Genomic DNA, 111,500 nt, shown 5'->3' on the forward strand with positions numbered 1-111,500 from the left:
CCGCTGGACTTGTCCACCCCGGCCGGGGCGATGTCGACGACGTGGGTGGTGGAGTAGGTCACCGTCGGCGCCGGCCCGCCACCGAGCGCCGTCACCGCGCGCATCAACTCGTCCGAGGTCCGGTCCGGATGGCAGATCGACATGGCGCACGCGGGGTGCCGGGCGAGGTCGGCGACCGGGACGGTCTCCTTGCGGCCGCGCAGCCGGTCGCCCCGCTGCCGGGCATACGCCCCGGTCATCCGCCACGTCTGTCCATCGTGGACGGCCATGCCGGCGCCGGCCAGCCGCGCCACGGTGAACCGCACCAGCCGGTCGACGCCCGCCGGCGCGATCGTCTCGCGCCACAGGGTCTCCGCGGTGGAGGGGACCCAGCCGACCGCGCCGCCGGAGCAGACGGCGATCGTCAGGTAGGGGGTGAGCGATCCGATGGTCGCGACTCCGGGCGGGGTCCTGGCGGTGGCGGCGATCAGCGGGATCCGGCGGGCGGCGAGGTCCGCCGCGGCGGTCAGGGTGGCGTCGCTGACGGTCCCGTCGTGGTGGACGACGGTTCCGTCCAGGTCGGTGACGACGGCGCGGACCGCGGACCGGACGGGCACCTGACGATGCTCCCACGTCGGCGGCGGGACGGGCTCAGCGCGGGAGGAGCGCGTCGGTGAGGGTGGCGGCCAGCCAGTCGGCGTAGTCGTCGGTGGACCAGCCGCAGGTGGTGGTCAGCCGCTCGAACACCTCGATCGACGTCAACGCGAAGATGATGTCGGCCGCCCGGTCGGTGTCGACGCCCGGGCGCAGGGCGCCCGCCGCGGCGAGCATGCCGGCCGGTCCGCGGGTCCCGGTTCGGCGTTGCGCCTCGGACTCCCTCAGCAACGGACCCAGGCCGCCGGCCGCGGCGCGCAGCACCGCGTGCACCGGCGCGATGCGCTCGGCCATGGCGGCCACCATCCGGGCGTAGAGGTGCAGTTTGCGCACCGGGTCGGGTTCGCTGACGATCACCGCCACCGCCGGCCGTTCGCTCATCGGCACCGGCGCGGCGTCGCCGGCCAGGGTCGTGTCGTAGACCAGCTTCGCCAGGCCCGCCTTGCCGCCGGGACAGGCGGTGTAGAGCGTCTGGACCGCGACGCCGGCCGCGGCGGCCACGTCGCCCATCGTCGTGTCGGCGTACCCGCGGCTGAGCATCAAATCCCGGGCGGCGTCGGCGATCCGCTGGCGGGTGGTGTCGGACTGCTCACGGCGCAGTTCGCTGCTGTAGCGGCGTTTGGGCTTGTCCGTCATCGGACACCATCTTGCCAAAGAATTCGGTGGAAGGCACTCTATTGAATATAGCGTCTTCTACTGGAGCGGAGTGCCGGTGATGCGGACCTGGTCGTTCGAGGTGGTGCGGGCCCTGGCCACGGCGCTCGTCGCGCTGTACGCCGGCGGCGTGTTCCTCGTGGTCGTCTCGCCGGGCGTCACCGGCCTGCCGGCCGACGCCTACACGCGCTGGTGGCAGGCCATGAACACGGACATGGGCCGGGCCATGCCACCGCTCCTGCTGACCTGCGTGGGCCTGCTGACGCTCACGGCCGTCCTCGGCTACGGCCGCTCGACACCGGCCGTCGTCGCGGCGGTCGTGGCGATCCTGCTCATCGCGGCGACGATCGGGCTGACCGTGACCCGCATGGAGCCGCTCAACGCGCTCGGTGACACCTGGAATCCGGAGGCCCCACCGGCCGACTGGACCGAGGTCCGCGACCGCTGGCAGCGGCTGCACCTGGTACGCACCGTCCTCGCCCTGCTGACCCTGGCGACCCTCCTGGCCGCGCACGTCGTCGAGCGGGCACCGGTCGCACCCGAGCGGGCACCGGTCCTACCGGCGCGGAGCCCGGTCGGCTGACGCGAGGCGCCGGTAGCTGTCGCGGTCGCGCGGAACGACCGGCTCCCGCAGCGCGCGGACCGCGACCGGCTCGCCGACGGACCCGATCACCGTCCCCATGACGTTCTCCCAGCCGAGCCCGTCGGCGTAGGGATCGATGCTGTCCTGCGCGACGATCCTCGGCCGTCCGGAGACCTCCATGGCCCAGTACCGGCGCTCGTAGGCGATGCCGTTGCTGTCGTCGCCGCCACCGACGTCGGCGGCGAAGCAGGTGCCCAGACCGGGCACGTCGTACTCGGCGACCAGGAACACCGTGCGGCGTACCGGCGTGGGCGCCTGCTCCGCGGTGCGGGCCAGGTCCGCGGCCGACAGGTTCCGCGGGCGCATGAACGGCTCGCTCATCGCGGCGCCCGGTGCGGAGTGCAGGAAGCTCTCCGTCAGCGCGATCCGCCGCTCGACCTCGTCGTCGGGCTCGGTGAGGTGGGCGACCTCCTGTTCGTGCAGCACCGCGAGGAACTCGCCGAAGAAGGCCACCGCCCCGTCGATGTTCATCGGCTCCCGACCTCCGGTCGCGCTGTCGGACTCCGATCGGTCCGGGTCAGCAGACGCGATCGTAGTCAGCGTCCCGCCGGCGGGAGCGCGGATCCGTTGACCCGCGCTCCTTACGGTGGTCGGGTGGCCCGGCCGTCCCGGAGGTAGCGACACATGACGATTTCGGCGTCGAGCCCGGCCGCGCTGCCGCCGGCGGAACTGGCGGACCTGCGCGGGCGCATGCGCCGGTGAGTTCCGGTCGGTCGAGCTCGCCGTGGTCGGCCGCCGCGCGTTGCGCGCGGCCCTGCTCGCCCACGCCGAGTCCCGGCTGCGGGTCGTCAACCCGCGCTTCGTGGCCGACTACGACGCGGAGGCCTAGCGGCGTACGGCGGTCGCCAGGTCGGTGGACATGGCCACCTCGACCTCGTCGCCGTAGCCGGTCAGCGTCGTGACCAGTTCGGCCGTCAGGTCCTCACGCACCTCGGGCGGCAGGATCAGGTGCGCCGAGGTCGTGTTGGCGACCGCCACGAGGTCGGCCACCGTCATCCGGCGCGTCCAGTGGTAGCGGCGCATCCGCAGGTCGGTGAAGTACGTGCGCGCGTCGGCGTCGATCTCGGGCCAGCCGTCGGGACGCCCCCGGTCGGCGACGCCGTCCGGACCGGGTGCGGCTCCCGACGGTCCGCGCACCGAACGGATCCCGATGCCCCGGCGGTCGTACGCGTCCGTGAACGCGTCGACGACCCGCCGATCGGGATAGTCCTCCCCGTTCCAGAACAACGCGATCACGCCGCCGCCATCTACCGCGGCACCGGCGTCGGCCCACCGCGTCGCCGGATCCGTCCAGTGCCACGCCTGCGCGCTGATCAGACCGTCGAACGTGGCCTGCCGGGTGGCCGACCAGTTCTCGAAACTGGCGACCTCCACGTGGACGTCCGCGTCACCGCCGACCTTCGCCGACAGCACGGCCGCCATCTCCGGATCCGGCTCCACGCACGTCATGGCCATGCCGCGGGCGGCGAATGCGGTGGTGGCGATGCCGGTGCCCGCACCGACCTCCAGCACGCGCCGGCCGGGCAGCATCGCCACGATGTCGTCGACCAGCCGGTCCGGATAGCGGGGGCGGTACCGGTCGTACCGCCCGGCGACCTCGCCGAAGCTGCGCGCGCGGATGCTGTCGATGTCCGGGTCCCCGCTCATGCGGCGAATTGTCGCACGTGTCCGCCGGTCAGCCGGGCAGCAGCACCCCGGGGTTGAGCATGCCCTGCGGGTCGAGGGCGGCCTTGATGCGGCGCATCGCGCCGATCTCCTCCGGCGTGCGGGACAGGGACAACCAGGGCGCCTTGGCCCGTCCGACGCCGTGCTCGGAGCTGATCGTGCCCCGGTGGGCCGCGACCAGGCGGAGGACCGCGTCGGTGACCTCCTCGCTGCGGTCGCCCGCGTCGAGGACGTTGAGGTGGAGGTTGCCCTCGTTGAGGTGACCGAAGGGGATGACCCGTGCCGTCGGGGTCACCCGGGCCACCGTCGCGGGCAGCTCGGCGACGAGCGCGGTCAGCTCGCCCAGCGGCACGCACACGTCGAGCTTGGTGGGGACGCCGGCGGCGCTGATCGCCTCGGTGTGCGCCTCGCGGTAGGCCCACAGCCGCTCCAGGCCGGCCCGGTCGGAGGCGACCGTGGCGTCCTCGACCGCCTTGCAGGAGGAGAGCAGCTCCAGGATGTGGTCGGTCGGGTCGGTGCGGGCCGCGCACTCCAGGACCACGTACGCCCCGGCCGGCCCGTCGAACGGCGCCGGCAGCCTGGCGTGGGACCGGACCAGGTCCAGGCCCTCCGGGTAGAAGATCTCGGCGGCCGACAGCGTGGCGAGCTCGGCGCGGGCGGCCGCGAGCAGGTCGAGCGCCGCGTCGGTGCCGGCCACGGCGACGAGGGCCACCGCACGTGCCGGCAGGAGGGGGACCAGCCGCAGCCGCGCCCGCGTGACGATCGCGAGCGTGCCCTCGCTGCCGGCGACGAGCTGGGTGAGGTCGTAGCCGGTGTTGTCCTTGGCCAGCCCGCCGAGCCGGGTGAGCACGCTGCCGTCGGCCAGCACCGCCTCCAGCCCGACGACCTGCGCCCGCATGCTGCCGTGGCGCAGCACCCGGATGCCGCCGGCGTTGGTGGCGATCATGCCGCCGACCGTGGCCGACGACCGGGCGGCCAGGTCGACACCGAAGTCGAGCCCGGCCGCGCGGGCGTGCGTCTGCAGCTTCTCGAGCGTGACGCCGGCTCCGACGGTCACCTGTGCCTCGACGGCGTCGACCGGCTCGACCTCGGCGAGCCGGGCGAGGCTGACCAGCACCTCGCCGCCCGCCGGGACGCCCGCCCCGACAAGGCCGGTGTTGCCGCCCTGCACCACGACCGGCGCCCCGGCCGCCGCGCACGCCCGCACGACCGCGACCACCTCGGCCGTCGACGCGGGACGCACGACGCAGCGCGCGGCGCCGGTGAACCGGCGCGTCCAGTCGGTCTCGTACGGCGCGCGCAGGTCGTCGTCGACGAGCACGTGCGCCGCTCCGACAGCCGGACGGAGCGCGTCCTCCAGAGAGGTCATGAAAGCACCCGCAGCCGGATGGTCTGCTCCATCTCGCGCAACCGGGTGAGCACCACGTCGGAGTAGGTGGCGCCGACGTCGGTGACCATGTAGCCGTACTCGCCGCGGGTCGACAGCAGCTGACCCTCGATGTTGACCTCGTGCTCGGCCAGGATGCTGTTGACCTGGGCCAGCACGCCCGGCGTGTTGCGGTGCACGTGCGCGAGCCGGTGGGTGCCGGCCTGCTGGGGCAGCGCGACCGACGGCAGGTTGACGCTGAGCGTCGTGTTGCCCTCGCTCACGTACTGGGCGAGCTTGTTGGCGACGAACCCGCCGATGTCGGCCTGCGCCTCCTCGGTCGAGCCGCCGATGTGCGGGGTGAGGATCACGTTGGGCAGGCCGCGCAGCTCCGACCGGAACTCGTCACCACGCCCCTTGGGCTCCTGGGGGAAGACGTCGACCGCCGCACCGGCGATGTGCCCGCTGACCAGGTGCCGCCGCAGCGCCGCGTAGTCGATGACGAAGCCGCGGGACAGGTTCAGGAACAGGCTGCGCGGCCGCATGCGGGCGAACTGCTCCTCGCCGAAGAACCCGCTGTTGCCGGGCCGCCCGTCGACGTGCAGCGTGACCGTCTCGGCGACCTCGAGCAGCTCGTCGAGCGTGTCGCAGCGCTTGGCGTTGCCCAGCGCGAGCTTGTCGGCGGTGTCGTAGAAGTAGACCCGCATGCCCAGCGCCTCGGCGAGCACGGACAGCTGCGTGCCGATGTTGCCGTACCCGACGATGCCGAGGGTGCGTCCGCGCACCTCGTGGCTGCCGGTCGCCGCCTTGTCCCACTCGCCGTCGTGCATCTTGTCGTTCTTCTCGACGACGCGGCGGGCGAGCATGATGATCTCGGCGAGCGCGAGCTCGACCACGCTGCGCGTGTTGGAGAACGGCGCGTTGAAGACGGCCACCCCACCCGCGGCCGCGGCCGCCAGGTCGATCTGGTCGGTGCCGATGCAGAACGCCCCGATGCCCAGGAGCTGGGACGCCGCGCCGAGCACCCGGCCGGTCACCTGGGTCTTGGACCGGATCCCGAGCAGGTGCACGTCGCGCACCCGTTCGATCAGCTCGTCCTCGTCGAGCGCACTGGACACGCTCTCGACGACGCAGCCCGCGGCGTGCAGCCGCGAGACGGCGTCGGGGTGGATGCTCTCGAGGAGCAGGGCGCGAATCTTCTCGTGGCCGACCATGACATCCATTCACGTTCCGGGCCTCCGGTTGAAAGCCCAGGCCAGATCGTATCGGGCCGGCCGGCCCCGGAGGTCGGGGTCCCCGCCAGGGGTGAAGACGCACGGCGGGCCCCGGTACCGAACCGGTCACCGGGGCCCGCGCGTGTGTCACCGCTGGATGAACGTCACCTGCGTGTTCCTGTTGTTCGCGCCCTTGTCCCACAGGGTCACCGGCGCGTTGTTCGTATGGGTCTGGTTCCCCTGTTGGTGGACCACCTTGTTCGGGGCCAGCCACGTCTCGATGTACAGGTAGCCGTTCGGCGCGGGCATCGACTTGAACCGCTCGTTGTTGTACGCCGCGTTGCACGGCCACTGGATGATCGGCTGGCCGTTGAGGTACCTGTTGCCGGAGACGTTGACGCACTGCGACGTCGCCCGGTTGCGGATGAGGAAGTAGGAGCGGTCGGCGGACCAGTCCAGGTACCAGTGCGTGTTGTACGCGCCGGTGCAGGTGTACTGGGTCAGCTGGACGTTCAGTGGGGTCGCGCCGGCCACGTCGAGGCACTTGCCGGAGTGCGCGAACACGATCTCGAACGGGCCGGTGACGGTGGCGGCCGCGGCCTCCTCCCGGCCCATCGGCACGGTGACGGCCAACCCGGCCACGATCACGGCGAGCAGTCGTCGCAGCATGGTCCTGTCCTTTCGAGGTGATGGGTCACGGGCCGGAGCGGCGGTCAGCAGACCGAGGGGACGCAGCGCCGCCAGTTGCCGGTCCATCCCTTGCGCGGCACGAAGTCCTGGTACCACGGGTCGGGCGACGACGTGCCCACACCCACCACGACGCGGCGGTATCCGCTCGGCGATACCGCCCACCACAGCACGACGTCGGCGCGGCCGTCGCGGTCCGGCATCTGGACCCACCCACCGGAGGTGGACCAGTCGTGCCAGATGGTCCGGTCGGGCGCGATGCCGAAACACTCGTCGTACCTGCCGTCGCCGGTCCAGTCGGCGGTCATGAACGCGCTGTCGCTGTTCAGCAGGTTGCCCCGGTGGAAGCACGTGACGTACACCGCGGACGCCGGTCCCGCCACGGTCAGCACGACCGAGCCGGCCAGCAACAGGGGCACGGCCAGCCAGTGGAGCACGCGTATCTTCATCGGTTCCCTCCCTTTGTCCCCGGACCGCCCGAACGCTACGGATCGCCCGGAACCGCCGCATCCAACCGGGGTTTGAGGTATCTGCACCGTGGGTTGGACGCCGCCGCGGCGTTGTATCGCCGCCGCGGCGTTGTATCGTCGCCGCCCATGGGGGACCGCGAGACGCTCCAGGACGACCCGCACCGCCGCGTCGAGCGCATCGGCGACACGGTGCGCCGCCCGCTGCACCCGTGGTCGGGCACCGTCCACGAGGTGCTGCGGCATCTGGACGCGGTCGGATTCCCCTACGCGCCAAGGTTTCTCGGCATCGACGACGACGGTCGCGAGGTCCTCACGTTCATCGAGGGCGAGTCCGGCGGCGCCGCCTGGGCCAAGGTCGTCGACGACGCCGGTCTCGTCGCGATGGCGCGCCTCCTGCGCGACTACCACGACGCCGTGCGTGACTTCCGTCCGACCGCCGCCCCGGGTTGGGCGGGCCACCCCGGCGACTTCGGCGCCGACGACCTGGTCTGCCACGGCGACTTCGGGCCGTGGAACCTCGTCTGGCGGGGCACCCGGCCGATCGGCATCCTCGACTGGGACTACGTGTGGCCGGCACGGCCCGTCCACGACGTGGCCTACGCGCTGGAGTACGTCGCACCGTTCCGCGACGACGCCTTCTGCGTGGAGTCGTTGCGCCACCCCGGACCGCCGGACCGGCGGCGGAGGCTGGAGGTGTTCGCCGGGGCGTACGGGTTGACGACCACCGCCGGCCTCGTCGACGAGGTCATCACCCAGCAGCACGAGGTCCTGCGGCGGGCGGAGGGCCTCGCCGCGCGGGGGCACGAGCCCCAGGTCACCTGGCGGGACAACGGGATCCTCGACGAGACGGCGCGGCGGGTCGCGTGGAGCCGGGCCCACCGGCACCTGTTCGACTGACCGCGCCGGGCCGCGCGGTCGGGACGGCGCCTGCGCGACCGCGGCGACGTGGGTAGCATTGCGAACCCGCGTGGTAGGAGGTCATGGAGATGTCTCGATACCAGGTGCTCACGGACAGCGACGTCGACCAGTTCCTGACCCAGGGTTTCGTCGCGGTGCGGGGATGCTTCTCCCGCCGGGCGGCGGAGGAGTTCACCGGACCGGTCTGGGACCGGCTGGGGTACGCCGCCGCCGACCCGTCGACCTGGGCCGAGCCGACCGTCCACCTGGCCGGCAAGCGGAGCATCGACGTCCGCGAATTCGCGCCGAAGGCGTGGGCCGCGGTGTGCGACCTCGTCGGCGGCGAGGAACGGATCAGCACCGACCGGCCCTACGTGTGGCGCGACAGCTTCATCCTCAACCTGTGGCAGGGCGCCGACGAGCCGTGGGCGCCCGCCTCGCCGACCTCACCCGGTTGGCACAAGGACGGCGACTTCTTCCGGCACTTCCTCGACTCACCCGAGCAGGGCCTGCTGACCCTGGTGCTCTGGACCGACGTGCGGCACCAGGGCGGCGCGACGTTCGTCGCGGCCGACTCGGTCGCCCCGGTCGCCCGGTTCCTCGCCGCCCACCCCGAAGGCGCGTACCCGTTCCCGCAGCCGCCCGGCGTCGACGACGCACCGGTCTTCTCCTTCTCCGACCTCGTCGCGTCGTGCGAGGAGTTCGTCGAGGCGACCGGCGAGGCCGGCGACGTCTACCTCCTGCACCCGTACATCCTGCATGCCAAGTCGCAGAACACGCTCCGGCTGCCCCGGATCATCACCAACCCACCGCTGACCCTCGCCGAGCCGATGCGGTTCGACCGCGCCGATCCGAGCCTCGTCGAACAGGCCGTGCTGCGCGCGCTCGGCACCTCGAGCCACCCGTTCACCCGGACCGCCGAGCGCCAGGAACTGGTGCCGCCGCGCGTCGCGCTCCAGCGGGAGCGGATGGCCGAGGAGGAGCGGCGGCTCGCCGGCAGGGCGCGCTGAGCGGTTGCCGACCACCATCGCCGACCTCGCCGCCGATCCCGCGCCGCTGACGCGCCGCCTCGTCGTGGGTCGGGAGGCGTTCGTCCTCCGCGCGTTGCTGCCGTCGGACACCGCCGCCATGACGGCGTTTCTCGACGGGCTGTCGGAGACCAGCCGCGCGTTCTGGCACGGCGACGTCGACGCCGCCGACCAGGCGGCCGAGTGGGTCGAGGCGATCGGACGCTACGACAAGCTGCGCCTCGTGATCCACCGGGAGGACACCCCCGGGCGGCTGGACGGCATGGTCGACCTCAGCTTCTGCGTGCCGGACGTCGCCGAGCTGTCCCGGTACGCGGGCTACGGCATCGCGCTGGACCCGCGACGCACGGCCCGCTTCGGTCCGTGCGTGTCCGACGCCCGGCGGGGGACCGGACTCGCGGCCGCGATGCTGCCACCGACCTGGGACGCGGTGCGGCTGCTCGGCTGCGACCGGGTCGTCCTGTACGGGGGGTGTGCACGCGGGAAACGGTCGCGCGCGACGGTTCTACCGGCGGCACGGGTTCCTCGACGCGGGCACGTTCGACGGCGGCGCCGGCATCGACATGACGCTCGACATCGGTCGATCCGGCGCACCCGACGACGGCCCGGCCGCGGCGCTGTCGGCCGGTGCCGGACGCGCGCACGAGGACCTGCTGCGGACGGTCGAGCGTGAGGTGCTCGACCTGCGGCTGCGTTGAGAGGGGCCGTGGCTACGCTTCGCCGACGCACAGGATGAGGTCGTTGGCCGTGCCGACGTCGTCGATGAACAGGATGTCGGTGGTCTCCTCGACCGCGTCGCACACGTCGTCGCGGCTGGCGTCGACGCCGTCGCGCCGCAGGAACACCTTCATCGCGCCGGCGTCGGAGCACTTGGCCGGCTTCACCTCGCGGTTGGTGCCGGTGATCGTCAGACAGTCGCCCTGCTTGAACCCGTCGAGGTCGCCTTCGAGGTCGTAGCTCGACGGCGAACCGGTGGACGTGGGCGTCGGAGCCTTCGTCGGCGTCGCCGACGGGGTCGCGGGCGCGCCCGTCGTCGCCGTGGCCGGGGCCGACCCGGCGGCGGCCGGGTCCGTATCCTCGTCCGACGAGGTCAGGGCGACCACGGCGATGCCCGCCACGCAGAACAGCAGGAACCCACCGATCACCGCGCCCACGATCATCAACGGGGTCTTGCTGCTCGCCGGTCGCGGCGCGCCGGGACCCGGGAGCTGGGGACCGGGGTACTGGGGACCCGGGTACTGGGGACCCGGTTGGCCCTGCTGGTACGGGTTGGCGTACGGGGGAGACGACTGCTGCTGGGCGTACGGGTCGTGCTGGTACGGCTGCTGGGCGTACGGATCGTTCGGGTACGGCTGCTGCGGCGCGTACGGGTCGTGCTGGTAGGGCTGCTGGTCGTGCGGCGACCAGTTGTCCGGCCCATTGCCCTGCGGATACATGCTGTTCCCTCCATCGATGCCGCACACCCTAGCGGAGGGACGCTCGTGTTCAGGGGCCGGTCGCTGTCCCGGCAATTACCCGACAGTTGTCCCGGCAGGCGGTCAGCCGCCCGCCGGCCGGAGGGACGCCATCGTCCGCTCGGGCTCCCAGAACGCCTTCATCGACGTGATCCGTCCGTCGCCGTCGACGACGTACACCATGATCAGCTCGGTGGTGGCGTGGCTGCCGTCACCGAAGACGGTCCTGATCCGCCCGATGTTGGCGCAGCTGTCGGCTCCCGGGTTGGCGAAGGAGCCGGTGATGGTGAACTCGAACCTGGCGACCGTGGCGATCGCCTTCTCCCAGAACGCCGTGAGGCCCTCGTGCCCGCGATGGCCGGCGCCCGCCGGGTCGAACATCGACGGCCCGACCGGGTCCTCGAGCACCGCGTCCTCGGCGTACACGGCCAGCCACGCGGCGAGGTCGCCGTCCGCGACGGCCGAGTAGGAGCGCTGCGAGGCGGCGCGGGCCGGGTGGGGATCGTTGGGGGCGTTCCAGGTCACCGCGTCCGACGTGAGCATGCCGACGATCGTACGGCGAAACTAGAACGTGTTCTAGGTGCTGACCGCGGGTGGACCGGTGTCAGGCCGGCGCCGGATCGGACGCCAGCCGGGCGTGCACCTCGACGTCGAAACGCTCGTCGCCGTAGCGGAGCTTCTGCCGCTCCAGCCCTTCCACGAGGAAGCCGGCCCGCCGGGCGACGACGCAGGAAGCCGGGTTGTCGGTCCGGTGGCCGAGCTCCAGCCGGAACAACCCGCCCTCCTCGAAGGCCCAGGCGGCCACCGCGCCCGCCGCGGCCGACGCCACGCCCCGGCCGCGTGCCCGCTCCACGGTCCAGTACGACAACCAGCCGGTGTCGTGGCGGCGGCTGATGTCGGTGACCGCGACGTTGCCCAGAACCCCGTCGCCGTCGACCACGGCGAAGCTCCATCCCCGTCCCGAGGCGAAGTCGTCGACGCGGGCGGCGAGCCAGCGTTCGGCCGCGCCCGCGGCGTCCATCGGCTCGGGCGCCTGGCGCGCCATGTCGGGCCCGGCGAAGGCGGCCCGCACCGCGGTCGCGTCGTCCGGGTGCCACGGCCGCAGCGTGAATCGTCCAGCACGGATCATCCCGACATCATCCGGGTGACCGGCGGTCGCGGTCGCGCGCATTTCCGCGTCCGAACGCCCACGCGACCATCAGCGGAAACTCGCGTTCCCACAGGGGCTGATGGGCCATCTCCGCGTGTGCGGCGGGCCGGGCGACTAGAGTTCCGTGGCGTGGCGGACGGGCTCGACCAGGGCGTTGACCGCGCCGGGCGGCTCGGCCGGGAGGCGATGCGGCGGCTGCGGTCGCGGTCGGTCTGCGCGATCGATCCCGGCCTGACCGACGCCGAACTGCACCGGGTCGAGGAGGAGTTCGGCATCCGGTTCGCCGACGACCACCGGGCGTTCCTGTCCGCCGGGCTGCCGGTGAACACCTGGCCACGGCGGCGCGAGCCCGGGGTCATCCACACCCACCCCGAGCCGTGGCCGGACTGGCGCCACGGAGATCGCGACGCGCTGCGTGACCTGCTCGACTGGCCGGTCCAAGGCGTGCTGACCGACGTGCGCGCCGGTGTCTACTGGCACGACGGCTGGGGACCGCGACCCACCGACGCGGCGACCGCGTCGGCCACCGCGGAGCGGATGCTGACGCGGCTTCCGCCGATGGTCCCGGTGTACGGACACCGGTTCCTGCCCGGCGGGCACGGCACCTTCGCCCATCCCGTGCTGTCCATCTGGGGGACGGACGTCATCTACTACGGCCTGGACCTCGCCGACTACATCGACAGGGAGTTCGGCCGGACGAGAGGCGACGACGCGTGGGAGCCGCGCGCCACCGCCGAGTTCTGGCGCGACCTGGTCTGACCGGCGGGGTCTCACCGGGGTTGGTGCTGCCGCCGGCTCGCGATCAGCGTGTCGACGACCTCGGCGAGGTGCAGCGGGCCGCGGGTGGCGGCCATCCGCTCGGCCATCCGGCGCGCCGCGGCGCGGTAGCGGTCGTCGTCGAGGACGGCACGGACGTGGCGGCGGACCGCGGCCGGCGCGGGGGTCTCGCTCCGGATGCGGCGGCCGACGCCCGACCAGGCGATCCGGGCGATGACCTCGGGCTTGTCCTCCTGCCGGCCGGCGCCGACGAGGGGCACACCGTGGCGCAACGCGTACTGCACCCCGCCGTAGCCGCCGTTGGTGACGAACACGGCGGTCTTCGGTAGGAGCAGGTCGTAGGGGAGGAACTCGGCGGCGCGGGCGTTGGACGGCAGCGGCGGCAGCGTGTCCACCGGCCGTCCGCCGGTCGCGACGACGACGAGCACGTCCTCCCCGGCCAGGCCCTCGAGGGCCGGCGCGATGAGCTGACCGTAGTCCCGGTTGGCGATGGTGCCCTGGGTGAGGTGGACGACGGGCCGGGACCCGTCCAGCTCGTCCCACCAGGACGGCAGCGGGGTCGACGGTGCGGAGCCGAGGATCGGGCCCACGAAGTGCAGCGAGTCGGGAGCGTCGGACCGGGGGTACTCGAACTCGGCGACGGTGAACTGCGCGACGGCGTCGGCGTGCCGCGGCCAGTCGAGCACCGGGAAGGGGATCGGGCGGCCGTGCAGCCGGTGGAAGATCCCGTCGGCGACGCGCTGGGCGTTCGCGAACACCATCCGGTTGGTCACGGCGGTCAGCGCGGCGTTGCGCATCCGGCCCAGCGGGCCGCGCAGGGGAGTGAGGCCCATCCCGAACGGCGCGGTGTCGCGGCTGGTCATGGGCAGCGGGCAGATGCCGCACATCACGACCGGTGGGCGGGTGCCGGCCGGGTGGCCGAGGAGGAACGCGCCGCCGATGAACGCGGGGTCGGTCAGGACCACGTCGGCGGGCACGGCCGCGTGCGCGGCCATGACCGTGTCGTACTGGACCGGGCCGGGACGCACGAAGATGTGCTCGATGTCGTGGGCGGCGGCCTTGGCCCCGCTGAGGGCGGCGCGCTCGGGGAAGACCGCGTTCCAGTCCTGCCGGTCGTCGTAGTCGGCCTCGGCGGGCAGCGGCAGGAACTCGGCCCCGGTGGCCGAGACGGCGGCGGCGAACCGCGACCCGGTGACGAACCGCACCCGGTCTCCGCGCCGCGCGAAGTGCCGCGCGACCGGGAGCAGCGGCGTGATGTGGCCGTGGACGGGAACGGACGCGATCAGGACGGACGACATGGTGGCTCCCGGGACGGAACACGAATAAGATTCAGTGCCATGGCGGAGTATTCATCTGCATGGCAGGGTAGCCAATATGGCGGACGCTGAGAACCCGGTCCGCGCCTACCGGTCGGAACTCCGACAGCGTCAGGCGGCCGAGACCCGGCAGCGCGTCGTCGCGGCCGCCGGCGAGGTGTTCAGCGAGAACGGGTACCAGGCCGCGACGTACGCGCAGATCGCGAAGCGGGCCGGCGTGTCGGTCGAGACGGTGCGCGGCCACGGCCCGAAGTCGTCCCTCATGTGGGCCGCCGTCGAGCTGGCCTCGTTCGGGGTCGAGGGCGCCGTCGACGTGTTCGAGACCGATCTCGGCCGGGCACTCGCCGCGGTCGGCGGGCCGGACGGGTTCGCCGCGTTCATCGGCGACGCGATGGTGGCGATCAACGGGCCGGCGGCCGGCGTGTGGACGGCGGTCACCGGCGCCGCGCACGGCGACCCGGAGCTACGCACGCACCTCGCCGACCGGCTGGCCGGGATCAGGGCGCAGGTGGAACGCGTCCTCCGGTGGGCCGCCGACCGCGGCTGGCTGCGTACCGACGTCCCGTTCGACGACGTCGTCGAGGCGTGCTGCGTCGTCACCAGCGTCGAGGGCTACGTCCGCTTCGTCCGCGTCGACGGCCTGTCCACCGCGCGGTACCGGGACTTCATCGTCCGTACGGTCCGGGACACGATCCTGGCCCGGTGACGGTCAGCCGCCCGCCGCGACCTCCCTACGGTGGGCCACCCGCAGCAGCGCGAACGTGAACGGCGTGCACGCGGTGGCGAGCGGGGTGAAGCCGGTCATCAGCAGGAACGTGACGGGGGCCTGGGGACCGGTCGCCAGCAGGTGCACCGTCATGCACATCCCCGCGGTGACGGCGGTCGCGGCCACGACGACCAGCCGGGCGGCGGCCGTACGGCCCTGCCGGACCAGGCCGCGGTGCCGGGTCACCAGCGCGGTGAGCAGGATCCACCAGAGGACGGTCGACACGGGAACCGCCACCCACGCCGGATCGAGGGCGTCGTCCATCGGCACGTTCGCGAGCGTGGTGTAGGCGAGCTGGGCCACCGTGGTCCCGGCCGCGCCGAGAACCACCATCGCGGGCACCACCACCGGCAGCGCGGGCAGGCGCAGCGCGTCGGTCCACAGGCGGGCGGCGCGAACCCCGAGGACCGCGATCACCGTGACCACGACGGCTATGGACCCGACGAGCGGTCCGTCCTCGAAACCGGCCTGCAGACCGGCGTCGCCGCTGACGCTCACCGTGCCCCGGCCGACGAGCGCCCCGATCGCGCCGGCCAGGATCGACGAGACCGGCATTCCCACGGTCACGGCGATGTGGAACATCATGGGAGCGAAGAGCAGCGCGCCCATGCGGGCGGCGTAGGGGCGCAGCGGGGCGCGGCGCACCGTGCCGAACCGCTCCAGGGTGGCGTTCCAGGCCACGTTCGTGAGGTCGCGCCACGGGCGGGGCGAGTGGGCGAGCAGGTCGACGATCTCCTCGCCGTAGCGTCGGCGGACGTGCGGTGGGTAGAGGGCCAGGGCGGCGGCGACGAGCCGGGCGGGTGGCCTCATGGCATCGCCAGCCGACGCAGGCCGGTCCGCGACAACGCGTGGATGCGCCGCAGCTCCGCGGCGAGGACGGTGCGGCCGCGGTCGGTGAGCCGGTACGGCTTGCGCCGGCCCTCCTCGGGCAGGGCCTCGATGAAGCTCTGCTCCTCCAGCCGCCGGATCGCCCCGTACAGCGTGCCCGGCCCCGGGCGCTCGTCGGTCATCGCCGCGATGTCGTCCTGCATCGCGTAGCCGTGCTTCGGTCCGTCGGCCAGGGCGACCATGATCAGCAACCCCGGCTCGGAGAATCGTCCCAGCTCGGACAGCCCCGCCACCGCATCGACCCCCTTCTACTACGTCGCGCGTAGCAACGTACCACGTAGCAGAGGCGTCGCGCGTGACCACCGCGGCGTTATGCTTCGGCCCGATGGTGTCGCGGCTGGGTGTCGACTTCGGGACGTCGAACACGGTCGCGGCCGTCGCCGGATCCGACGGTCAGGTACGGCCGTTGCTGTTCGACGGATCGCCCCTGCTCCCGTCGGCGGTATTCGTCGGGACGGGCGACGGCGTGCTCGTCGGAGTGGACGCGTTGCGTGCCGCGGTCGGTGGTCCGGCCGGGCTGGAGCCCTACCCGAAACGCCACCTCGACGAGGGCACGGTGTGGCTCGGGGAGCGGGAACTGCCCGTCGTCGACCTCGTCGCCGCGGTGCTCGCCCGCGTGCGGGCCGAGGCGGTGCGGGTCGTCGGACCCGGGACGGCCCTCGAAGCCGTGCTCACGTATCCGGCGACGTGGGGACCGGCCCGGCGCGACCTGCTCGCCGGCGCCGCCGCCCGGGCCGGCCTCGGCCGGGTGGGGCTTGTGCCCGAGCCCGTCGCCGCGGCGGCCTACTTCACCACCCTGCCGGAGCGGCCGGTGCGCGGCGACCGCCGCGTCGTCGTCTACGACCTGGGCGCGGGCACGCTCGATGTCAGCGTCGTGCGTCCCGGACCCGGTGGCTTCGACGTCGCCGCCGCCGACGGCCTCGCCGACGTCGGCGGCCTGGACCTCGACGCCGTCATCGTGCGGCACGCCCGGACCGTGACGGCCGACGCGGACCGGGCGTGGCAACGGCTGGACCGGCCACGGACCCCGGCGGACCGGCACGCCCGCTACACCCTGTGGCAGGCCGCCCGCGCGGTGAAGGAACAGCTCTCCCGCTACCCGGTCGGCGACCTCTACGTTCCGCTGGTGGACCGCCAGATCCACGTCACCCGCGACGAGTTCACCGCCGCCGCGCACCCGCACCTGCGGCGCACGGCCACGTTCACCCGCGAGGTGCTCGAGCGGGCCGGCGTGCCGCTGGAGACGGTCGGCGGCGTGTTCCTCGTGGGCGGGTCGTCGCGCGTCCCGCTCGTCGCGACGCTGCTGCACCGGACGCTGGGCATCGCACCCGTGGTCCTCGACCACCCCGAGCTCGTCGTCGCCGAGGGAGCCCTGCGCACGCCGGTCCCGGCGGGCCCGGTGCCGTCGGCCGGGAGCCCAGCGCTGCGCGCCGCGTCGCCGACACCGGCGCTCCGCGCCGAGTCGCCGGCACCCGCGCTGCGCGCCGCGTCGCCGACGCCGCGACCCGGTCCGGACACGCCGCCCCGCGACAAGCCGGCCCGCTCCCACGCTGGGCGGCGCACCCGCCGTGCCGTGATCGCCGCCGCGTTCGTCGTCGCCGCGGCCGCGGTGCCGGGCAGCCCGCCGCGTCAGCGTGGCGCCATCCGGTACCTGCCGAGCACCGGCGGGCAGCCCACCGCGTCGCCGGGGCAGCCGGCGTTGGCCGCCGAGCTCGTCGCCGGACCGTCCTTTCCGAAGCGCCCGATGGGCCTCGCGTTCAGCCCGGACGGCGCCACGCTCGCCCTCGCCAGCGAGGACCGCTCGGTGCTCCTGTGGGACGTGGCCGGCCAGCGGACCGTCGCGGCCCTTCCCGGCCACACCGAGATGGTCAGGGACGTCGAGTTCAGCCCCGACGGCACGCTGCTGGCGTCCACCGGCAACGACGGGACACTGAGACTGTGGGACGTGGCGTCCCGCCGGCAGCTGGCCGCTCTGACGGGCGCCGGCCCCACGTCGACGACGGTGACGTTCAGCCCGGACGGCGCCATCCTCGCCACCGACTCCAACCAGGTGGTGCAGCTGTGGGACGTCGCACGCCGTCAACCCCGGGGAACCCTGACCGGCCACACCTACGCGGTGAACGGGATCGCGTTCAGCCCGGACGGCGCGATCGTCGCCAGCGGCAGCGTCGACCGCACGGTCCTGCTGTGGGACGTGGCGTCCGGCCGGGCCGTGGCCACGCTCCTCGGCCACCCCGCCGTCACCGACGACGTCGCGTTCAGCCCCGACGGCGCCGTGCTCGCGACCGGCGGCAACGACAACGCGGTCCGCCTGTGGGACACGGCGAGCCGCCAACCGCTGGCCGCCCTCGTCGGCCACGACGACGGGGTGCGGTCCGTGGCGTTCAACCCGGACGGCTCCGTCCTCGCCGCGGCCACGGGTCGCGGGACCGTGCTGCTGTGGGACGTCGCCCGCCGCACACCGGTGACCACCCTCACCGGCCACGGGACGACCGTCCGCGAGGTGGCGTTCAGCCCGGACGGCGCGCTCGTCGCCACCGTCAGCGACGACTCCACGATGCGGCTGTGGCGCCTCACCGGCCGGTAGCGGTCGGTTCCCGACGGCACCGTGCGTGGGTCAGGACGCACCGCGCGGTAGATGAGCCCGTGGCGTGGCGCGGGCGGTTGACGGACGGGTGGAGCTTCAGATGTTGGACCCGTCCGGTGGCAGGTCGGCCGGCGGCCGCGGGGACCCGCCCTCGCCCGCGGCGTCCGGACACGGCAGCCCCAGCGTGTAGGCCGTCATCGACAGCGACCCGTAGGCGTACCCGTCGACGAGGACGTCCACCTCGGGTGCCTCCGTCGCCCCGGCCAGGCCCGCGAGGTACAGGGCCGGGATGAAGTGGTCGGGCGTCGGCACGGCGCGCCGGAAGTCGCCGTGGGCGTCGAGCGTCGCGAACTCCGTCGGCGCGGTGAGCATGCGGGCCTTGGCGTCCTCGTCGAAGCGCTGGGCCCAGTCGTAGCCTTCGTCGGTGAGCTTCCAGTCCATGCCGCGCAGGTTGTGGACGACGTTGCCGCTCGCGACGATGAGTACGCCACGCTCGCGCAGGGGCGCCAGCCTGGCGCCGAGGTTCAGGTGGTGGTCCAGGGGCTTGTCGGCGTTGATGCTGAGCTGGACGACCGGGATCGACGCGTCGGGGAACGCGTGCACCAGCACCGACCAGGTGCCGTGGTCGATGCCCCAGCTGTCGACGTCGGCGCCCACCCAGGTGGGGTGGACGACGTCGGCCACCTCGGCCGCCATCTCCGGTAGCCCCGGTGCCGGGTACTGCACGTCGAACAGCTTCTGGGGGAACCCGTAGAAGTCGTGGATGGTCCGCGGGCGCGGCATCGCGGTGACGGCGGTGGCGTTGATGTACCAGTGCGCGCTGACCACGAGGATCGCCCGCGGACGCGGTACCGCCGCACCGAACGCCCGCCACGCGGTGGTGTAGCGGTTGACCTCGAGGGCGTTCATCGGGTTGCCGTGGCCGAAGAACGCGGCGGGCATCCGACCGTCGGGTACCTCCGGGTTCACCGTCACGACCCTCCTCGACGCGTTCGACGTGCGGACCCGGTCACCTTAGCCCGCCGCGCGGACCGTCACCGGTCATCGGCGGCTCGGATCGGGAACGGCGCGCCCACCACGAGCCCGGCGGCCGCGGCGGCCGTCGCGGCGTCCTGGAGCACCTGCCGCTCGGGCCGGTCGAGGCGGCGGGCGAGCGCGGCCACGTCGTCGAACTCGGGCATCACCTGGAGGATGGCGCCGCGCGCGTGTCCCACCTTGACCGCGACGGTGGAGCCGGCCACCTCGACGTCGACGAACGTCCGGGCCAGGGCGTACCTGCGCGGCCCGCCCTCGCGGACGCCGAGCGTGGTGGTGTCGCGGAAGATGCGCTCGCGCAGCGCGGCGGCCCCGTCCGGACGGCACAGCACGCACAGGGTGTGGGCCGGACGGCCCTTCTTCATGACGATCGGCACCAGCCAGGCGTCGAGCGCGCCGTGGCGCAGCAGGCCGGCGAGGATCTCCGGCCACAGCCGCGGATCGAGGTCGTCGACGTTGGCCTCGAGAAGCACCGTCGGTTCGACGTCGGTGTCCGGCACGGTGTCCGGTGTGGACGCGCCGAGGATGACGCGGACGACGTTCGCCCGTCCGGGCGGGTCGCGACGGCCGGCGCCGACCCCGGTCACGTCCACGCGCATGGGTGGCATGTCCTCGCACCGCGTGGCCAACGCGCGGACCGTCGCCATCCCGGTCGGCGTGGCCAGCTCGCCCGTCCCGCCGGCACGCACCCGCCAGCCCTCGGACAACCGCGCCACGGCGGGCACCGGGACGGGCAGGTCGCCGTGCGCCGTGCGCACCCGGCCGGAGCCGACCGCGACCTCGCCGGCGGTGACGGTCGCGACGCCGAGGTCCTCCAGCGCCGCGCACACACCCACGATGTCGGCGATGGAGTCGAGCGCACCCACCTCGTGGAAGTGGACGTCGCGCGCGGCGGTCCCGTGCACGTGCGCCTCGGCGTCGGCGAGGCGGGCGAAGACCGCGACGGCCCGGTCACGGACCCGGTCGGCGAGCGCGGCGTTGGTGAGCAGGTCGCGGACGCCGGTCCAGGTGCGGTGGGGCGCGTCGGTGGTCAGCGGCTCGACGCGCATGCGCAGCGCGCGCAGCCCGGCCCGGGTCACCGTTTCGGTGACGAGCCGCACGGCGCCCGGCACGACCGCGTCCACGGCGCGCCGGACGGCACCGAGGTCGGCGCCGGCGTCGACGAGGGCGCCGAGCAGCATGTCCCCGGCCACCCCGGCGGACGCGTCGATCCAGGCGTGCCGGTCTCCGGTCACCGCTCACCGGCCGGCGGCGGTGCGGCGATGTGGGCGGCGATCTGGGCGGCGAGGTGCCCGGCGCCGTACCCGTTGTCGATGTTGACGACGGCGACCCCCGGTGCACAGGCGTTCAACATGGCCAGCAACGGCGCCAGTCCGCCGAACGCGGCACCGTAGCCCACCGAGGTCGGCAGCGCCACGACCGGCACGGCGACGAGGCCGGCGACGACGCTGGGCAGCGCGCCGTCCATGCCGGCGGCGACCACCACCGCGCGGGCGCGGCGGAGCAGGTCGAGCCGGCCCAGCACCCGGTGCAGGCCGGCCACCCCGACGTCGACGACCAGCTCGGTCGGGCGGCCCAGGTACCGGGCGGTCTGCAGGGCCTCGCGGGCGACCGGGAGGTCGGAGGTCCCGGCGGCCACGACCACCACCAGCCCGCCGGTCGGTGCGGGTGGCTCGGGTGGCCAGGCCAGCAGCGCCGCGTCGGTGTCGTGGTGGGCGTCGGGCAGCTCCCGGCGCACCGCCTCGGCGTGGCCGGGACCGGCGCGGGTGAACAACGTGACGACGTCGGGCCGGGCCCGGACGGCCGCGGCGATCGAGCCGACCTGGTCGGGGGTCTTGCCCTCGCAGTACACCGCCTCGGGGTAACCGCGCCGCGCCGCGCGGCCCAGGTCGAGGTCGGCGAACGCGGCGAGGTCGGGCTGGTCGTCAGGCATGGGCGGCCGGGACGAGCGGGAGGGTGAACGCCCCGGACTGGACGCCGGCCAGGTCGACGGTCGCGAACCGGAACCCGGCGGCGACCACGGCGTCGCGGACCGCGCCGCGCAGGGGATCGGCGACCGCGCGCACCAGGTCGGGTGCGGGCAGCTCGATGCGGGCCACGTCGCCGTGGTGGCGGACCCGCAGTTCGGCGAACCCCAGCCGGCGCAGCGCCGCCTCGGCCAGCTCGACCTGCCGCAGCTTCTCCGGTGTGACCTCCGCGAAGTGCGGGATGCGCGACGCGAGGCAGGGCGCGGCCGGCTTGTCCGCGCACGGGAGCCCGATCGCGCGCGCGATCGCGCGCACGGCCGCCTTGTCGAGCCCGGCGTCGGCGAGGGGACGCAGGACCCGGTGGGCGACCGCGGCGCGGGAGCCCGGCCGGTCCGGCCGGCGTACGTCGTCGGCGTTCTCGCCGTAGGCGACGGCGTCGAGGCGGTGCGTAGTGACGACCTCGTCGGTGATGCGGGTGAACAGCTCGTCCTTGCAGTGGAAGCACCGGTCCGGCCCGTTGGCCCGGTACGCGGCCCGGTCCTCCTCCCGGGTGACGACCTCCACGACCGGGACACCGATGTGCCGGGCGACCCCGTGCGCGGCGGCGCGTTCGTCGGCGGCCAGGCTCGGGGAGACCCCGAGGACGGCGACCACCCGGTCGGCACCGAGCGCGCGGACGGCCAGTGCCAGCAGGACCGAGGAGTCGACCCCGCCGGAGAACGCGACACCGAGCCGGCCGATGCCGGCCAGCCGGTCGGTCACTCCTGCCGTGTCGATCATGGGGATCCCTTCCCGTTGCCCGCTGTACGTGATCACCACCCGTTCTACACGAAATCGTCCGGGACGCCCGGGTGGCGGCCACGGCTCATCTCAGGCGGTACAGGACCTCGCCGGCCTGGGCCACCACCAGCGTGTCCGGGTCGGCGGCCAGCACGTCGAGGTCGACCAGGGTCGGGTCGAGGTAGTCCAGGTTGGCCGCCCGCACCACGGCCTCCGGGATCCCCGTGGCCAGGGTGACGGTCACCCGTCCCTGCTCGCCGTGCACCGGGTCGTAGGTGCCGGCGCCGCGCAGGTGCGTGGAGTGGGCGAGGACCCCCCAGTGGTGGTGCGAGAACCGGTCCCACTGCTTGAGGAAGTAGTCGCGGCAGTGGTAACCGATCTGTTCGATCTCGGGGTGCATCTCGGAGATCCGGGTGATGTGCGGGGCGTACACGATGACCTGCCCGCCGTCGGCGACGACGGGCTCGACCTTGTAGAAGCCCTTGGCACCGGTCCACATGTCCTCGTACTTGACCGGCACGAGCGACACCACGCGACGGACGGGAGCGTCGAGGTACCGGACGTGGGTCCGCGCGGACACGTCGGCGCACGCGGCCCAGGCGGCCTCCGGCGGTCCGAACGACGCGGCGTGCAGGTCACCGACGCCCGACCTGACGACCAGGCACAGCGCCAGCCGGCGGCTGGGGATCATCGCGGCGGCCCGGTCGATCAGCGCCCGGACCGGGGTGATCCCGCGGGTCCCGATGATGTCGGCACTGGTGATGAGCGCGCCGAGCCAGTGCGAGAAGTCGATGATCTCCTGGCCCGCGACGCCCGGGAAGAAGTACTTGTTGCCGCCCGAGAATCCGACCACCTCGTGCGGGAAGACGGGGCCGATCACCAGACAGACGTCGTGTTCGACGACGGCCCGGTTGAGCGACACGCGCACCGGCCGCTTCAACCGGCCCTCGGACAGGTCGGCGACCCGGTCGGCGTCGATGTCGCCGAGGGTCACGAAGGTTCCGGGGTCCCACCACTCGTGGTTCAGCACGGTGACGCCCGGATACGGGCCGCCCAGGTGGGCGTCGAGCTGGGTGGGTGACATCGCCGCGTGTGTGCCCAGGGCCACCAGGACGGTGATCGCGGTCGCCCGGCCGTGCAGTGCCTCGTGCACCGCCGACAGCAGCAGCGGCATCGGGCAGGTGCGGGTGCCGTCGGGAACGATGACGCAGACGCTGCGGCCGTCGAGGTCCGCGCCGGCCAGCGACCGCAGGACGAACTCCCGGATCTGCCCGTCGTCCAGCACCCCGTCCGGCCCGCCGATGCGTTCCGCACCCACCACGATGTCGGTCATACCTGCACCTTCCGCCTCCGTCGGAGCGGAGTGCAAGCGCGGCAGGCAGGATCCGGCCGGCCGTTGCCGCCGGCGCGCGGCGCACGGATCGTCCCGACGCTCACCTGATGCGGTCGGTCGCCTCCTGGGCGATGCGGACGAGCTGGTCGAGGGTCAGGGCGGGCGTCTTCTCGTCGCCGCCGCTCGTGACGGTCAGGACGCGGTTGTCCGCGAGCCCGATCCGGACCTCGACCCTCTCCACGATCGCGGTGTCGACCGTGTAGGTCACCACCGGCCTGCCGGAGGCCGTCCTCGCGTCGACGCAGGGCGTCGCCGAGGCCGGGTTCTCGCCGCGGTGGCCGTCGGCCTTCCGGCCGGGAACCGCCGCGAGCGTCGCGCAGGTCAGCGGATCGAGGTTCAGGGACGTGGGGTAGCCGTGCAGCAGGACGTGGACGCTGCCGGCCACCCCGCCGTTGGCGACGGCGGCCGATCCGGTCCAGCCCAGCAGGGAAGCCTCGTCGAAGACCTCGAGGTCGAAGCCCTGCGGGTCCCACCGGGCCGAGGGCACGGCCGCCCGGACGGCCGCGTCGAGGGCCGCCTCGAGTCGGCCGGCGGTGATCTGGGCCTCCTCGCGGGTCGCCGACCGCAGCTGGAGCCGGTTGTCCGCTGTGGAGGAGGTGCCGGTCGGTGGCGCGCCGACGGGTGGTGTGCCGGCGGGCCCGGCGCCGGTGGTGAGCACGACGGCGGCGAGTCCGGCCGCCGTCGCGGTGGCGCCGAGCGTGCTCCACAGCGTGGCGCGCATCCGGCGGTCGCGGCGCACGAGCGTCCGAGAGTCGATGGCCGTGGGTGGCGGGGTGCCGATCACCTCGTCGAACAGCTGGTGCATCAGGGTTCCTTCCGGTGGGTGGGTCATCGGGGTGTTCCGATGCGGAGCTGCTCCAGGGCACGGGCCGACTGGCTCTTGATGGTTCCGGGGGACACGCCGAGGATCTCGGCGGTCTCCTCGACGGAGTGGTCGAGGTAGAAGCGCAGGATGAGCACCGCGCGTTGGCGTGGTCCGAGCGAGCGGAGCAGGGCGGCGAGTGGCAGCCGGTCGACGACCCGGTCGTCGGGCTGGTACGAGCGGGGCGGTGGGTCGGAGTACGTGCGTTCCAGCTGCCGCCAGCGGCGGCCGCGTTCGGTCAGCCAGCACCGGGTCAGCACCTTCTGCGCGTAGGCGTCGACGTTGTCGGCGATACGCGCCTTCGACCAGCCGCGGTGGAGTTTGACCAGGGCCTGCGACACGAGGTCGTCGGCGAGATGCCAGTCGCCGCACAGCAGGTAGGCACTTCGTCGCCAGCGATCGAGGCGTTCGGCGACGAACGCGTGGAACTCGTCGTCGGATCGGGACAAGCGGACCTCCAGTGGCCGATGGTGTCAGCCGTACGACCGCGCCGCCCCCACGCGGGGTTGCATGCCCCCGGGACCGCCTACGGCCGGTCGGGCCCACCGTGGTCGGCGAGCTCGTCGACGACGAGCGTGTCCCGACGGACGAGCCGGGCGCGGTAGACGGCCCGGCCGACCATGTGCGCGCTGACCGGTGCGGTGGCGAGCTGGAACAGCCCGACCAGGACCAGGGTGGTGACGTCGATGGTGTTCTGCAGCCGCAACGCGGCTCCGGTGAGGATCAGCAGCAGCCCGAGCACCTGTGGTTTGGTGGCCGCGTGCATGCGCGAGAGCAGGTCGGGGAAGCGCAGCAGGCCCAGCCCGGCGGCGACGCTCAGCAGCGCCCCCGCGACGAGGCAGGCGGCGGCGACGGCGTCGGCGAGCGTGTCGAGGTTCATCGCCGGCTCCGGGGTGCGAACCGGCCGACGCTGACGGAGCCGATGAAGCCGAGGATCGACAGCCCGACGGGGAGCGGCAACGCGGTGGCGTCGCGGGTCCAGGCCGCTTCGGTGGCGATCGCGCAGATGACGATCGCCACCAGCACGTCGACCGCGACGATGTGGTCCACTGTGGACGGTCCGCGGACCAGCCGGACGAGCACCATCGTCGTGGCGGCGGCGAGCAGGGCGGTGACGGTCACCGCGACGACGGTGACGGTGCCGTAGGCGAGCAGCAGCTTGAGATCGTGCTGGCGCAGCGCCGTCCAGCCGCCGAAGAGCATCGTCACGACGCCGGCGCCGAGCAGGACCGCGCGCCACGAGGCGACGTCGGCGAGCGCCGGCGCGACCAGCCCGACCAGGAACACACCGGCCTTGACCATCGCCGCCGCGTGCAGGTAGGCGCTGACCGGGGTCGGCGCGGCCATCGCCGCGGGAAGCCAGAAGCTGAAGGGGAAGACGGCGGACTTGGACAGCGCGCCGGCGAGCAGCAGGACCACGGCGACGGACAGGTAGGCGCCGTCGGGCAGGTTGGTCGCCACCTGGGACCAGCGGTAGCTGCCGGCGTGCTGGCCGAGCATGATGACGCCGACCAGCATGGCCAGGCCGCCCAGCGTCGTGACGACCAGCGCCTGGCCGGCGGCGGCCCGGCTGGCCCGGCTGGCCGCGTCGTGGCCGATGAGCAGGTACGACAGGACCGTGGTCAGTTCCCAGAAGACGTACATCACGACGAGGTTGTCGGAGACGACCAGTCCCAGCATCGCGCCGGCGAACCCGACGAACACTCCGGCGAAGCGGCCCAGGCCCGGCTCGCGGTCGTCGAAGTAGCGCGCGCAGTAGGCCAGCGCCAGCGCGCCGACGCCGCCGACCAGCAGGACCATCAGCCACGACAGGGTGGTGACGCGCAGCGCCACGTCGAGCCGGAGCCGCGGCACCCACGCGTACTCCTCGACCACGGCCCGACCGTCGAGCACGGGGGACAGGTGCGCCAACGCCCATGCCGTCGCCGCGGCCGGGGCCGCGGCGACGAGATAGAAGGCCCGCCGGCCGAGCCGGCGTACCAGCGCCGGGGCGAGCATCGCGGTGATCAGGTGTGCGACCAGCAGGACAAGCGCTCGCCCCCCTCGAAGTGTGGTGTTGCGGTTCAGCCTCGTGCGAGCAGGTCGCGGAGGCCGTCGAGTCCCGGCCTGTCGCCGACGGCGACGATCGACGCGCCGGTTCGGCTGCGGGCCCGGGCGTCACCGAGCGGGCGTCCGGCGAACGGTGAGCCGACCGGCACCGGCATGCGGACCGCCTCGACCCCGTCGAGCGCCGCCGGCAGGTCCGTCATCCGGTCCATGACCAGGGGTAGGCCGAGCAGTTCGGCGACGGTCCGGGACTCACCGCCGTCGAGCACCAGCGTGTGGACGATCCGGTCGGGGTCCTCGCGGTCGTAGACGACGACGTCGCGCCGGCCCGACCCGTGGACGATGACCGCGGCCGGCTGACCGGCCGCGGTGGTGAACGTGTAGGAGGTGCCGACGGCGAGCAGGGCCGTGCGTTCGAGGTTCATGTCCCACGCTCCGACCGGCGGTCGGTCGCGTAGACGGTTCGGCGGCGTGCCCACCGTTCGAGCAGGTAGCTTCCGACGAGCAGGCCGATCGTGAGGGCGCCCGTCACCGCGGCCAGGAGGCCGCTCGTGGTGAAGAGGGTGACGATGAGCGCGGCCAGGGCCAGGTACGCGGCGACACCGGTGACGGTCTTCATCAGGGCAGCCCGAGGATGTGGACGGCGTCGTCGGCGTGCGTCGACTCCACCTGCACGGCGTAGCGCATCGCCTTGAGGTTGCGCACACTCGAGAAGTCGCGGCGGCCGGCGGTGCTCCAGTGGGTGACGAAGCCCAGCGCGCCTCCCCACGTCGCGCCGACGAGGGCGCCACCCGCGACCAGTGCGAGCCATCCCACGCCGGTGGTGAACAGGGCGAACAGGAGTCCGGCGGCGACACCGAGCAGGGCGCCGGCCACCGCTCCGGTCAGCGCGGCCCGGACGTTGGTGAGGCGACCGGTGACCTGTTCGACGCTGTAGACGTCGATGCCGACGATCCGGACCCGTTCGACCGGGAAGCCCGCGTCGGAGAGCCGGTCGACGAGCCGCTCGGCCTCAGCGTAGTCGGTGACCTGCGTCAGGGTGCGGACGTGGCTGGTCGCGTGTCCGACGGTGGTGGTTGTCATGGTGCCTCCTTTTTGTTTGGTCAACCAAACTATACCGAGAAAGTTTGTTTGATGCAACCAACTATCTGGTAGGGTGCGGGGATGGTCGCGAAACGTTCCAGCCGGGTGTCCGCCGCCGCGGCGCAGGTGCGGCAGGCCGCCGCGCGTCTGACGTGGTGGACCAGCCGTGCCGACGTCCGGCGCCGGCTTCTCGGCACCGTGGGGGAGCTGTCCGTCAACGACGCGTGGCTGCTCGGATCGATCGCCGCGGCCGGGACCATGCGGGTCTCCGAGGCCGCCCGGATGCAGGGCGTCGACAAGTCGACGATCTCACCGCAGCTGCGGCGGCTCGAGGAGCGTGGCCTGCTGGAGCGGGCCACCGATCCGTCCGACGGCAGGGTGGTCCTGGTGGCGGTCACCGACGAGGGTCGTCGGTGGAACGACGAGCTGAACGGGTCCGGGGCGGCGGTCTTCGCCGACGCCCTCCGGGACTGGCCGGTGGAGGACGTCACGACGCTCGCCGCGCTGCTCACCCGGCTCGCCGACCGCCTGACGATCGACGGCGTCCCGAACGGCGTCCCGGACGGCTCCGGGCCGTCGGACACCGCGGACGCGCGACCCGGCCGCGCCGCCCGGACGCGGCGGGGCTGACCGGCGCCCTTGTCGTCGTCGCCGGAACCCGGCGCCGACCCCCCACCGGTGGATGTGTACGCGCCGCATCGACCTCCTACCTCAGCCGGACAGGTGGGGCACCGGAACCTCCCGACCGCGATGACGGGTTCCGCCGCCCGCCCCGGCCCACCGGTCCGGGACGGGTCGGCGGGCGGTCCGGCGAAGCCGGCGGGTTGGCTCGTGGACGGCCCGCCGCCCGGCCCGGAACCGGCGCGGAGACCCGGGTACGGCACCCGGTTCCGGTGCCCGCTTCCAGTGTGTCCGTGGCGGGACGCGGCGGCATCGGTGGCAGCACCCATTCCCGGTGTCCGTCCATTGTGGATGGTGCCGCGTGGTTGGGGAGGATCCGGACCGTCCGCCGCCGCGGCTCCGGTCCACCGGTGACCAGGTGCAGGCCGAACGGAGCGAGGACGAGCCCGACCGCGAGGACCGGCCCGTGGCCCAGTCCCATGCCGGCGACGATGAGGGAGACGGCCACGGCGAACAGCACCGCGCCGCAGCGACGGACGCGCGGCGGGTACCTCTCGTTGCGGTGCATGACACCACCTCCACTGTGGACGACGGCTCCAGCTTGGCGTCGCGGACATCCGGCCGGACAGGTGGGCGGCCCGCACCCTTCGCCGATCCGGCATTGCCGGTCACCGGCAAATCGAGCGGTGGCCGCCGACGGCGATCGATCGAACCGTCCGGGTGGTCGCAGCACCGTGGGTGGGACGCGTTGCCTACGCCCGGCAAAGAGCACCCGTGCGACATTGCCGAACGGAGCCGATGCGCGCGGTCCGGGTTTGTCGGATGGTTGAACTTCTCTCGGACAAAGGACACCGCGCACGCGTGATCGCGCCCGGTCCGCGATGCCCGGACATCCTCCGTGCGCCGGCGTTCTGCCGTCGCCGGCACCGAATTCCCTTCTACCGCAAAGGATCTCGCCATGCACGCCGTCGACGACCGGTCGGATACGACGTCACACTTCTCCGGACAGCCGCCGAGCGACCCCGCCGCCGAACCGGCGGCCGTCGGCGTCGATCTCGGCAGTGCCCGCATCAAGGTGTGGGCGTCCGGTCGGCCGCTGCTGCACGTGCCGGCGATCGGTGACAGCCTGACCGCTCCGGCGCGGCTCGTCCGGCGGGGACGCATCGCCGATCACGCCGGGCTCCGGGTGGCCCTGACCCGCCTTCTCGCCCGCCACCACCGGCCGCTGCCGGCCGGACCGGTGGTCGTCGTGTGCCGTCCCGTGTCCGCGACGCCGGACGACGAAGCGGCCGTGCGCGAACTGCTCACCGCGGCGCTCGCCCCGTCGCGGCTGCTGTTCGTCGACGGCGTCCGGGCGGCGGGCATCGGCGCCGGGGCCGCGCCGGGACCGCAGCTGGTGGCCGACATCGGCGCGGACCTCGTCGAGGTGGCCGTCCTCGCCGGTGGCCGCGTGGTCGGCGCCCGGCGTGCGGAGGTCGGCCTGGCCGATCTGATCGACCCGACCGCGTCCGGCCCGGTGCTGAACGCCGTCGCCGACCTGTTCACCGACCTGCGCCGGGATCCCGGCTGCGCCGGGCCGGCGGCGACCGCCCTCGGCCGGGGCGTCGTCCTGGTGGGCGGCGGCGCGACGCGTCCGCATGTGCCCGCGCGGCTGTCGGCCACCCTGGGCCTGGCCGTGCGGACCCCCGCCACGCCGCTCGTGACGGCTGTCCGCGGAGCCGGCCTCGCCGCACTGGCGGCGTTGCGCAGAACCGCGATGACGACGGCCTGAACCGACCCTTCACCCCCGTTCGTCCCCGGCCGCGACGACGGCCGGGGGATCCGCGCACCCTCGAGAGATCGGAGCACGACATGACCACCGGCACCGACGGTCGCCTGCTCACCCTGCGGCAGACGTTGCAGGACCAGGCCGAGCGGCACACCGACGAGCTGGCCAGGCTCACCACGCACGGCACCGCCGCCGACGGAATGGACCCGCAGACGGTCGCCGCGCTCGTCGAGTCGACCCGCCAGGCCCTCGCCGACACCACCCAGGCGCTCAAGCGGATCAGCGACGGCTCCTACGGCCGCTGCGAGCGGTGCGGCGTCGACATTCCCGTCGAGCGGCTGGAGATCCTGCCGCACGCCCGGTTCTGCGTCCCGTGCCAGCAGGCCAGGCGCGGCTGATGCCCGCGCGCCGGGCGCCAGGGTCCAACGGCCTGTGCGTGACGGGGCGGCCCGGCGACGATGGAGGCGGCGGAGCCGGGGCGCTCCTGGGCAGCGTGTCCGCCAGGGCCGCGCACTGCGGTCGTGCTCGGCCGCGTCCCTCATGAGCCGGGGACGGCCGCGCGGTGCGGCCGTCCCCGGGATGTGCCGGTGTCGGACTCAGCGGTTCGCGGTGGCCGGCTGGACCACCTCGATGCGCACCCGGCTTATGAAGCCAGGCAGATCGCTGGCCACGTACAGTTCGCCGTTCACGTCGGCGGCGATCGCGGTCGGCTGGGTGGGGAAGTTGCCGATGACGGCGTTCTCGTAGCCGCCCCTGGCCTTCGCGCGGACGGCGAACACGCGGGGGTTGCAGTAGTCGCTGGCGATGTAGGTGCCGCGTGCCTCGGGCGTGCGGGAGCCCCGGTAGACCACGCCGCCGATCACCGAGCAGCTCTCCGTCATGAAGTGTTCGTACTCGAAGACGGGGTCGGTGTAGCGCGCACCCGCACGGCACTGCGTCTGGTCGAAGACCGGGGTGCCCTCCTTGCAGGACCAGCCGAGGTTCGCCCCGCGCTGCCCCGGACGGATGTGGTTGACCTCCTCGATCAGGCCCTGGCCGACGTCGCCGATCCACAGCGAGTTGTCGACCTGGTCGATGGAGAACTTCCACGGGTTGCGCAGGCCGTAGACCCAGATCTCGGGGCGCGCGCCGGGCGTGCGGACGAACGGGTTGTCGGACGGAACGCAGTACGGCTTCGTGCCGCAGGTGCGGTTGACGTCGATCCGCACGATCTTCCCGAGCAGGGTGCCGAGGTCCTGGCCCGACTTGAACGGGTCGTTCGCGCCGCCGCCGTCGCCGGTGGACCAGTAGAGGTAGCCGTCGCGGCCGAACGCCACCTGTCCGCCGTTGTGGTTGCCGTACTCGGCGTGCTCCTGGGTCAGCAGGACCTGGAGCCGCTGGGGAGCGCCGATGGGCACACGTGCCAGCGTCAGCGCGCCGGCCGGCAGGCTCGTGTAGGCGACGTAGAGCAACCCGGTCCGCGCGAAGTTCGGCGCGGGCGTGATGCCGAGCAGGCCCTGTTCGTTGTCCTCGGACCGGATGCGGGCGGTCAGGTCGAGCACCGGTTCGGCGGCCAGGCCCGTGTCGGGGTGGTAGGCGCGGACGGTGCCGTTCTTCTCGGCGATGAGCATCCGGCCGTCGGGCAGGCCGGTCATCGCGATGGGACGCTGAAGACCGAAGGCGACCTGTTCGGACTCCACGGTCAGCTCGGTGAGGGGTGCCGCCCGGGTATGGGCGGGGTCGGCACCGGACGCCGCGGGCGACAGCAGCACGGACAGGGTCAGTACGAGCAGGGCGGCCAGCGTGATGACCGGACGACGACGCCGTCGCGACATGTGTGAGCTCCTCGGGCGGGTTGGGGGGACTCAGACTGGGAGCGCTCCCACCATACATTGAGACATCGAGATATGTCACACGGACGGAGCTGGTCGGCCGTCGCCGATGCGGTTTCGCGGCCCGGCGGCTCCCGTCAGCTCCGCCGGACCTGGCTGGTCTTGCGGGACTCGACGGAGGCGATCTCGGCGTCGACGTCGACGTCGGCGTGCTCGGTGCGCCTGCGGAGCCGGACCGTGCCGCTGGGCGCGTCGATCACGTCGACCACGCGGGCGAGCAGATTCGCCTTGTCGACGTTGCCGGACTCGTGTGCGAGCCTGACCGCCCTGCCGAGCTGCGCGGTCGCCTTCTCCAGGTCGCCGGCCGTCCGGGCGGCGAGCCCTTCCTGGATCACCGCCGCCAGCTCGGCCTGCCCGTCGACCTGGGCCACCTGGGGGATGACGCGGGTCGAGTACGCGAGGTCGTCGGTCCACACCACGCGCAGCCGCCCCTGGGCGAGCACGTCGTCGCGGTGTACGAGGCTGACCCGGGCGGCCAGGATCTCCTGTCCGACCGGCTCGGGCGTGACCTCGACCGAGACGTGGTAGTCGCGGGTCTCCGCGCCCCAGGCCCCGACCGGGTACTCGCCGACCCGGGCGCTGACGTCGGTGCGTCGGTCGGTGAGGTCGACGATGTCCGGGAAGACCTGCTTGACGAACCGGACCCGCGAACCTGCCGGGGTCCACAGCCGTAGTGCCACGTCGGCCATCGACTTGCCCATCGCCGCCTGCATCATCTGCCGGAAGTCGTCGGCGAGGTCGGACGGGTCCTTGATCCCGTCGGCGGACCCGTGCAGTTGCTCGGCGATGAGCAGCAGGTCGCGGGCGAGCCAGCCGCGCCCGACGCCGCGGCTGTCGCAGGAGAACCGGCCGACGCAGCGGTCCAGTGCCGACTGGAACTCCTGGGCCGCTTCCGTGTTCTCGCCGTCGGTGAGCAGGATCGCGTGTTTCAGCTCCGCGGTACTGGCCGCGAAACGGGACAGGGTCAGGTCGAGCCAGGTACTGAACGAGGTGCCACCGCTGGTGCGTAGACCGCGGACGGCCGCCTTGGCCTCCTGGCGGGTCCGCTCCGACGCCACGGCGAGCGGAGCGTCCCCGTTGCCCGGGTACACGGGCCAGGCGTGGTGGCTCCCGCCGATGATGGCGAACTGGACCCCGTCGCGGATCGTGTCGATCGCGACGCCGGCGGCGTTCCGGGCGGCGCGGATGTTGTTCCCCTCCATCGACCCGGAGCAGTCGATCATGATGATCTCGGCGGCCGAGGCACGCGTGCCGGCGGCCGCCCGGGCGGCGCCCTCGCCCATCGTCACCGTGACGACCGCGTCGACGACGGTGCCGCCTTCCGGCAGGTACTCGTTGTGGAAGACCTCCACCTGGACCACCTGGGCGTCACCTGTCATCGGTACGGACCTCCTTCGGGGATCGGGAAGGGCAGCACGGCGACGGCGATGTTGTCGCCGCCACCGGAGTCGAGTGCGAACCGGACGAGCCGCCGCACGAGCCCGGCGGGCTGGTCGGTGGGCGGTTCGGCGGGCTGACCGCCCGCCAGCGCCGCGAGCCGGTCGGCGTCGGCGAGGTACCGGGACAGCCCGTCGGAGCAGAGCACGAGACGGCCCGGGGTCGCATCGTCCACTGTGGCCACCCGGGCGGCGACCGGGCCGGCGTCGGCACCGACCCAGCGGGTCAGCGCGGCGGCGTCCGGACCGGCGTCCGCCGCGACCGGTACCCCGGCCGCGGCGAGCTGCGCGCCGAGCGAGTCGTCCTCGGTGAGCGGGCGTGCCGGTCCCGCCCGCGGCAGCCAGTAGGCGCGGCTGTCGCCCGCCCAGCCGACCGTCACCGTGCCCGCCGTCACGACGCCGGACACGTACGTGCAGCTCGGCGGGTTCGCCCGGTTCTCGTCGGTGGCCAGGCCGGCGACCGCGGCACGGGCGGCGGCGAACCCGGACCGGGTCGCCTCGGCCGGGTCGGCCCCGCGGTCGAGCGCGACGAGCACCGCGTCGACGGCCGCGCCGACCGCGACCGTCGCGGCGGTGTCCGCGTCGGTGGAGGTGGAGATCCCGTCGCAGACCACCGCCACCGTCGCGCCGCCGGTGCGCCCGATCGCGACCGCGTCCTCGTTGCGCCGCCGCCGGTGGCCACGGTCGGTCGCCGCGGCGACCCCGGGCAGCTCGAGTTCGGTGCGTTCCCGACCGGCGGGGCGGCGTCGGCCGCAGCCGTCGCAGAACCCGTCGGCGGCCGTCTCCGCGCTGCCGCAGCCGGTGCACGGCGCGGCCGGCAGCGCTGATGTGAGCCGGCCCGCTGTGCCGAGCCGCGCACCGCACGCCTCGCAGTACCGGTCGGTCGGCTCGGCCGGCGCGGCGCAGGACGGGCAGCTCACAGCCACGTCCGGGGACGCACCCGGTTGGCCCGGTAGACGAGCGCGATCCGCGCGTCGCGGTCCGGCGCGAGCGTGGCGAGGGACCGGTAGGCGCGCTCCAGGCCGAACCGCAGGTCCCGGTCGGTGAACGGGTGCCCGAGCAGCGTCGCCGTGCCGCCGGACCGGCCGCCGCGCAGCCAGTCGAGGGCCGCCTCGAACAGCTCCACCGCCAGGTCGGACCGACGCTCCAGGTCCAGCTGGAGCCGTTCGATCCGGTCAGCGGCGTCGACCAGGTCGGTCGCCGAGGCGGGGGCGGCGTTGCGGACCCGCGCCCGGGCGGCGGCGATCTGGGCGGTGAGGTGGTGGCTGGAACTGGCCGGGACGTCGTCGAGCACGCCGATCGCGCCGGTCGCGTCTCCACCGGCGAGCAGGATGCGTGCCTGGCCGAACGCGGCGCTGACGAACGTCCGGTCGGTGCGCCACACCCTCTCGTACAGGCGCAGTGCCCGCGCGGTGTCACCGGCCCACTCGGCGGCCGCCGCGACCGCCAGCTGTGGGGCCAGCTCCCCGGGAAGCACGCCGTACACGGCGTCGAACGCGCCCACGGCGTCGGCCGGCCGCCCGGCGGCGAGCGCGGCCAGGCCGCGGTACCAGCCGACCCGCCAGTCGAGCGGATCGGCCGCGCCTAGCCGGTCGAGGTCGGCGGTCGCGCCGGCGCGGTCACCCTGCGCGATACGGGCCCGGACGACGGCGAACAGCACCTCGGTGCTGCCGGCCGGCGCGGACGCGGCGAGCCTGGTGAGCGTCTTCAGGTCACCGCTCTGCGCGGCGAGCAGCAGCGAAGAACCGGGGTCGGTCATGTCGGCCCGCGGCACCGGCAGCGCGGCGGCCATCACCGCACCGTCGAACGGGCCGTCCGCGGCCGGCCCCACCGGTCCGATCCCGGCCCCGAACGTGCCCCGCTCCGCGGTGAACTGGGCGGAGTCGGCCGGCGGGAGCGCCCGTCCCCCGGCGGCGAGCACCTGACGCAGCACGCCGAGCAGCTGCTCGCCCATCTCGGCCGCGCTCTGGAACCGGCGGTCCGGGTCGGCGTGCGTCGCGCGCATCAGGAAGCGCCGGTAGGACTCCTGCCCGGCCAGCAGGGGCGCGTCGACCGGGTCGGGCAGCCGGTCGACGTACGTGCTGGAGAAACCCCGGAAGTCCAGGCTCAGCACCGCCATCGTCCGGGCCACGGTGTACAGGTCGGAGGTGACCGACGGGCCGACGCTCTCCACCTCGGGCGCCTGGTAACCGACCGTGCCCCAGACCGCGCTGACGTCGTCGACCTCGCGCCGCACCGCACCGAGGTCCACCAGCTTGAGCCGGTCGTCGGTGTGGATGGCGTTGTCCGGCTTGAAGTCGCAGTACAGCAGCCCCCGGTCGTGGAGATAGCCGAACGCGGGGAGGATCTCCAGCCCGTACGCGAGGACGCGGTCGAGCGGGAGCGGACCGCCGACGTCGAGGCGCAGGTCCTTGAGCGAGCGACCGCCGACGTACTCCATGACGATGTAGCCGACGCCCGCGTGCTGGACGAAGTCGTGGATCTTCACGATGCCGGGGTGGTCGACCTCGACCAGGAAGCGCCGCTCGGTGACGGCGGCGGCCATCGCGTCGGCGTCACCGGTGTCGATCAGTCCTTTGAGGACGACCCAGCGGTCGCTGACCTCGTCGCCGACGTTCTTGTCGCGGGCCAGGTAGATCCAGCCGAGGCCGCCGAACGCGAGGCAGCCCAGCGTCTCGTACCGGCCGCCGACCAGGATGCCGGGCTTCAGCCGGGGCACGAACGAGAACGGCGAGCCGCATTCGGCGCAGAATCCCTCGACCAGCCCGGGTTGGCCCGCCTTGCCGCGCCCGACCGGCCGCTCACAGTCCGGGTTGCCGCAGAAGCGGCGGCGCTCCGGCACCTGGGGGTCGGCCAGGATGGCGGTGGCCGGGTCGCGGGCCGGCACCACCGGCATGTCGAAGAGCCCGTGCCCGGCCCGGCCGCGGACCGAGCCCCGGACGCGCCCGCTGGTCCGGCCACCGGTGCGCCCGCTGGTCCGCCCGCTGGACGGGCCACTGGACCGGCCACTGGACCGGCCACTGGACCGGCCACTGCCACCGGTCACGGTTCCCGGAGAGCCGGTCGGCCCCGCGGCGGCGACGCCGGCCGACACCCGGTGGCCGCATTCGTCGCAGTATCCGTCCGCCTCGTACGTCCCGGCGCATCCGGAACGCTGGCACGGCTGACCGGCCGGGGAGCCCGGCGGGCCGGTCGCCACGCCCGGCCCGCCGGCCGGCGCTACGGGCGGCGCCCCGGCCGGCTCCGCGGCGACCCCGCCGGCGGACACCTTGTGGCCGCACTCGTCGCAGTATCCGTCCGGCTCGTACGTCCCGGCGCATCCGGGACGCTGGCACGGCTGACCGGTCATGCCACCCCACCTACCTGACCCACGTGACCGTTCTCAGTCCTGGTACTGCGGCGCCGGCGGCGCCGGGGTCGGCCCGAGCCGATGGAGCCAGCGGGTGTAGATGGCGGCCCACGTACCGTCGGCACGGATGCGCTCGAAGACGCCGTTGATGAACCGGGCGAAGTCGACGTGGGCCTTCGGCACCCCGATCGCGGACGGCTCGTCGGTGATCCCCGCACCGGTGATCTCGGTGGCGGGGTCCTGCGCGGCGAGCGCGGCGAGCAGCACGTCGATCGTGGACACCGCGTCGACCTGGGCCTGCTGCAGCAGGATGAGGCAGTCGAGGGTGCTGTCGGTGCCGACCGGAATCGGCTTCGACGGCGCGCTCGCGATCACCCGGATGCTGGTGCTGCCCTTGGTGGCGCAGACCTTCTTCCCACCGAGGTCCTCGAAGCCGTCGATCCCGCTGCCCTTGTTGACCAGGAGCCGCTGCCGCGAGGTCAGGTACTCGGTCGAGAACGTGATCTGCTGCCACCGCTCGCAGGTCATCGTCATGGTGCGGACGACCATGTCGACCTCCTTACGCTCCAGGACCGGGATGCGGTCGGCCGTGGTGATCGCCCGGAACTGCACCGCCTCCGGGTCGCCGAACAGTGCCCGCGCCACCTCCTTCGCGATCTCGATCTCGAAACCGGCGAGCTGGCCGGTGTCGGGGTCGCGGAAGCCGAAGAGGTAGGCGTTCTGGTCCACGCCCACGATCAGCCGTCCCCGCTGGACGATCGAGGCCATGGTGCTGCCGGCCGGCATCTGTCGCGGCGCGGGCAGGGCGCCCTGCGGGCGGTAGCTGGCCCGGGGCACACAGTTCGGCGGCTGGGCGCTGGGGAAGGTCACCTTCGCCGGGTCCTCCACGCCGACCGGCGGGGGCACCCTGCCGGACGGTGCGGCCGGGTCGGACGTCTCCCGCGCGCTGCCGCAGGCGGCGAGCAGCGTCAGGACGGTCAGCGCGGTGGCGATCCGGCGCGTCATCGGTACTCCCCGATCCGTGGATACATGCCGACCGCGACGCCGGCCACCAGCAGCACCGTGAGCAGCACGACCGCGACTTCGGCGCCGGTGAGCGCGCCGGCGGCGCCGTCGGCGTGCTCGTCGAAACGGAGGTCGGCGGCGGCGATGCCCTTGCCGATCGCCGTGTCGAGGGCGGTGAAGAGAGCGGTCGCGGTATCGGCACCCGGGTCGACGGCGAGCCGGACCGCGTCGACGTACCGGCCGGCGCTGTCGAGGTCGCGGACCTCCTGGTGGACGGCGTGCCACCGCCGGGCGTGGCCCTGCGCCTCGGCGACCACCGCCCGGTCGGAGGGGGTCGCCGCCATCGCGTGTGCCCGCCCGAGCAGGCCGCCCGACCCGTCGGTGCCGACGAGCCGGTCGAACGCCTGCCCGAACTCGGTGTCGTAGCGCGCCCCGTCGCCGCGGGCGATGAGCGTGAGCGCCTCGTCGGCCCGGGCCTCCGCCGCCGCGACCCGCGCCTCGGCGAGCAGCTTCACCAGCGCCGAACCCTCGGTGCGGCCCCCCTCGACCCGGTCGCCGGCCGCGACGAGCGCGACCGACGCCCAGCCGAGCGCGAGCGCCGCGGCCAGGGTCGCGGCGACGAGACCCGGGTTGACGACCCGGTTGGTGCTGCGGGTCATGAGCACCTGCGCGGCGACCAGCGCCACGAGCATGACGACGCCGAGCAGCACGATGCCCCACGGGAACCCGGCGGCGTCGCGCTGCGCGGCCACCAGACGGTCGGTCTCCGCGGCGAGCAGCTCTTTCGCGGCCGGCAGCAGCGTCTCCCGCATCAGGGCCGACGCCTGCCGCAGGTAGCCGCCGCCGAGCGGCAGGCCCTGCCGGTTGTAGGTGCGGGCGGTCTCGATCAGTCCGGCGTAGATGGGAAGCTGCGCGACGAGCACGGTCAGGGACTCGGCGCCCCGGCCGTCGGCGTCGCGCTGGGCCACGCTCAGCGACGAGGTCGCCTGGGCCATGTCGTCCAGGTACCGCTGGCGCAACTCCGGCGGCTCGACCCCGTCGGTCAGGAACGCCGCGGCGGCCGTGGCGTCGGCGTCCGACAGCGACCGGTAGAGCTGCTGCGCGTGGACGCTCAGCGGCCCGCTGAACTCGCCGATGTCGCGGACCAGGGCGGTGCGCCGTTGCACGGCGAGCCACCCGACGAGGCCGAACACCAGACCGACGACCACCAGCGCGACGGCCATCGCCGTCAGTAGGCCGGGCACCGTGCCGAGCCGGTGCCGGAGCCGGTCGATCCCCGCTCTGAACGCCACGGACACCCCCCGATCGTCGCTGGCTCCAAACGTATCGATCAGCGTCAAGTGTCGGGCGGAATCGGTCTGCCGACGGCTCTGTCGCCCGGCGGCGACCGTAGGGTCGACGCGTGACGATGGACGGCTACCGGCTCGGGGTGGACTTCGGGACCTCGAACACCGTCGCGGTGCTGAGGTGGCCGGACGGGCATGTGCGGCCGCTGCTGTTCGACGGGTCGCCGCTGCTCCCCTCGGCGGTGTTCGCCGATCCGGCCGGTGGGCTGCTCGTGGGCCGCGACGCCGTGCACGCCGCCCGCGTCGATCCGGGGAGCTTCGAGCCGCATCCGAAGCGCCGCGTCGACGAGGGCACGGTGCTGCTCGGCGCGGCCGAGGTCGCCGTCACCGATCTGTTCGCCGCGGTGCTGGGTCGCGTCGTGGCGGAGGTCGACCGGGTCGCGCCGGCGCGACCGTCCACTGTGGTCCTCACCCATCCCGCGTCGTGGGGACCGCGACGGCGTGACCTGCTGGCGGCGGCGGCCACGGCGGTCGGCATGGCCGGGGTGCGGCTGGTGCCCGAGCCGGTGGCGGCCGCGGCGTACCTGGTGCGGATGGCGGGCGTGCGGGTGCCCGTGGGCGGTCACGCGGTCGTGTACGACCTCGGCGCCGGCACCTTCGACGCGACCGTGCTGCGCCGCACCGCCGACGGCTTCGACGTGCTCGCCAGCCGCGGCCTCGACGACGCCGGCGGCCTGGACGTCGACGCGGCCCTCGTCGAGTCGCTCGGCGCGGTGTACCGGCCCCGCGACCCGGACGTGTGGCACCGCCTCACCGCCCCGGCGACCCCGGCCGACCGGCGGGCCTCGGCCCAGGTGTGGAACGACGTGCGCACCGCGAAGGAGACGTTGTCGCGCCTCGCCGCGACGCTGGTCCACCTGCCGTTGCTCGACGTCGACGCGCCGATCGGTCGCGAGCACCTCGACGAGGTGGCCCGACCGGTCGTCGACCGGACCGTCGAGGCCACCGCCGCGGTGATCCGGCAGGCCGGGCTGCGACCGGCCGACGTCGCGGGGGTGTTCCTGGTCGGCGGCGCCAGCCGGCTGCCGCTGGTCGCGACGAGGCTGCACGCCACGCTCGGGTTGACGGCGTTCGTCACCGAGCAGCCCGAGCTCGTCGTCGCGGAGGGCAGCCTGCATGCGGTCCCGGAGGAACAACCGCGACCACAGGCGGCGCCACAGCCCGCGCCACAGGCGGCGCCACAGCCCGCGCCACAGCCCGCGCCCGTCGCGGCGGCCCGGACCCGGTGGTGGCGCCCGGCTCTGGCGGTCGCGGCGGTGCTGGCCGTCGCCAACGTGCTGCTCGTCGTGGTCCTCAACCTCGGCGACGACGAACCCGGCGGCGGCCCCTCGACCGCGACCTCGACCTCCGCGGCGGCCGCGCGGTTCACGCTCGGCTTCGCGCAGGCGAGCTCGGTGGGCGCGTGGCGCGGGGCGAACACCCGCTCCGTCCAGGAGGCCGCCACCGCGGCCAACGTCGAGCTCGTCTACGCCGACGCGGACCTGAAGCTCCAGAGCCAGATCGAGGCCGTGCGGTCGTTCATCGCGCGCGGGGTCGACGTCATCGCGCTCCCACCGGTGGTCGCGAGCGGGTGGGACGCGGTGCTGGGCGAGGCGAAGGCCGCGGGCATCCCCGTCATCGTCCTCGACCGGCCGATCGACACCCGCGACACCTCGCTCTACCGGTCGCTGCTCGCGTCGGACCTCGTCGCGGAGGGCCGCAGGGCCGGCGAGTGGGTCGCGCGCACGTTCACGACGGGCAGCGTGGCGATCGCCGAACTCCAGGGCACGCGCGGCTCCAGCGTGACGATCGACCGCAGCACCGGCTTCAACGACGCCATCCTCGCCAGCTCGCGGCTGCGGATCGCCGAGAGACGGACCGGCGACTTCAGCCGCAGCGGTGGACAGGAGGCGATGCGGTCGATCCTGGCCACCAACCCCGACATCGACGTGGTCTTCGCCCACAACGACGACATGGCCGTCGGCGCGGTCCAGGCCATGGTCGCCGCCGGCCGGGCACCGGGCACCGACATCGCCGTCGTGTCCATCGACGGCGTTCGTGACGCCATGACCGAGCTCGCCGCCGGACGCATCAACTACATCGTGGAGTGCAGCCCGAACCTGGGCCCGCAGCTGATGGACCTCGCCCGCAAGGTGCACCGCGGTGAGAAGGTGCCGCCGCGGGTCGCCGTCGAGGAGACGACGTTCGACCGGGAGCAGGCCCGGCAGGCGCTGCCCACCCGCACGTACTGAACGGACACACTCCATTAGATTGGACTAATATAAGCCGACACTGTTAGTGTGCGCTGTCCACCCGAGAACCGGAGCGCGCCAGCATGAAGTACACCGTCTCGATCGAGATCGCCCTGCCGCGCGAGACGGTGGTCCAGCTGCTCGCCGACCCGCGGCACCTGCCGAAGTGGCTGCGGGGCCTCGTGCTCCACGAGCCGCTGAACGGAACGCACGGGCAGGTCGGCACCCGGTCGCGGGTCGTCCTCCAGATGGGCACGCAGAAGGTCGAGGCCACCGAGACCATCACTCGCCGCGAACCGGAGGACCTGAGCCGGATCCCGGCGGAGACCGTCGTCCACTACGAGCGCGAGATCGTCGCGCCGGGCATGTGGAGTGCCGCGCGTGAACGGTTCACCGAGAGCGGCCCGGGCACGACGCTGTGGGCGAGCGAGAACGAGTACCGGTTCAGTGGCGTGCTGATGCGGATGGTCGGACTGCTGATGCCCGGCTCCTTCCGCAAGCAGTCGCGGCGGCACATGGAGGACTTCAAGGCGTTCGCCGAGCGGGGGACGGACGTGCGCGACAGCGTGCCCTGAGGGCTGCGGGCGGTCCGGTTGCGGGGAGCTGCGCGGCCGAGGATCATGGATTGATCTACGCCGACATCCTCCCGGCGCCGCGCCGGTCGGTGCCGGTGCGGCGGCTGGTCGATGCCGACCTGCCCGTCGAACGGGGACGGATGCTCGGATCCGGGCCGGTACGGCAACGCGTGCGCTACCACGCCCCGCGGATCGCGCGGGCGGTGCCCGGTGCGGCCGCCGTCGCGGTGCCGCGCATGAGATGCCGGCCGCGCGTGTCCTGCCACTGGACGGGGTGGGCTGGCACCGGCCCGTCAGACTGGGCGCGTGAGCCGGGACGAGGAGCAGACGGGGCCGCTGTACGCCGTCCCGGCCGCGATGGTGGCGGCGGTGGCCGCGCGGCGGGCAGTGGGTGACTGGCGTGGCGCCTGCGCCGCGGCCGGAATGGACGTCGCCGTCGACCTCCCCGCGATCGCCCGGCGGCACGGCATCGAGGTGGCCGCGGCGGTACAGGCCGACGTGCGGCACCTGCTGCCCGATCTGGTGCGGTGGCACCTGCCGCGGCGCGGATCGGGCGGATGGGCGCCGCTCGAACCGCGTCTGGCGGTGCCGCTGGCGGTCTACCGCGGCGAGGGTTCCACCGTGGCGCTGCGGGTGCGCACACCGGAGTGGACGGACCGGCCGCAGCGGCTGCTGCTCGACGTGGCCCCGGTGACGTACGACCACCGGCTCGAGATCTCCCTCCGGGAGCGCTGGGACCACACCCGCTTCCGGTGGGACGCCCGTGAGACGTCCGGCCTGCTGCGGCACCTCGGTGGCGACCGGACGCCGTTCTTCCACCGCGACGGGCGGCCGCTGTCACCGGACGAGGTGCCACGCGAGCCACCGGAGAAGGCCGACCCGGTCGCGCTCGCCGAATGGGTCACGGTGGCACAGGACCGCGGTGACGACCTCGACGCGTGGCTGGTCGCCGGCGTCGACGCCGACTTCACCGTCCCGGAGCGCCTGCGCACCGTGGCCGGACATCCGGTGCTGACGCTCCAACGCGCCGCCGCCCTCGCGACCCTCCTGCCGCTGCTGCGGGCCGAACTCGACCGGCAGGGCGAGCCGTACCGGGCGCTGCTGTGCCCGACCGAGCCGGGGTGGGGGCGCGACGTCCTGGAGCTGAGCGTCGGGGTCGGTCCGGTGCGGGCACGGTTCTACGAACCGGCACCCGGCTCCTGCTTTCTCGTGCCGCTCGGCTGGTGGAGGCGCTCCGCGGACGTGGAGCTGCTGCGGTTCGGTCATACGCGTCCGGCGGCACTGCATCCGTCGGTGCGCGCGGCGTTGTTCCCGGACGAGCCGGCCGAGGAGCGCGGTGCCGCCTACGCCCCGCTGCCCGGCCCCGACGCGGGTGCGCCGGTCGCGGTGCGGTGCACCGGTGAGTGGCACCAGGTCAGGTGGGAGCCCGGCGGTCTGGCCACCCCGTCGCACGGAGCCGAGGACCTCCGACGGCACCGTGCCCTCGAAGCGCTCGGGGGTGCCGTCGCCGGCTGCTTCGCCGTCGCCCGCGCCTGGCGTGCGTACAACGGACAGCTGCCCGAGGCGATGGTGAGGCTGAAGGCCCACCTGGCCGCCGCCGCGGAACACGGCGACGTCGACGAGGTGGAGCGGTTGCTGGACGCGGGCGTGGACCCGGTCGGCGTCCGGGGCCAGGACCTGCGGACCCTGCTGCACCACGTCGGCCGGCTCGGCCGCGCCACGCTCGTGCCGCGGCTGGTCGGCGCCGGCATCGACGTGGACAGCGAGGACTCGCTCGACCGCACACCACTGCTCACGGCCCTGTCCGACGGTGCTCCGGCGGCGGTCGTCCACGCGCTGCTCGACGCCGGCGCCGACGCAACCTCGGTCGACGGGCGCGGGGTCGCCGCTCTGCACCTCGTCCGCACCCGTGACGCCGCCGACTTCGTCCCCCGGCTGGTGGCCGCCGGGGCGGGCGTCGAGATCGTGGACGACGAGGGCCTGACACCGTTGCTGTCCGTGCTCGACGTCGACACACCGGTCGAGGCGATCCGCGCGCTGCTCGACGCCGGCGCCGACCCGACCGAGCTCACCCGATGGTCGCGGAAGTCCATCGAGGAGATCGTCGCCGGGTACCGGCGTGGCGACCTGGGCTTCCTCATCGAGGCCTACCGGGCCAGACGATGAAACGGCACGACCGGCTGCGGGCGACCGTCGCCGAGGGCCTCGCCGGGTACGAGCTCGGCGATGTGTGGCAACGGGCGGCCAGCAGCCGGGTGTACGAGGGCCACGAACGCGGCGGTACGCGCCGGCCCGTCCTCGTGCGGGTCGCGGACCTGCCCGTCCGGCGGCCCGCTGACCGGCGCCGGTTCACCGACGAGGTCGCCGCTGCCGCCGCCCGGGCCACGGCGGGACACACCGTCCGCCTGGTCGACAGCGGCCTGCTGCCGACCGGCCATCCGTACCTCGTGACGGGCTACGTCCCGTCCACGCTGGCCGACCGGGTCGACAGGCACGGGCCGGTGCTCCCGGCGCGGGCGGCCGACTACGGCACCCAGGTCGGGCTGGCGCTGGACGCGCTGCACCGCGGCGGGACCGTGCACGGCGCGGTGACGCCGCGGGTCGTGCTGCTCCGCGCCGGTCAGGCGAAGCTCGACGTCTTCGGGGTCACGGCGATGACCGAACCCGGGGAGCCGGTCGCGGTCGAGGGGTACCTGCCGCTGGAGTACCTGGCGCCCGAGGTCGTCCACATGCGCCGGTCGACGCCGGCCACCGACGTCTACTCGCTGGCCGCCACCCTGTACGGGGCCGTGTCCGGTCGGCCGCCGCGGTGGCCGGCCGACCGCCACCCCGACCTCCTCGAGCAGCTGCGGATGTTCGACGAGCCGCTGCCCGACGTGCCCGGGGTGCCACCGTCGCTGACGGCGGTGCTGCGACAAGCAATGAGCACGGAACCGGAGCTGCGGCAGGCCACCATGGCCGAGCTCGTCGAGGATCTGCGCCGGTGCCACCGCGCCACCTGGCAGGACTACGAGACCGGGCGCCACGCGGCCGTGGCACAGGCCCTCCCGGCGTACGAGGTCGGACACCCGCCCGTGCGCGGCACCCACTGCCGCGCCTACCGGGCGCACGAGCGGTCCGGACCGCGCCGACCCGTGACGGTGACGGTCGGGGACCACCCGGTGACGACCCCGCGGCGCGCGCACGGGTTCGACGTGGAGGTCGCGGCCGCCGCGGACCGGGCGGCGGCCGGGCACACCGTCGGGCTGTACGCCAGCGGGTTGCTGCCCGACGAACGCCACCCCTACCTGGTGACGGAGGCGCTGCCGTCGCTGGCGGCGCTCCTGGCCGCGGCCGGTCCGCTGCCCGCGGCGGAGGTCCTCGCGCGGGGCGTGCGGATCGGGCGGGTGCTGGCGGCCGCGCACCGCGCCGGCACCGTGCACCGCCACGTCACGCCGGACGCCGTGCTGCTGCGTGCCGACGGGTCGTGGGTGCTCGACGTGTTCGGCGTGCACACGATGGTCACCGCGGAGGAGCCCGGCCAGGTCATCAGTCCCGGGTCGCTGCGGGCGCTGCTGGCGTACCGGTCGCCCGAGGCCGTGGGCGCCGGGTGGACCCCGTCCGGCGACCTCTACTCGCTGGCCGCGACGCTGTACGGGGCACTGGCGGGCCGTCCGCCCCACTGGCCGGACGAGGGTGACCTGACCCTGATCGAGGTGTTCGAGCGGGTGCGGGAACCGGTGCCGGACCCGCCCGGCGTCCCGGCGGGGCTCTGCGCGGTCCTGCGGCGGGCGCTCAGCTTCCGGCCGGAGGACCGCCAGCCGGACATGGACGGGCTGGTCGAGGAGCTGCTCGGCGTTGCCGCCCGGTGAGGGGTTCCACATACATAGCTTGACATCGATGGGGATCACGGGATCGACGCAGTATGGACACGTCTATGTCGTTCGATCGACCGGTGTTCTAGTCTCACCCACTGGGAGCGGGCGTTGATCGCCATCATGGACCGGGGGCGGTGAGGGTGGAAGCGAGGCAGGAGCCTGCCGCCGGCGCGGAGCCGGTCGTCGCGAACACCGCCGGGCGGCTCGCCATCTTCGTCGCCGTCCTGTGGTGGTCCGCCGTCGCGCTGGCGGTCGCGGGCGTCGTCCACTGTGCGGTCACCGGGTCGGGCGGGGCAGGACCGGCGACCGCGGTACCGGTGCTGCTCGGGCTGTCCATCGCGGTGGTACTGGCCGCGTTCGACCCGCTGCTGTTCATCAGGATCAAGACCGAACGCGGCTCCGTGTCCTACGGGTTCGGCGAGATCTCCTTCGTCGCCGCCTGCTACCTCGTTCCGCCGAACCTGCTCCCGGTCACCACGCTGGTCGGGGTGTTCTGCGCCCAGCTGACCAACCTGTGGCTGGGCCGGCTGCCGAGCTTCTCGCGGGTGCTGTCCAGCGCGGGCGCCCTGGCGTTGTCGTCCGTGGCCGGCGCGACGGTCGTCGCGGTCTCGGCGGGACCGGTGGTCGGCACGCTCACCCCGGCCGGTGCCGCCGCGGTGGGCGCCGGTGCGATGACGTTCTGCCTCGTGTCGGTGCTCCTGGTGTCGGCGCGCAACGCGATGACGCCGCCGACGCAGCCCTGGGCGGCGACGCTCCGGCCGGCGTTGTGGCGGAAGGTCCCGATGGGACTGGGCAACACCGCCGTCGGCCTCGTCGGGCTGACCGCCGTGTCGAGCACCCCCTGGTCGCTGCTCGCCGTGCCGCCGATCATCTGGCTCCTGCACCAGACGTATGCGTACCGGCTGCGGTCGGACAACGAGCGGAGCGCCTGGCGGACGTTCGCTGCGGCGACGCAGAACCTCAACCACGGCGACGAGCGTTCGCCGGTCGTGGCCGGCCTGACCGGGCTGCGCAAGCTGTTCCTGGCGCACCGGGCGGAGATCGTCATCGACGGGCTCGACGCGGAGCCACGCACGTTCCGGTTGGACGACGACGGGTCGGTGACCGGGTCGGACCCCGGGCACCCGGCCGACGGCCCACCGGTCGCGACGCGGCAGCTGCTGGTCGCCGGCGTCCGCGTCGGCGAGGTGCGCCTGTTCGGTCACCGGCCCCTGAAGGCCCGCGAGCTGCTGATGCTCGGCGCGTTCGGTGACGCGTTCGCCGCGTCCATGCACAACGCGGCCACCCAGGCCGAACTGCGGGCGCTGACCAAAAGCAACACCTACGACAGCGAGCGCGACGGCGTGACCGGGCTGGCCAACCGGCGCACCCTGCTGCGGGTGGGAAACGCGTCGCTCGGCCGGCTCGACGACGACGAGCCGGTGGCGCTGCTGTTCTTCGACGTCAACCACTTCAGGGAGATCAACACGACCCTGGGACATGCCGCCGGCGACGACCTCCTGCGGGTGACCGCGTACCGGCTGGCCGCCGACAGCGGGCCGGGGGAGCTGCTGGCGCGGCTCGGGGGCGACGAGTTCGCCCTGCTGCTGACCGGGGAGGCCGCCCACCTGCCGACCGTGCTGCACCGCGCCCGTCGCCTCGCCGACGCCCTGTCCGCGCCGACCGTGGCCGCCGGGGTGCAGGTCTCGATCGAGGCGTCGGTGGGCGTGGCGACCGCCGACCGCGGCGACGTCGACATGGCGGAGCTGCTACGCCGCGCCGAGACCGCGATGTACCGCGCGAAGCGCGAGCGGTCGACCGTCTCCTGCTACGACTCCGGTCAGGGCGAGGCCACCGTCGACCGGCTCGCGATGCTCGCCGAGCTGCGGGAGGCACTCGCCGACGACGACCAGCTGTTCCTGCTGCTGCACCCGACGGTCGTGCTGGAGGACTGCAGGACGGTGTCGGTCGAGGCGTTGGTGCGGTGGAGACATCCCCGGCGCGGCGAGCTCACGCCGGTCCACTTCGTCCGGACCGTCGAACAGAGCGACCTGCTGGCCCCGTTCACCCGGCACGTCCTCGACCTCGCGCTGGGCGTCTCGGCCCGGCTGCGCCGGCTCGGGGTCGACGTGCCGGTCTCGGTGAACCTGTCGCCGCGCAGCCTGCTCGACAGCGAGCTTCCCGCCGTGGTCGCGGACCTGCTCGGCCGGCACGGCGTACCCGCGTCGGGGCTGGTGTTCGAGATCATCGAAACCGTGGCGATCAGCCGGCAACCGGTCGTCGACGAGGTGCTCGCCGGACTGCGCACGCTGGGCGTCCAGCTGGCCGTCGACGACTTCGGCACCGGCTTCTCGGCGTTGACGTTCCTGACCCAGGTCCTGGTCGACGAGATCAAGATCGACCGTACGTTCGTGACCGGGATGTCGTCGTCGGCCGAGGCCGCGGCGATCGTCCGCACGACCATAGACCTGGGCCGTGAGCTCGGGCTGCGGGTCGTGGCCGAGGGCGTCGAGACCACCGCCCAGCGCAAGGCCCTGGTGGGCTTCGGCTGCCAGCTCGCCCAGGGGTTCCTGTTCCACCGCCCGGTACCGGTCGACGTGATGGTGCGGACGCTGGAGGACTCCGTATCGGCGCCGCCGTCGGTGCCGTTGCGCCTGGTGAACGTCGAGCACGAGCCGCCCGGGTAGCGCGCGGTCGCCGTCAGCCCGACGCCGCGCGGACGTCGGCCAGCAGCTTGGTGATCACCGCCTCGGTGACCCAGGCGTCGCCGGTGCGGTCGGTGGCGCCCAGCCAGTCGCCGACGTCCCACAGGGCGCGGCAGGCGGCCAGCGCGGGCAGTCCCTCCACCTCCGCCGGGCTCAGCGGACGGACCTCCTGGTAGCCGGCGAGGACGGCGGTCCAGCGGTCGCGGTCGCCGGCCGGCGAGTCGGGGCCGCGGTACTGGGCGACGAGGTCGTAGGCGCGCAGCCCGAAACCGCAGTGGTCGAAGTCGAACGTGCGGAACCGTCCCTCGTCGTCGACGTGGGTGTTGCCGCGGTGCAGGTCGCCGTGGACGATCCCGTAGGCGCCGGGGATCGTCCGGAGCCGGCGCAGCCGGTCGGTCAGCTGCCCGCCGAGCCTGGTGAGCTCGGCGAGGTCCGCCAGGGCCCGCTCCGACCCGGCGTAGGGCGCCAGGCCGGCCAGCGGCCGGTGGATCAGGACGCGCTCGTCGAGGTGGTAGCGGTCGTGGTCGGTGCGGAAGGCGTCCATCTCCCGATGCATCCGGGCGATGCCGGCGCCGAACCCGCGCCACTGGTCGGCGGTGAGCGTGCCCTCGTACGAGGGCCGGCCGGGCGCGTGGGTGAACAGGGCGAAGCCGCGTTCGCCTTCGGGCGCGCCCAGCCGGCCGAGCCGGTCGCCGGTGGTCCGCGGGTACGGGCGGACGACGGCCAGGCCGGCCGCGGCCAGGTGCTCGAGGAGGTCGAGCTCGAAGAGGAGGTCGGACTCCGACCGGATCCAGTACTTGTCGCGGTTGTAGACCCGCAGCACCCGGCGGCCGCCGTCGGCGTCGGTGACGCGGTAGGTGTCGTTGAAGCCGCGGTTGAGCAGGCTCACCGTGACGGGCGCGACGATGGCGTACTCCCGCTCGAGAAGCCGGGCGAGGTCGTCGGTGTGCAGCAGCGAGTGGGTTACGCGCATGTCGGGCGAGCCTACGTCAATCGACGGGTGCAACCGGACCGCACCTCCCAGGCGTATGGTGCACGACCCCGCACGGGGAGGAAGGTCGGAGGTGGGCGTTGCCGGGAGACATCGAGCGGTTCGAGAGCTTCTACCTGGGAAGCCGTCAGCGGGTCCTCGGCTGCGTGTACATGGCCACGGGCGACCTCGGCGAGGCGCAGGACGCGGTCCAGGAGGCCTACGTCCGCGCGTGGCAGCGCTGGCGGCGGTTCGACCGGGGCTCCGATCCCGAGGCGTGGGTGCGCCTGGTGGCCACCCGCATCGCGATCAGCCGGTGGCGCAGCCTGCGCTCCCGGGCCCGCGCGTACCTGCGGCACGGCGTCTCCGCGGCGGTGCCCCCACCCGACCCCGACCGGGTCGACCTGGTGGCGGCCATGCGACGGCTGTCGCCCGACCAGCGGATGGCCATCGCGCTGCACTACTTCGGGGGGATGTCGGTCGCGGAGGTGGCCGAGCAGACCGGCGCGCCGACCGGAACCATCAAGGCCCGCCTGGCGCGCGGGCGCGCGGCGCTCGCGCCGTACCTCGCCGGACCGACGGAAGGGGAAGCCGGTGTCTGACGAACTGCGGGACCGGGTCATGCGTGGACTGTCCACAGTGGAGTGGCAGGACGCGCGGACGATCCGTCGGCGCGCCGGCCGCCGGCGGGCCCGTCAGGTGGTCGCGGGCTGCGTCGCGGTGGTCGCCGCGATCGCGGTGGTGTGGACGGCGGCTCCGTTCGTCCGCCACGAGGGAGCATCGCCACGGCCGGCCGACCCGACGGCCGACGGGACGCTCCCGGCGCTGAACGACACCCGGCTGGGGTACGGGATGATGCGCGCGGAGGACTTCGGGCCCGGGTTCGAGGTCAACGCCTGGGGAAGCCACGACACCACCGAGGGCGGCCAGGACGCCGACGAACGGGTGCTGGAGTGGCCGTCGACCTGGCTCACCGGGTGCCCCGCCTACGCGGCGGCACCGCCGGCCGGCTTCCGCGGCCACCGCGGCGGCCTCAACGTCCGGGCCGACCCGATGGCGGGCAACGCGGCCGCTCCGGTGCAGGAGTTCGTGATGCGGTTCGCCGACGAAGCGGCCGCGGGTGCCGTTCTCGACGAGGCCCGGCAGATCGCCACGCGCTGCGCGTCGTTCGACGTCGCGGGGCGGTACCGGTACACGGTGACGGTCGCCGCCGAGGACTTCGTCGGCGACGACGCGGTGCGCCTCGACCTGACCGGCGTCGGGACCGAGCACGCGACCGGCGGCCAGGTGGGTGTGCCGGGGCTGGAGGTCTACGTGCTGATCCGGGTCGGATCAGCGGTCATCATGCTGCTGTCGACGGGATCGGTCGACGCCGCCTGGCTGCAGGGGCTGGCGCCGACCGCCGTGGGCCGGCTGTGCGGCGAGTCGGTGGTCTGCTGAGACGGTGACGGCCGCGACCACCCCGACGCCCCGGACGCGGACCGGGACGTCGATGCCGACCGGGTGACCGGCCTGCTGTGCGGTCGCGGTGATGCGCGAGCCCAGACGCCAGGCGTCGGTGTGGTCGAAGGACGGGAAGACGAGGTCCCGCTCCTGCTGTTCGAGCGTGGTGATCATGATGCCCTTCCGTGGTCGGCGAGGAGGCGCTCGACCCCGAGCAGGAAGGTCTCGCGGACCAGCGCCGGGTCGAACAGGCACCCGGCGGCCATGGCGCCGTCGCGCATCATCACGAAGTGCAGCGCGGCCGGCCCGGCACCGGTCGGGCGCACCCGGGCGAGGAGGTCGGTGACCGTCCCCAGGAACCACTCCCGGTGGGCGAGCACCGCCCGGTGCACCGGGGACTCCGGGTCGGGGAACTCGGCGGCGGCGTTGAGGAACGCGCAGCCCCGGAAGCCGGGGGAGCCGATGCCCTCGGCGATCGACGCGCTCAGCGCCCGAACGGCGTCGGGCGGCGGTAGGCCGGCGCCGGTCGCCCGGTCGGCCTGGGCCCGCATCATGCGGTCGACCTGGCCGAGGTAGGCCAGGACCAGGTCCTCCTTGCCGGGGAAGTGCCGGTAGAGCGTGGCCCGGGTGACCCGCGCCTCGGCCACGATGCGGTCGATGCCGACGGCGTGGATGCCCTCGGCGTAGAAGACCCGGCTGGCCGTGTCGAGCAGCCGGGACCGCGCCTCGGACGGCCGGGTGTCGGGTTCGCTGGGCACGCGACCCAGAGTAGCGGATAGAACGTTCGGTCTTGACAGCCCGCGGTACCGACCGCCATCGTGTGGCGAGACAGAACGTTCGTTCTACCTGGGAGATCCCATGAGCACCCTCGTCGCTCCGCCCGATGTCGCGTCGACCCTGCGGCGGCTGTACCTGGTCCGGTTCGCGTTCGCTCTCGGCTGGGCCCTCGTGATGTTCACGACCGCCTCCGACCTGGGCCCGCTCGCGGTGATCCTGCTCGTGCTCTACCCGCTGTTCGACGTGGCCGCCGCCGTCGTCGACGCCCGGGCGTCCCGCACCGCGCTGCTGTACGTGAACGTCGCGGTCAGCCTGGTCACGGCCGTCGGGGTGGCGGTCGCCTGCGCGTCGGGCATCCCGGCCGTGCTGCGGGTGTGGGGCACGTGGGCGGTCGTGGCCGGCCTGGTCCAGCTGGTGGTCGGGGTCACGCGTCGTGGCCTGGGCGGGCAGTGGCCGATGATCATCAGTGGCGGCATCTCCGTGCTCGCGGGCGTGTCCTTCGTGGTCGGTGCCTCGGCCGACGACCCGACCCTGGCGAATGTGGCCGGCTACGCCATCCCCGGCGGCATCTTCTTCCTCGTCTCGGCCCTGCGGCTGCGCCGGGCCGCCACCGGCTCAACCCCGGCGTAGACCCGCGTCGTGGGGTCACGACGATCGCCTGCGCCGTACGCGACCGGGTGCTACGTCACGGCCACGTCGACGGGCCGGCGGTCGGGGTGCAGGAACCGCAGCAGCTCCGCTCCCTCGGCCGCGAGGTCGGCCACCTCGCGGGCGGTGAACCGGCGGAAGCCACGCACGGCGAGCCGGGCGCCGTCCCGGTCGACGGTGACCCGCCACGTCGCCGCGACAGTGCCGTCCACGAGCACCGAGGCGGGCTGCAGGTTCGAGTCGGCGGCGTACCCGTGCGCGGCGAAGTCGACGGTGCCCGGGTCGCCGAGCACGCGCCGCCGGTCGGCGTGCGACAGCAGGAGGTTGTCGTAGTCGTACAGGAAGCGCGTCGGTGCGGGCGTGTCGGCGTCCGGCCGCGGTGCGTCGGGCAGGTCGACGAGTTCGGCGCCGTCCGCGTCGGTGAACACGCGCAGCCGCGGGCGGAGGCCGTCGACGACCTCGCGCAGCCGGGTGAGCCCGCTCCACGCCTGCACGTCGCGCACCGTGGCCGGGCCGAACGCGGCGAGGTACCGCAGGACGAGGTCCTCCGCGGTGGCCGCCGCCGCAGGGCCGAGCCGCGTGCCGGGCCGGGCGTCGAGCGGTGTGTCGGGCCGGGCACTGAGCCAGGTGTCGAGCGGGGCCTGCAGTGCCCGACCGCCGCGGCCCCACACCCCGCGGGGCGGCACCTGCACCATCGGCAGCCACGCCCGGGCGCCCTGGGCCAGCGCGGCCGGGTCGTGGCCGGGGAACCGTTCGGCCAGCCGACGGCCGAGGTCGGCGGCCGCGAGCGGCTCCTCCTCGACGAGCGCGCGGGCCGCGGCGACCAGCGCGTCGCGGTCGACGCCGCGCAGGCGCCGGCCGAACGCGCCCATCGTGACGCGCTCGACGACCGGCTGGACGAGGGGGCGGACGGCGAGGGCGTCCCCGGCCGTGAGCAGGTGCACCGTCGACCGCATCGCCGGCAGCCGCACCAGGTCGCGCCCGACCAGCAGCTCGCCGGCCGCCACCGGGTCGAACGCGCGCAGGCGGGTCCACAGGCCCACGTACCAGGTCTGGGGGGTCTGCGCCTGCAGGCCGACGAGGTGGTGGACGGCCGTCGGCACCGGCAGCTCCGCCCTCTCGAGCAGGAGCTGCCGGGCCAGCGTCGCACGGTTCACCGCGCGTCGGCTCAGGACGGTCACCGGTACCCGCGCAGGGCCGCGCGCAGGTCGGCGACCACGAGGTCGGGCTCCTCCATCGCCGTGAAGTGCCCACCGCGTTCGAGAACGGTCCACCGCACGATGTTGTTGGTCTGTTCGGCGACGCGCCGCACGGGCGAGCCGATGTCGTGCGGCGCGACGGCGACGGCGGTCGGCACGGTCGACGGCGGGTCGGGCTCGCCCCAGCTGTCGGCGCCGTCGCGGTAGTAGCGCGCCGAGGACCCGGCGGTGGCGTTGAGCCAGTAGAGCATCACGTTGGTCAGCATCGCGTCGCGGTCGACGGCGTCCTCCGGTGCGTCGGTGGAGTCGGTCCAGTCCTTGAACCGTTCCACGATCCAGGCCAGCTGGCCGACGGGGGAGTCGGTGAGCGCGTACGCGAGGGTCTGCGGCCGGCTCGCCTGGAGCATCCCGTAGGCGCCGAGCTCGTACTCGTACCGGTAGCCCTGTTCGACGGCGCGCCGCTCCGCGGGGTCGGACATGTCGGCGGTCTCCGCCGTGACGCCCGCCGAGAAGATCTGGGTCACGTGGATCGCGGCCACGCGCTCCGGTGCGACGAGCCCGAGCTCCCGCGCCACGGCCGCGCCGAAGTCGCTGCCGTGGGCGGCGAAGCGGTCGTAGCCGAGCCGGCGCATCAGCTCGGCCCAGGCCGGCGCCACCCGCTTGGCCGACCAGCCGCCCGGCGTCGGTCCGGACAGGCCGAACCCGGGCAGCGTCGGCACGACCACGTGGAAGGCGTCGGCCGGGTCGCCGCCGTGCGCGGCCGGGTCGGTGAGCGGACCGATGACGTCGAGGAACTCGACGATCGACCCCGGCCAGCCGTGGGTCAGCAGCAGCGGCAGCGCCCCGGGCACGGCCGAACGGACGTGGACGAAGTGCACGTCGTGACCGTCGATCTCCGTGCGGAACTGCGGGAAGCCGTTCAGCCGCGCCTCCTCGGCCCGCCAGTCGTACCTGCCGCGCCAGTACGCCGCCAGCTCGCGGGTGTAGTCCAGCGGGATGCCGTGGCTCCACCCGACGCCCGGTGCCTCGTCGGGCCAGCGGGTGTTGTCGAGCCGGTGGTGCAGGTCGTCGAGCTGCGCCTGCGGAACGTCGATGCGGAACGGGCGAATGTTGGTCATGTGGAGAACGGTAGGCAGGATGGAGGACGGATCCTGTCCGCCATTTTCGTCACCCTGGATGAATGTTGAAGAACCCCTCGCGGCTGCTGCGGCTGCTGACCCTGTTGCAGGCACGGCGCGACTGGACCGGGCCGGAGCTGGCCGAGCGGCTGGAGGTCAGCACCCGTACCGTCCGCCGCGACATCGACAAGCTGCGCAGCCTCGACTACCCGGTGCACGCCGGCACCGGGCCGGGCGCCCGGTACCGGCTCGGCCCGGGTGCGGCGCTGCCGCCACTGCTGCTCGACGACGACGAGGCGGTCGCCGTCGCCGTGGCGCTGCACACCGCCGCCGGCAGCGGCGTGGCCGACATCGGTGACACCGCGCTCGGCGCCCTGATCAAGGTCGAGCAGGTCCTCCCGTCGCGGCTGCGGCACCGCGTCGGCGCGCTGCGGATCGCGACCGTCCCGTCAGCGCAGGGCGGCTCGCCCGTCGACGTCGACCTGCTGACCGCCGTCGCCTCGGCCTGCCGCGACCGGCAGCAGCTGCGCTTCGCCTACCGCTCCTACGACGGCGGCGGGTCCGAGCGTCGCACCGAGCCGCACCGCCTGGTGTCGTGGGGCCGGCGCTGGTACCTCGTCGCCTGGGACCTCGACCGCGCCGACTGGCGCAGCTTCCGCCTCGACCGGATCGGCCCGCGTCCGCAGACCGGTCCGCGGTTCGCCGCCCGGGAGCCACCCGGCGGTGACGCCGCCGCGTTCGTCTCGCGCGGCGTGGCCGACGTGTGGGAGTCGCAGGCGCGGATCCGGCTGCACGCGCCGGCCGACGCCGTCCGCGACCGGTTGTGGCCGCTGCACGGGCGGCTGGTCCCGATCGACGGGCACAGCTGCATGCTGCACCTCGGCGCGGACAGCCCGCAGATCCTCGCCTACCTGCTCGTGGTGCTCGGCGTCGACTTCACCGTGGAGTCGCCGCCCGGGTTCGCCGCGCATCTGCGCGCGGTCGCCGGGCGTCTGACCGCGGCCGCCGACGCCACCGAGCGGTTCCAGGCGACCCCGTGACCACGTGACGGCGCGCCGACCCGCTAACGGCTCGGGTCGGTGACCAGCAACGGTGAGTCGGTGCGCAGCTCGCGCAGCTCCGGGTCCGCGGTGAAGGCGAGCGCGGTGAGCCGGGTGTCGTCTCCGCCGTGACCGGGCCGCCCGGGTCGAGGCGGTGCCCGTCGGCGAACGGCGTGCCGGCCTCGAAGACGTGGCTCACCAGCTGTTGCAGCAGGCGCAGCGTCCACGGCGGCGGCTGGTCGTCGGACCGGTAGGCGCTGAGGCCGTACAACTCCGGTCCGGGAAGGCCGTCGGTGCCCCAGTGCAGCGGATCCCGAATGCCGGCGATGGTAGCGAAGGTCCCCGACGCCCGGTAAAGGGGTCGACGGTCGGCGGCCGGGTTCCTACCGTCGACGCCATGCCGGTCCCACCGCCGTCCGAGCCGCTGTACGAGCCGCTGTCCGGTCTGCTCTCCGGGCTGCTGCCCGACGGCCGGGTCGTCACCGAGGTCGTCGCCCGCACCGGTGGGTCGCTGAACACCGTCCACGAGGTGCGCTTCGCCGACGCCGACCCGGTGATCGTCAAGCGGTACGCCGACCGGTGGCGCGGGAACCAGGCCAAGGAGGAATACGTCTACGGTCTGATGGCCGGGCTCGACGCGGTGCCGCGGATCGTGGCCGTCGACCACGAGCGCGCGACGACGGTGCTCACGGTGCTGCCGGGTGTCCCGATGTGGGAGCGCCCGTCGCGGCCCGACACCGACCGGGCCGCGTACCGGCGCATCGGACGGTTCCAGGCGGCCCTGCACCGCATCCGGATGCCGGCCTACGGCGAGCTCACGACGGAGGTCCTCGATCCGGCGCCGGACAACGTGACGCACATGCGGCGCAGGTTCGCCCGGCAGCTCGACGCGTTCCGGGAGGCCGGCGGACCGCTCGACATCCACGACGCCGTCGCGCGGCGGGTGGACGCCGCCGACCGGTACTTCGCCGCCTGCACCGGCGCAGTGCTGTGCCACCGGGACCTGCACGAGGGCAACGTCCTGGTCGACGACGCGGGGACGGTCACCGGGTTCATCGACGTCGAGAACGCCGAGGCCGCCGACCCGATGACCGACCTGGCGAGGACGCTGCAGTTCGAGCACAGCGGGTCGGCGGCGAAGCGGGCCGCGCTGCTCGACGGGTACGGCCCGCTGCCGCCGTACGGCGCCGAACGGATCGCGCTGCACCGGCTCCACCACGCGCTGGAGCTGTGGACGTGGGACACCTCGATCGGGAAGACCGGGCCCCTGCCGGGACTGGTCGACAGCCTCCGGTCACAGCTCAGGACAGCGCCGTCCTGAATGCGGCCAGGAACGTGCGGACGAGCACGGCGCCGAGCGCCGCCGCCGCGGCGGCGTCGACGCGCGGCGGCGGCTCCTCGACGATGGTCACCCGGTCATTGTCGACTCAGACGCGGGAGGTGAACGTGACGAACGCGGGGTTGGGTGCCTGCGCGCCGGTGTCGTCGAAGCAGATGACGTTGCGGACGACGCCGTTGCCGCCGATGTTGCGCCACACGTCCTGGATCGAGCAGTAGTCCGGCTTTCCGCCGACCGCTGTCGTCTGCGCGTGGGTCTCCCGCACGCCGAGCCCGGTGAACGTGACCATGTTCTGCCCGACGCCGGAGGGGGTGATGACGTTGGCCGCGCCGAGGCTGTTGAAGTCGGTGCCCGGCGGCGGCGCGAACGCTCCACTGTGGACGTAGCCGAACCGCTTCGGCGGCCCCAGCTCACCGACGAGCGGCCGCTCCCGGTGGTAGGTCAGCGTGAACGCGCTGTCGGCCGGCTTGCTGGTGACGCCGTCGAAGCAGGCGACGTAGGCGACGACGTCCGCGCCTCCCCACGCGACATCGGCGACCTTGCACCGCCGCGGCTTACCCGGTTCCGCGGCGGCGACCTGTACGTTGCCGGCGAACCCGGTGACCGCGCCGACGCCGGGCAGCGTCACCCGGTAGAAGCCGCCACCGCCGTAGGCGACGGGGTTGGCGGCGCCGGTCGAGTTGTACTCGGTGAGCACGTTCGCGGCGGAGTCGGCGTAGACGTAGCCGAACCCGCCACCGGGCACGGCGAGCGGTCCGCGCCGCTCGGTGAACGAGATCGCGAACCGCGTGTCGGCGGGGATTCCGCCGTGGGCGTAGCACTGCACCTCGACGGTCTCGTCGGCGCCGTTCGGGTACCACTTGCCGAGCTGGCACCACGCCGGTCCGCCCCAGAGGACCGCCGTCACGTGCGCCACGCCGCGGCCGGTCGCCAGGTGCGGGAAGTGGACCCGGTACGCGCCCGGCCCGAGGTGGTCGACGGTGGCCCAGTCGGCCGGGAACGCGCTCTTCCAACTGCCCCACTGCCGGGTCGGGTCCATCACCGAACCCGGTGGGGGAGCGGGGTTGTCGAGGAACGCGAAGCCCCACGGGTCGGCGGGGGCCGGTGCCGGTAGTGCCGGTGCGGGTACCGCGAGCACGCCCGCGAGCACCAGGACTGACGCCCCGACGAGCGCGCCGAACCGCCTGCGGATCGACATGTTCACCTCCAGTGACATCGAAAAGCTTGATTGATAGTGACCGGTGGCCGGGCGCCAGATACGGTGCGGTCGCATTCACGACCCGTCGGCGCGTCGACCGGTACGGCACCCGATCCGTAGGCTCGTCGCGTGCGTGTCTCGGTGCTGGGTCCGCTCGAGGTCGTCGACGACGGTGGGCCGGTGGACGTGGGCACACCCAAGCAGCGGGCGATCCTCGCCGCGCTGGTGCTGCACCGGCCGCGCGGTCCCGGTCGACACGCTGGTGGAGATCGTGTGGGGCGACGACCCGCCGCCGTCGCCGCTGAGCTCGTTGCACGGCTGCTGGCGGTCGAGGATCTGGCGCTGGTGCGGCTGCGCCTCGGCGAGCAGACGACCGTCGCGGTCGAGCTGTCGGCGGCCGCACGGCAGAACCCGTTGCGGGAACGGCTGTGGGCGCTGCGCTCGCTGGCGTTGGCCCGCGCGGGGCGGCAGGCCGACGCGCTGGAGGCGCTGTGGACCGTCCGTGGCGCGCTCGCCGACCAGCTGGGCGTCGGGAGCTGCGCGCCGCCGTTCTGGCCGTGGACCGGCGTCCAGCGCGACCTGACCGGAGCGCTCGGCGCCGACGTGGTCCGCGACCTCGCCGACGGCGAACGGCTCGCCGGCCTGCTGCCCACGGCCGTCAGCGGGCCGGCCCCGGCCGGTGGACCGCCGGTCGACGCCGAGGTGGAGCGCTTCCACATCTTCGACGCGGTCGCGCGCCTGCTGGTGGCCGCCGCGGCCCGTCGCCCGCTGGTGGTCGCGCTCGACGACCTGCACTGGGCCGACCATTCGTCGCTGCGGCTGCTGCGCCACGTCGCCGACCACGTCGTCGACGCGCGGGTGCTCCTGGTCACGACCCGCCGCGCCCATCCCGAACCGACGGGGGTGCTGGCCGAGGTCGGTGCCGCGCTGGGCCGTCGCCATGCGCTCCGGCTCGACCTGGCCGGCCTGTCCGACACCGGGGTCGCCGAGCTGGTCCGGGCGGCGACCGGCGGGGAACCGGGGGAGCGGCGCGCCGGGTCGCTGCGCGAACGCACCGACGGCAACCCGTTCTTCCTCGTGGAGCTGCTGCGCCTGCCCGCCACGGGCGACATCCCGGCCGCGGTCACCGATGTGGTCGCCCGACGCGTCGAACGGCTGCCGGAGCCGACCCGCGACCTCCTGCGGACGGCGGCCGTCATCGGCCGCCACTACGACGTCGACCTCCTCGCGTCCGTCGCGGGATGCGACCCCGACACCGCCCTCGACGACCTCGACCCGGCGCTGGCGGCCGGCGTCGTCGTGGAGGAGCCCGGGCCGGGCCGCTTCCGGTTCGGGCACGCGCTGGTCCGTGACGTGGTGTACCGGGCCCAACCCGCGACCCGGCGGGCCCGCCGCGGGCCCGGCGCACGCCGACGTCGCCTGGCGGGCCGCCGCACGCGCGGCCGGACACGCACGCGCGCTGCACGGCTACGAGGAGGCCGCCGCGCTGCTGGCCGCCGCCCGCGCGGCGCAGGCCCACGACCGCGCCTGCGGACCGGCCGACCGGTACGACCTGCTGATGGCCCACGCCGAGGCCTGCCGTTGGGCCGGCGACCGCGACGGGCAGCTCGACGCGATCGACCTCGCCTGCCGCGCCGCCGACGAGCTCGGCGACGTCGAACGGCTCGCCCGGGCGGCGGTCGCCGTCGGCGACGGGTCGGTGTGGACGCTGCGCGACCCGTACGTGGTGCACCCGCCGGCCGTCGACGGGCTGCGCCGGGTGCTGCGCGAACTGCCCACCGGCGACAGCGACCTGCGCTGCCGCTCGCTGCTGACGCTGGCCGGCGATCTGCACTACGCCGACGCGCCGTTGGAGCGGGAGGCGCTCACCGACGAGGGTCTCGCGATGGCCCGGCGGATCGGCGACCCGCACCTGCGGGCCTGGGCCGCGCCGACGACGCTACCGCCCTCGCCGAGGCGTGGGAGCTGCCCGTGGTGGCCGCGTGGATCGCCGACCTCCGCGAAGGCGGGGGCTTCTAGGCGGCCCGCTCCGCGGCGTCGCGCACGCGGTCCAGGGTCCTTCGCATGCCGTCGTGCAGATCGGCGCGCCGGTTCCGGCAGCCGAACAGGCGGCCGATGATGAACCACCCCAGTCGCGAGATGGGACGGGTCACCTCGTACGACTCGGTGAGGAGGGTGCCCCCGCCATCGGGTTCCAGCCGGTAGCGCCACACCAGCGTGCCGGAGAAGGGCTCGGTGCGTGAGAACGCGAACTCGTGTCCCGGCCGTGCGACCGTGACGACCGGCCGGTTCTTCCACGCCGGGCCCCGGCTCACCTTGTTGACCGCCTCGAACCGGGCTCCGACCGCCGGGCCCGTCGCGCCGTCGAGCCAGGTGCAGCGCAGGATCTCCGGGCTGAACTCCGGAGTGCGCGTGACGTCGGCGACGAGGTCGTACACGACGTCGGGCGGGGCGACGATGTGGATGCTGAGCTGGTCAGTGTCGAGGCTTTGCATGTCGTCCTCCGGTGGGTGCGTATCGGGCGAAGAACAGGTCCAGGGCGAGGTCGGTCAGGCTGCTGAAGAGGCCCTCGTGGTAGCCGGCGCCCGGCTCGTTGGCCATCTGTTGTGAGATCACCCCGCTGAGGACGACCGTGTAGAGGCGCTGGGCCTCGGACGTGGCGGCGTCGGGATGCAGCTCCCCGCGCCGGATCGCTTCCGCGAACTCGGTTCGGACGTCGTCCATCTGCCGGCGGCTCAGGGCGAACGTCGCCTCGCTCGGGGTGAAGCCGGGGACCGGCCGCCAGATCAACAGCTGCGTCAGGGCCGGGTTCTCCACCGCCCAGCGGATCCACGCCGCCGCTCCCGCCCGGATGCGTGCGACCCCGCCGGCCAGCGGCTCGACCGCCGCCCGCACGGCCGCGTCGCTGCGGGCGAGCCCTCGCGCGAACACCGCGTCGTATACGGCGTGCAGTGACGGAAAGTACTTGTACAGCGAGGGTTGTCGGATCCCCAGCCGCCGGGCGATCTCGGACATGGACAGCCCGCCGACGCCGACCTCCTCCATGACCGTCACCGCGATGTCGAGGGCCTCCTCGATCGTCTGGCGGCGCCGGACCGACCGCCGGTCCGGGCCGGACGAACCGCTATAGGTACCAGCCATAGCTAGAGCACATAGCTAACCCGGCCGCTCGCACGTGGCAATGGCTGGAAACCGACTGGAATCCGCACGCCAAGTGCGGGTCGAGAACCTCTCCAGAGCGTGCCGGCAGGCTCGACCCATGACCGAACCGGAGTTCCCGTCCGGCATGTACACGCTGGCCGGACCGGCGTCCGCTCGGCCGACCGCCCGGCAGCCACGAGACCTACGTCCGGGACCCGGCCGCGACGCGGCAGAACCACCATCACAAAGGAGAAACGCAGTGAGACGCAGACTGATCGGGACGATCGCGGCGCTGGCCGGCCTCGTCGCGCTGGTCGCGGTTCCGTCGGGACCGGCCGCCGCCGAACCCGACTGCGACAGGCCGAAGCCGCCGCCGGCGTGTGTCGAGGACCCGCTTCCCGCCCGTGCCGCAGGACCACCCGCCGTTCGGGTCGCTCGACGACGTCGGGTACCTCGGCAACGCGGTCCGCGCGTTCGGCTGGGCCAACGACTACGACAGCCCGACCGCGCCGGTCGGCGTCCACATCTACCTGGACGGCGTGTTCAAGCGGGCGCTGACCGCCGACGGGCACCGACCGGACCTCGGCACCGGCTCGTACCGCGGGTACGACACCACGGTCCCGGCCGGCCCCGGGCACCCACGAGGTCTGCGCGTGGGCGATCAACGTGGCGCAAGCCGGCGCCGCCGTCGCCGGCAACAGCGTGATCGGCTTCACGGACAACTCCGTCGACGAGACGTTGTTCCTGGTGGAGATCACGTCCCAGCGCTGGGAGCGGGTTTGGGACCGGCGCAACCAGCTCTGGTACCCGCAGCTCGTCCAGTACTTCCGGAGCATCACGGTGCCGGCGCACCCGGCGACCGGGGAGGTCTCCGTGCCGGTCACCGCCGGCACCGGCTACGACTGCCGGACGACGGTCACGGCGGTCGCCGGCGCGGTCCGGAGTCAGACGGCGTACTCGGCCGGGAGCTGCTGACCCGCACCGCGACGCATCGACGCGCGTAGGCTGTTCCGATGCTGTACGTCTTCGGGTTCGAGCGGGTCGCCGTGGTCGTCGGGGACATCTACTTCGTGGATCCCGAGCCGCACCCGGGCCAGGAGGGCGCCGAGCACGGGGTCCGGCTCGAGCTGCGGGTGATCGAACGCGGCGCGGCGCGGGGGTCGATCTACTCGGCGACACCCGTCACGGTGGACCGGCCGGTGTGGCGGGCCGACCTCCTGCAGGCGGTCGGTGGCCGGCCGTTCGACCGCACGCACCATCACCCGGTGTTCACCGGGTGGGACCCGGGCCCGCGGGTGTTCACCCGGGAGCTGTCGGCCGACCCGTTGGGCTGGGTCGCGGCCCGGCTCGCCGACCTGCCGGCGCTTCTCGCCGAGGCGCAGGCGCCACCGGAGACCGCGGCCCCCGGCGACGCGGACGAGCTGCGCCGGGTCACGTCCGAGGTAGTGGACGTGACCCGGCGGCTACTCGACCGGATAGCCGCGGGCGAGCTGGCCACCAACCCGGAACCTGACCGGCCGGTCAGCGTCGACGGGCGGCAGGTGCTGGTCCGCTCGGGGTGGCTCTGAGCTCAGCCGGCCAGGTTCCTGATCTCGACGTCGGCGAACGACACCGAGTACGGCGGCGGGCCGCTCACCTGACCCAGCTCGAAGATGCCGAGGACCACGCGGCCCCGCTGGAACCGGTCCTCGGTCCAGTCGCCGACGAGCCGGCCGTCCCGGAAGAACTGCAGGTTCGTGCCCCGGGCGGCGATGCCGACCCGGGTCGGGGCGCCCGGCTCCACCGGGCTCGGGAAGGAGAACGTGCGCAGCGGCGTCACCGTGGCCTGGCCGCCGTCGCCGTGGGTGGTCAGGGCGTAGCCGGTCTCGCAGACACGCAGCGCGTACCCGGCCGAGTTCTCGAACCGGAACCAGATCCCGGCGCAGCTGCCCGGGGTGCGCAGCCGCACGTCGACGGCGACGCTGAAGTCCGTGAGCACCTGCTGCACGCCGGGGCAGCGGTAGGAGCCGACCGACTGCCGGGTCACCACGAGCGCGCCGTCGAACCGGCAGGTGGTGCGGTTGTCGGTGTCGTTGCGCTCCTGCCAGGCGCCCTCGGCGTCGAGGGCGTCGGCGACGACCACCGGCCCCGCCGGCATCGAGGCGGCCGGCGCGCTCGGGCTCGTGGAGCCGGCGCCGGACGGCGGTTCGGCCGAGTCGCGTCCCGGAAGGCCCTTGTAGACCAGCCCCGCCACGGTGAGCGACGTGACCAGCGCGGCCAGCGCGACCACGACGAGCGCGAACCGGCCCCACCGGGAACCGGCCGGAACCGGTGGCGGCACGACCGCGGGCACGACCGCGGGCACGGCCGCGGGCACGACCGCGGGCACGGCCGCGGGCACCGTCTCCGGATCGTCCAGCGCGGTCGCCTGGGCCGCCTCTTCGGCCGCCTCCTGCGCGGCCCCTTGCGCGGCATGGCGCAGCGCCGGCTGGCGCTCCAACGCGGCGGCCGCGTCGGGCGACCGCGCCGTCGTCCCCGCCGTCAGCAGGTGGTCGAGCAGGTCGCGGGCCGTCGGACGGTCGTTCGGGTCCTTGGACAGCGCCCGTCCGACCAGCGTCCGCAGCGCCCCCGGCAGCCCGTCCAGGTCGGGTGGCTGGGTGAGGATGCGCCCGGCGACCGTGAGCGCGTCGCCGGATCCGAACGGGTTGCGTCCCAGGCCCGCGTAGGCGATCACGGCGCCCCACGAGAAGATGTCCGCCGCCGGGGTGACCGACCCGGCGGTCGGCGACTCGAACCGCTCCGGCGCCATGTAGCTCACGGTGCCGACCATCTGACCGGTCTCGGTGTGACCGGTCGTGGCCTGTGACGAGTGGGCGATGCCGAAGTCGATCACCTTGGGGCTGCCCGCGGCCAGCAGAACGTTGGCCGGCTTCAGGTCGCGGTGCACGACCCCGGCGCCGTGGATCGCGGTGAGCGCGGTGGCGACCCCGATGGCCAGCCCGTGCAGGTTCGACGGCGACAGCGGACCCTTGCCCTTCACCACCGCCGTGAGGCTCGGACCGTCGACGTACTCGACGACGAGGTACGGCGTCTCGGAGTCGGTGTCGGCGTCGAGCACCTCGGCCGTGCAGAACGGCGGCACCTGGCGGGCCCGGTTGACCTCGCTGCGGAACCGGCGCCGGAACTGGTCGTCGTGGGCCAGGTCGGGCCGGATCACCTTGATCGCCACCGGCTCGCCGTCGGGGGTGTCCGCGAGGTAGACGGTGCCCATCCCGCCCTCGCCGAGCCGGCCCACCAGGGTGTACCGGCCCAACCGCTGCGGGTCACCCGGTGACAGCGGCCGTACCCGCGACGAGCTCATTACTGTGCGTTCCCCCCGAACACGTGGATCGATCTGCTCCGGGGTGCATCATGCCGCAGCGCGGTCAGCGCCTGCGCGGGTGGGCGGCGAAGAACTCCCACACGAGGTCGGTGGCGTTCATCGGCGCGTCCGGAACAGCGAACTGTCCGTCACCGGTGCCGGGCCAGACGTGACCCATGTCCGGCACGACGTACACGTCGACGTCGCTGCCGTCGGCGCAGCGGGCGACGGTCCGCCTGACCCGTGGCCCAGGGGCCGGCGCGGCGGCCGGGGTGCACCGCAGCCGCTGCTGCCAGTTCGCGAGACCGGTCTCGAAGATGGGGAAGTACCGGTCCTGCGTGCCGACGACCGTCACCACCGACACCGGGCTCGTCGGGACGTAGTCGACCTTCTCCGCGCGGGGTCCGCCGTACCCGCCGCTGACCACCCCGATGGCGGCGAACGTGCCGGAGGCCTCGACCGCGCCGCGGAAGCTCATGTCTCCGCCGTTGGACATGCCCGTCAGGAACACCCGGTCGGGGTCGGCCCGCCACCGCTCCACCAGGTGCCCGGTCAGCGCCTTCAGGAAGGCGACGTCGTCGGCGGTACCGCAGCAGACCATCGCGTTGAACCCGCGGTCGACGCCGTCGGGGTAGGCGACGAGGAACGTGTGCCGGTCGGCCCGGGCGTCGAAGCCGGTGAGGTCGCGCATCGCGGCGCCGGTGCCGGGGTAGACGTGCATGGCGATCACCAGCGGCAGCGGCGTGCTCCCGGTGTAGCCGGGCGGGGCGTGCAGCAGGTAGGTGCGCGTGACGCCGCCCACGTCGATGGTCAGCCGGTGGTCACCCGGTCCGGGCCGCTCGGGCGCCGCCGACGATCCCGACGGGACCGGCGTCGGCGCGGTCGGTGACCGGCCGGCGTCTCCGCACGCCGCGCCGACCACGCCGAACAGGGCGAACACCGCCAACAGGACCACCAGCCGCTGCCTCATCGACGCCATGCTCGGGCGGCCGCCCGGGAGCGTCAACGGTTTCGGCTGACGCCGAAGGCGTGCCAGACTGCGACGATGCTGCGGCTCTGCCTCGGATCCGCCGACCTGGCCCGGGTGCGCGTCGCCGACGCGCTGCACCCGGCCGCCACCGTGCCGCTGGCGTACCAGGCACTGCGCGATCCGGCCACCGCCGTGCGGCTGCCGGGCCTGGCCGGCCGGGTGGAGCGGGCCGCCCCGCTGCTGCGCCCGCTGCACCACCTGGTCCCGTCGCGGGGCCTGATGCCCGACTTCCTGACGCCGACGGACGGCCTGGAGTCGCTCGAAGCCGGCCTGGCGGCGGTCCGGGCGACCCCGCCGCACCGCATCCGGTCGCAGGTCGCCGCCGCGTACGCGCACCAGCCGGTCACCCCGTTGCGGCGACGCCTCGCCGCCGCCGACCCCGAGGTGCTCGACGCCCTGGTGACGGCGCTGGGGCACTACTTCCGGGCGGTGCTGGACCCGTACTGGGCGACGTTGGAGCGCGCCCGGCGCCACGACGTGGCCGAGATCGGACGCCGGTTCGCCCGCTCCGGCGTCGACGGGGTGCTGACCACGCTCCCGCCGGGGGTGCGGTGGCGGTCACCGGTGCTCGAGGTCGACACGTGGCCGGCGGCCGGCGGCCGGTCGCGCCGGGACGTGCACCCCGCGGGCCGGGGCGTGGTGCTGGTGCCGTCGCCGTTCGCCGGGCCGCGTCCGCGCGTCCTGGCGCCGCCGGACGGGCCGACGCTCGTCGTCTACCGCTCGGATGCGCCGCTGCCCCTGGACCCGCCGGTGCCCGACGCGGTCGAGCGGCTGCTCGGCCGCACCCGCGGCGAGATCCTGCGACGGGTGGGGCAGGCGGGCCGGCACACGACCACCTCGGTGGCCCGCGACGTCGGGATCAGCCCGTCGTCGTCCTCCGAGCACCTCGCGGTGCTGCGCGCGGCGGGCCTGGTGACCAGCCACCGCAGCGGCGGCACGGTCGCGCACCGGACCACCCCGCTGGGCACGGAGCTGCTGGATGCGTCCCGACACTGAGGTCGTCTTCGACCCGGACACCTACGTCACCGGGGTGCCGTACGACGCGCTGGCCCGGCTGCGCCGGGAGCACGCGGTGGTGTGGGTCGAGGAGAAGCCGGTCCTGGGCTGGCCGGGCGGTCCGGGGTTCTGGCTGGTGCTGCGGCACGCCGACGTCGGGTCGGTGCTGCGCCGGCCGCGGCTGTTCTCGTCGTGGCTGGGCGCCACCCAGACCCGTGACCCGGCCACGCCGGAGGCGCTGGCCTACGTCCGCACGATGATGCTGAACATGGACCCGCCGGACCACTCCCGGCTGCGGCGGCTGCTCGCCCGCTCGTTCACCCCGCGCGCCGTCGACGCGCTGACCGACCGGATCCGTTCCCACGCGAGGGCGATCTGTGACCGCGTGTTCGTCGGCGCCGGCGGCGAATGCGACTTCGCCACCGACATCGCCGCGGACCTGCCGCTGCTGACGCTGGCCGACCTCCTCGGCATGCCGGAATGCGACCGGGGGCTGCTCTTCGACTGGTCGAACCGGGTCATCGGCTACCAGGATCCGGACTACGCGTCGTCGGCGTCGTTCGACCCGTCCTCCGGGTCGCCGATGGCCCGCGCCGCCGCGGCGCTGCGGCCGCCGCCGGGGTCGCTGCCCGACCCGCGGACCCGCGAGGGCATGCCGGACCTGTACGCCTACGCGCACCTGCTGGCCGGGGAGAAGCGCCGCCGGCCGGGCGACGACGTCATGTCGATCCTCCTCGCACAGGTCGACGACGACGGCGGGCGGGTGTCGGTGGAGGAGTTCGAGAACCTGTTCTGGCTGTTCGCGGTCGCCGGCAACGAGACGCTGCGCAACGGCCTGCCCGGTGCGTGCGTCGCCCTGCTGGAACACCCGGACGCCCAGGACCGGCTGCGCGCCGACCCGGGCCTGCTGCCCACCGCGGTCGAGGAGATGCTGCGGTGGTGGACGCCGGTCATGACGTTCCGCCGCACGGCGACGGCCGACTGCGAGCTCGGCGGGCGGCAGGTGCGCCGCGGCGACAAGGTGGTCGTGTCGTTCACCTCGGCCAACCGCGACGAGGCCGTGTTCGCCTCCCCGGACCGGTTCGACGTCGACCGCGCCCCCAACCCGCACCTGGTGTTCGGCCACGGCCCGCACTTCTGCCTCGGTGCGCACCTGGCCCGGATGCAGATGCGGGAGCTGTTCGCCGAGGTGCTGCGCCGCACGTCGGCGCTGCGTGGCGCGGGGCGACCGGACCGGCTGCGCTCGAACTTCCAGCACGGCGTGAAACACCTGCCGGTGGCGTGGACCGCCCGTCAGCCGACCGGCTCCACGTAGGACGCCAGGTTGGCCAGCGACGAGGCGATTCCCTGTTCGTGGACCGCCTGGTCGATGCCGGCCGGCACGTCGGTGGCGGTGACGGTCACCTCGGTTCCGGCACCGGAGGCGGCGAGCCGCCACGTCATCGTCATGGTGCCCGCGTACAGCGGGTCGTCGGACTCGAAGACGGCCCGGTGCACCACGCGTTCGGACGGCACCAGGTCGGCGAAGCCGACCTCGACGACGTCGGTGCCCTCGGTGCTCTTCCCGGACCCGTCGGACGGGTCGAGGTAGGTCAGGACCATCCGGAACCCGCCACCCGGCCGCGGATCCCACCGCTCGATCCGCCCGCTCATGCCGTCGGGCGGCAGCCACGCCTCGACCGCGGCCCGGTCGACCAGCGCGCCGTACACGGCCGCCGGTGGCGCCGCGATCGTCCGGGCGGCGCGGTCGGTTCGTCCCATGCGGGGATTCTAGGCGGGCGCCCGCCGCCTGCCGTCCGGGGCGCGGGCGACGGGCAACCGTGGCGCACCACGACCGGTACCGGACCCGCCACCCCGGCGCCGTGTGATGGTCGACGTGCGAACCCCCACGCTTGTCGGACGAGTCGTCGCCGCCGCCGTGACCGGCGGCCTGGCCGCCGCCTGCGCTGTCGGCGTCGGCGCGGGCAGCGCCGCCGCGGCGGAGGGCACGGTCGCGAACGCCGGCGCCGTCGGCGCGATCAGGGACCGGTACATCGTGACGTTGCGGGACACCGCCGAGACCGCGAAGCCCGGCTTCGCGCGGAGCCTCGCGGCCCGGTACACCGCCACGGTCACGACGGAGTACGGCGCCGCGGTGCGCGGGTTCGCGGCGACCCTGTCGCAGACGCGCGCCCGGCGGCTGGCGGCCCACCCGGCGGTCGCGTCGGTGGAGCAGGACCGCACGGTGACGATGTCGACGACGCAGTCGGGTGCCACCTGGGGCCTGGACCGCATCGACCAGCGCACCCTGCCGCTCACCGGCACCTACACCTACCCCGGTACGGCGGCGGGCGTCACCGCCTACGTCCTCGACACCGGCGTGCGCCTGTCGCACGGCGAGTTCGGCGGCCGGGCCCGCTCGGGGTACGACTTCATCGACAACGACGCCGACGCGTCGGACTGCCAGGGCCACGGGACGCACGTCGCCGGCACGGTCGCCGGGCGGACGTTCGGGGTGGCGAAGCAGGCCAGGATCGTGTCGGTGCGGGTGCTCGACTGCACCGGGTCCGGCGCGTACTCCGCGATCATCGCCGGTGTGGACTGGGTCACCCGGAACGCCGTGAAGCCGGCCGTGGCGAACATGAGCCTCGGCGGCGGCGCCAGCCCGACCCTGGACGCCGCGGTGGGGAACTCCATCGCCTCCGGCGTCACCTACGCCCTCGCCGCCGGCAACGAGAACAAGGACGCCTGCACCGTGTCCCCGGCCCGCCAGCCCGACGCGATCACCGTCGGCGCCACCGACAGCACCGACCGGCGCGCCCCGTACTCCAACCACGGAACCTGCGTCGACGTCCTCGCGCCCGGCTCGGCCGTGCTGTCCGCGACCAGGACCGGCGACACCAGCACCGGCACGATGACCGGCACGTCGATGGCCACCCCGCACGTGGCCGGCGCCGCCGCGCTGTACCTGGCCGCCCACCCCACCTGGACGCCGGCCCAGGTGCGGGCCGCCATCATCACCGACGCGACCCCGAACCGGATCACCGACGTCCAGGGCTCGCCGAACAAACTGCTCCACACCGGCACCCTGTACGCAACCGGCCAGGACACCCGCCCGTCCGTCACGCGGCTCCCCACGGCGACGCGCCAGCCGGTGCGACCGGCGCTCTGACCGGCCGCGCGCCCCGATGCCCGGTAGCATCGGGGTCCGCTACGTCCGAAGGGGTCGCCCACCGTGTCCAACGAAGTTCCCGACAGCCACACCGACCTGCTCGAGCGTCCGCTGTTCGCCCACCTGGCGACGGTGCGGCCCGACGGGTCGCCGCAGACCCAGGTGATGTGGTTCCGGTGGACCGGCGACCGCGTGCAGATGACCCACACGAAGACGCGGCAGAAGTACCGCAACCTCCAGAACGAGCCGCGGCTGGCGCTGTCGATCGCCGACCCGGACAACCCGTACCGCTTCCTGGAGATCCGCGGCGTCGTCGAGAACATCGCCGACGACGACGCGCAGGCGTCGTTCTACCAGGGGCTGCAGGAGCGGTACGGCCGCAGCTACACCATCACCGACGCCGACGTGCGGGTGATCCTCACCATCCGGCCGGAGAAGGTCGTCGCCCACGGCTGACGCCGGCCCGGCGTCGGCCCGGTGGACACGAACCCGGTGAGGTCGGCCAGTTTCATCGCACCGGCCGCGATCAGCACCAGCGCCACGGAGACCTGCAGCGCGGTCACGACGACGGCGCTCACCGCGGCACCCCGGCGCCGTCGAGGATCCGGGCGTGGCACGCCCGTCGAGTCGGGCAGCCGCCAGCCGGCGCGGCGCGGCGGCTGGCCGTCGTCCCGTCGGCCGAGCGGGCTCTCCACCCGCAGGACCGCCAGCCGCACGACCGTCAGGACGGCGAGGAACCCGACCGTGCCGGCAGGGATCCTCACACGACCGGGCCACGGGCGGTGAACACGATCGACCACGTGCCGGCCCCGGTGTCGACCTGGTAGGCGTAGCAGCCCGGCGCCTTGACCCGCGTGAAGCTCGGATAGTCGCGCCAGCCACCGGTCTGGCCCTCGTACGAGCCGGTGTTCAGGCGCAGCTCCGGCTGCGCCGGATCCTCGAACGCCAGCCCGCCCTGGCCGTCGAGCTGCCGGCCGCGGACGAGTACCGGGCCGGTGGTCGCCGGGTCGACCGCCCACAGCACCTTCTGCCCGCCCCACGTGCGGTCGGTCCAGGTGCCGCCCCGCGTCGGGGACTCGTAGTGCAGCACCGCGCCGGTACCGACACCCGCGGGCCGGGCCGGACCGGTGCCCAGCAACGGGCCCAGCCCGGGATCGGGCCGCTGCACCTCGGTCGCCACCGGACAGGTGGCCCCCGCCGCGACCGGCGGATGCGCCCAGGGGCGCCGCAACGCGGCGAACGCGTCGGCCGCGCCCGACACCGACGCCGTCGGGCCGGTGGGAGACGGAGTCGGCGCGGCGTCGGGCGGTCCGGCGCATCCGCCCAGTACCACCAGTGCCGCCACGGTCAACACGTTCGTGGCTCCCGTACCCACCGCGCGCCTCCCCGTGAGCTCGACCTCGCGAACCTGGCGGCACGGACAGACTACGGCCGGTTCCTGTCAGGGACCGGCCCGTTCCATGGGACGGGAGCATCCGCCGCCGTCACGGTCGCCGGGACGCGACCGCGGCGGCGCCGACCAGCATTCCCACCGCGATGGCGACGATCAGCCCGACCATGTCGGCGACGCCGGTGACCCCCTGCACCGGGTGGCCGCCGATCCAGCTCTCCAGCCCCGCAGGCCGTGCGACCCCGGCGTCAGGACGTAGAACGCGCCCAGGTACAGCACGTACGCGGGCGGGCGTCCCGGCCGCCGCGAGACGAGCAACGCGGTCGCGGTCGTCACGGCCGCGGCGAGGAAGGTGCCTGCCGCCTCGCCCGCCGCGCGGGTGCCGACCTCGGCGACCGCGGCGGTGACGAGGATGAGGCCGAGCGCCCACGGGAAGTCGCGGGCCGCCATAGAGAAGGCGAGCATCACCCCCCACGGCGAACAGGAGCCAACCGGTCCACGTCCACAGTGGACCGAGGGTGCCCGGTTCCACGTCGAACAGGTCCCCGTGCGGCACCCCGAGCAGCACCGTGGCGAGCAGCGCGCCGAACGCGAGGATCAGCAGCATCGCGACGCTGTAGACCAGGCGTGCGGCCCCGGCCGTCAGCCGGTTGGTCGCCAGCTCGAGGGCGGCGGCGGTGATCGCGTCGCCGGGGATGAAGTAGAACAGCGCCGGGACCAGCAGCTGGATCGGGGTGACGAACGTGAGCCGCGGATGCCGGTCGGCGGCCCGGCGAGGATCGCGTCGAGCCTGCGGGCCGCCTCGCGGGGTGCCGGCCCGTCGCGGTGGATCTCGGCGACCAGCGCGTGGACCCGCGAGACGTGGTCGAGCGGCGGCACGGTCGGCTCGCGCGAGTACGTCAGCGTCCGCCCGCCGACGGTGAGCAGCGCGGCGTCGGCGAGGAACACCGCCTCGACCGGGTGGCCGTAACGGTGGGCGATCCCGTGGACGGTCGCCTCGCACCGCGTCGTCCCCTCGAAGCTCGACCGGAGCAGCCAGCCGGTGAGCGGGCCGAGCAGCTCCAGCAGCTCGTCCGCGGTCGTCCGGGGCACGGTCATCCCTTCGCCACGACCCCGGTCAGCGCCGCGGTGCGCTCGGCCGTCCAGCCGTCCGGGGGCAGGACGCGTGCCCACGCCAGCGCGGTCTCCGTGCCGTAGCTGTGGCCGTGCCCGGCGGGAACGCCGGTGGCGAAGGCCATGTCGGCGGTGACCTGCCAGAAGGTGACGAACGGGATCCACCGCATCGCCGGGAGCACGTCGTGGCCGCGGGGCTCCTCGAGCCAGTCGGGGCGGCTGACCAGCAACCGGGGCGACCACCACACGATCGGGTCCGACGGGTGCTGCAGGTACACCACGCGGGGGCCGTCCCACGCGGTCGACGGCTGGTCGAGGTCGTGGCCGGGCTCGATGGCGAAGCGCACCGTGTCGCCGTTGCCGTAGCGCGGCAGGATCTCGGTGCTGCCGGGGTCGCGGTCGGCGACCAGTTCGCCCCACAGCTCGTTGCTGTTGGGCGGGCCGACGAGCACCATCCCGTCGACCCGGTTGCGGATGTCGTCGACGCCGCTGAACGCCGGCTCGGCGCCGAACGAGCCGAGGCTCTCCCCGAACACGAGCAGCTTCGGCCGCTGCTGCGCCGGCAGCCTGCTCCAGGCGCCGTAGACGGCATTGAACAGGTCGCGGCCGGCGTCCTTCGCACGCTGCTTGTCGACCAGGAACGACAGCCAGCTCGGCAGGTACGAGTACTGCATCCCGACGATGGCCGTGTCGCCGTTGTACATGTACTCCAGCGGGTCGACGGCCTGCTCGTCGATCCAGCCCGAGCCGGTGGTGGTCACGACGCACAGCACCCTGCGGGTGAACGCGCCGGTGCGTTCGAGTTCGCGCACCGCGAGCGCGGCGCGTTCGCGCGAGGTCGGCGCGCCGTCGAGGCCGACGTAGGCGCGGATCGGCTCCCGCGCCGGGCTTCCGGAGAAGCGCTCCAGCGCGGCGGTGTCGGGGCTCCCGCTCGCGAAGGCCCGGCCCTCCCGGCCGAGCGAGGCCCACGTGACCAGCGAACCCGGCCCGCCCGACTTCAACGCGGACTCGGGCTGCCTGCTGTCGGGCTTGTCCTCGCCGTTGGCGGCCTTGAAGGACGTGTCGGTGACCGCGAAGAACCCGTCGATGACGACGCCGTTGAGCACGCCCAGCGCCAGCACGACGACCACGGTCCCCGCGAGGACGGCCGCCGCGCGGGCGGGGATCCACCGGCCGAGCAGGCGGGCGAGGGCTCTCGCGCCCTTGCGTAGCAACCGGAACAGCCCGACCAGCGCCACCGCGACCACCACGGCCACGAGCAGCACGATGACGTAGCCGGGCCGCGCGGGCGGGTCGACGCCCATCAGCCGGTGGATGTCGCGTTGCCAGCCGGAGCCGAGCCACAGGAACACGACGACGGCCGCCGCGGCGACCCCGGCCAGCGACCACCACGCCACGCGGCCGGGCGCGGGCAGGGTGCGGGTGGTCAGCGAACCGACCATCCAGACGGCGAGGACGCCCAGGCCGTACCCGATCGCGGTGAGGACCCCGCTGATCAGACCCTGCAGCACCGCGCCGCGGGGGAGCAGCGACGGGGTCAGCGACAGGCAGAAGAAGACGGTCGCACCGGCAAGGCCCACGTAGGTGTAGTGCCACCGGTCCAGCAGCAGTGCGCGTACCCGGGACATCGGTTCCCCTCTTCCATGACGAGCGTCAGCGCGACACACCTGCGGAGACGAGGATCCCGAGGCCGTTGACGGCCCAGTGCAGCCCGGCCGGCGCCAGCAGGCTGCCGCTGCGCCGTCGCAGCTCGCACAGCAGCACTCCCGCCGCGGTGGTGAACACGACCGCTCCGGCCACGGCGAGGGTCCGCCCGCCCGCGCCCGGGCCCACGAGACCGGCGACGGCCGGGTTGACCTCGTTGAGCCGCAGCGACGGCAGCACGTGCCAGAGACCGAACAGCGTCGACGAGACCGCCGTCGCCCACACCGTTCCGTGCCGGTCGCGGACCAGCGCCCACAGCACGCCCCGGAACGCGACCTCCTCGAACAGCACCGTCCCGAGCGGGACCACGACGGTCGCGGTGACCAGGGCCGTGCCCACGTCGTCCCGGTACCGCTCGTCGAGGAACGCGGACCGGGTCGCCGGAACCAGCGCGCCCACGACGTAGACCGCGCCGACCGCCGCGACCGACACCGCCGCGAACGCCGCGCCCCGCCGCCACGACCGCCGGCCGAGCCCGACCGCGTCGAGGTCGAGACCCGCCCGGCGGGCCAGCACCAGCATCACGACCGCCCCGATCGGCCCGGCGACCACCATGGTGTGCCGTGGCCCCAGCCGGCCCGCCGCGGCCACGGCCACGAGCAGCCCGATGGCCAGCAGCACGTCGGCGCGTCCGGCGCGCCGGGTCGGTTGCGTGGTCACCACGGCCGAAGCGTGCGCCGCCGGACGGGGCGGGGTCGTCACCCGCGTGAGGTGAACGGGGGCCCGTCGCCGTATCCGGGCGGGTCGGGCGGCTCGGGCGGGTAGGTGGGCCGCTCCGACGGACCCGACAGATCCGGTGGCGGCGCGGCGTGCCGCGGCGGGTAGTCCGTGGCCCGGGGCTCGTCGCCGGCGCCGGACCCGTAGGGCGTGGCGCCGTAGCCCGCCGCGCCGGGCTGACCCGGTCGACCGGCCATGCTCGGTGCCGGCGTGCCCGGCTGCGGTCGCGCCGACAGCACCGCGGCCAGCGCCTCCTGCGCCGCGATCACGCGCGGACGCAGCAGCCGCCACTCGCGGTCGGCGGCCAGGACCTCGTTCTCCTGGTCCACGGCGTCGACGAGGTCCTGCAGCGACGTGCGGACCTCGTAGGCCCACGCCCGGCGCTCCTCGTCGGCCGTCCGGCTCGCCAGCACGTCCCAGCTGCCCATCAGGTTTCCGAGGTCGTCGCGCAGCGGTGGCCAGGTCAGCGCGCGTTCGCCGGCCGTCGTGGTGGTCAGCATCGACGGCAGGCGGTTCAGGACGGCGGTGGTCGCGCCGACGAGGTTGGCCGCGTCGGTGTCCCAGTCCGACCGGTGCTGGGTGCGCCACAGCACCAGGCCGCCCACCAGCAGGCCGACCATCAGGATCAGCAGCAGGCACCACACGTCACCGCTGCCGGTGGACTCGGCGGCGACGTCCGACGCCGCCGGCGGTGTGGTGGCCGGCTGGACCGGCTGCTGCGCCGGCGGGGCCGCCTGCGCGGTGTCCGGCGGCTGCTCCGGCGCCTGGGTCGGCTGCGCCCGGGTCGGCTCGGGCCGGGGCTGCCCGGTGGTGGGCGCCGGCTGCGCGGTCGTCGGCGGCGCCTCGGTCGGGCGGGCCGTCGGGGTCGCGTCCTCGGTGCGGGTGGGCCGGCCGGTGCGGTCGTCGGTCGGTTTGGGGGTTTCCTGGGTGTCGTCGGTCGGCCGGGTCACGGTCCGGTCCGTCGACGGGCGACCGCTGGGCAGCGAGGTGCCATCGCCACCGCCGCCCTCGCACGCGCCCGCACCGAGAAGGACGAAGGTGGCCAGAAGCATCGCCGCGCCGGCTCGCCGGCAGACTGCCGCTCTCATGCGGCGACCGTAGGCGGGCGGGTCGCCCCCGGACATCGCTCCGCGCGGATGGGCCGGCGCCGCCCCGACGACCACGGGTGAAGCGAACCATCCACGCCGGGTGAGGTGATCCGCACGGGGGTCCGTCAACGGTGGAGGGCACGCCTGACACCGGACAGGAGGCGCCCCCATGACCGAAACCAGCAGCGCCGTAGAGCCGAAACCGGACGTCGGTGCCGACGGCCGGCCCTGGTTCGCGCAGGACGCCGACGCGGTGGTGGCCGCCCTGACCAGCGACACCGGAACGGGCCTCGGCGCCGCCGAGGCGGCCGCCCGCCTGGGAAAGTACGGACCGAACCGGATCGCCGCGGAGAAGCCGCCGTCGGCGTTCATGGTCGCGCTGCAGGAGATGCGCGACCCGATGAACATCATGCTGGTGGCGGTCGTGGTCGTCAGCCTGCTCATCGGCGAGGTGTCGACGGCACTCATCGTCGGGCTGCTGATCGCGCTCAACGTGGTGCTTGGCGCCCGGCAGGAGCTGTCGGCGCGCGCGAGCGTCGACGCGCTCTCGCGCCTGCAGGTTCCGCAGGCCCGCGTGCTGCGGGACACGACGGTCACGCTCGTACCGGCCGTCGACCTCGTGCCCGGCGACATGGTCCACGTCGAGGCCGGCGACCTGGTGCCGGCGGACGGGCGGATCGTCCACTCCGCGACGCTGGAGGTGCAGGAGGCGGCGTTGACCGGGGAGAGCGCCCCGGTGCCGAAGGGCGCCGCGACACTGTCCACGACGGACGTTCCGCTCGGTGACCGCAGCGACATGCTGTTCCAGAACACGTCGGTGACCCGCGGAACGGCGACCATGGTCGTGACGGCCACCGGCATGCGGACCGAGCTCGGCCGGATCGCCTCGATGCTGACCTCGGTGACGCGCACCCGCTCGCCGCTGCAGAAGGAGCTGGGGTCCCTCACGAAGGTGCTGGGCGCCATCGCGTGGACCGCCGTCGCGTTCATCGTCGTGATCGCGGGGATCCGCGGCATGCCGCTCGAGCAGATCCTCCTGCTCGGCACGGCGATGGCGATCTCGGCGATCCCGACCGGCATGCCGGCGTTCGTCTCGGCGCTGCTGTCCTACGGCGCGCGCCAGCTCGCCGACGCGAAGGCCGTGGTGAAGAACCTGACCGACGTGGAGACCCTCGGCGCGACGAGCGCCATCAACACGGACAAGACCGGCACCCTGACGATGAACGAGATGATGGTCTCGGTCCTCTACGTCGGCGGCGTCTGGTTCACCGTCGAGGGGGAGGGGTACCGCAAGACCGGCGCGATCACGTCGGCGACGGGCGCCCCGGTGCCCGACTTCACCCGGGTGGCCCTGGGCCTGGCGCTCGACAGCGACGCGACCGTCGCCGACGACGGGAGCGTGATCGGCGACCCGACCGAGGCGGCGCTGGTCGTGCTCGCCGCGAAGCTCGGGATCGACGCCGACGAGGCCCGCCGGGCGCACCCCCGCCTCGCCGAGGTCCCGTTCGACTCGGACTACAAGTTCATGGCCACCTACCACCGGCTGCCGGTCGACGGCACCGAGCAGCTGGTCGAGCTGGTGAAGGGCGGCCCCGACGTCGTCCTCGTGCGCTGTTCCCACGTCGGGTCGTCGCTGCACGGTCCGCTGCGGCCGATCGCCGACAGGCGTGCCGAGATCGACGCCGCCAACGAGCGGATGGCGGGCAAGGGCCTGCGGGTGCTCGCGTTCGCCGCGCGGATCATCCCTGACGAGCAGGTTCCGGCGGCGGTGTCGGACCCGATGTCGATGACCCGCGAGCTGGTCTTCGTCGGCATGGTCGGCATCATCGACCCGTTGCGGGCCGAGGCGAAGGCGGCCGTGCGGACCGCGCTCGACGCCGGCATCGACGTGCGGATGATCACCGGCGACCACGCCGTCACCGCGCGGGCGATCGGGGAGACGCTGGGCCTCGGCCCGGGCGCCGCCACCGGCGCCGAGCTGCAGGCCATGTCGGACACGGAGCTGGCCGACCGGCTGCCGCGGCTGCACGTGTTCGGGCGGGTCTCGCCGGAGGACAAGCTGCGCCTGGCCCGCGCGATGCAGGAGCAGGGGCTGATCGTCGCGATGACCGGCGACGCCGTCAACGACGCCGCGGCGCTGAAACAGGCCGACATCGGTGTGGCGATGGGCAGCGGCAGCGAGGTCACCAAGCAGGCGGCCCGGATGATCCTCACCGACGACAACTTCGGCACGCTGGTGCGCGCGGTCGAGATCGGCCGGCGCGTCTACGAGAAGATCGTGGCCTACGTGCGCTACCAGATGACCCAGCTGCTGTCGCTGGTGCTGCTGTTCGTCACCGCGACCGCGTTCAACATCAACGACGGCGTCGCGATGACCCCGTCGATGGTGCTGTACCTGCTGTTCTTCGCGACCGCCGCCGGCGTGATCATCATCGCGCAGGACCCCGGCGACCCCGACGTCATGCACCGGCCGCCGCGCGACCCGGCCGTGCCGATCAGCAACCGCACGTCGATCCTGTTCTGGCTGCTGTACGCCGTGACCCTGTTCCTCGGCGCGCTCGTGCCCCTCGTCGCCGGGCCCGACGACCCGAGCTCCGAGGCGCCCAGCGCCGCGCTCACGATGACGTTCGTGGTGATGGGCTTCGGGACCGTCGTCAACGCGCTGATGAACCGGCGCGACCCGGGCAGCGGGCTGGGTGCGCCGATCCTGAAGGCCCTGGCGGTCGCGCTGGTCCCGGCCGGCCTGGTCGTGCTGGCCACCCGGATCGACTTCCTCCAGGACGCGCTCCTCACCCAGCCGCTGACGGGTCCGCAGTGGCTCGCCTGCCTCGGACTCACGCTGCCGCTGCTCGTGGTCATCGAGGTGGGCAAGTGGATCCGCCGGCGACGCGTACCCCGGGCGACGATCGACGCCCGCCTCGCGGTCGCACCGGCCCGCGCCCGCACCACCGACCCGACGGGAGACGGCAATGGCTGAGCACAACACGGCGGTCCTGGAGAAGCAGGAGAAGAAGCGACCGCGGATGAAGGAGAAGGAGTACCAGCGGGAGCTGCGCCGCCTGCACGGCGAGCTCGTCGCCATGCAGGAGTGGGTGAAGGCCTCCGGTGCCAAGGTGTGCGTCGTGTTCGAGGGGCGTGACACGGCCGGCAAGGGCGGCGTCATCAAGGCCATCATGGAACGGGTCAGCCCGCGGACGTTCCGCGTCGTGGCACTCTCGGCGCCGACCGAGCGCGAGCGGTCCCAGATGTTCATCCAGCGCTACCTGCCGCACCTGCCGGCGGCCGGCGAGGTCGTCATCTTCGACCGCAGCTGGTACAACCGCGCCGGCGTCGAGCGGGTCATGGGCTTCTGCAGCGAGGAGCAGACGAGGAGCTTCCTCCAGGCGCTGCCCGGCGTGGAACGGGCGATCGTCGACTCCGGCGTCATCCTGCTCAAGTACTGGCTGGAGGTCAGCCCGGAGGAGCAGACCCGGCGGCTGGAGGGCCGCATCCACGACCCGCGCAAGGTCTGGAAGCTGTCCGACCTCGACCTGAAGTCCTACAGCCGGTGGTACGACTACTCCCGCGCCCGCGACGACATGTTCCGCGCCACCGACACGGCGTGGGCGCCGTGGAACGTCGCCGTCACCAACGACAAGAAGCGGGGCCGGCTCAACATCATCACGCACCTGCTCAAGCACGTCCCCTACGAGCCGCTCGACCGGGTGGACGTGAAGCTGCCCAAGCGGCAGAAGCCCAACGGGTACAAGGAACCCGACCTTCCGCTGCGCATGATCCCCACACCGTTCTGACCGCGGCACCACCGCGAACGCCGACGCCCGCGCGTGCAACGCGCGGGCGTCGGTGCATCGTCCGGGTCACCGTCCGAACGACTCGAGGAGCATCTTCTTCTCCTCGTCGGTGAGGTTCGTGCTGACCAGTGTGCTGTTCATGCCGTGGAAGCGCTCGGCGAGCCGGTCGAGGTCGCCGTGCTCGGTCACCGTGAACAGCGCCGAGGAGCCCTCGGTGAGCCCGGTACGGATCTTCGCCAGCTCGTCCCTGGTGATGCCGGTGCCCTCGGTCGCCTTGCTGAGCAGACCGAGCCCGGCACCCACGACGCCGCCGACCACCGGTACGAAGAACAGCGCGCCGAGCAGGACGCCCCAGATGGCACCCCATCCGGCGCCGTGCCATCTGCCCTCGTGCCCGTGCTCGGTGGTCGGTTTCGACGCGCCGACGGGCCAGGTGACCACGGCGTGGTCGTGCACCTGGACGAGCCCGTCCCGTTCCGCGTACTTGAGTGCCTCGGCCGCCTGGCCGGCGCCGTTCGGGTCGTCGAACTTCCATACCGTGAACGTCGTCATCGCCCTACCCTTCTGTGTCGTCGTGGCCGTCAGGCCGTTCGGAGGACCTTGGCCTCGCGGCCGTGTACGGCCACCGCGTAGATGACGATCACGTCAAGCGCGAGGGCCATGGCGCTCCAGATCGGATACGCCGACATGAAGGCGAAGTTCAGGATCGCGTCGCCGACGGCGAGAACCACGCCGACGACGTCGGCCCACGTGCGTCCGAACACGACCCCGTAGCCCGTCACCATCAGGAGCACGCCGAAACCGACGAGCACCCAGCCCCACACCGCGTAGTCGATGGTCGCGACGGGACCCGAGTCGACGGGGGTGTAGTAGTCGTCGTTGAAGACGGCGACGAACCCCTGAATGACGTTGAGGATGCCGACCGTCGCCATGACGATGCCGGCGAAGGCCACCCACCCGACCCACGTCGTGAGGCTGTCGGTATCTCCGATCCCGCTCCGTCGCCGGGTTGCCATCCGGAACCACCTTTCGATGTCGCGTCTGTTGATGCCACGATCGGTCGGGCGGGTGACCGCCGGTTCATCCCGCGTGAATGAACGCCCGCGGCCGTCCGGGGTCCACGCTGGCGGCATGCGACCCATCTCCAGACTCGTCGCCGCCGTCGCGGTGGTCCTGGTCCTCGGCGGCTGCGCCGACGAGCCGGACCGGCCCGCGGTGTGCGACAGCTACGACTCGGTGCAGGCCTCGGCAGACGACCTGCGCAACGCGAACGTCAGCGAGAACGGCCTGTCCCAGGTCCGGACGGACCTGGAGGACCTGCGGCACGCCCTCGTGCAGCTCGTCGACGACGCCAGGGCGCAGTACGCCACGGAGGTCGACACGATCGAGAAGGCGGCGGCCGACCTCCGGACGGCCGTGACCGCGGCCCGCGCCGACCCGGGACCGATGACGCTGTCGGCCGTCGGTGACGCGGCGGCCTGGCTCCGCGAGACCGTCCACCGGCTCGGAACGGCCATGGCGGACACCTGTTGACCCGCGGATCGACCCGCGGATTCCCCCGTCATCCCCGCGGGAGGAGGTACGCGGGGACCGGGACGCCGGAGGCTGTGCCTATTACGAGTCCGGAGGGGGCGAGGAGATGAGCGGGTACTCCCGGGCATGGGTCGGCTGGATCTTCTTCGCGGCGTCGATGCTGCTCCTCGTCGGGCTCTTCCAGATCCTGATGGGCGTCGTCGCCCTGTTCGACGAGGAGTACTTCCTGGTGACCCAGGACGACCTGCTCGTTCCGGTGGGCTACGTGGCGTGGGGCTGGATCCACATCGGACTCGGCGCCCTCGCCGTGGTCACCGGCTTCGGCGTCATGCTGGCTCAGCTGTGGGCCCGCGTCATCGCGATCGTCGTCGCGGTGGTGAGCCTGTTGTCGAACGTCGCGTTCATCTCGGTCACGCCGCTGTGGTGCCTCACCATCGTCGTGTTCGACATCCTCGTGGTGTACGCGCTGATGGTCCACGGCACGGAGGTCGAGGACGCGGCGTTCGACTCCTGACCCGGCATGAGGCGAGGCCCCGCCGGACGGCGGGGCCTCGTGCTGTGCGGTCGCGGGTCAGGAGCTGACGGCCGCCTCGCGGCCGGCCGGCAGCGGCGCGCCGACGTCGGAGACCAACAGTTCCCCGCCGTTGCGGCGCCACGCGCCGGCGCCGGCCCGCACCGCCGCCCTGGCCTGCCGCCACTGCCGCCGGGCGAGCTCGCTCGGTGGCACCTCCATCCGGTTGATCCGGCGCCGTGCGATCGCTCCGACCGCCACCGTGGCCAGGCCGATGCCGGCGATCCCGAGCGCCGCGGCCGCGGCCAGGAGCGCCGAGCTGGTGATCAGGAGCCGTGCGCCTTGCATCTTGTCCGTGTCGTCGCCCATGGATTCCACCCCTCGTCGGCTTGTGTGCCAACGATGTCGGGCGCGCCGGCCGGCGGCATCGTCCGTGCGGGATGATGCCCCGCCGGCGGTGGGCGGAGACCTTTGTGGCGGCGGAAGGCCGGACATGAGGGGTACGAGATGGAGTCGCTGAGGCGCTGCGCCCGTCGGGCCGGGATCGGGCGGAACCCCTTGCGCCGCCCCACGGACCGGTTCGAGACGTGGTTCACCGTGCTGCTGACGATCGCCGTCCTGGTGACCGCTCCGTTCGCGGTGTGGTGGTGCGCCGGCGACGCCTACGAGCGCGCGACGTCGGCCGCCGACCGGCAGCGGGACATGCTGTTCCTGGTGCAGGCGGTGCTCCTGGCCGACGCGGACAGGGCCGAACGGACCTACACCGACGACGGTGCCACGCTGCTGCTGGTGCCGGCGCGCTGGACGGCACCGGACGGGACGGTCCGGACGGGACAGCTGGAGCCGCCGGCGTACGGCCGCGCCGGTTCGACGGTCGCCATCTGGACGGACATCCGCGGTAACCCGATGCAACCGCCCACGTCGAACCCGCTGGGTGCGTCGGTCGGTGTCGGGCTCGCCGTCACCTCGTTCGCCGTCGTCGTGTACGCGTGCGTCCTGGCGGCCGTGCGGCGGTCGCTGAACCGGCGCCGGATGGCGGCCTGGCAACGGGAGTGGAGGAGCGTCGAACCGCGGTGGAGCGGGCGGCGGTGACCGACGCCGCGGGGTCAGGTCCCGTCGCCCGGGCGGCGGAGCTGGAAACCGACCACGACCTGGAGCGCGCCGGTGGCGACGAAGCCGAGGCCGGTCATGACGACCAGGACGAACAGCGACAGCTCCGGCACGAACAGGAACGTCAGCCCGATGAGGATCGACACGACGCCGATGACGGCCAGCGCCGTCCGCGTCCGGCCCTTCGCGTCGACGCTCATGACCGCTTCGGCGATGCCGCTCAGCAGCCACGTCATCGCGACCACCACCGACAGCAGCGCGACGGACGTCACCAGGTCGCGCAGGCAGGCGGCGCCGATGAGGACGAGGACGACGCCCACGATCCCCGACAGCACCTGCCGGCCCACCCCGCGACCGGTGACGAACGCGCCGAAGATGCGCATCAGCCCGCTGATCACCACCCAGACACCGGCGAGCCAGGCCAGCACGCGCAGCGTCGCGTCGGGCCACGCCAACGCGACGACGCCCACCAGCACCGACAGCGTGCCCAGGGCGACGAGCGACCACCACGGGAAGAGGCCGGAGTCGCGCATGACGACCTCCTGGCTGGTGAGGCTCGCGCGCAGGCCGTCCGAGGGGGCTGGACGCCCGGTGTCTCGCGTCGCCGGAATGTCGGTCATCGTCGTCTCCCGGTGGTCGGCAGCGGTCGTCCCCGACGATCCGCCTCCGGCCGCACGGCTGCCTCACCCCGATCGGGTGAGAACCCTCCGCGGCGGATGCTCGCGTGGGTCGACCGGGTCCAGCGGCGCCACGCGGTGCTGGCGTTCCCGTACGCCGTGCTGCGCAAGTACGACGACGACGAGGCGGGCCGCGACGCCGCGTTGATCGCCTACTACGGGTTCCTCAGCGTGTTCCCGTTGCTGCTGCTGGGCGTCGCCGTGGTGTCGCGCGCGCTGGTCCGCGACGCGGGGCTGCGCGAGAGCGTCGTGGAGGCGATCGTCCCGCCGGCGCTGGGTGCCACGGTCGACGAGGCGCTGGCGTCGCTGCCGACGTCGACGCTGGCGTTCGTCGCCGGCCTCGTCGGGCTGCTGCTGTCGGCGACGGGCGTGGCGTACTCGGTCGACCGGACGGTCAACCACGTCGCGGCCGTCCCGCGCGGCGACCGGGCCGGTGCGGTCGTCCGGTTCCTGCGCGCGGTGCTGACGGTGGTGGTCCTGCTCGTCGGGGTCGTCGCGGTCGGCTGCCTGACGGTGGTGGTCGCCGCGCTGCCCGGCCTGCCGCTCACCGGGCGGGTGGTCGTGGCGTCGGGGTCGGCCGTGATCGCCTTCGCGGTGCTGCTGGCGTGCGGGTGGCTGCTGCTCGACCGTCCGGTGCCGGTGCGCGAGCTGTGCCTGCCGGCGGCGATCGGCGCCGCCCTGGTGGCGGCGATGCTGCACCTGGGCACGCGGCTACTGGCGTTCCTGGTGGCCGGTGCCGGTCCGGTCTACGGCGGTTTCGCGACGGTCGCGGGCGTCTTCACGCTGCTCAGCCTGCTGAGCCACGGGCTGGTCCTCGCGGCGGAGGTCGCCGCGGTGCGCCACGCCCGCCTCTGGCCCCGGGCCGTCGACCGGTCGCGCCCGACCGTCGCCGACGCCCGGGCCCTGCTGCTGCTGTGCCGGGAGCAGGACCGCACCCCCGCCCTGCGGGTCGACGTGTCGGATGTTCCCGCGGACCAGCCGTCCGAGGTGTCCCGGGTCGCGGGCCAGCGCGTGGCCGACGACGGCCGTGGCGAGCAGGGCGAAGGACAGCGCGTACAGCCAGCTCACGTACGTGAACGCGAGCCCGATCGTCCCGTAGCGCTCGACGCTGACGTCCATGGCGTGCGGCAGCGCGACCGACGCGACGGGTCGCAGCACCAGCATCACCAGACCGAACAGGACGCCACCGGGGACGAGCTCGCGCGTCCGGACGGCACCGCCGAGCACCAGCCACGGGACGAGCACCGCCACCCCGATGTCGGCCAGCGACAGCAGGACGGCCGAGGTCAGGTGTGACGGTGGGATCCGGTCGGTGACCCACTCGAGCAGCCGGCTGCCGACGAGGAACGCGCACAGCAGGAGGACCGCCGCGAGCCACCGTGGCGCCATCGCCATACCCCCGCGTACGCGCGGAAGGTCCCATACGGCGCCGTACGCGCGGGCCAGCGCGCGCGACAGTCCGGTGGCCGAGACCAGCACCACCAGCGCGCCGACGACGCCGAACGCGCCGATGCCGGAGCCGCGCAGGGTGTCGTCGAGCAGCCGCTGCGTGGCGGCGGGAAGGTCGGCGGCGTCGGCGACCCGGGCGCTGGCACCGCGGCCGAGCAGCGTCGCGAGCAGGATCAGGATCGGGAAGATCGACGTGAACGCCTGCGCGGCGACGGTCATCGCCCGGTCGAAGATCTGCACCCGAGCCAACCCGGCCACCGATGCCACCAGGATGCGGCCGGGGCCGTGGTCGGTCACGCCGGAGGCGCCGCGGCGCAGCGCCCGGAGGGCGTCGCCGGGCCGGCTCACCGGCGTCCCGGTCCGCTTCGGGGCGCAGCCGGAGCGGTCGAGCCGCCGGACAGCAGCGGCGCGATCCACCGCGTCGCCGGGTCGACGTCGACCAGCAGGCCCTTGGCCAGCAGGCTCAACGGGATCGCGAGCAGCGCGCCGAGCGGGCCGAGCACCCACGCCCAGAACACCAGCGACAGGAACGACACGGTGGTCGACAGGCCGACCGCGTCGCCGACGACCTTCGGCTGGATGATCGACTGGATCACGAAGTTGACCACGCTGTACAGCACGATGACCGACAGCATCAGGTCGGGCCCGCCCTCGAAGAGCCCGAGCAGCGCCGGCGGGATCAGCCCGATCACGAAGCCGATGTTCGGGATGTAGTTGGTGATGAAGGAGAGCAGACCCCACAGCAGGGGCAGCGGGATGCCGAGCGCCCACAGCACACCGGTGTCGATGACCGCCACGATCAGGCCGAAGATCGTCGACACCAGCAGGTAGCGCCGGGTGCCCTGCGCGAAGGAGCGCAGCGCGCCGACCACCTGCGGGCGCTCCCGCTGTGCGACCTCCAGCCGGTCGGGCAGGTGCGCCGCGTCGAGGCACATGAACAGCAGCACCGCCAGCAGGAAGATCGAGTTCGACGCCACCCCGGCCACGGTGCCGAGCACGTCGGCGAGCACCGACTCGATCGTGCCCGGCTCCACGGTGGCGATCAGGTCGCGCACCGACTGCCCGCCGCCGCCGAGCGCCTCGACGGCGCCGGTGAGGTCGCCGCGCAGCGACGCCAGCTCGTCCGCATAGGCGGGCAGCAGGTCGATGAGCCGGGCGACCGACAGCACCAACGCCCCGCCGAGAAGGAACAGCAGGAGGTACACCGTGGTCACGGTGGCCGTCGTCGCGAGCCAGGTCGGCGTGCCCAGCCCGCGCAGCCACGTGGTCAACGGGCTGACCGTCACGGCCAGCATCAACGCGAGCAGCAGCGGCGCGAGGAAGCCGGCGACCACGCGCATGCCGCCGATCGTCACCACCGCGCCGGCCATCCCGAGCAGGACGACCGCCCCGCGCGGAACCGCCGGCGGTGCCGGCGCCAGGGCCGCGCGCGGCGCGGTTCCGTTCAACCGTCCCCGGAACCGCGCCGCGCGTCCCGACCGTGCCACGCCCTGGGCCACCGTGCACCTCCGCCGGTCGCGCCGTGACGCGGCCTAGTAGTGGGTCTTGACCTCGCGGCCGTGCATGGCCAGCGCGTAGATGACGAGGACGTCGGTGGCGATCACGATCGTGACCCAGATCGGGTACGCGGCCAGGAAGGCCATGTTCACCAGGGCGCTGATCACGGCCACGACGATGCCGAGGACGCGGGCCCACATCTGTCCCATGAAGATGCCGATGCCGGCGCCGGCGGCGACCAGCCCGAGGATCAGGTGGGTCCAGCCCCACGTCGTGTAGTCGAGGTCGATCACCAGACCGTTGCGGGTGACCATGTAGTACTCGTCCCGGATGATCGCGACGATGCCCTCCATGGCCTGGAAGCCGCCGAGCATCACGAGCATGATCCCGGCGAAGATCACCAGTCCGACCCATCCGGTCGGTTCCTGCGACCGGACGTCGGCGAGAGACGGGCCGGCCTGACGTTCCTGCGTGTCCGACATTCTGTTCACCTTTCGGGGTTGTGGGTATCGACGGTCAGGAGTCCGGTTCCCAGATCCGTCGCCGGCGCCGGGGTGCCCGGGGCAGGTCGTGCAGAGCGGCGGCGAGATACGGCCCGACGAGACTCGTCCGGTCCAGGTCCATGGCCGCGACCTCGACGCGCGACCCGTCGGGCAGGTCGAGCTTGATGGAGACCGGCCGGTGGCCGAGCCCCGCCACGTCGAGGGCGCTCAGCTGGTGGACGCCGGCGTGGCGGATCCGGCCCCGCAGCGTCACCCGGACCAGGAGCAACGGCCCCCGCCTGACGACGAGGTCGTCACCGTTCCACCGGGCCGACAGCCGGTGTCGTGACCACCGGTGCCGTAACCGGGGCCATTCGGAGCAGCGGCCGGCGGTCAGCCGGACGCGGCACCGGAACGCGCCGTCCGCGTTCACGACCCGCCGACGGCGCACGTACAGCACCGTCGCCACCCCGAGGAGCAGGACGACTGCGACGGCGATCAGCAGCGGCTTCACCCGATTGCCTCTCTCGTGCTTCGGACCTTTCGCATGCTCGCCCGCACCTCCGACCGGTCGCGCCATCCGCGGCGGATGAGAGCGGGGTGGGCGGTCACGACCTCATCCGTGTGGGGCGATCCGCCAGGTAGGGCCGTCGCGGTCGGATGAGCCGTGACCACCGGTGCCCTCGCGGTCGTTGCCGCCGCGGTGTTCGGCTGGGGAGTGCTGTCGGCGCGGCTGCAACGCGCCGACCTCACGGCGCCCATCGTGTTCGTGCTGCTCGGCGTCGTCCTGTCCGGTGCGCTGGACCCGGACGGCGGCACGGTGCACCTGCTCGCCGAGATCACGCTCGTGTGGGTCCTGTTCTCCGACGCCGCCCGGGTCGGCGTGCGCGAGCTGCGGGCCGACGCCGGGCTCTACGTGCGCCTGCTCGCGGTCGCCCTGCCGGTGACGGTGGTGGCCGGCTGGTTGTCGGCGTGGTGGATGTTCGGTGGTCTGGGCCTGTGGCTGGCCCTGTTCGTGGGCGCCGCGCTCGCTCCGACCGACGCCGCGCTCGGTGCGGTCGTCATCACGCACCCGGCGGTGCCGGTGCGGATCCGTCGCGTCCTCAACGTCGAGAGCGGGCTCAACGACGGCATCGTGACGCCCGTCGTGCTGGTCGCCCTGGCCGGCGCGGCCGCCGAGGCCGGCCACGACGGCTCCGAACCCGTGCACGCGCTGGTCGAACTGGCGCTCGGGGTGGCCGTCGGCGTGCTCGCCGGTGCGGCCGGTGGCTGGGTGCTGCGCGCGGCGCGCCGCCGCGGCTGGGTCGACGACCTGTTCGCCGGTCCGGCGGTGCTGGCGCTCGCGCTGGTCTGCTACACCGTCGCGCTGACCATCGACGCCAACGGCTTCACCGCCGCGTTCGTCGGCGGCATCGCGTTCGGTCACGTCGCCGGTCAGGGACGGCCGGCCGCCGTCTACTACGTCGAGCAGACGGCCGGCCTGACCTCGCTGCTGGTGTGGCTGCTGGTGGGCGTCGTCGCCGTGCCGCTCGTCGTGGAGCACCTGAGCTGGACGGTGCTGCTCTACCCGGCGCTCAGCCTGACCGTGCTGCGGATGGTGCCGGTCGCGGTGACGCTCGTCGGCGCGGGGCTGCCGCGCTCGGCGGTGCTGTTCGTCGGGTGGTTCGGGCCGCGGGGACTGGCGTCGGTGGTGTTCGCGTTGCTGGCGATCGAGGAGCTCGGCGACGCCGCCGGTCCCGCCGTCGCGGTGGTGGTGATCACGGTGCTGTCTAGCGTGCTGGCGCACGGGCTCAGCGCGTCCCCGCTGGCCGGACGCTTCGGCGCGCGCATGGCCGCCGGCGACGCGCGCGACCACGTGGCTCCCGGACCGGCGCACGCGTCGCGGCTCGGCCGTCGACCGTCCGCGGCGGCGCAGGCACAGGCACAGGCGCAGGAGGGGACCGATGGACAACGGTGACGCGTCCGGGGAGCGGCGCCTGCCGCGCGTGCTCGGCATCGTCGCGCTGGACTGGGCGGTGCTCGGGGTCACCGTGTGGCTGGTGCCGGGCGTCACGGCCGACAGCGGCTGGACGGTGCTGCTGGCGGCCCTCGTCCTCGGGGTGGTGGCGGCCGTCCTGCGTCCGCTGCTGGTCCGGCTGCTCACGTGGGTCGGCTGGGCCGGCGTCGCGCTCGGCTGGCTGCTGAGCCAGGCCCTCCTGCTCTACCTGGCGCTGTCGGTGACACCCGGGATGCACCTCGACGGCTTCTGGCCGGTGTTCTGGGCGTCGTGGCTGTACGGGACGCTGGTCTCGGTGGTGCTGTGGTTCGTCACCGCCGGCGACCTGTCGGTCCTGGCCCGCCACCTGACCCGGCTCAACCGGCGGCACCGGCGGGCCGCGGCGCCCACGGCGGTACCCGGCGTCGTCGTCGTGCAGGTCGACGGCCTGTCCGCGCCGCTGACCGGGTGGGCGGTGCGCTGCGGCAACCTGCCGACCCTGGGCCGCTGGCTGCGGTCGGGCAGCCACACGCTCGACGAGTGGCACGCGCAGCTCCCGGCGACGACGCCGGCCAGCCAGGCCGGCCTCCTGCACGGCGGGAGCGACCACGTGCCGGCGTTCCGCTGGTACGAGAAGGAGGCGGGCCGGCTCGTCGTCACCAACCGGCCGCACGACAGCGCGATGGTCGAGGCCCGGATGTCCGACGGCCGCGGCCTTCTCGCCGACGGCGGGGTCAGCGTGAGCAACGTGTTCTCCGGTGACGCGCCGACCAGCCTGCTGACGATGAGCACCGCCGGCCGCCGGGGTGGCCCCGGCCGCCCGGCCCGCTACCTGACCACGTACCTGCTCGACCCGTTCGGCCTCACCCACGCGCTCGTGCTGACCGTCGGCGAGATCGTCAAGGAGTTGCACCAGGCCCGCCGCCAGCGGCTGCGTGACGTCGAGCCGCGGATCCCCCGTACGGCCGCGTACGTGATGCTGCGCGGCGCCACCAACGTGCTGCTGCGTCACCTCAACCTGTCGATCGTCGCCGAGCACATGATGCGCGGGGCGCCGGTCGTGTTCTGCGACTTCGTCGACTACGACGAGATAGCCCACCACGCCGGCCCGGCCCGGCCGGAGTCGCTCGCGGCCCTGGAGGGCATCGACAACGTCCTGTTCACCCTGGAACGGGTCGCCGCCGCGGCACCGCGCCCGTACCGGTTCGTGGTGCTCTCCGACCACGGTCAGAGCCAGGGGCCCACGTTCCTGCAGCGGTACGGCACCGGCCTGGAGGACCTCGTGCGCCGGCTCACCGCCGTGCACGACTCCGACGTGGTGGCCACCGGCGCCGAGGAGCACCGGGGCCGCGCCGACACGCTGCGCGCGGGCATCACCGGGCGGGTGCCCGCCGGCGCGGAGACCGGTCCCGAGCCGGCTCCGGCCGCCCGGGTCGTCGTCGTCGCCTCCGGGAACCTCGGCATGGTCTACCTGGCCGACCGGCCCGGCCGGTTGACGATGGAGGAGATCGACGAGGCCCACCCGCGGCTGCTCAAGGGGCTGACCGGGCATGCCGGGATCGGCTGGGTCATGGTCCGTACCCGCGCGCACGGGCCGGTGGTGCTGGGCCCGGAGGGCCGCCACTACCTGACGGGCGGCGGCGTCGAGGGCGTCGACCCGCTCGGTCCCTTCGGCCCGTACGCGGCCGACGACCTGCGCCGCCACGACGGCCTCGCGCACGTGGGCGACCTCGTCATCAACAGCGCGTGGGACGCGACCACCGACGAGGTCACCGCGTTCGAGGAGCTGACCGGCTCGCACGGCGGCCTGGGCGGCTGGCAGAACCGCCCGGTCCTCATCCGGCCCACGGACTGGCCGGTCGACGGCACCCTCGTCGGTGCCGACGCGGTGCACCGGCAGCTGCTGGCGTGGCTGGGCAGGGAGACCGCGGTCTCCCTGCCCTAGATAGTGGCGGTCGGTGCGGGCCGGTCGCGGTAGCCGTTGTCCACGGGACCAGAGGGCTCGGCATAGCCAGCGGGTCTCGTTGCCGTGGCCGGGTAGGACCTGCGGGACAGCGACGGTGATCAGCTTGGCGTCATTGATCCTCGGGGTGCTGCCGATGTCCGGCCGGTACCGGTTGAGCTGCGGGGACGTCTTCGTCGCGCAGGTGGCCCGCATGGTCTTGTTGCTAGGCAACGCCGATCACGGATGCCCCCGCCTTCATCTGCCGCCCTGTACCCCTTTGGGAATCGATCATCCGGCGCTGGTGGGTGGGAGGTTATCAACATCAAAGACGCTTGTTGATGTTGATAACCTCCCACCCGCTCATGATCCGGGCCCTTGGAATAGATCGTCCAGGGTCGCTCAGCCGGCGAACCGGCCGAGGTGACGGCGTTCGGCCTCCATCAACGCGACCTCCTGTGCACCCGGCAGCACGACGGCCGGGTCGGGGGTGAAGTCCAGCTCCGTGCTGCGTTCCTTGTAGTCGACCGCGTTCAGGATCACCTTCATCGCGTTCAGCCGCGCCCGCTGCTTGTCGTTGGAGCGCACGACCAGCCAGGGTGCGGCCCGCGTGCTGGTCCGGCGGATCATGTCGTACTTGTACTGGGTGAAGTCGTCCCACCGGTGCTGGGCCTGCAGGTCGACCTCGCTGAGCTTCCACTGCCGCAGCGGGTCCTCCCGGCGCCGGGCGAAGCGGCGGGCCTGCTCCTCGCGGGTCACGCTGAAGTACAGCTTCACGAACACCGTGCCCTGCCGGACCAGGTCGCGTTCGAACGCGGTGACGCCGCGCATGAAGTCGCGGTACTCGCGCGGGGTGCAGAACCCCAGGACGGGCTCCACCATCGCGCGGTTGTACCAGCTGCGGTCGAAGAGCACCATCTCGCCGCCACTGGGGAAGTGGCCGACGTAGCGCTGGAAGTACCACTGCGACCGCTGCTCGTCGGTCGGCCGGCCGAGCGCCACCACCCGGTAGTGCTTGGCGTTCATGAACCGGGTGACGCGGCGGATCGCGCCACCCTTGCCGGAGGCGTCGCGGCCCTCGAAGAGCACGATCATGCGCATCCGGTTGACCTCGAGGTGCGCCTGCAGCCGCAGCAGCTCCACCTGCCACGGGCGCAGGTCGGCCTCGGCGCGCAGCTTGCGCCCGAGCGCGGCGCGGTCGCGCCGCAGCGCCTCGACCCTGCGGGCGAGGTCGTCGCGCTCCTGGCGGAGCGCCTCCAGCTCTGTCATCGGCTGCCCCCGGTCAGATCAGGCCGAGCGCACGGGCCCGGCGCACCGCTTCGTTGCGACGGGACGCGCACAGCTTGCGCAGGATGCTGCGCACGTGCGTCTTGACGGTGTTGACCGACACGTACATCGACGCGGCGATCTCCTCCGTCGGCAGCATCGCGGCCATCCCACCGAGCACCTCCATCTCCCGCTTGCTGAGCGGTTCGACGATGACCAGCTGGTTCGGGTCGGCCGCCGACCGGGCCCGTGCCGGCGCCGCGGAGGCGGGGTCGCCGGTCAGCGCCCGGTAGGGCTCCGCCAGCTCGGGGTCGTCGCGCAGGCCGCGGCGCAGCTGCGCCCAGACCTGGTATACGGCGCGGCGGTGACCCTCGGGAGCGGCCAGCCGCAGGGCGGTGCGCAGCGCGACCCGCGACCGGCCCAGGTCGCCGGTGTGCACCGCGACGGTGGCCAGCAGGAGCCAGGCGTCCACGGCGACGGGCGTCCGGACGCCTTTCGCCTCGGTGACCGGACCGACGGCCAGCGCGGCGCCCGCGGCCTCGCCGCGGGCCAGCATCGCGGCGGCCCGTACGACGGCCGCGTCGGGTTCGTCGGGCGCCGGGAGTGCGCGGATCATCGCGAGACCGTCGTCGGGGTGACCCATGAGGATGTGCAGCCGGGCGCGGGCCAGCGTGGCCTCCCGCTGCAACCACGGCGGCGGGGGCGGGCCGTCGACCTCGTCGAGGTCGCGCAGGGCCTGCATGGCGCCCCGCAGCTCGCCCCGCGACTGCAGCCGCCGGGACTTCGCCAGCGCGTACGCCACCGGCGCGAGCCCGTCGGCTCCGCCGTTGCGCGGGTCGGCGACGCGGAAGTGGTGCCCGGCCGACTCGATGTCGTACCGCTCCACCGCGACCCACGCCAGCGTGACCGCGGCCGCCACGGGACGGCGGTGGGCCGCCAGGCCGCACCGGTCGGCCAGGTCGATCGCCTGGTGCGCCAGCCGGTCGGCGTCGCTGAGCCGGCCCTGGTACATGCGGATGAGCGCGAGGTGCTGCAGACAGGCGATCTTCGGCCCCTCGAAGCCGGCGCCGGCCGACGCGACGGCCGCGAAGAGCGTGGGCACCGCGGCGTCGAGGTCGCCGACCCAGCTCTGCGCGTTGCCCTTGGCCGCGAGCACCAGGGTGCGCAGGCCCGCGTGCCAGCCCGCGGTGTCGGCTGGGGTGGCGGCCAGGAGCGCCTCGGCGACCGCGGCGTGCTCCATCACCCGCGCGGGGTCGCGCCGCGCGTCGGCCAGCCGCACCTCGACGACGCTGGCGGCCAGTGCCAGCGGCCCGGTGGTCGGGAAGCCCTGCGCGACGATCATGTCCTCGGCGCGGGACAGGTGCGCCGCGCACGCGTCGGTCTGCCCGTCGGACACGGCCAGTGCCGCGTACGCGATCGCCGCCTCCGGGGAGTCCAGGCCCGGCGGCATGTTGTCGAGCAGCGCGCCGAGGAGTCCTGCTCGCCCCTCGACCAGCAACGTTCCGACCGCGTGATGAGCCACGACCGTCGCGGCGGCCGTCCGCCAGTCGTCGGCCTGGATGGCGTGGGTGACGGCGTCGACGACGCCGCCGTGCTCGGCGAACCACTGCGCGGCGCGGCGGTGCAGCGGGGCGATCCGGTCGGGTTCGGTCCGGGTCAGCCGCGCCCGGAGAAGCTCGGCGAACAGCCGGTGGTACCGGTAGGCGGTCGCGTACCCGCCGGCCGGCCCGACGAACGCGTTCTCGCGTTCGAGCTCGGCGAGGATGTCGGCCGCGTCGGCGCGGCCGGTCAGCGCCTGCGCCAGGTCCGGGGTGAACGTGTCGAGGATGCTGGTGTCCAGCAGGAACCGGCGTACCTCGTCGGGCAGCGTGCGGAGGACCTCGACGGTGAAGTACTCGGCGATGGTCGCCTCCTCGCCGGTGATCCGGTCGACCACGGCGTCGGCGTCGGCACGCCCCCGCAGGGCGAGGGCGAACAGCCGCAGACCGGCCGCCCACCCCTCGGTCTGGTCCATGAGCGACCCGAGGGCCGGCGCGTTGAGGCTGATGCCGTGCATGTCGAGCAGGTCCGCGGCCTCCTCGCGGGTGAACGCCAGGTCGCCGCTGCGCACCTCGGTCAGGGTCCCGTCGAGGCGGTACCGGTGCATCGGCAGCGGCGGCTCCCACCGGCCGACGAGGACCAGGCGCAGGCCCGGGCCGGCGTGGCGGACGACGAAGTCGAGGTCGGCGGCCCACTGCGGGTCGCTGAGCGAGGAGACCCCGTCGAGGACCAGCGCCACCGACCCGCGAACCTCGGATAGCCCGGCGGCCAGCCGGATGAGGAACGAGCGGTTCACCGGGGTCGCGGGTCCCGGGACGTCGAGGGTCGGTAGCGCCAGACCGGCCCGGCGGAGCCCTTCGACCACGTAGGTCCAGAACATGCGGGACGAGTGCTCCTCGTCCTCCATGGTGATCCAGACGGCGTGGTCGGCCATCCGTCCACCGAGGACCCACGACGCCGCCAGCTGGGTCTTGCCGCTCCCCGCCGGGCCGGTCACCACCGTGACACGTCCCGAGTCGTCGGGGGCGAGCAGCCGTGGCCGGGGGACCATGAACCGCGGTGGTTCCGGGACCGCGAACCTCGATGCGAGCACGGGGTCGTCGTCGGGCGGGGATGTTCGCAGCGGACTTCGCACAGGCAGATCGATGGTCATGGGAACCCCCCGGCGGAGAATTGGGAAGGCCGGTCTAGCCGAGAGCCTTCCGGGATGCGGATGATTGCCGCATCGCACGTATCGGGTAGTTGACTGTGCGTGACGACTTGTCGCGGTCATGTACGGGTCGTCCGGAGCTGGTGACCTTGTGCTGATGCGGCGCCCTCACCTGTGCGGGATGAAGCGCCCGGCGGGGCCGTCGCGGTCTGCTGGAACGGTGTCTGTCACCGACCTTCCCGCCGCCCGTGTACGCCGCGATCCTGTGGCCAGCGGAGAGCTGGGACGGGCGGCGCGTGACCGCGTGCCGCTGTCCGGCCACGCCGACTGGCTGCCCGCCGACGACCGGCCCGACCCTGTCGCGGTGCTCGCCGCGCAGGCGCAGACCCGGGTCGCCGACCTCGTGCCCATCCGGTACGCCCGGATGCTGATGTCACCGTTCGCGTTCTTCCGCGGTGCGGCCGCGATCATGGCTGCCGACCTCGCGGGCACACCCACCTCCGGCGTCGTGACGCAGCTGTGCGGCGACGCCCACCTGTCGAACTTCGGCGCGTTCGGCTCACCCGAGCGGCACCTGGTCTTCGACATCAACGACTTCGACGAGACCACCCCCGGCCCCTGGGAGTGGGACGTGAAGCGGCTGGCGACCAGCGTCGCGGTCGCGGCGCGTGGCAACGGTGTCGGACGCGGCGAACGCGGTGACATCGTCGCCGCCGCGGTCGGCGGCTACCGGCAGGCGATGGCGGCCTTCGCGGAGATGGGTGAGCTCGCCGTCTGGTACGCGCACGCCGACCTCGCCGAGCTCGGGCCGCTGCTCGCCGCCCAGCTGTCGGCGGCGCGCCGGCGCCGGTCCAGCCGGGCACAGGCGACGGTCCGCACCCACGACCACACGCAGTCCGCCGCCAAGCTGACCGCCGTGGTCGACGGGCGGCGGCGCATCGTCGCCGATCCGCCGTTGATCGTGCCGCTGCGCGACCTGCTGCCCGACGCCGACCGCGGGCGCATCGTCGACCACGTGCGGGAGCTGATGGAGCACTACCGGCGCAGCCTCCCGGCCGAGCGGCGCTACCTGTTCGACGCGTTCGAGTTCGTCGACGTGGCCCGCGAGGTCGTCGGTGTCGGCGGCGTCGGTACCCGGTGCTGGGTCGTGCTGATGCGCGGACGCGACGACAACGACCCGCTGCTGCTGCAGGTCAAGGAGGCGCAGCCGTCGGTGCTCGTCCCGTACGTCGCCGACTTCGGGCCGCTGCTGCGCCACCGGCACGACGGCCAGCGGGTGGTCGCCGGTCAGCACCTGATGCAGGCGGTGGGCGACATCTTCCTCGGCTGGCACAGCGCCGACGGGTTCGACGGCCGCCGGCGCGACTTCTACGTGCGGCAGCTGCGGGACTGGAAGGGCGCGGCGGTCCCGGAGGAGATGGACCCGCCGACCCTGCGCCTCTACGGCGAGCTGTGCGGCTGGACGCTCGCCCGCGCGCACGCCCGCACCGGTGACCGGTTCGCGATCGCCGCCTACATCGGCGACGACGAGACGTTCGACCTGGCGCTGGCGGAGTTCGCCGAGCGGTACGCCGACCGGACCGAACGCGACCACGCCCAGCTCGCGGAGGCCGCCCGTCGCGGCTCGGTCCCCTCGATGGCCGCGACCTGAGACGCGGTACCGCCCCCGCGGGGGCGGTACCCGGTGATGACCCGTCAGGCGTGGGTCCGGGCGCCGGACCGCTTGGCGTTGGGCACGTACGGCTTGAACAGGCCGTAGCCGAACAGCCGCTCCAGCCGCCGCACCGTGAACGGGTGCGAGCGCGGCAGCTGGGCCAGGCCGACCCAGAAGCCCTTGAGCTGCCGGCCCTGCTGCACCAGCTCGTCGATGTCGACGTTGTTCTCGGTGTAGCGGCCCGAGGCGAGCAGCACGAGGCCGGCGGCGCCGTTGGGGGACAGGTACGCGCCGTGCCGGTCGCAGGAGTACTCCCGCAACCGCGACAGGGCCGGGCCCAGCAACGGGATCCGCTCGGAGTAGGCCACCGCGAGCTGGTACCACAGCGAGACGTGGTGCAGCTTGATGTGGCCCAGCTCGTGGCCGAGGATGAACCGCAGCCCCTCCCGGTTGCCGTTGTAGAGGTTGGCGAACAGCTCGTTCGACAGCACGACGTAGTCGTGGCCGGTCGCCTGCGCCGCGAACGCGTTGAGCGCCCCGTTGCCGTTGCTGAGGAAGATCTGCGGCTGCCGGCGCAGGCCCAGCTTGCGGGCGAACTCGTCGGCGGTCACGTACAGGTCGCTGTACTGCCGCGGCGACAGCTGCACCGCGGTGCCGCGAACGGCGGCCCGCTGCGTCTCACGGATGATCACAAGCGTGGGGACCAGGAGCAGCAGGCCGATCAACGCACCGCGTACCACGTGTGCCCAGTTGCTGTCCTCGAGCCGTTGGGGCAGATACGGCAGGGTCATCGCCGCCTGCAGGATCAGCGCGATGATGATCACGTTCAGTGCGACCATGAAAATGAAGAACGGCATCTCTGCCGGATGCCGGCTGGGACCGGCGACCGGCTGCGCGTTCCGCCTCGACGCCACGATGATCCTCCTGTTCCCCGCGATGGGGCGGTGACGGGTGTTCCCCTGTACCTGAGACGGTCGCCGTCCGGGCGCCGGGCCGCCTCATCCAACGCGAGTGATGTCCGTGGCCGGCCTGTCCCCGCACCCTCGAGAACACGGGGACAGACAGGTGACACGCCGATGAAGGGAGCGTTGCGATGCCGCACGCGTCGGGCCGGACAGAGCGGTGGCTGTCCCGGCTGTCCTTCCTCCTGGCGGGGGCGGCGGTTGCCGTTCCGCTGGCGGCCGCCGGTGTCCGGGGCAGCCTCCTGCTGATCGCCTGCGGCGCCGCGGCCGTCGCGGCGGCACTGGTCGCGACGTGGTGGTTCCTCAGCCACCGGCGGGTGCTGCGATGGCTGTCCGGCGTCGCCGCGGTGGTGGTGCTTCTCGCGGTGGCGGTACTGTTCGCGCGTGCCGAGATGGTGTGGGTGGTCGCGCTGACCGCGGCACTGTGGTCGGGCGCGGTCGCGGTGGGCCGGGGGGCCCTGGCCGGCGCCGAGGGCGTGGCCGGGTCGGCGACGCAGCCGGAGTTCGAGACCCCCGCGCCCCACCGGCCGTTCCTCATCATGAACCCGCGCTCGGGTGGCGGGAAGGTCGGCCGGTTCGACCTGATCGGCCGGGCCCGGGCGATCGGCGCCGAGGTCGCGGTGCTCGAGGGCGAGGTCGACGTCGTGGCCCTGGCGCAACGGGCCGTGCGTGAGGGCGCGGACCTCCTCGGCGTCGCCGGCGGCGACGGCACGCAGGCGCTGGTCGCCGGCGTGGCGGCCGAGAACGGCGTGCCCTTCATGGTGATCTCCGCGGGCACCCGCAACCACTTCGCGCTCGACCTGGGCCTCGACCGCGACGATCCGGCGGCGTGCCTCGACGCGCTCACCGACGGCGTCGAGCTGCGGGTCGACCTGGGACGGGTGGGCGACCGCACGTTCGTCAACAACGCCTCGTTCGGCGCCTACGCGACCGTCGTCCAGAGCCCCGCGTACCGCGACGCCAAGGGGGTCACCGCGCTGGCCCTGCTGCCCGACGTGCTCGCCGGCTCCGGCGACGCGCGGCTGGTCGCCCGCATCGCCGGCACGGAGGTCTCCGGGCCACGGGCGGTGCTGGTGAGCAACAACCCGTACACCGTCACCGACGCGGCGGGGATGGGCCGCCGGCAGCGGCTCGACGGCGGGGTGCTCGGTGTGGTGGCGGTGACGGTTCGCGGCGCGGCCGACGCCGCGCTCCTGATGCGCGGCCTGCGGTCGCCGGCGCTGACGGTGCTCACCGCCGACCGGGTGGTGATCGACGCGGACGGGTCGATGATCCCGGTCGCCGTCGACGGCGAGGCCCTCCTGATGCCGACGCCGGTGCGGTGCGACATCAGGCCGGCGGCCCTGCGCGTGCGGGTCCCGCGCCTGCGGCCGGGCATCCGGGTGCCGCGGCCGGTGCTCGACTGGGCGGCCCTCGGCCGCGTCGCGCTGGGTCGTCCGCCGTCGGGTGGGCCCGCGCCGGACCTGACCACGGTGTCGGCGGGCCGGCCGCCCCTGTGAGTGCCGCTCCGGTCGTCATCGCCCACGTGTCCGACCTTCACCTGGGCGCGCACGACCCGGTCGCGGTCGACACGCTCCCCGCCGACGTCGCGGCCGCCCGGCCCACGCTCACGGTCGTCACCGGCGACATCACGATGCGGGCGCGGGTGGGTGAGTTCGAGCGGGCCGTCGAGCTCGTGGCCCGGCTGCCCGAGCCGCGGCTCGTCGTGCCGGGCAACCACGACGTTCCCCTGGACCTGGTGGTGTCGCGGTTCGTGCGTCCCTACGCGCGGTACCGGGCGGCCTTCGGCACCGACGGCAATACGCTGCTGCGGCTGCCGGGCGTCACGGCCCTCGGGCTGAACTCGATGCCGCGGTGGCGGTGGAAGAACGGCCGGGTGACCGGTGGCCAGGCCAACGCCGTCGTCGCGACGCTGGGTCCGCCCGATCCCAGTGCCGTGGAGCACGGCCCGGTGCGGCTGCTCGCGCTGCACCACCCGCCGTTCGTCCGCGGGTCGGCCCGGCTGGTCGGGCGCGCCGGCCTGGTCGCCGCGCTGGTCGACGCCCGCGTGGACCTCGTGCTCGCCGGGCACGTCCACATTCCCCGGACGCGCGCGGTCGACCTCGCGCACGGCGGGCGCGGCCACCGGCTCGTCGAGGTCGTGGCCGGAACGGCGACGAGCCGCCGCACGCGGGGCGTGGGGCGGTCGTGGAGTCTGATCGTGGTGGACGACCGGGCCGTCGAGGTCCGCGAACGTCACCAGTGCGGCGACGGGTGGCGGACGGTCGCGACGGCCCGGTTCGATCGTTAGCGGACCCGGCGACGGGTACGCCGGACGGCGGCACGGCGACGCCGGACCAACCTGCGTGAGCTGAACATGGTCACCTCCGTTCCCTCGCGGTCCCGGGCTGGGCCGTCGCCCGGGTCTCGAACGTCGTGAGGTTCTCGGCCTCCTGCGCGGTGAGCAGGCCCACCGCCACGAGGTCGAAAGGACTGATGAACCCGTCGCTGACCCGGAAGCCGTTGGCGCGGGCGATTGCGTCGCGCAGCGGCACCGCCCAGTGGTGCTCGATCAGCAGCAGCGCCGCGGCGGTGTTGTTCGGGATGTCGGCCACGACGTCCCACGCCTCCTGCTCGTGGAAGACCTCGATCCCGTCGGCGGCGGCCTTCGCGCCGAGTTCGGCGCCGGCCTCCAGGCCCTCCTCGCCGGCGATGCCCAGACCGATCAACGCGCCGACCTTGCTGCCGAGCTCGACCGCCTCGTCGGTGGTCAGGTTGCTGAGGTGCTCGACCTCGACCTCGCCGGCGGCGTCCTTGTACACGGCGAGCGCGTCGATGACCCGGATCGTGTCGGTCAGCCGCAGGCGTTCGAGCTCGGCGACGATCTCGCCGTGGAAGTCGGGGTCGTGGAAGCCCAGCACGATCAGTTGCACCGGTCCGATGGCCATTGGTTCCCGCCCGCCCTTCGATGCCGTGCAGCGACCCGGTGAGCGTCCCCCGACGGGGTCGGCCACGCATCACCCGGCGGGAATGACGCGACACGTCGAGGACCGGTCGTGTCGAAGCGAACCGCCGCCATGCGTTTTCCGGATCGACCGGTCGGTCACCCGACGCGGATGATGCACATGGATAGAGATCCCGACATCCTCTGCTGTACGGATGTTCACCGGCCGTTGGTGGACATCGCGTCGGCGTCGCGCTCGGGTCCGCACGACGGAGCACCTCCGGCGTGGGTGTTTCTGTTCGTGCCCGGACCTTGGTAGCGTCCGTCGATCAACGCAACGACCTTGATCAATTAGTTGGATCCAGGACGGGGAACCCGGGGGCACGAGGTCGCCCGATCGACCGCCCGCGCGCGGGAGCAGGGGGGCCACGTGAACGGGGAGACCGGCCGCGGCGTTGCCGCCGACAGCACGGAACGGCTCCAGCCGAACCGTCGGTCGCTCCCCATCCAGCGCCCACTGACGGCCCAGCGCAACAACGCCGCGCGGCACTCGCGCCCGCGCCTGACACCCGGTGTGGTCCTGCGACGCCGGCTGATCGACCTGGTCGACGCCGGTGCACGCCGTCCGGTCACCCTGCTGTGCGCCGGTCCGGGATGGGGCAAGACCATTACCGTGGCGTCGTGGGTCACGACCGCGACCGACCGCGTCGCCTGGCTGACCCTGCACCCCGACGACAACGACCGGACCATGTTCTGGACCCACGTCGTCGGGGCGCTGCGCGGAGCCGGCGCGTTCGAGCCCGGGCATCCGCTGGCCGACCTGGAGCCCGCGGCCGGGGTCACCGACGCGGTCGTCGACCAGATCCTCGATGGGCTCGACGCGTTGCCGGTGCGGGTCGTCCTCGTCCTGGACGACTTCCACGACCTGGAGGCGGAGGCGGTGCTCCACGACCTCGACGACCTGCTGCGGTACCCGCCGGACCGGTTGCGGCTGATCCTGGTCACCCGCACCGAGCCCAGCCTGCGGCTGCACCTGCTGCGGGCCTCCGGCGAGATCGCCGAGATCCGCGGCCCGGACCTCGCCTTCCGGCCCGACGAGGCGGCCCTGCTGTTCGCCAACCGCAACGTCCGGGTGTCGGACGACGACGTGGCCCGGCTGATCGAGGAGACGCAGGGGTGGGCCGCCGGCCTGCAGCTCGCCGTCGCCTCGCTCGCGCAGGGCAGGAGGATCGACGACCTCGCCGGCGACCACGGCGTCGCCGACTACCTGACCCGCGAGGTGCTCGCCCGCCTCCCGCCCGACGTCCGGACCTTCCTCACCCGCACCAGCGTCCTGGACGAGGTCTGCGCCGACCTCGCCACCGCGCTCACCGGCGAGCGGTACAGCCAGCGGATCCTGGAGTCGCTGGAGCGGGCGAACGCCTTCGTCCAGGGGCTCGGCTCGTTCCCACGGTGGTTCCGGTACCACCCGCTCCTGCGCGACGTGCTGCGAAACGAGCTGACCGCCCAGTCCCCGGAACTGCTGCCGGAGCTGCACCGGATCGCGGCCCGCTGGTACGCCGAGCAGGGCGCGGTCATCGACGCGCTGCGGCACGCGGCCGCCGGCCGGGACTGGGAGTTCCTCGCCCGGCAGGCGGTGGACTGGGTACCGCTCATGCTCTCGGCCGACCGGGCGGGGCTGGTCGCCGTGCTGCGGCAGATCCCGGGTGGCGAGCTGCCGACGACCCCCGAGCTGCAGGTGTGCGACGCGCTGCTGCTGTTCCACGCCGGCGACTACGCCAACGTGCCGGCCCGGCTGGCGGCGGCCCGCGACCTGCGCGCCGAGCGCACCGGTCCCTGCGACCTCCCGCTCGAGGTCGCCCTGCTCACCATCGAGGCGGCCGTCGTCAACCGGGTCCGCGGCGACATGCCCGGCCTCGTGACGGCCACCACCGCGGTGCTGGGGCGGCTGTCGTCGCTGCGCTTCGGCGAGCTGCCCGCCCTGCTGCAGTACCGGGCGATCGCGCTGAACAACAAGGGCGTCGGTCTGCTGTGGACCGGTCAGCTCGACCGCGCCGACCGGTACCTGTGGGCCGGCGTCACCGCGGCCCGGGCCGCCGGCCTGGTGCTCGTGGAGATCAACGCCGTCGGTCACCTGGCGTTGCTCGCCGTGCTGCGCGGGGCGCTGCGCGAGGCGTACGAGCACGCGACGCTCGCGTGCGATCTCGCCGAGCGGCGGGGCGTCCGCATGTCGCTGCAGGCAGTGGCCGGGCAGCTCGCGCTGGCGCTGGTGGAGCTCGAGCACAACAACGTCGCCGAGGCCGAACGGGAGCTTCGGCGGGCCGTCGAGGCGCACCGCGCCGATCCGGAGGCCGCGCAGGTGCTGGTCTCCTCGCTCACCCGGGCCCGCCTGCACGTGGTGACCGGTGACCTGGAGGCGGCCCGGGCGGAGCTGCGGCGGGCGCGGCGCGACGCCGACCCCATGATGGTGGCACCGGCCCTGGACCGGTGGCACCGGCTCACCCAGTCGGAGGTCGACCTGGCGTCCGGGCACGCCGAGGCGGTCGTGGCCCGCTACGGCCGGCACACCGACTCCCTGCTGCCCGGCGAGACGGTGTGCCTGGCCCGCGCGGAGCTGGCCCTCGGCGGCCTCGACCTGGCGGAGGCGCTCGCCGCGCGGGCCCGCGCCACGTCACCCGGCAACCTCAACGCGGTCTGGGCGTGGACGGTCACCGCGCTGGTCGCCGACGCGCAGGGCCACGGCAACCGGTCGGTCGACGCGCTGTCGAGCGCGGTGCGCATCGCGCAGCGGGAGGGGATCCGCCGGCCGTTCCTCAGCATCGGCGACCGGCGGTTGGCGACCCTGCTGGAACGGCAGCGCTGGCTCGTGCGTGACAACGCGGCCTTCGTCGCCGACCTGCTCGCCGAGACGACCCCGACCCGGCCGGGCGCGGCGCCGGCGCCGGAGACCGACCTGAGCGACCGCGAGCTGGAGGTGCTGCGCTACCTGCCGACCGTGCTGACCGCGGCCGAGATCGCCGACGAGCTGCGGGTGTCGGTCAACACGGTCAAGGCGCACCTGCGGTCGATCTACCGCAAGCTCGACGTCACCCGGCGCCGGGAGGCGGTCGTCCGGGCCCGCGAGCAGAACCTGATCTGACCGGTCAGTGCAGCAGGGTCTTGAGAACGATCATGAGGACCCCGAACATTCCCGCCACGGTCGCGGTGACCAGCCGTTCCAGCGTCGTGAGCTGCCCGTTCCGCCCCATCTCCCAGCCGGCCAGGCACAGAACCATCGTGCTGCACCCGAGCCCCACCGTCACGGCGGTCTCCAGCGACCAGCCGGCGAGCCGCGCGACCACGAGGGCGAACAGCGGGAACCAGGAGGCCGACACCAGCTCCCAGCCGGTGGTGAGCTGCCTCAGCACCTCCCGCCGGTCGGGCCGCCGACCCTCGTGGATGCGCTCGGCGACCAGGCGGGCGAAGCGTTCGGCCGACCAGTAGACGGTCAGCGTGACGAGTACGGCCACGACCATGCGTACCGCCGAGGGCGCGTGCGAGGCGGCCATGACGGCGGCGCCGACGATGATCCCGTAGATGCCCGCGGCCGTCTCCTCGGCCGAGGTTCCGGTCGGTACCAGCCGGACCGGCCGCAGGCGGTTGCCCCACACCGGGCGGGTCACCCGGCCGCGGCCGCGGTGGTGGCCGACGGCGGTTCAGCGGGTTCGGGTGGCTCAGCGGGTTCGGGCGGCTCCGGGGGGTGCGGCGCCTCGAGCGCCGGCGGCTCGTCCGACGCCTCCAGCACCTCCGCCCCGTCCGGCGTGGTGCGCCGGGCGGCGAGCGTCACCAGCACCTCGAACGCGGCCAGGACCACGCCGATCACCAGCAGCGACATCCACGAGGACAGGAGCAGCGCGAGCACGACCGCCACGACGATCCCGCCCACCCGCACCACGTCCAGGTGGGCCGCGAGCCAGCCCGGCCCGTGCGCGGCCGTCGCCCGGCCGCCGCGCGCGGCACCCCGGCCGGTGGCGCGGGCCGCCCGTACCACCCCGCGGCGCAGCCACACCGGCAACCGGCCGGGGCCGACGAGGTACATCAGCAGCGCCAGCACGACACCGATCCAGATCAGCTGGGTGCCCCGCTCGCGCAGGCCGGCGAACACCGTCACCAGCGCCGCGTCGACGCCGTCGCGGTAGAGCCCGTCCGGGACCTCGAGCAGCAGCTCCGCGCGGACGCGCCGCAGCGCCGCCGTGACCACCACCGCGGCCACGACCAGCCACAAACCCAGCTGGAGCAGGGTCCGCCGGCGGCCGGGGGAGATCGCGAGCGCGACCAGCAGCAGCACGAACGTGGCGACGACGAACAGCACGAGCTGGCGCCGCGCAGCGAGGACCGCGTCCTGCACCGCGGCGACCTGGCCGGTGTCGTAGACGGTGAACCGGGCGAAGTCGGCCGGCAGCGTCACACCGACCGCGTCCTCGATCCGCACCCGCAGGTTCTCGGGGATCGCGCTGGTGCCGAGGTCGGGCAGCGTGACCTGTTTGCCGAACATCGTGGGCAGCTGGGCGCTGAGCTGGCGCAGCACCTGGTTGATCAGGGGCAGCAGGTCGATCTCGACGCGGTCGTCGCGCACCACGACGAGGGTGCTGGTGCCCTCCAGGATCGCCAGCGCACGCTGGTGCACCCGCCGATTGGCCTCCACCCAGATGCGCTGGAACCGGTCGCTGACCAGGACGTCGTGCACCGTCCTACGGACCACCTCGCGGACCTGGCCGGTGATCGGGCCGGCGACGAACCCGGCGCGCTCGGGCAGGACCTCGCGCACGCGGTTCTCCACGTCGAGGATCCGGAACAGCTCGGCCGTCGCGTACTCGGCCATGGCGGCGGAGACCTGCGGGTCGCGGGGCAGCGGTGCCACCGTCGCCACCCACCGGTCGGTGTCGAACGCGGTCTTCGCCGCCCAGACGCCGACGACGCTGGCGACCAGCGCGAACGCCGCGACCGCGACGAGCACCGCGGCCGCGGCGCGGCGCACCCCCAGCAGGACGACGCCGCGACGCTTGCGGGTGTCCAGCCGGGCGCGGAGGGTCGACACCTCCAGCCGTAGGCGGTCCAGTTCCTCGTCGGTGGTGGTCTCACGGTTGACGGTGGGAGTGGTCATGGTGTCCTACCCGATGATGCGGGCCTCGCGCCCGTGCACGACGAGCGCATAGATCACGATGACGTCGAGGACGATCGCGATCACGCTCCAGAACGGGTATCCGGCCACGAAGATGAAGTTCACCAGGGCGTCGAGGGCCAGGACGACGACGGCCACGACGCGGGCCCACGTGCGTCCGCTCAGCAGGCTGTAGCCGGCGACGGCCACGAGCACGCCGAAGGCGAGCAGCAGCCAGCCCCATACCTGGTAGTCCATGGTGATCGCCAGGTCGGTCGTCGCGGCGTAGTACTCCTCGTCGAGCAGGGCCACGAGACCCTGCATGACGTTGAGGACGCCGCCGGCGAGCATGACCAGCCCGGCGAAGACGACCCAGCCGATCCACCGGGTCAGCCGTTCCCCGGCAACGGGTTCCTCGGTCACGGCGGGGGACCGCGTCATCGCGCACACCTTTCCGTCTGCGGGTCGTCGGGTCCGTCTGCGTCCGTCCGCGTCCCTCAGGGGTATGCGCGGGGGACCGGTCGGATCCGCGGGGTCGGCGGCCGCAGGGCCGCCTTCGCCGTGCTGGCCACGAGCGTTCCGGTGGCCACACCGAGCACGAGGTTGAGCAGCGAGGTGCACATCCGCGAGGCGAGGGTGGCGTCGACCATGAACGGCGCCAGCATCCCGGCGAGCGTGGCCAGCCCGATCGCCCAGGCGAAGAACATCATCGGCCGGGGCGTGGTCAGCAGCAGCACGTGGACGAGGGCGGTGGCCAGCAGGCTGGCACAGGCGGCGCCGAAGGCGTACCAGAACGTGTTGGCGCCGCCCCAGACGCCGTCGCCCTTGGGCGCCAGGATGGGCACGCCGAACAGTCCGCGGGTGAGCAGGATGCCGACGACGGCGATCAGCGCCGCGACGAGGGCGGTGGCGGCGCCGCCGGACCAGAGCTTGCCGGCATTGACGGACGGATGCTGCGGTGCCTGCTCCGGCTGGTAGGTCATGCGGTCCTCCTCGTCCCGGCGTACCGCCCGACCCTCCGCGACCCGCGCGGGTCGGTGCCTCATCCGGTGGGGATGAGCGGCACCGACGCCCGTCGGGGCGCCTGGTGGCGGGTGGAAAGGGGCGGCCGGTGGCCCGGCCCGCGGTGCCGGGCTCATTCCCCCGGAATGAGGCCGGCGGGGTCGGCCGCGTGGCTCACTGGGCCGGACGCCGGCCGCTGTCCCCGAGCGGTGGCCGGCGTCGCAGCGCAGTCGCCGCCGCGCGGTGCGGTGGTGGCCCGGACGAGCAATGAAGGGAAGTGCACGTCATGGCAACTCTGGTCGCCATCGGATACCCCGACGAGACCACTGCCACAGCGGCGTCGCTGGAGGCGCGCCGGCTGGCCAAGGACCTCATCATCCAGCCCGACGCGATCGCGACGATCATCCGGGACCGCGAGGGCAAGTTCCACGTCACCACGACCCACCACCCGGTGGGCGCCGGCGCGACCTGGGGCATGTTCTGGGGTTTCCTGTTCGGCCTGTTGTTCTTCGTGCCGTTCTTCGGCATGGCCGTCGGCGCCGGGATGGGCGCGCTGATGGGCAAGATGACCAAGGGCGCGATCAACAAGGAGTTCCAGGACCAGGTCCGCGACCTGGTGAAGCCCGGCACGTCGGCGCTGTTCCTGGTCATCGAGCGGTCCACCCCGGACAAGGCCGTCGAGGCCATGTCCCAGTTCGGCGGCACGGTGCTCAAGTCGTCGCTGTCGAAGGAGACCGAGGCCGAGCTGCAGGAGGCCCTGCACGGCGAGAAGAGCGCGGCCGAGGTGTGATCGGTACAGACGCCGCGGGCCGGTCCGGTGATCCGGGCCGGCCCGCGGCGTTCGCGCGGTCGGACGGCGGTTCAGATGCTGGACGCGGCCCGGACCGCCTTGTCGGCGGCCGAGATGATCCGGGCGGTGCCGACGAGCGGGGCGAGCTCCACGAGCACGGCCCTGATCGTCGCCGGGTCGATGCCGGCGTCCTCGGCGAGCCGCAGGTGCACCAGGTAGGACGCCGGCGACGCGTCGAGCGCCACGAGCGCCGCCAGCCGGGTCAGCAGCGCCGTCCGTTCGTCGAGCCCGGAGCCGGTGAGGGCGGTGGCGTTCAGCCGGGCCAGCGCCTCGCTGACCGGGCCGCCGTCGTCGGTCATCGCCTGGAGGAGATCCTCCAGGTCGGCTTTCGCGGTCGTCGGTAGTCCCTGGGCCATGTCGGTCCTCCTGTCGTGGGCCTGTCGGACCGGACCAGCGTCACCGTCGCACGGCGGTGGCGGGCTCATCCGGGACGGGCGATTCCGCGGCGGGTCCGGGTGCTCGTCCACGCGGGGTGAGGCGGTCGCGGGGGCGGCCACGCATGATCTGCCGCATGCGGCAGTGGATCCCGGGCCTGGACGTGGTGGCGACCTACCGGGTGGCCTGGCTGCCCCGGGACCTCGTCGCGGGCGTGGTGCTCACCTCGCTCCTGGTCCCGCAGGGCATGGCCTACGCGGAACTGGCCGGGCTGCCGTCGATCACCGGTCTCTACACGACGATCTTCTGCCTGCTCGCCTACGCGGTGTTCGGGCCGTCGCGGGTGCTCGTTCTCGGCCCGGACTCCTCGCTCGGACCGATGATTGCCGCGGTGATCATCCCGATCGTGGGCTCCGGTGGCGACCCGGGCCGGGCGGTGGCCCTCGCCGCGATGCTCGCGCTGCTGGTCGGGCTGATGATGACCCTGGCCGGCATCGGCCGGTTCGGGTTCGTCGCCGACCTGCTCTCGCGGCCGACCCAGATCGGCTACATGAACGGGTTGGCGCTGACGATCCTGGTGAGCCAGCTCCCCAAGCTGTTCGGGTTCTCCGTCGACGGCGACGGGCTGATCGCCGAGGCCGCCGGGTTCGTCCGGGGCGTGGCCGACGGCGAGACGGTGCCGGCGGCCGTCACGATCGGCGTCACCGGCATCGTCGTGATGATCGTCCTGCGTCGCTGGCTGCCCAAGGTCCCGGCGGTGCTCGCCGCCGTCGTCGTCTCCATCGCCGCGGCGGCCGTGTTCGACGTCGCCGACCGTGGGGTCGACCTGGTGGGCGAGCTGCCACGGGGCTTCCCGCCGTTCACGCTTCCGTGGCTGTCGTGGGAGGACCTGCCCCTGCTGATCGGGGGAGCGGCCGGCATCACGCTGGTGTCGTTGACCGACACGATCTCGAACGCGTCGGTGTACGCCGCCCGCGCCGGCCAGGAGGTACGCGGGAACCAGGAGATGATCGGCATCGGCTCGGCGAACCTCGCGGTGTCGTTCTTCCAGGGCTTCCCGGTCAGCACCAGCGCGTCCCGCACCGCGGTCGCGGTGCAGTCCGGCGCCCGCACCCAGCTCACCGGCGTCGTCGGCGCCGTGCTCATCCTGCTGATGCTGGTCCTCGTGCCCGGGCTGCTGCGCAACCTGCCGCAGCCGACGCTCGCCGCAGTGGTGATCGTCGCCTCGCTGTCGCTGGCCGACCTGTCGGCCGTCAGGCGCCTGTGGAAGCAGCGGCGGGTCGAGTTCAGCCTGTGCATGGCGGCGTTCCTGGGGGTGGCACTGCTCGGCGTGCTGCCGGGCATCGCGGTCGCCGTGCTGCTGTCGGTCCTCAACGTGTTCCGGCGGGCCTGGTGGCCGTACCACGCCGAGCTCGGCCGGGCGGCGGGCGTCGCCGGCTACCACGACCTGCGGTCGTACCCGGACGCGGAGCGCCTGCCGGGCCTGGTGCTGTTCCGCTTCGACGCGCCGCTGATCTTCGCGAACGCCCGCGCGTTCCGCGAGGAGATCCGGCGGCTGGCCCGGGTCGAGGAGCCGCCGCGCTGGATCCTCGTGGCCGCGGAGCCGCTCACCGACATCGACACGACCGCCGCCGACATGCTCGAGGACCTCGACGAGGAGCTGAACCGCGAGGGGATCTCGCTGGTGTTCGCGGAGCTGAAGGACCCGGTGCGCGAAAAGATCGACCGCTACAAGCTGACCCGCACGATCGACCCCGAGCACTTCTTCCCGACCATCGAGGACGCCGTGGCGGCCTACCGGGCGCAGACCGGTGCCGAGTGGGTCGCCGCCGACCCGTCGTACAGGAGGCAGTCATGACGGCATTCACCAGCAAGGACTACGCCGCCCGGATGGCGCGGGCCACCGCCGACGCGGGGCAGGCGGGACTCGCCGGGGTACTCGTCGCGCCGGGGCCGGACCTGGTGTGGCTCACCGGGTACCGGCCGACGGCGATCACCGAGCGGCTCACGTTGCTTGTCCTCGCGGTCGGCCGCGAACCGACGCTGGTCGTGCCGATGCTCGAACGCCCCGACGCGGAGGCCGCCGCCGGCGCGCCCGCACTGTCCATCGTGGACTGGCGGGACGGCGACGACCCGTACGACGTGGCGGCCATGCTGCTGGGCGACAGCGGCCGGTTCGGCGTCTCGGACTCCACGTGGGCGCTGCACCTGCTGGGCCTGCAACGGATCCGGCCCGAGAACGGCTGGGCGGGGCTGACGGAGTGCCTGCCGATGCTGCGCGCCGTGAAGGACAAAGCCGAGCTCGACCGGCTCGCCGCCGCCGGCGCCGCGGCCGACTGCGCCTTCGGCGACATCCTCACGGTCCCGTTCGCCGGCCGCCGCGAGACCGACGTCGCGGCGGATCTCGCCGCGCTGCTGCGCAAGTACGGTCACGAGCAGGTCGACTTCACGGTCGTGGGCTCCGGCCCGAACGGCGCCAACCCGCACCACGAGGCCGGACCGCGCACGATCGAGCCGGGCGACACGGTCGTGCTCGACTTCGGCGGGCTCATGCGCGGCTACGGCTCCGACACCACCCGCACCGTCTCGGTGGGCGAGCCGGGCGAGGAGGTGCGCACCGTGCACGGCATCGTGCGCCGGGCGCAGCAGGCGGCGTTCGAGGCGGTCCGCCCGGGCGTGACGTGCCAGGACATCGACCGGGTCGCCCGCCGCGTGATCACCGAGGCCGGGTACGGCGAACGGTTCATCCACCGCACCGGCCACGGCATCGGCGTCACCACGCACGAGCCGCCGTATCTGGTGGAGGGCGAGGAGCAGCCGCTGGTGCCGGGCATGTGCTTCTCCATCGAGCCCGGCATCTACCTGCCCGGCCGGTTCGGGGTGCGCATCGAGGACATCGTCACGGTCACCGCCGACGGCGGGCGCCGGCTGAACAACACCGGCCGCGAGCTTCACCTGGTGGCGTAGAAGCGGGCGAGCGACCGGTACAGCGGATACCCGCACAGCACACCGAGTGCCACGGCGATCATCGTGCCGACCATGCCGAACAGGTCCTGCAGACCGGCGACGGCGTCGTCGCTGAGGTACTGGGTGATCCCGATCAGCCCGAGCGCGCCGGGAACCAGGAGCCAGAACGCCGGGAGGAACGACACCAGCGCCGGCGGCCCCGACGGCAGCCGCGCGACCAGGTAGGCCGCCGGGGTCATGACCAGCGCCCCGACGAACCCGCTCAGGTAGCCGCCGAGGACCAGGTTGCCGACGAACTGCCCGATCCACCCGACGTAGAGCACGAGACACAGCCAGGGCAGCGACCGGTGGGGTGCCGAGTGGTGGAGGTAGCTGCCGATCCCGACGAGGAGCACGCCGAGCCACGGTGCCCACCAGCCGACCTGGTTGTCGGGCGCGTCCACCAGCCGGTCGGCTGGGGGCAGGCCGACCACCTGCGCGGCCGCGATGATCCCGAACGCGAGCAGGAACAGCTGGAGCGTCCCGGCGACCAGGCGGCTGGCGCCGGTCACGATCTGGGCGGCCGACAGCTCGACGACGGCCATCGTGAGCGCGGCGCCGGGCAGGAACGTCACGAGCGGCGCGACCATCGAGCGCACATCGGCGTCGCCCCAGCCGTACCGGGACAGTAGGAACGTGGTCGCCGCCACGATGAACGCCGCGCCGACGGGCATGATCATCTGGGTGCTCGTCCAGCGCTGGCCGATGCGCTTCAGGAACCCGACCAGGACGCCGAAGCCGGCGGCCACGGCGAGGTCGACGGGCGTCGGCTGGAGCACGAGGCAGATGCCGACGGTCAGTACGACGTGGCCGAGGATGGTGGCCGTGCCACCGAAGCGGGGCTCGCTGTCGAGGACCCGCCGGATCCGCTCGCTGCCCTCCCGTAGGTCGAGTTCGCCCCGCTGGGCCGCCTTCAGGATCTCGAAGAGCGCCGTCGTCTGGTCCAGGCGCAGGCCGCCGCGCAGCTGGCGGGTCGGTTCCATGGTCGCCGGACGGCCGGGCTCGAGCGCGACGACGACGGACGTGGGCGCGACGCTGCACCGGGCGTCGGGCGCGCCGTACGCGCGGGCGACCCGCACCAGGTGGTCCTCGATCTCGTTGACCGCCTCGCCGGCGGTGGTCAGGGCGCTGCCCAGGTACAGCAGGAACCGCCGCAGGTC

General features: G+C 73.7%; 107 protein-coding genes and 4 pseudogenes (2 of these 111 cut by a window edge). 43 read left to right on the plus strand and 68 right to left on the minus strand.

Going from position 1 to position 111,500, the window contains the following annotated elements; translation table 11 throughout:
• Positions 1-596, minus strand: partial view of an HAD family hydrolase gene (locus tag Voc01_RS37230; RefSeq protein ID WP_203932377.1) — the 5' portion only. The gene continues 268 nt to the left of window position 1, outside the view; 596 of the gene's 864 nt are visible here — the first part of the coding sequence; the start codon lies at positions 594-596; its stop codon lies beyond the left edge, outside the window.
• A 34-nt stretch (positions 597-630) separates the two neighbouring features.
• Positions 631-1,269, minus strand: a complete 639-nt coding sequence (locus tag Voc01_RS37235) for a TetR/AcrR family transcriptional regulator (protein WP_203932378.1) — start codon at positions 1,267-1,269, stop codon at positions 631-633.
• A gap of 79 nt (positions 1,270-1,348) precedes the next feature.
• Here Voc01_RS37235 and Voc01_RS37240 point away from each other — a divergent pair, with 79 nt between their 5' ends.
• Positions 1,349-1,870 carry an anthrone oxygenase family protein gene (locus Voc01_RS37240; protein ID WP_203932379.1) on the plus strand — a complete coding sequence of 174 codons (522 nt, stop codon included), beginning with the start codon at positions 1,349-1,351 and terminating at the stop codon, positions 1,868-1,870.
• On the opposite strand, the gene Voc01_RS37245 is transcribed toward Voc01_RS37240, so the two are convergent.
• The 6 genes from Voc01_RS37245 to Voc01_RS37270 all read right to left on the minus strand — a co-directional run bounded on the left by Voc01_RS37245 (position 1,844) and on the right by Voc01_RS37270 (position 7,311).
• A complete protein-coding gene (locus tag Voc01_RS37245) occupies positions 1,844-2,401 on the minus strand; it encodes a hypothetical protein (protein WP_203932380.1) in 558 nt (185 codons plus the stop codon). The genes Voc01_RS37240 and Voc01_RS37245 overlap by 27 nt on opposite strands.
• 354 nt (positions 2,402-2,755) lie before the next feature.
• Positions 2,756-3,577, minus strand: coding sequence for a class I SAM-dependent methyltransferase (locus Voc01_RS37250; RefSeq protein ID WP_203932381.1), 822 nt, complete (start codon positions 3,575-3,577; stop codon positions 2,756-2,758).
• A gap of 28 nt (positions 3,578-3,605) precedes the next feature.
• Positions 3,606-4,964 carry an FAD-binding oxidoreductase gene (locus tag Voc01_RS37255; RefSeq protein ID WP_203932382.1) on the minus strand — a complete coding sequence of 453 codons (1,359 nt, stop codon included), beginning with the start codon at positions 4,962-4,964 and terminating at the stop codon, positions 3,606-3,608.
• On the minus strand, positions 4,961-6,184 hold the full coding sequence (serA, locus tag Voc01_RS37260; protein WP_275423789.1) for a phosphoglycerate dehydrogenase: 1,224 nt from the start codon (positions 6,182-6,184) through the stop codon (positions 4,961-4,963). The genes Voc01_RS37255 and serA overlap by 4 nt, the downstream gene beginning before the upstream one ends.
• Before the next feature lie 138 nt (positions 6,185-6,322).
• On the minus strand, positions 6,323-6,844 hold the full coding sequence (locus Voc01_RS37265) for an RICIN domain-containing protein (RefSeq protein WP_203932383.1): 522 nt from the start codon (positions 6,842-6,844) through the stop codon (positions 6,323-6,325).
• Positions 6,845-6,888: 44 nt separating this feature from the next.
• Complete coding sequence (locus Voc01_RS37270) at positions 6,889-7,311, minus strand: hypothetical protein (protein ID WP_203932384.1); 423 nt, start codon at positions 7,309-7,311, stop codon at positions 6,889-6,891.
• 147 nt (positions 7,312-7,458) lie between these two features.
• On the opposite strand from Voc01_RS37270, the gene Voc01_RS37275 reads away from it, so the two are divergent.
• From Voc01_RS37275 to Voc01_RS37285, 3 genes are all read left to right on the plus strand, one after another.
• Complete coding sequence (locus Voc01_RS37275; protein WP_203932385.1) at positions 7,459-8,229, plus strand: aminoglycoside phosphotransferase family protein; 771 nt, start codon at positions 7,459-7,461, stop codon at positions 8,227-8,229.
• A gap of 89 nt (positions 8,230-8,318) precedes the next feature.
• Entirely contained in the window at positions 8,319-9,239 is a 921-nt protein-coding gene (locus Voc01_RS37280; RefSeq protein WP_203932386.1) for a 2OG-Fe(II) oxygenase family protein, read from the plus strand.
• A gap of 4 nt (positions 9,240-9,243) precedes the next feature.
• The gene (locus tag Voc01_RS37285; RefSeq protein WP_203932387.1) at positions 9,244-9,930 is read left to right on the plus strand and encodes a hypothetical protein; all 687 of its coding nucleotides are present in this window, start codon (positions 9,244-9,246) and stop codon (positions 9,928-9,930) included.
• A gap of 37 nt (positions 9,931-9,967) precedes the next feature.
• Here Voc01_RS37285 and Voc01_RS37290 read toward each other — a convergent pair whose 3' ends face one another.
• The 3 genes from Voc01_RS37290 to Voc01_RS37300 form a co-directional block, all read right to left on the minus strand.
• Positions 9,968-10,693, minus strand: a complete 726-nt coding sequence (locus Voc01_RS37290) for an LppU/SCO3897 family protein (protein ID WP_203932388.1) — start codon at positions 10,691-10,693, stop codon at positions 9,968-9,970.
• Positions 10,694-10,795: 102 nt separating this feature from the next.
• Complete coding sequence (locus tag Voc01_RS37295) at positions 10,796-11,254, minus strand: nuclear transport factor 2 family protein (RefSeq protein ID WP_203932389.1); 459 nt, start codon at positions 11,252-11,254, stop codon at positions 10,796-10,798.
• Between the two features lie 61 nt (positions 11,255-11,315).
• Positions 11,316-11,840 (minus strand): GNAT family N-acetyltransferase, encoded by a 525-nt coding sequence (locus Voc01_RS37300; protein ID WP_203932390.1) that lies wholly within the window; start codon positions 11,838-11,840, stop codon positions 11,316-11,318.
• A 150-nt stretch (positions 11,841-11,990) separates the two neighbouring features.
• Here Voc01_RS37300 and Voc01_RS37305 point away from each other — a divergent pair, with 150 nt between their 5' ends.
• Complete coding sequence (locus Voc01_RS37305; RefSeq protein ID WP_239160762.1) at positions 11,991-12,620, plus strand: hypothetical protein; 630 nt, start codon at positions 11,991-11,993, stop codon at positions 12,618-12,620.
• 11 nt (positions 12,621-12,631) lie between these two features.
• Here Voc01_RS37305 and Voc01_RS37310 read toward each other — a convergent pair whose 3' ends face one another.
• Complete coding sequence (locus tag Voc01_RS37310) at positions 12,632-13,936, minus strand: glycosyltransferase (RefSeq protein WP_203932391.1); 1,305 nt, start codon at positions 13,934-13,936, stop codon at positions 12,632-12,634.
• 76 nt (positions 13,937-14,012) lie between these two features.
• Here Voc01_RS37310 and Voc01_RS37315 point away from each other — a divergent pair, with 76 nt between their 5' ends.
• Positions 14,013-14,660, plus strand: coding sequence for a TetR/AcrR family transcriptional regulator (locus tag Voc01_RS37315; protein ID WP_203932392.1), 648 nt, complete (start codon positions 14,013-14,015; stop codon positions 14,658-14,660).
• Positions 14,661-14,663: 3 nt separating this feature from the next.
• Here Voc01_RS37315 and Voc01_RS37320 read toward each other — a convergent pair whose 3' ends face one another.
• Both Voc01_RS37320 and Voc01_RS37325 read right to left on the minus strand, forming a co-directional pair.
• Positions 14,664-15,530 (minus strand): hypothetical protein, encoded by an 867-nt coding sequence (locus Voc01_RS37320; RefSeq protein WP_203932393.1) that lies wholly within the window; start codon positions 15,528-15,530, stop codon positions 14,664-14,666.
• On the minus strand, positions 15,527-15,841 hold the full coding sequence (locus Voc01_RS37325; RefSeq protein WP_239160763.1) for a PadR family transcriptional regulator: 315 nt from the start codon (positions 15,839-15,841) through the stop codon (positions 15,527-15,529). The genes Voc01_RS37320 and Voc01_RS37325 overlap by 4 nt, the downstream gene beginning before the upstream one ends.
• A gap of 92 nt (positions 15,842-15,933) precedes the next feature.
• Between Voc01_RS37325 and Voc01_RS37330 the strand changes: the two genes are divergently transcribed.
• Positions 15,934-18,195 (plus strand): Hsp70 family protein, encoded by a 2,262-nt coding sequence (locus tag Voc01_RS37330; RefSeq protein WP_203932394.1) that lies wholly within the window; start codon positions 15,934-15,936, stop codon positions 18,193-18,195.
• Positions 18,196-18,291: 96 nt separating this feature from the next.
• On the opposite strand, the gene ygiD is transcribed toward Voc01_RS37330, so the two are convergent.
• The 12 genes and pseudogenes from ygiD to Voc01_RS37390 all read right to left on the minus strand — a co-directional run bounded on the left by ygiD (position 18,292) and on the right by Voc01_RS37390 (position 27,361).
• Entirely contained in the window at positions 18,292-19,170 is an 879-nt protein-coding gene (gene ygiD, locus Voc01_RS37335) for a 4,5-DOPA-extradiol-dioxygenase (RefSeq protein WP_239160764.1), read from the minus strand.
• Between the two features lie 59 nt (positions 19,171-19,229).
• Positions 19,230-20,465, minus strand: coding sequence for a nickel pincer cofactor biosynthesis protein LarC (larC, locus tag Voc01_RS37340; protein ID WP_203932395.1), 1,236 nt, complete (start codon positions 20,463-20,465; stop codon positions 19,230-19,232).
• A complete protein-coding gene (gene larB / locus Voc01_RS37345) occupies positions 20,462-21,163 on the minus strand; it encodes a nickel pincer cofactor biosynthesis protein LarB (protein ID WP_203932396.1) in 702 nt (233 codons plus the stop codon). The genes larC and larB overlap by 4 nt, the downstream gene beginning before the upstream one ends.
• Positions 21,156-21,977, minus strand: coding sequence for an ATP-dependent sacrificial sulfur transferase LarE (gene larE / locus Voc01_RS37350; protein WP_203932397.1), 822 nt, complete (start codon positions 21,975-21,977; stop codon positions 21,156-21,158). The genes larB and larE overlap by 8 nt, the downstream gene beginning before the upstream one ends.
• A gap of 85 nt (positions 21,978-22,062) precedes the next feature.
• Positions 22,063-23,310 carry a lactate racemase domain-containing protein gene (locus Voc01_RS37355; protein ID WP_203932398.1) on the minus strand — a complete coding sequence of 416 codons (1,248 nt, stop codon included), beginning with the start codon at positions 23,308-23,310 and terminating at the stop codon, positions 22,063-22,065.
• Between the two features lie 100 nt (positions 23,311-23,410).
• Positions 23,411-24,175 (minus strand): hypothetical protein, encoded by a 765-nt coding sequence (locus Voc01_RS37360; protein WP_203932399.1) that lies wholly within the window; start codon positions 24,173-24,175, stop codon positions 23,411-23,413.
• 23 nt (positions 24,176-24,198) lie between these two features.
• Positions 24,199-24,681, minus strand: coding sequence for a SigE family RNA polymerase sigma factor (locus tag Voc01_RS37365; RefSeq protein WP_203932400.1), 483 nt, complete (start codon positions 24,679-24,681; stop codon positions 24,199-24,201).
• Between the two features lie 77 nt (positions 24,682-24,758).
• Positions 24,759-25,112 (minus strand): monovalent cation/H(+) antiporter subunit G, encoded by a 354-nt coding sequence (mnhG, locus tag Voc01_RS37370; RefSeq protein WP_203932401.1) that lies wholly within the window; start codon positions 25,110-25,112, stop codon positions 24,759-24,761.
• Positions 25,113-25,120: 8 nt separating this feature from the next.
• Positions 25,121-26,230: pseudogene (locus tag Voc01_RS37375) on the minus strand (monovalent cation/H+ antiporter complex subunit F); the annotation flags it as partial.
• Positions 26,231-26,295: 65 nt separating this feature from the next.
• Complete coding sequence (locus tag Voc01_RS37380) at positions 26,296-26,703, minus strand: cation:proton antiporter regulatory subunit (RefSeq protein ID WP_203932403.1); 408 nt, start codon at positions 26,701-26,703, stop codon at positions 26,296-26,298.
• On the minus strand, positions 26,700-26,897 hold the full coding sequence (locus tag Voc01_RS37385; RefSeq protein ID WP_203932404.1) for a hypothetical protein: 198 nt from the start codon (positions 26,895-26,897) through the stop codon (positions 26,700-26,702). Before Voc01_RS37385 ends, Voc01_RS37380 begins: the two co-directional genes overlap by 4 nt.
• Positions 26,897-27,361 carry a YflT domain-containing protein gene (locus Voc01_RS37390; RefSeq protein ID WP_203932405.1) on the minus strand — a complete coding sequence of 155 codons (465 nt, stop codon included), beginning with the start codon at positions 27,359-27,361 and terminating at the stop codon, positions 26,897-26,899. The genes Voc01_RS37385 and Voc01_RS37390 overlap by 1 nt, the downstream gene beginning before the upstream one ends.
• Positions 27,362-27,442: 81 nt before the next feature.
• Between Voc01_RS37390 and Voc01_RS37395 the strand changes: the two genes are divergently transcribed.
• Positions 27,443-27,991: a MarR family winged helix-turn-helix transcriptional regulator gene (locus Voc01_RS37395; RefSeq protein WP_203932406.1), complete on the plus strand. Its 549-nt coding sequence runs from the start codon at positions 27,443-27,445 to the stop codon at positions 27,989-27,991.
• A 76-nt stretch (positions 27,992-28,067) separates the two neighbouring features.
• On the opposite strand, the gene Voc01_RS37400 is transcribed toward Voc01_RS37395, so the two are convergent.
• Entirely contained in the window at positions 28,068-28,550 is a 483-nt protein-coding gene (locus Voc01_RS37400) for a hypothetical protein (protein WP_203932407.1), read from the minus strand.
• Positions 28,551-28,940: 390 nt separating this feature from the next.
• Between Voc01_RS37400 and Voc01_RS37405 the strand changes: the two genes are divergently transcribed.
• Together Voc01_RS37405 and Voc01_RS37410 are read left to right on the plus strand one after the other, a co-directional pair.
• Positions 28,941-29,753, plus strand: a complete 813-nt coding sequence (locus tag Voc01_RS37405; RefSeq protein WP_203932408.1) for a rod shape-determining protein — start codon at positions 28,941-28,943, stop codon at positions 29,751-29,753.
• Between the two features lie 80 nt (positions 29,754-29,833).
• Entirely contained in the window at positions 29,834-30,148 is a 315-nt protein-coding gene (locus tag Voc01_RS37410; protein ID WP_203932409.1) for a TraR/DksA family transcriptional regulator, read from the plus strand.
• Between the two features lie 198 nt (positions 30,149-30,346).
• On the opposite strand, the gene Voc01_RS37415 is transcribed toward Voc01_RS37410, so the two are convergent.
• From Voc01_RS37415 to Voc01_RS37440, 6 genes are all read right to left on the minus strand, one after another.
• On the minus strand, positions 30,347-31,564 hold the full coding sequence (locus tag Voc01_RS37415; protein ID WP_203932410.1) for a PQQ-dependent sugar dehydrogenase: 1,218 nt from the start codon (positions 31,562-31,564) through the stop codon (positions 30,347-30,349).
• 134 nt (positions 31,565-31,698) lie between these two features.
• Positions 31,699-33,000 (minus strand): vWA domain-containing protein, encoded by a 1,302-nt coding sequence (locus Voc01_RS37420; RefSeq protein WP_203932411.1) that lies wholly within the window; start codon positions 32,998-33,000, stop codon positions 31,699-31,701.
• Positions 32,997-33,983, minus strand: coding sequence for a PP2C family protein-serine/threonine phosphatase (locus Voc01_RS37425; protein WP_203932412.1), 987 nt, complete (start codon positions 33,981-33,983; stop codon positions 32,997-32,999). Before Voc01_RS37425 ends, Voc01_RS37420 begins: the two co-directional genes overlap by 4 nt.
• Entirely contained in the window at positions 33,974-36,406 is a 2,433-nt protein-coding gene (locus Voc01_RS37430) for a serine/threonine-protein kinase (protein ID WP_203932413.1), read from the minus strand. Before Voc01_RS37430 ends, Voc01_RS37425 begins: the two co-directional genes overlap by 10 nt.
• A gap of 33 nt (positions 36,407-36,439) precedes the next feature.
• Positions 36,440-37,411 (minus strand): glutamate ABC transporter substrate-binding protein, encoded by a 972-nt coding sequence (locus Voc01_RS37435; protein WP_203932414.1) that lies wholly within the window; start codon positions 37,409-37,411, stop codon positions 36,440-36,442.
• Positions 37,408-38,703: a GlnX family signal transduction membrane protein gene (locus tag Voc01_RS37440; RefSeq protein ID WP_203932415.1), complete on the minus strand. Its 1,296-nt coding sequence runs from the start codon at positions 38,701-38,703 to the stop codon at positions 37,408-37,410. Before Voc01_RS37440 ends, Voc01_RS37435 begins: the two co-directional genes overlap by 4 nt.
• A 116-nt stretch (positions 38,704-38,819) precedes the next feature.
• Between Voc01_RS37440 and Voc01_RS37445 the strand changes: the two genes are divergently transcribed.
• From Voc01_RS37445 to Voc01_RS37465, 5 genes are all read left to right on the plus strand, one after another.
• Positions 38,820-40,988 (plus strand): substrate-binding domain-containing protein, encoded by a 2,169-nt coding sequence (locus Voc01_RS37445; protein WP_239160787.1) that lies wholly within the window; start codon positions 38,820-38,822, stop codon positions 40,986-40,988.
• A gap of 83 nt (positions 40,989-41,071) precedes the next feature.
• Positions 41,072-41,563: an SRPBCC family protein gene (locus tag Voc01_RS37450; protein WP_203932417.1), complete on the plus strand. Its 492-nt coding sequence runs from the start codon at positions 41,072-41,074 to the stop codon at positions 41,561-41,563.
• Between the two features lie 306 nt (positions 41,564-41,869).
• The gene (locus tag Voc01_RS37455) at positions 41,870-43,729 is read left to right on the plus strand and encodes an ankyrin repeat domain-containing protein (RefSeq protein ID WP_203932418.1); all 1,860 of its coding nucleotides are present in this window, start codon (positions 41,870-41,872) and stop codon (positions 43,727-43,729) included.
• Positions 43,726-45,414 carry a serine/threonine-protein kinase gene (locus Voc01_RS37460; protein WP_203932419.1) on the plus strand — a complete coding sequence of 563 codons (1,689 nt, stop codon included), beginning with the start codon at positions 43,726-43,728 and terminating at the stop codon, positions 45,412-45,414. The genes Voc01_RS37455 and Voc01_RS37460 overlap by 4 nt, the downstream gene beginning before the upstream one ends.
• 140 nt (positions 45,415-45,554) lie before the next feature.
• Positions 45,555-48,086 (plus strand): putative bifunctional diguanylate cyclase/phosphodiesterase, encoded by a 2,532-nt coding sequence (locus tag Voc01_RS37465; protein ID WP_203932420.1) that lies wholly within the window; start codon positions 45,555-45,557, stop codon positions 48,084-48,086.
• 13 nt (positions 48,087-48,099) lie between these two features.
• Here the strand turns inward: Voc01_RS37465 and Voc01_RS37470 are convergent, their stop codons facing one another.
• Positions 48,100-49,077: a phosphotransferase enzyme family protein gene (locus Voc01_RS37470; protein ID WP_203932421.1), complete on the minus strand. Its 978-nt coding sequence runs from the start codon at positions 49,075-49,077 to the stop codon at positions 48,100-48,102.
• A gap of 98 nt (positions 49,078-49,175) precedes the next feature.
• On the opposite strand from Voc01_RS37470, the gene Voc01_RS37475 reads away from it, so the two are divergent.
• Positions 49,176-49,676, plus strand: a complete 501-nt coding sequence (locus Voc01_RS37475) for a SigE family RNA polymerase sigma factor (protein WP_203932422.1) — start codon at positions 49,176-49,178, stop codon at positions 49,674-49,676.
• Positions 49,669-50,514, plus strand: a complete 846-nt coding sequence (locus Voc01_RS37480; RefSeq protein ID WP_203932423.1) for a hypothetical protein — start codon at positions 49,669-49,671, stop codon at positions 50,512-50,514. Before Voc01_RS37475 ends, Voc01_RS37480 begins: the two co-directional genes overlap by 8 nt.
• 173 nt (positions 50,515-50,687) lie before the next feature.
• On the opposite strand, the gene Voc01_RS37485 is transcribed toward Voc01_RS37480, so the two are convergent.
• Positions 50,688-51,275 (minus strand): TetR/AcrR family transcriptional regulator, encoded by a 588-nt coding sequence (locus Voc01_RS37485; RefSeq protein ID WP_203932424.1) that lies wholly within the window; start codon positions 51,273-51,275, stop codon positions 50,688-50,690.
• 100 nt (positions 51,276-51,375) lie between these two features.
• Between Voc01_RS37485 and Voc01_RS37490 the strand changes: the two genes are divergently transcribed.
• Positions 51,376-51,924: a hypothetical protein gene (locus Voc01_RS37490; protein ID WP_203932425.1), complete on the plus strand. Its 549-nt coding sequence runs from the start codon at positions 51,376-51,378 to the stop codon at positions 51,922-51,924.
• 50 nt (positions 51,925-51,974) lie between these two features.
• Here the strand turns inward: Voc01_RS37490 and Voc01_RS37495 are convergent, their stop codons facing one another.
• Positions 51,975-53,099 carry a winged helix DNA-binding domain-containing protein gene (locus Voc01_RS37495; RefSeq protein ID WP_239160765.1) on the minus strand — a complete coding sequence of 375 codons (1,125 nt, stop codon included), beginning with the start codon at positions 53,097-53,099 and terminating at the stop codon, positions 51,975-51,977.
• A 20-nt stretch (positions 53,100-53,119) separates the two neighbouring features.
• Positions 53,120-54,250 (minus strand): epoxide hydrolase family protein, encoded by a 1,131-nt coding sequence (locus tag Voc01_RS37500; RefSeq protein ID WP_203932486.1) that lies wholly within the window; start codon positions 54,248-54,250, stop codon positions 53,120-53,122.
• A gap of 71 nt (positions 54,251-54,321) precedes the next feature.
• On the opposite strand from Voc01_RS37500, the gene Voc01_RS37505 reads away from it, so the two are divergent.
• Together Voc01_RS37505 and Voc01_RS37510 are read left to right on the plus strand one after the other, a co-directional pair.
• Positions 54,322-55,299 carry a helix-turn-helix transcriptional regulator gene (locus Voc01_RS37505; protein ID WP_203932427.1) on the plus strand — a complete coding sequence of 326 codons (978 nt, stop codon included), beginning with the start codon at positions 54,322-54,324 and terminating at the stop codon, positions 55,297-55,299.
• Between the two features lie 397 nt (positions 55,300-55,696).
• Positions 55,697-56,620 carry a phosphotransferase family protein gene (locus Voc01_RS37510; protein ID WP_203932428.1) on the plus strand — a complete coding sequence of 308 codons (924 nt, stop codon included), beginning with the start codon at positions 55,697-55,699 and terminating at the stop codon, positions 56,618-56,620.
• Positions 56,621-56,726: 106 nt separating this feature from the next.
• On the opposite strand, the gene Voc01_RS37515 is transcribed toward Voc01_RS37510, so the two are convergent.
• Positions 56,727-57,836 carry a hypothetical protein gene (locus Voc01_RS37515; protein ID WP_203932429.1) on the minus strand — a complete coding sequence of 370 codons (1,110 nt, stop codon included), beginning with the start codon at positions 57,834-57,836 and terminating at the stop codon, positions 56,727-56,729.
• 345 nt (positions 57,837-58,181) lie between these two features.
• Between Voc01_RS37515 and Voc01_RS54800 the strand changes: the two are divergent.
• Both Voc01_RS54800 and Voc01_RS53480 read left to right on the plus strand, forming a co-directional pair.
• Positions 58,182-58,643: pseudogene (locus Voc01_RS54800) on the plus strand (BTAD domain-containing putative transcriptional regulator); the annotation flags it as partial.
• A 541-nt stretch (positions 58,644-59,184) separates the two neighbouring features.
• Positions 59,185-59,955 carry a hypothetical protein gene (locus tag Voc01_RS53480; protein WP_239160767.1) on the plus strand — a complete coding sequence of 257 codons (771 nt, stop codon included), beginning with the start codon at positions 59,185-59,187 and terminating at the stop codon, positions 59,953-59,955.
• On the opposite strand, the gene Voc01_RS37525 is transcribed toward Voc01_RS53480, so the two are convergent.
• On the minus strand, positions 59,852-60,331 hold the full coding sequence (locus tag Voc01_RS37525; protein ID WP_203932431.1) for an SRPBCC family protein: 480 nt from the start codon (positions 60,329-60,331) through the stop codon (positions 59,852-59,854). The genes Voc01_RS53480 and Voc01_RS37525 overlap by 104 nt on opposite strands.
• A complete protein-coding gene (locus tag Voc01_RS37530) occupies positions 60,312-60,977 on the minus strand; it encodes a TetR/AcrR family transcriptional regulator (protein WP_203932432.1) in 666 nt (221 codons plus the stop codon). The genes Voc01_RS37525 and Voc01_RS37530 overlap by 20 nt, the downstream gene beginning before the upstream one ends.
• Before the next feature lie 666 nt (positions 60,978-61,643).
• On the opposite strand from Voc01_RS37530, the gene Voc01_RS37535 reads away from it, so the two are divergent.
• A complete protein-coding gene (locus Voc01_RS37535) occupies positions 61,644-61,952 on the plus strand; it encodes a hypothetical protein (RefSeq protein WP_203932433.1) in 309 nt (102 codons plus the stop codon).
• A gap of 38 nt (positions 61,953-61,990) precedes the next feature.
• On the plus strand, positions 61,991-62,545 hold the full coding sequence (locus Voc01_RS37540) for a hypothetical protein (RefSeq protein ID WP_203932434.1): 555 nt from the start codon (positions 61,991-61,993) through the stop codon (positions 62,543-62,545).
• A 2-nt stretch (positions 62,546-62,547) separates the two neighbouring features.
• Here the strand turns inward: Voc01_RS37540 and Voc01_RS37545 are convergent, their stop codons facing one another.
• Together Voc01_RS37545 and Voc01_RS37550 are read right to left on the minus strand one after the other, a co-directional pair.
• Complete coding sequence (locus Voc01_RS37545) at positions 62,548-64,317, minus strand: serine/threonine protein kinase (protein WP_203932435.1); 1,770 nt, start codon at positions 64,315-64,317, stop codon at positions 62,548-62,550.
• 64 nt (positions 64,318-64,381) lie between these two features.
• Complete coding sequence (locus Voc01_RS37550) at positions 64,382-65,287, minus strand: CE1 family esterase (RefSeq protein WP_239160768.1); 906 nt, start codon at positions 65,285-65,287, stop codon at positions 64,382-64,384.
• A gap of 75 nt (positions 65,288-65,362) precedes the next feature.
• Between Voc01_RS37550 and Voc01_RS37555 the strand changes: the two genes are divergently transcribed.
• Entirely contained in the window at positions 65,363-66,343 is a 981-nt protein-coding gene (locus tag Voc01_RS37555) for an ArsR/SmtB family transcription factor (RefSeq protein ID WP_203932436.1), read from the plus strand.
• Entirely contained in the window at positions 66,327-67,658 is a 1,332-nt protein-coding gene (locus Voc01_RS37560; protein WP_203932437.1) for a cytochrome P450, read from the plus strand. The genes Voc01_RS37555 and Voc01_RS37560 overlap by 17 nt, the downstream gene beginning before the upstream one ends.
• Here the strand turns inward: Voc01_RS37560 and Voc01_RS37565 are convergent.
• Positions 67,637-68,104, minus strand: a complete 468-nt coding sequence (locus Voc01_RS37565) for an SRPBCC family protein (protein ID WP_203932438.1) — start codon at positions 68,102-68,104, stop codon at positions 67,637-67,639. The genes Voc01_RS37560 and Voc01_RS37565 overlap by 22 nt on opposite strands.
• Before the next feature lie 106 nt (positions 68,105-68,210).
• Between Voc01_RS37565 and Voc01_RS37570 the strand changes: the two genes are divergently transcribed.
• Together Voc01_RS37570 and Voc01_RS37575 are read left to right on the plus strand one after the other, a co-directional pair.
• Positions 68,211-69,494 carry a S8 family peptidase gene (locus Voc01_RS37570; RefSeq protein ID WP_203932439.1) on the plus strand — a complete coding sequence of 428 codons (1,284 nt, stop codon included), beginning with the start codon at positions 68,211-68,213 and terminating at the stop codon, positions 69,492-69,494.
• Positions 69,495-69,557: 63 nt separating this feature from the next.
• Positions 69,558-69,950 (plus strand): PPOX class F420-dependent oxidoreductase, encoded by a 393-nt coding sequence (locus Voc01_RS37575; RefSeq protein ID WP_203932440.1) that lies wholly within the window; start codon positions 69,558-69,560, stop codon positions 69,948-69,950.
• On the opposite strand, the gene Voc01_RS37580 is transcribed toward Voc01_RS37575, so the two are convergent.
• The 7 genes from Voc01_RS37580 to Voc01_RS37605 form a co-directional block, all read right to left on the minus strand.
• Positions 69,878-70,258: a hypothetical protein gene (locus tag Voc01_RS37580; protein WP_203932441.1), complete on the minus strand. Its 381-nt coding sequence runs from the start codon at positions 70,256-70,258 to the stop codon at positions 69,878-69,880. The genes Voc01_RS37575 and Voc01_RS37580 overlap by 73 nt on opposite strands.
• Positions 70,255-70,839, minus strand: a complete 585-nt coding sequence (locus Voc01_RS37585; protein WP_203932442.1) for a hypothetical protein — start codon at positions 70,837-70,839, stop codon at positions 70,255-70,257. The genes Voc01_RS37580 and Voc01_RS37585 overlap by 4 nt, the downstream gene beginning before the upstream one ends.
• Before the next feature lie 139 nt (positions 70,840-70,978).
• A complete protein-coding gene (locus tag Voc01_RS54805; RefSeq protein WP_373873918.1) occupies positions 70,979-71,614 on the minus strand; it encodes a threonine/serine exporter family protein in 636 nt (211 codons plus the stop codon).
• Positions 71,527-71,976 carry a threonine/serine exporter family protein gene (locus Voc01_RS53490; RefSeq protein ID WP_239160771.1) on the minus strand — a complete coding sequence of 150 codons (450 nt, stop codon included), beginning with the start codon at positions 71,974-71,976 and terminating at the stop codon, positions 71,527-71,529. The genes Voc01_RS54805 and Voc01_RS53490 overlap by 88 nt, the downstream gene beginning before the upstream one ends.
• 2 nt (positions 71,977-71,978) lie before the next feature.
• Positions 71,979-73,625: an alpha/beta hydrolase gene (locus tag Voc01_RS37595; RefSeq protein WP_203932444.1), complete on the minus strand. Its 1,647-nt coding sequence runs from the start codon at positions 73,623-73,625 to the stop codon at positions 71,979-71,981.
• A 25-nt stretch (positions 73,626-73,650) separates the two neighbouring features.
• Positions 73,651-74,364: a CPBP family intramembrane glutamic endopeptidase gene (locus tag Voc01_RS37600; protein WP_239160772.1), complete on the minus strand. Its 714-nt coding sequence runs from the start codon at positions 74,362-74,364 to the stop codon at positions 73,651-73,653.
• Between the two features lie 35 nt (positions 74,365-74,399).
• Positions 74,400-75,506, minus strand: coding sequence for a hypothetical protein (locus Voc01_RS37605; RefSeq protein WP_203932445.1), 1,107 nt, complete (start codon positions 75,504-75,506; stop codon positions 74,400-74,402).
• Between the two features lie 169 nt (positions 75,507-75,675).
• On the opposite strand from Voc01_RS37605, the gene Voc01_RS37610 reads away from it, so the two are divergent.
• Both Voc01_RS37610 and ppk2 (Voc01_RS37615) read left to right on the plus strand, forming a co-directional pair.
• Positions 75,676-78,483 (plus strand): cation-translocating P-type ATPase, encoded by a 2,808-nt coding sequence (locus Voc01_RS37610; RefSeq protein WP_203932446.1) that lies wholly within the window; start codon positions 75,676-75,678, stop codon positions 78,481-78,483.
• The gene (gene ppk2 / locus Voc01_RS37615) at positions 78,476-79,297 is read left to right on the plus strand and encodes a polyphosphate kinase 2 (RefSeq protein WP_203932447.1); all 822 of its coding nucleotides are present in this window, start codon (positions 78,476-78,478) and stop codon (positions 79,295-79,297) included. The genes Voc01_RS37610 and ppk2 (Voc01_RS37615) overlap by 8 nt, the downstream gene beginning before the upstream one ends.
• A gap of 66 nt (positions 79,298-79,363) precedes the next feature.
• Here ppk2 (Voc01_RS37615) and Voc01_RS37620 read toward each other — a convergent pair whose 3' ends face one another.
• Complete coding sequence (locus tag Voc01_RS37620) at positions 79,364-79,849, minus strand: DUF1269 domain-containing protein (protein WP_203932448.1); 486 nt, start codon at positions 79,847-79,849, stop codon at positions 79,364-79,366.
• Positions 79,850-79,878: 29 nt separating this feature from the next.
• Entirely contained in the window at positions 79,879-80,313 is a 435-nt protein-coding gene (locus tag Voc01_RS37625; protein WP_203932449.1) for a DUF7144 family membrane protein, read from the minus strand.
• A 115-nt stretch (positions 80,314-80,428) separates the two neighbouring features.
• Here Voc01_RS37625 and Voc01_RS37630 point away from each other — a divergent pair, with 115 nt between their 5' ends.
• On the plus strand, positions 80,429-80,830 hold the full coding sequence (locus Voc01_RS37630) for a hypothetical protein (protein WP_203932450.1): 402 nt from the start codon (positions 80,429-80,431) through the stop codon (positions 80,828-80,830).
• A gap of 106 nt (positions 80,831-80,936) precedes the next feature.
• Entirely contained in the window at positions 80,937-81,344 is a 408-nt protein-coding gene (locus Voc01_RS37635) for a DUF7144 family membrane protein (protein WP_203932451.1), read from the plus strand.
• Positions 81,345-81,401: 57 nt separating this feature from the next.
• Here the strand turns inward: Voc01_RS37635 and Voc01_RS37640 are convergent, their stop codons facing one another.
• Entirely contained in the window at positions 81,402-81,710 is a 309-nt protein-coding gene (locus tag Voc01_RS37640) for a hypothetical protein (protein WP_203932452.1), read from the minus strand.
• 138 nt (positions 81,711-81,848) lie between these two features.
• Here Voc01_RS37640 and Voc01_RS37645 point away from each other — a divergent pair, with 138 nt between their 5' ends.
• Positions 81,849-82,433 (plus strand): Rv1733c family protein, encoded by a 585-nt coding sequence (locus tag Voc01_RS37645; protein WP_203932453.1) that lies wholly within the window; start codon positions 81,849-81,851, stop codon positions 82,431-82,433.
• A 14-nt stretch (positions 82,434-82,447) separates the two neighbouring features.
• On the opposite strand, the gene Voc01_RS37650 is transcribed toward Voc01_RS37645, so the two are convergent.
• Positions 82,448-83,071, minus strand: a complete 624-nt coding sequence (locus Voc01_RS37650) for an HdeD family acid-resistance protein (RefSeq protein WP_203932454.1) — start codon at positions 83,069-83,071, stop codon at positions 82,448-82,450.
• A gap of 96 nt (positions 83,072-83,167) precedes the next feature.
• On the opposite strand from Voc01_RS37650, the pseudogene Voc01_RS54810 reads away from it, so the two are divergent.
• Positions 83,168-83,980 (plus strand): annotated as a pseudogene (locus tag Voc01_RS54810) (YhjD/YihY/BrkB family envelope integrity protein); the annotation flags it as partial.
• A gap of 207 nt (positions 83,981-84,187) precedes the next feature.
• Here the strand turns inward: Voc01_RS54810 and Voc01_RS54815 are convergent.
• The 4 genes and pseudogenes from Voc01_RS54815 to Voc01_RS37675 form a co-directional block, all read right to left on the minus strand.
• Positions 84,188-84,796 (minus strand): annotated as a pseudogene (locus Voc01_RS54815) (YhjD/YihY/BrkB family envelope integrity protein); the annotation flags it as partial.
• 125 nt (positions 84,797-84,921) lie between these two features.
• Positions 84,922-86,064: an AI-2E family transporter gene (locus tag Voc01_RS37665; RefSeq protein ID WP_239160774.1), complete on the minus strand. Its 1,143-nt coding sequence runs from the start codon at positions 86,062-86,064 to the stop codon at positions 84,922-84,924.
• A 45-nt stretch (positions 86,065-86,109) separates the two neighbouring features.
• Positions 86,110-86,556, minus strand: coding sequence for a DUF7144 family membrane protein (locus Voc01_RS37670; protein ID WP_203932455.1), 447 nt, complete (start codon positions 86,554-86,556; stop codon positions 86,110-86,112).
• A 34-nt stretch (positions 86,557-86,590) separates the two neighbouring features.
• Positions 86,591-87,070 carry a hypothetical protein gene (locus Voc01_RS37675; RefSeq protein WP_239160775.1) on the minus strand — a complete coding sequence of 160 codons (480 nt, stop codon included), beginning with the start codon at positions 87,068-87,070 and terminating at the stop codon, positions 86,591-86,593.
• A gap of 153 nt (positions 87,071-87,223) precedes the next feature.
• Between Voc01_RS37675 and Voc01_RS37680 the strand changes: the two genes are divergently transcribed.
• Both Voc01_RS37680 and Voc01_RS37685 read left to right on the plus strand, forming a co-directional pair.
• Entirely contained in the window at positions 87,224-88,513 is a 1,290-nt protein-coding gene (locus Voc01_RS37680) for a cation:proton antiporter (protein WP_203932456.1), read from the plus strand.
• On the plus strand, positions 88,500-90,476 hold the full coding sequence (locus Voc01_RS37685; RefSeq protein WP_203932457.1) for a phage holin family protein: 1,977 nt from the start codon (positions 88,500-88,502) through the stop codon (positions 90,474-90,476). The genes Voc01_RS37680 and Voc01_RS37685 overlap by 14 nt, the downstream gene beginning before the upstream one ends.
• 399 nt (positions 90,477-90,875) lie before the next feature.
• Here the strand turns inward: Voc01_RS37685 and ppk2 (Voc01_RS37690) are convergent, their stop codons facing one another.
• Together ppk2 (Voc01_RS37690) and Voc01_RS37695 are read right to left on the minus strand one after the other, a co-directional pair.
• Entirely contained in the window at positions 90,876-91,742 is an 867-nt protein-coding gene (gene ppk2, locus Voc01_RS37690) for a polyphosphate kinase 2 (RefSeq protein WP_203932458.1), read from the minus strand.
• A gap of 13 nt (positions 91,743-91,755) precedes the next feature.
• Positions 91,756-94,431, minus strand: coding sequence for a winged helix-turn-helix domain-containing protein (locus tag Voc01_RS37695; protein ID WP_203932459.1), 2,676 nt, complete (start codon positions 94,429-94,431; stop codon positions 91,756-91,758).
• Positions 94,432-94,648: 217 nt separating this feature from the next.
• Between Voc01_RS37695 and Voc01_RS37700 the strand changes: the two genes are divergently transcribed.
• Positions 94,649-96,079: a DUF2252 domain-containing protein gene (locus Voc01_RS37700; protein WP_239160776.1), complete on the plus strand. Its 1,431-nt coding sequence runs from the start codon at positions 94,649-94,651 to the stop codon at positions 96,077-96,079.
• A 44-nt stretch (positions 96,080-96,123) separates the two neighbouring features.
• On the opposite strand, the gene Voc01_RS37705 is transcribed toward Voc01_RS37700, so the two are convergent.
• On the minus strand, positions 96,124-96,921 hold the full coding sequence (locus Voc01_RS37705; RefSeq protein ID WP_239160777.1) for a M48 family metallopeptidase: 798 nt from the start codon (positions 96,919-96,921) through the stop codon (positions 96,124-96,126).
• 254 nt (positions 96,922-97,175) lie between these two features.
• Here Voc01_RS37705 and Voc01_RS37710 point away from each other — a divergent pair, with 254 nt between their 5' ends.
• Together Voc01_RS37710 and Voc01_RS37715 are read left to right on the plus strand one after the other, a co-directional pair.
• The gene (locus Voc01_RS37710; protein ID WP_203932460.1) at positions 97,176-98,543 is read left to right on the plus strand and encodes a diacylglycerol/lipid kinase family protein; all 1,368 of its coding nucleotides are present in this window, start codon (positions 97,176-97,178) and stop codon (positions 98,541-98,543) included.
• Positions 98,544-98,569: 26 nt separating this feature from the next.
• The gene (locus Voc01_RS37715; RefSeq protein WP_239160778.1) at positions 98,570-99,334 is read left to right on the plus strand and encodes a metallophosphoesterase family protein; all 765 of its coding nucleotides are present in this window, start codon (positions 98,570-98,572) and stop codon (positions 99,332-99,334) included.
• Between the two features lie 70 nt (positions 99,335-99,404).
• On the opposite strand, the gene Voc01_RS37720 is transcribed toward Voc01_RS37715, so the two are convergent.
• Positions 99,405-99,956: a hypothetical protein gene (locus tag Voc01_RS37720; RefSeq protein WP_239160779.1), complete on the minus strand. Its 552-nt coding sequence runs from the start codon at positions 99,954-99,956 to the stop codon at positions 99,405-99,407.
• A 441-nt stretch (positions 99,957-100,397) separates the two neighbouring features.
• Between Voc01_RS37720 and Voc01_RS37725 the strand changes: the two genes are divergently transcribed.
• Positions 100,398-103,106, plus strand: coding sequence for a winged helix-turn-helix domain-containing protein (locus tag Voc01_RS37725; protein WP_203932462.1), 2,709 nt, complete (start codon positions 100,398-100,400; stop codon positions 103,104-103,106).
• A 4-nt stretch (positions 103,107-103,110) separates the two neighbouring features.
• On the opposite strand, the gene Voc01_RS37730 is transcribed toward Voc01_RS37725, so the two are convergent.
• From Voc01_RS37730 to Voc01_RS37745, 4 genes are read right to left on the minus strand one after another with little or no spacing between them, the layout of a single operon-like run.
• Complete coding sequence (locus tag Voc01_RS37730) at positions 103,111-103,629, minus strand: hypothetical protein (protein WP_239160780.1); 519 nt, start codon at positions 103,627-103,629, stop codon at positions 103,111-103,113.
• Positions 103,626-105,110 carry a hypothetical protein gene (locus Voc01_RS37735; protein WP_203932463.1) on the minus strand — a complete coding sequence of 495 codons (1,485 nt, stop codon included), beginning with the start codon at positions 105,108-105,110 and terminating at the stop codon, positions 103,626-103,628. Before Voc01_RS37735 ends, Voc01_RS37730 begins: the two co-directional genes overlap by 4 nt.
• Before the next feature lie 6 nt (positions 105,111-105,116).
• Positions 105,117-105,548 (minus strand): DUF7144 family membrane protein, encoded by a 432-nt coding sequence (locus Voc01_RS37740; protein WP_203932464.1) that lies wholly within the window; start codon positions 105,546-105,548, stop codon positions 105,117-105,119.
• A 56-nt stretch (positions 105,549-105,604) separates the two neighbouring features.
• The gene (locus Voc01_RS37745) at positions 105,605-106,153 is read right to left on the minus strand and encodes a DUF6069 family protein (RefSeq protein ID WP_239160781.1); all 549 of its coding nucleotides are present in this window, start codon (positions 106,151-106,153) and stop codon (positions 105,605-105,607) included.
• Positions 106,154-106,395: 242 nt separating this feature from the next.
• On the opposite strand from Voc01_RS37745, the gene Voc01_RS37750 reads away from it, so the two are divergent.
• Positions 106,396-106,899, plus strand: coding sequence for a DUF1269 domain-containing protein (locus Voc01_RS37750; protein ID WP_203932465.1), 504 nt, complete (start codon positions 106,396-106,398; stop codon positions 106,897-106,899).
• A gap of 71 nt (positions 106,900-106,970) precedes the next feature.
• On the opposite strand, the gene Voc01_RS37755 is transcribed toward Voc01_RS37750, so the two are convergent.
• Positions 106,971-107,315: a carboxymuconolactone decarboxylase family protein gene (locus Voc01_RS37755; protein WP_239160782.1), complete on the minus strand. Its 345-nt coding sequence runs from the start codon at positions 107,313-107,315 to the stop codon at positions 106,971-106,973.
• Between the two features lie 155 nt (positions 107,316-107,470).
• Here Voc01_RS37755 and Voc01_RS37760 point away from each other — a divergent pair, with 155 nt between their 5' ends.
• Positions 107,471-109,192 (plus strand): SulP family inorganic anion transporter, encoded by a 1,722-nt coding sequence (locus Voc01_RS37760; protein ID WP_239160783.1) that lies wholly within the window; start codon positions 107,471-107,473, stop codon positions 109,190-109,192.
• Positions 109,189-110,301, plus strand: a complete 1,113-nt coding sequence (locus Voc01_RS37765; protein ID WP_203932467.1) for an aminopeptidase P family protein — start codon at positions 109,189-109,191, stop codon at positions 110,299-110,301. The genes Voc01_RS37760 and Voc01_RS37765 overlap by 4 nt, the downstream gene beginning before the upstream one ends.
• Here Voc01_RS37765 and Voc01_RS37770 read toward each other — a convergent pair.
• Positions 110,286-111,500 carry the 3' portion of a threonine/serine exporter family protein gene (locus tag Voc01_RS37770; protein ID WP_203932468.1) on the minus strand. 60 nt of this gene lie beyond the right edge of the window, so 1,215 of the gene's 1,275 nt are visible here — the last part of the coding sequence; the start codon falls outside the window, past its right edge; its stop codon occupies positions 110,286-110,288. The genes Voc01_RS37765 and Voc01_RS37770 overlap by 16 nt on opposite strands.

Source organism: Virgisporangium ochraceum, from assembly GCF_016863655.1.
Taxonomy (GTDB): Bacteria; Actinomycetota; Actinomycetes; order Mycobacteriales; family Micromonosporaceae; genus Virgisporangium; species Virgisporangium ochraceum.

Excerpts from the sequence above, each read along its gene's own strand:
- Voc01_RS37565 (WP_203932438.1), bottom strand. The coding sequence starts at position 68,104 with ATGGGACGAACCGACCGCGCCGCCCGGACGATCGCGGCGCCACCGGCG.
- Voc01_RS37270 (WP_203932384.1), bottom strand. The coding sequence starts at position 7,311 with ATGAAGATACGCGTGCTCCACTGGCTGGCCGTGCCCCTGTTGCTGGCC.
- Voc01_RS37545 (WP_203932435.1), bottom strand. The coding sequence starts at position 64,317 with ATGAGCTCGTCGCGGGTACGGCCGCTGTCACCGGGTGACCCGCAGCGG.
- Voc01_RS37765 (WP_203932467.1), top strand. The coding sequence starts at position 109,189 with ATGACGGCATTCACCAGCAAGGACTACGCCGCCCGGATGGCGCGGGCC.
- Voc01_RS37540 (WP_203932434.1), top strand. The coding sequence starts at position 61,991 with ATGCTGTACGTCTTCGGGTTCGAGCGGGTCGCCGTGGTCGTCGGGGAC.
- Voc01_RS37685 (WP_203932457.1), top strand. The coding sequence starts at position 88,500 with ATGGACAACGGTGACGCGTCCGGGGAGCGGCGCCTGCCGCGCGTGCTC.
- Voc01_RS37560 (WP_203932437.1), top strand. The coding sequence starts at position 66,327 with ATGCGTCCCGACACTGAGGTCGTCTTCGACCCGGACACCTACGTCACC.
- Voc01_RS37530 (WP_203932432.1), bottom strand. The coding sequence starts at position 60,977 with ATGGCTGGTACCTATAGCGGTTCGTCCGGCCCGGACCGGCGGTCGGTC.
- Voc01_RS37255 (WP_203932382.1), bottom strand. The coding sequence starts at position 4,964 with ATGACCTCTCTGGAGGACGCGCTCCGTCCGGCTGTCGGAGCGGCGCAC.
- ppk2 (WP_203932458.1), bottom strand. The coding sequence starts at position 91,742 with ATGACAGAGCTGGAGGCGCTCCGCCAGGAGCGCGACGACCTCGCCCGC.
- Voc01_RS37320 (WP_203932393.1), bottom strand. The coding sequence starts at position 15,530 with ATGAGGCCACCCGCCCGGCTCGTCGCCGCCGCCCTGGCCCTCTACCCA.
- serA (WP_275423789.1), bottom strand. The coding sequence starts at position 6,184 with ATGGATGTCATGGTCGGCCACGAGAAGATTCGCGCCCTGCTCCTCGAG.
- Voc01_RS37250 (WP_203932381.1), bottom strand. The coding sequence starts at position 3,577 with ATGAGCGGGGACCCGGACATCGACAGCATCCGCGCGCGCAGCTTCGGC.
- larE (WP_203932397.1), bottom strand. The coding sequence starts at position 21,977 with ATGATCGACACGGCAGGAGTGACCGACCGGCTGGCCGGCATCGGCCGG.
- Voc01_RS37245 (WP_203932380.1), bottom strand. The coding sequence starts at position 2,401 with ATGAACATCGACGGGGCGGTGGCCTTCTTCGGCGAGTTCCTCGCGGTG.
- Voc01_RS37670 (WP_203932455.1), bottom strand. The coding sequence starts at position 86,556 with ATGTCGGACACGCAGGAACGTCAGGCCGGCCCGTCTCTCGCCGACGTC.
- Voc01_RS37310 (WP_203932391.1), bottom strand. The coding sequence starts at position 13,936 with ATGTCGTCCGTCCTGATCGCGTCCGTTCCCGTCCACGGCCACATCACG.
- Voc01_RS37555 (WP_203932436.1), top strand. The coding sequence starts at position 65,363 with ATGCTGCGGCTCTGCCTCGGATCCGCCGACCTGGCCCGGGTGCGCGTC.
- Voc01_RS37510 (WP_203932428.1), top strand. The coding sequence starts at position 55,697 with ATGCCGGTCCCACCGCCGTCCGAGCCGCTGTACGAGCCGCTGTCCGGT.
- Voc01_RS37695 (WP_203932459.1), bottom strand. The coding sequence starts at position 94,431 with ATGACCATCGATCTGCCTGTGCGAAGTCCGCTGCGAACATCCCCGCCC.
- Voc01_RS37570 (WP_203932439.1), top strand. The coding sequence starts at position 68,211 with ATGGTCGACGTGCGAACCCCCACGCTTGTCGGACGAGTCGTCGCCGCC.
- Voc01_RS37415 (WP_203932410.1), bottom strand. The coding sequence starts at position 31,564 with ATGTCGCGACGGCGTCGTCGTCCGGTCATCACGCTGGCCGCCCTGCTC.
- Voc01_RS37740 (WP_203932464.1), bottom strand. The coding sequence starts at position 105,548 with ATGACGCGGTCCCCCGCCGTGACCGAGGAACCCGTTGCCGGGGAACGG.
- Voc01_RS37410 (WP_203932409.1), top strand. The coding sequence starts at position 29,834 with ATGACCACCGGCACCGACGGTCGCCTGCTCACCCTGCGGCAGACGTTG.
- Voc01_RS37630 (WP_203932450.1), top strand. The coding sequence starts at position 80,429 with ATGCGACCCATCTCCAGACTCGTCGCCGCCGTCGCGGTGGTCCTGGTC.
- Voc01_RS37635 (WP_203932451.1), top strand. The coding sequence starts at position 80,937 with ATGAGCGGGTACTCCCGGGCATGGGTCGGCTGGATCTTCTTCGCGGCG.
- Voc01_RS37595 (WP_203932444.1), bottom strand. The coding sequence starts at position 73,625 with ATGTCCCGGGTACGCGCACTGCTGCTGGACCGGTGGCACTACACCTAC.
- Voc01_RS37460 (WP_203932419.1), top strand. The coding sequence starts at position 43,726 with ATGAAACGGCACGACCGGCTGCGGGCGACCGTCGCCGAGGGCCTCGCC.
- Voc01_RS37620 (WP_203932448.1), bottom strand. The coding sequence starts at position 79,849 with ATGACGACGTTCACGGTATGGAAGTTCGACGACCCGAACGGCGCCGGC.
- Voc01_RS37290 (WP_203932388.1), bottom strand. The coding sequence starts at position 10,693 with ATGTATCCGCAGGGCAATGGGCCGGACAACTGGTCGCCGCACGACCAG.
- ppk2 (WP_203932447.1), top strand. The coding sequence starts at position 78,476 with ATGGCTGAGCACAACACGGCGGTCCTGGAGAAGCAGGAGAAGAAGCGA.
- Voc01_RS37470 (WP_203932421.1), bottom strand. The coding sequence starts at position 49,077 with ATGCGCGTAACCCACTCGCTGCTGCACACCGACGACCTCGCCCGGCTT.
- Voc01_RS37300 (WP_203932390.1), bottom strand. The coding sequence starts at position 11,840 with ATGATCCGTGCTGGACGATTCACGCTGCGGCCGTGGCACCCGGACGAC.
- Voc01_RS37750 (WP_203932465.1), top strand. The coding sequence starts at position 106,396 with ATGGCAACTCTGGTCGCCATCGGATACCCCGACGAGACCACTGCCACA.
- Voc01_RS37640 (WP_203932452.1), bottom strand. The coding sequence starts at position 81,710 with ATGGGCGACGACACGGACAAGATGCAAGGCGCACGGCTCCTGATCACC.
- Voc01_RS37515 (WP_203932429.1), bottom strand. The coding sequence starts at position 57,836 with ATGTCGATCCGCAGGCGGTTCGGCGCGCTCGTCGGGGCGTCAGTCCTG.
- Voc01_RS37650 (WP_203932454.1), bottom strand. The coding sequence starts at position 83,071 with ATGACCGACATTCCGGCGACGCGAGACACCGGGCGTCCAGCCCCCTCG.
- Voc01_RS37760 (WP_239160783.1), top strand. The coding sequence starts at position 107,471 with ATGCGGCAGTGGATCCCGGGCCTGGACGTGGTGGCGACCTACCGGGTG.
- Voc01_RS37610 (WP_203932446.1), top strand. The coding sequence starts at position 75,676 with ATGACCGAAACCAGCAGCGCCGTAGAGCCGAAACCGGACGTCGGTGCC.
- Voc01_RS37395 (WP_203932406.1), top strand. The coding sequence starts at position 27,443 with ATGGTCGCGAAACGTTCCAGCCGGGTGTCCGCCGCCGCGGCGCAGGTG.
- Voc01_RS37605 (WP_203932445.1), bottom strand. The coding sequence starts at position 75,506 with ATGAGAGCGGCAGTCTGCCGGCGAGCCGGCGCGGCGATGCTTCTGGCC.
- Voc01_RS37380 (WP_203932403.1), bottom strand. The coding sequence starts at position 26,703 with ATGAACCTCGAACGCACGGCCCTGCTCGCCGTCGGCACCTCCTACACG.
- Voc01_RS37450 (WP_203932417.1), top strand. The coding sequence starts at position 41,072 with ATGAAGTACACCGTCTCGATCGAGATCGCCCTGCCGCGCGAGACGGTG.
- Voc01_RS37420 (WP_203932411.1), bottom strand. The coding sequence starts at position 33,000 with ATGACAGGTGACGCCCAGGTGGTCCAGGTGGAGGTCTTCCACAACGAG.
- Voc01_RS37755 (WP_239160782.1), bottom strand. The coding sequence starts at position 107,315 with ATGGCCCAGGGACTACCGACGACCGCGAAAGCCGACCTGGAGGATCTC.
- Voc01_RS37400 (WP_203932407.1), bottom strand. The coding sequence starts at position 28,550 with ATGCACCGCAACGAGAGGTACCCGCCGCGCGTCCGTCGCTGCGGCGCG.
- Voc01_RS37355 (WP_203932398.1), bottom strand. The coding sequence starts at position 23,310 with ATGACCGACATCGTGGTGGGTGCGGAACGCATCGGCGGGCCGGACGGG.
- Voc01_RS37735 (WP_203932463.1), bottom strand. The coding sequence starts at position 105,110 with ATGACCACTCCCACCGTCAACCGTGAGACCACCACCGACGAGGAACTG.
- Voc01_RS37745 (WP_239160781.1), bottom strand. The coding sequence starts at position 106,153 with ATGAGGCACCGACCCGCGCGGGTCGCGGAGGGTCGGGCGGTACGCCGG.
- Voc01_RS37390 (WP_203932405.1), bottom strand. The coding sequence starts at position 27,361 with ATGACAACCACCACCGTCGGACACGCGACCAGCCACGTCCGCACCCTG.
- Voc01_RS37315 (WP_203932392.1), top strand. The coding sequence starts at position 14,013 with ATGGCGGACGCTGAGAACCCGGTCCGCGCCTACCGGTCGGAACTCCGA.
- Voc01_RS37625 (WP_203932449.1), bottom strand. The coding sequence starts at position 80,313 with ATGGCAACCCGGCGACGGAGCGGGATCGGAGATACCGACAGCCTCACG.
- Voc01_RS37360 (WP_203932399.1), bottom strand. The coding sequence starts at position 24,175 with ATGCACCAGCTGTTCGACGAGGTGATCGGCACCCCGCCACCCACGGCC.
- Voc01_RS37280 (WP_203932386.1), top strand. The coding sequence starts at position 8,319 with ATGTCTCGATACCAGGTGCTCACGGACAGCGACGTCGACCAGTTCCTG.
- Voc01_RS37490 (WP_203932425.1), top strand. The coding sequence starts at position 51,376 with ATGAGCACCCTCGTCGCTCCGCCCGATGTCGCGTCGACCCTGCGGCGG.
- Voc01_RS37265 (WP_203932383.1), bottom strand. The coding sequence starts at position 6,844 with ATGCTGCGACGACTGCTCGCCGTGATCGTGGCCGGGTTGGCCGTCACC.
- Voc01_RS37505 (WP_203932427.1), top strand. The coding sequence starts at position 54,322 with ATGTTGAAGAACCCCTCGCGGCTGCTGCGGCTGCTGACCCTGTTGCAG.
- Voc01_RS37295 (WP_203932389.1), bottom strand. The coding sequence starts at position 11,254 with ATGCTCACGTCGGACGCGGTGACCTGGAACGCCCCCAACGATCCCCAC.
- Voc01_RS37445 (WP_239160787.1), top strand. The coding sequence starts at position 38,820 with ATGGACGGCTACCGGCTCGGGGTGGACTTCGGGACCTCGAACACCGTC.
- Voc01_RS37645 (WP_203932453.1), top strand. The coding sequence starts at position 81,849 with ATGGAGTCGCTGAGGCGCTGCGCCCGTCGGGCCGGGATCGGGCGGAAC.
- larB (WP_203932396.1), bottom strand. The coding sequence starts at position 21,163 with ATGCCTGACGACCAGCCCGACCTCGCCGCGTTCGCCGACCTCGACCTG.
- Voc01_RS37405 (WP_203932408.1), top strand. The coding sequence starts at position 28,941 with ATGCACGCCGTCGACGACCGGTCGGATACGACGTCACACTTCTCCGGA.
- Voc01_RS37275 (WP_203932385.1), top strand. The coding sequence starts at position 7,459 with ATGGGGGACCGCGAGACGCTCCAGGACGACCCGCACCGCCGCGTCGAG.
- Voc01_RS37385 (WP_203932404.1), bottom strand. The coding sequence starts at position 26,897 with ATGAAGACCGTCACCGGTGTCGCCGCGTACCTGGCCCTGGCCGCGCTC.
- Voc01_RS37235 (WP_203932378.1), bottom strand. The coding sequence starts at position 1,269 with ATGACGGACAAGCCCAAACGCCGCTACAGCAGCGAACTGCGCCGTGAG.
- Voc01_RS37430 (WP_203932413.1), bottom strand. The coding sequence starts at position 36,406 with ATGACCGGTCAGCCGTGCCAGCGTCCCGGATGCGCCGGGACGTACGAG.
- Voc01_RS37240 (WP_203932379.1), top strand. The coding sequence starts at position 1,349 with ATGCGGACCTGGTCGTTCGAGGTGGTGCGGGCCCTGGCCACGGCGCTC.
- Voc01_RS37330 (WP_203932394.1), top strand. The coding sequence starts at position 15,934 with ATGGTGTCGCGGCTGGGTGTCGACTTCGGGACGTCGAACACGGTCGCG.
- Voc01_RS37550 (WP_239160768.1), bottom strand. The coding sequence starts at position 65,287 with ATGAGGCAGCGGCTGGTGGTCCTGTTGGCGGTGTTCGCCCTGTTCGGC.
- Voc01_RS37710 (WP_203932460.1), top strand. The coding sequence starts at position 97,176 with ATGCCGCACGCGTCGGGCCGGACAGAGCGGTGGCTGTCCCGGCTGTCC.
- Voc01_RS37705 (WP_239160777.1), bottom strand. The coding sequence starts at position 96,921 with ATGGTCGCACTGAACGTGATCATCATCGCGCTGATCCTGCAGGCGGCG.
- Voc01_RS37435 (WP_203932414.1), bottom strand. The coding sequence starts at position 37,411 with ATGACGCGCCGGATCGCCACCGCGCTGACCGTCCTGACGCTGCTCGCC.
- Voc01_RS37525 (WP_203932431.1), bottom strand. The coding sequence starts at position 60,331 with ATGCAAAGCCTCGACACTGACCAGCTCAGCATCCACATCGTCGCCCCG.
- mnhG (WP_203932401.1), bottom strand. The coding sequence starts at position 25,112 with ATGAACCTCGACACGCTCGCCGACGCCGTCGCCGCCGCCTGCCTCGTC.